102 protein-coding genes and 1 pseudogene (2 of these 103 only partly in view) are annotated in these 111,579 nt (G+C 64.5%); 47 read left to right on the top strand and 56 right to left on the bottom strand.

Going from position 1 to position 111,579, the window contains the following annotated elements:
- Together ACUXVH_RS01075 and ACUXVH_RS01080 are read right to left on the bottom strand one after the other, a co-directional pair.
- A protein-coding gene (locus tag ACUXVH_RS01075) for an ankyrin repeat domain-containing protein (protein ID WP_445493652.1) crosses the window boundary here: on the bottom strand, positions 1-187 show its 5' end (the start). It extends 1,727 nt beyond the left edge of the window; 187 of the gene's 1,914 nt are visible here — the first part of the coding sequence; the start codon lies at positions 185-187; its stop codon lies off the left edge, out of view.
- Between the two features lie 70 nt (positions 188-257).
- Positions 258-1,250: an AraC family transcriptional regulator gene (locus ACUXVH_RS01080; protein ID WP_445493654.1), complete on the bottom strand. Its 993-nt coding sequence runs from the start codon at positions 1,248-1,250 to the stop codon at positions 258-260.
- A gap of 198 nt (positions 1,251-1,448) precedes the next feature.
- Between ACUXVH_RS01080 and ACUXVH_RS01085 the strand changes: the two genes are divergently transcribed.
- The gene (locus tag ACUXVH_RS01085; RefSeq protein ID WP_026020147.1) at positions 1,449-1,994 is read left to right on the top strand and encodes a hypothetical protein; all 546 of its coding nucleotides are present in this window, start codon (positions 1,449-1,451) and stop codon (positions 1,992-1,994) included.
- Between the two features lie 65 nt (positions 1,995-2,059).
- Here ACUXVH_RS01085 and ACUXVH_RS01090 read toward each other — a convergent pair whose 3' ends face one another.
- From ACUXVH_RS01090 to aspA, 13 genes are all read right to left on the bottom strand, one after another.
- Entirely contained in the window at positions 2,060-3,061 is a 1,002-nt protein-coding gene (locus ACUXVH_RS01090) for an asparaginase (RefSeq protein WP_019094626.1), read from the bottom strand.
- 104 nt (positions 3,062-3,165) lie between these two features.
- Positions 3,166-4,605 (bottom strand): alanine/glycine:cation symporter family protein, encoded by a 1,440-nt coding sequence (locus tag ACUXVH_RS01095; RefSeq protein WP_011064304.1) that lies wholly within the window; start codon positions 4,603-4,605, stop codon positions 3,166-3,168.
- 463 nt (positions 4,606-5,068) lie between these two features.
- The gene (locus ACUXVH_RS01100; RefSeq protein ID WP_445493657.1) at positions 5,069-6,085 is read right to left on the bottom strand and encodes a Rieske 2Fe-2S domain-containing protein; all 1,017 of its coding nucleotides are present in this window, start codon (positions 6,083-6,085) and stop codon (positions 5,069-5,071) included.
- On the bottom strand, positions 6,082-7,221 hold the full coding sequence (locus ACUXVH_RS01105; RefSeq protein WP_445493659.1) for a hypothetical protein: 1,140 nt from the start codon (positions 7,219-7,221) through the stop codon (positions 6,082-6,084). Before ACUXVH_RS01105 ends, ACUXVH_RS01100 begins: the two co-directional genes overlap by 4 nt.
- The gene (locus ACUXVH_RS01110; protein ID WP_072443418.1) at positions 7,218-8,372 is read right to left on the bottom strand and encodes an ATP-grasp domain-containing protein; all 1,155 of its coding nucleotides are present in this window, start codon (positions 8,370-8,372) and stop codon (positions 7,218-7,220) included. Before ACUXVH_RS01110 ends, ACUXVH_RS01105 begins: the two co-directional genes overlap by 4 nt.
- A complete protein-coding gene (locus ACUXVH_RS01115; protein WP_445493662.1) occupies positions 8,360-9,718 on the bottom strand; it encodes a F390 synthetase-related protein in 1,359 nt (452 codons plus the stop codon). The genes ACUXVH_RS01110 and ACUXVH_RS01115 overlap by 13 nt, the downstream gene beginning before the upstream one ends.
- Complete coding sequence (locus ACUXVH_RS01120; protein WP_065365012.1) at positions 9,708-10,562, bottom strand: MBL fold metallo-hydrolase; 855 nt, start codon at positions 10,560-10,562, stop codon at positions 9,708-9,710. The genes ACUXVH_RS01115 and ACUXVH_RS01120 overlap by 11 nt, the downstream gene beginning before the upstream one ends.
- Positions 10,559-11,566: an NAD-dependent epimerase/dehydratase family protein gene (locus ACUXVH_RS01125; protein WP_065365013.1), complete on the bottom strand. Its 1,008-nt coding sequence runs from the start codon at positions 11,564-11,566 to the stop codon at positions 10,559-10,561. The genes ACUXVH_RS01120 and ACUXVH_RS01125 overlap by 4 nt, the downstream gene beginning before the upstream one ends.
- On the bottom strand, positions 11,566-12,585 hold the full coding sequence (locus ACUXVH_RS01130) for a beta-ketoacyl-ACP synthase 3 (RefSeq protein WP_445493664.1): 1,020 nt from the start codon (positions 12,583-12,585) through the stop codon (positions 11,566-11,568). Before ACUXVH_RS01130 ends, ACUXVH_RS01125 begins: the two co-directional genes overlap by 1 nt.
- A gap of 47 nt (positions 12,586-12,632) precedes the next feature.
- Positions 12,633-13,280, bottom strand: coding sequence for a YcxB family protein (locus ACUXVH_RS01135; RefSeq protein ID WP_065365015.1), 648 nt, complete (start codon positions 13,278-13,280; stop codon positions 12,633-12,635).
- A gap of 98 nt (positions 13,281-13,378) precedes the next feature.
- The gene (locus ACUXVH_RS01140) at positions 13,379-14,104 is read right to left on the bottom strand and encodes a hypothetical protein (protein WP_445493666.1); all 726 of its coding nucleotides are present in this window, start codon (positions 14,102-14,104) and stop codon (positions 13,379-13,381) included.
- Positions 14,105-14,307: 203 nt separating this feature from the next.
- The gene (locus ACUXVH_RS01145; protein WP_346625174.1) at positions 14,308-14,664 is read right to left on the bottom strand and encodes a DUF6124 family protein; all 357 of its coding nucleotides are present in this window, start codon (positions 14,662-14,664) and stop codon (positions 14,308-14,310) included.
- A 704-nt stretch (positions 14,665-15,368) separates the two neighbouring features.
- A complete protein-coding gene (aspA, locus tag ACUXVH_RS01150) occupies positions 15,369-16,793 on the bottom strand; it encodes an aspartate ammonia-lyase (RefSeq protein ID WP_041120431.1) in 1,425 nt (474 codons plus the stop codon).
- A gap of 181 nt (positions 16,794-16,974) precedes the next feature.
- Between aspA and ACUXVH_RS01155 the strand changes: the two genes are divergently transcribed.
- From ACUXVH_RS01155 to ACUXVH_RS01175, 5 genes are all read left to right on the top strand, one after another.
- A complete protein-coding gene (locus ACUXVH_RS01155) occupies positions 16,975-17,889 on the top strand; it encodes a LysR substrate-binding domain-containing protein (RefSeq protein WP_011064292.1) in 915 nt (304 codons plus the stop codon).
- A 308-nt stretch (positions 17,890-18,197) separates the two neighbouring features.
- On the top strand, positions 18,198-18,689 hold the full coding sequence (gene purE, locus ACUXVH_RS01160; RefSeq protein ID WP_011064291.1) for a 5-(carboxyamino)imidazole ribonucleotide mutase: 492 nt from the start codon (positions 18,198-18,200) through the stop codon (positions 18,687-18,689).
- Positions 18,690-18,700: 11 nt separating this feature from the next.
- Positions 18,701-19,783: a 5-(carboxyamino)imidazole ribonucleotide synthase gene (locus ACUXVH_RS01165; RefSeq protein ID WP_077934962.1), complete on the top strand. Its 1,083-nt coding sequence runs from the start codon at positions 18,701-18,703 to the stop codon at positions 19,781-19,783.
- Between the two features lie 107 nt (positions 19,784-19,890).
- Positions 19,891-20,136: a GlsB/YeaQ/YmgE family stress response membrane protein gene (locus ACUXVH_RS01170; protein ID WP_011064289.1), complete on the top strand. Its 246-nt coding sequence runs from the start codon at positions 19,891-19,893 to the stop codon at positions 20,134-20,136.
- 137 nt (positions 20,137-20,273) lie between these two features.
- Positions 20,274-20,810, top strand: coding sequence for a DUF3299 domain-containing protein (locus tag ACUXVH_RS01175; RefSeq protein ID WP_011064288.1), 537 nt, complete (start codon positions 20,274-20,276; stop codon positions 20,808-20,810).
- 104 nt (positions 20,811-20,914) lie between these two features.
- Here ACUXVH_RS01175 and ACUXVH_RS01180 read toward each other — a convergent pair whose 3' ends face one another.
- The gene (locus ACUXVH_RS01180; protein ID WP_220223447.1) at positions 20,915-21,814 is read right to left on the bottom strand and encodes a D-hexose-6-phosphate mutarotase; all 900 of its coding nucleotides are present in this window, start codon (positions 21,812-21,814) and stop codon (positions 20,915-20,917) included.
- Positions 21,815-21,872: 58 nt separating this feature from the next.
- Positions 21,873-22,277: an acyl-CoA thioesterase gene (locus tag ACUXVH_RS01185; RefSeq protein WP_003229628.1), complete on the bottom strand. Its 405-nt coding sequence runs from the start codon at positions 22,275-22,277 to the stop codon at positions 21,873-21,875.
- A gap of 394 nt (positions 22,278-22,671) precedes the next feature.
- Here ACUXVH_RS01185 and ACUXVH_RS01190 point away from each other — a divergent pair, with 394 nt between their 5' ends.
- From ACUXVH_RS01190 to ACUXVH_RS01235, 10 genes are all read left to right on the top strand, one after another.
- Positions 22,672-23,970: an MFS transporter gene (locus ACUXVH_RS01190; RefSeq protein WP_019094638.1), complete on the top strand. Its 1,299-nt coding sequence runs from the start codon at positions 22,672-22,674 to the stop codon at positions 23,968-23,970.
- A gap of 240 nt (positions 23,971-24,210) precedes the next feature.
- Positions 24,211-25,194 carry a phosphate ABC transporter substrate-binding protein PstS gene (locus tag ACUXVH_RS01195; protein WP_011064285.1) on the top strand — a complete coding sequence of 328 codons (984 nt, stop codon included), beginning with the start codon at positions 24,211-24,213 and terminating at the stop codon, positions 25,192-25,194.
- 488 nt (positions 25,195-25,682) lie between these two features.
- On the top strand, positions 25,683-27,716 hold the full coding sequence (locus ACUXVH_RS01200; protein ID WP_169892551.1) for an ABC transporter permease subunit: 2,034 nt from the start codon (positions 25,683-25,685) through the stop codon (positions 27,714-27,716).
- Between the two features lie 15 nt (positions 27,717-27,731).
- Positions 27,732-29,402 (top strand): phosphate ABC transporter permease PstA, encoded by a 1,671-nt coding sequence (pstA, locus tag ACUXVH_RS01205; RefSeq protein WP_011064283.1) that lies wholly within the window; start codon positions 27,732-27,734, stop codon positions 29,400-29,402.
- 185 nt (positions 29,403-29,587) lie between these two features.
- Complete coding sequence (gene pstB, locus ACUXVH_RS01210; protein ID WP_011064282.1) at positions 29,588-30,421, top strand: phosphate ABC transporter ATP-binding protein PstB; 834 nt, start codon at positions 29,588-29,590, stop codon at positions 30,419-30,421.
- A gap of 121 nt (positions 30,422-30,542) precedes the next feature.
- Positions 30,543-31,304, top strand: a complete 762-nt coding sequence (phoU, locus tag ACUXVH_RS01215) for a phosphate signaling complex protein PhoU (RefSeq protein ID WP_011064281.1) — start codon at positions 30,543-30,545, stop codon at positions 31,302-31,304.
- Between the two features lie 166 nt (positions 31,305-31,470).
- Complete coding sequence (locus ACUXVH_RS01220; protein ID WP_019093932.1) at positions 31,471-32,430, top strand: response regulator; 960 nt, start codon at positions 31,471-31,473, stop codon at positions 32,428-32,430.
- Positions 32,431-32,990: 560 nt separating this feature from the next.
- The gene (locus ACUXVH_RS01225) at positions 32,991-33,326 is read left to right on the top strand and encodes a type II toxin-antitoxin system RelE/ParE family toxin (protein WP_019093931.1); all 336 of its coding nucleotides are present in this window, start codon (positions 32,991-32,993) and stop codon (positions 33,324-33,326) included.
- Positions 33,319-33,633: a helix-turn-helix domain-containing protein gene (locus ACUXVH_RS01230; RefSeq protein WP_011064278.1), complete on the top strand. Its 315-nt coding sequence runs from the start codon at positions 33,319-33,321 to the stop codon at positions 33,631-33,633. Before ACUXVH_RS01225 ends, ACUXVH_RS01230 begins: the two co-directional genes overlap by 8 nt.
- Positions 33,634-33,694: 61 nt before the next feature.
- A complete protein-coding gene (locus ACUXVH_RS01235; RefSeq protein WP_065365020.1) occupies positions 33,695-34,591 on the top strand; it encodes a peptidoglycan DD-metalloendopeptidase family protein in 897 nt (298 codons plus the stop codon).
- 37 nt (positions 34,592-34,628) lie between these two features.
- On the opposite strand, the gene ACUXVH_RS01240 is transcribed toward ACUXVH_RS01235, so the two are convergent.
- The 3 genes from ACUXVH_RS01240 to phoB form a co-directional block, all read right to left on the bottom strand.
- Complete coding sequence (locus ACUXVH_RS01240) at positions 34,629-35,969, bottom strand: hemolysin family protein (protein ID WP_011064276.1); 1,341 nt, start codon at positions 35,967-35,969, stop codon at positions 34,629-34,631.
- 117 nt (positions 35,970-36,086) lie between these two features.
- Positions 36,087-37,379 carry a phosphate regulon sensor histidine kinase PhoR gene (gene phoR / locus ACUXVH_RS01245; protein ID WP_186355251.1) on the bottom strand — a complete coding sequence of 431 codons (1,293 nt, stop codon included), beginning with the start codon at positions 37,377-37,379 and terminating at the stop codon, positions 36,087-36,089.
- A gap of 128 nt (positions 37,380-37,507) precedes the next feature.
- Positions 37,508-38,197, bottom strand: a complete 690-nt coding sequence (phoB, locus tag ACUXVH_RS01250; RefSeq protein ID WP_003177195.1) for a phosphate regulon transcriptional regulator PhoB — start codon at positions 38,195-38,197, stop codon at positions 37,508-37,510.
- A 151-nt stretch (positions 38,198-38,348) separates the two neighbouring features.
- Here phoB and ACUXVH_RS01255 point away from each other — a divergent pair, with 151 nt between their 5' ends.
- Entirely contained in the window at positions 38,349-38,732 is a 384-nt protein-coding gene (locus ACUXVH_RS01255) for a COG4315 family predicted lipoprotein (RefSeq protein ID WP_011064274.1), read from the top strand.
- Between the two features lie 116 nt (positions 38,733-38,848).
- On the opposite strand, the gene ubiA is transcribed toward ACUXVH_RS01255, so the two are convergent.
- Together ubiA and ACUXVH_RS01265 are read right to left on the bottom strand one after the other, a co-directional pair.
- A complete protein-coding gene (gene ubiA / locus ACUXVH_RS01260) occupies positions 38,849-39,739 on the bottom strand; it encodes a 4-hydroxybenzoate octaprenyltransferase (protein ID WP_065365021.1) in 891 nt (296 codons plus the stop codon).
- Complete coding sequence (locus ACUXVH_RS01265) at positions 39,739-40,290, bottom strand: chorismate--pyruvate lyase family protein (RefSeq protein ID WP_370505705.1); 552 nt, start codon at positions 40,288-40,290, stop codon at positions 39,739-39,741. Before ACUXVH_RS01265 ends, ubiA begins: the two co-directional genes overlap by 1 nt.
- Positions 40,291-40,517: 227 nt before the next feature.
- Between ACUXVH_RS01265 and ACUXVH_RS01270 the strand changes: the two genes are divergently transcribed.
- The 7 genes from ACUXVH_RS01270 to ACUXVH_RS01300 all read left to right on the top strand — a co-directional run bounded on the left by ACUXVH_RS01270 (position 40,518) and on the right by ACUXVH_RS01300 (position 44,252).
- Complete coding sequence (locus ACUXVH_RS01270; RefSeq protein ID WP_011064271.1) at positions 40,518-40,685, top strand: rubredoxin; 168 nt, start codon at positions 40,518-40,520, stop codon at positions 40,683-40,685.
- Positions 40,686-40,727: 42 nt separating this feature from the next.
- Entirely contained in the window at positions 40,728-41,876 is a 1,149-nt protein-coding gene (locus ACUXVH_RS01275) for an NAD(P)/FAD-dependent oxidoreductase (RefSeq protein ID WP_053154601.1), read from the top strand.
- A gap of 189 nt (positions 41,877-42,065) precedes the next feature.
- The gene (locus ACUXVH_RS01280; RefSeq protein ID WP_011064269.1) at positions 42,066-42,341 is read left to right on the top strand and encodes an HU family DNA-binding protein; all 276 of its coding nucleotides are present in this window, start codon (positions 42,066-42,068) and stop codon (positions 42,339-42,341) included.
- Between the two features lie 164 nt (positions 42,342-42,505).
- Positions 42,506-43,030: a hypothetical protein gene (locus ACUXVH_RS01285; RefSeq protein ID WP_019093146.1), complete on the top strand. Its 525-nt coding sequence runs from the start codon at positions 42,506-42,508 to the stop codon at positions 43,028-43,030.
- A complete protein-coding gene (locus ACUXVH_RS01290; protein WP_015637490.1) occupies positions 43,018-43,389 on the top strand; it encodes a hypothetical protein in 372 nt (123 codons plus the stop codon). Before ACUXVH_RS01285 ends, ACUXVH_RS01290 begins: the two co-directional genes overlap by 13 nt.
- A gap of 111 nt (positions 43,390-43,500) precedes the next feature.
- Entirely contained in the window at positions 43,501-43,935 is a 435-nt protein-coding gene (locus ACUXVH_RS01295; RefSeq protein ID WP_011064267.1) for a DcrB-related protein, read from the top strand.
- Between the two features lie 53 nt (positions 43,936-43,988).
- Positions 43,989-44,252 (top strand): hypothetical protein, encoded by a 264-nt coding sequence (locus ACUXVH_RS01300; protein WP_041120412.1) that lies wholly within the window; start codon positions 43,989-43,991, stop codon positions 44,250-44,252.
- Between the two features lie 19 nt (positions 44,253-44,271).
- Here the strand turns inward: ACUXVH_RS01300 and ACUXVH_RS01305 are convergent, their stop codons facing one another.
- The 12 genes from ACUXVH_RS01305 to tssA all read right to left on the bottom strand — a co-directional run bounded on the left by ACUXVH_RS01305 (position 44,272) and on the right by tssA (position 61,845).
- Positions 44,272-44,898: a hypothetical protein gene (locus tag ACUXVH_RS01305; protein WP_019093145.1), complete on the bottom strand. Its 627-nt coding sequence runs from the start codon at positions 44,896-44,898 to the stop codon at positions 44,272-44,274.
- A gap of 15 nt (positions 44,899-44,913) precedes the next feature.
- A complete protein-coding gene (locus ACUXVH_RS01310) occupies positions 44,914-49,374 on the bottom strand; it encodes an RHS repeat-associated core domain-containing protein (RefSeq protein WP_065365023.1) in 4,461 nt (1,486 codons plus the stop codon).
- 9 nt (positions 49,375-49,383) lie between these two features.
- Positions 49,384-49,809 carry a DcrB-related protein gene (locus ACUXVH_RS01315; RefSeq protein ID WP_011064263.1) on the bottom strand — a complete coding sequence of 142 codons (426 nt, stop codon included), beginning with the start codon at positions 49,807-49,809 and terminating at the stop codon, positions 49,384-49,386.
- Between the two features lie 18 nt (positions 49,810-49,827).
- The gene (locus ACUXVH_RS01320; RefSeq protein WP_065365024.1) at positions 49,828-51,765 is read right to left on the bottom strand and encodes a type VI secretion system Vgr family protein; all 1,938 of its coding nucleotides are present in this window, start codon (positions 51,763-51,765) and stop codon (positions 49,828-49,830) included.
- Between the two features lie 130 nt (positions 51,766-51,895).
- On the bottom strand, positions 51,896-54,571 hold the full coding sequence (gene tssH / locus ACUXVH_RS01325; RefSeq protein ID WP_011064261.1) for a type VI secretion system ATPase TssH: 2,676 nt from the start codon (positions 54,569-54,571) through the stop codon (positions 51,896-51,898).
- Entirely contained in the window at positions 54,564-55,616 is a 1,053-nt protein-coding gene (gene tssG, locus ACUXVH_RS01330) for a type VI secretion system baseplate subunit TssG (protein WP_011064260.1), read from the bottom strand. Before tssG ends, tssH begins: the two co-directional genes overlap by 8 nt.
- A complete protein-coding gene (tssF, locus tag ACUXVH_RS01335; RefSeq protein ID WP_011064259.1) occupies positions 55,580-57,439 on the bottom strand; it encodes a type VI secretion system baseplate subunit TssF in 1,860 nt (619 codons plus the stop codon). Before tssF ends, tssG begins: the two co-directional genes overlap by 37 nt.
- Positions 57,436-57,951 carry a type VI secretion system baseplate subunit TssE gene (gene tssE / locus ACUXVH_RS01340; protein ID WP_011064258.1) on the bottom strand — a complete coding sequence of 172 codons (516 nt, stop codon included), beginning with the start codon at positions 57,949-57,951 and terminating at the stop codon, positions 57,436-57,438. Before tssE ends, tssF begins: the two co-directional genes overlap by 4 nt.
- Positions 57,952-58,111: 160 nt before the next feature.
- Positions 58,112-58,600 (bottom strand): Hcp family type VI secretion system effector, encoded by a 489-nt coding sequence (locus tag ACUXVH_RS01345; protein WP_011064257.1) that lies wholly within the window; start codon positions 58,598-58,600, stop codon positions 58,112-58,114.
- Between the two features lie 118 nt (positions 58,601-58,718).
- The gene (gene tssC, locus ACUXVH_RS01350; protein WP_011064256.1) at positions 58,719-60,212 is read right to left on the bottom strand and encodes a type VI secretion system contractile sheath large subunit; all 1,494 of its coding nucleotides are present in this window, start codon (positions 60,210-60,212) and stop codon (positions 58,719-58,721) included.
- A gap of 16 nt (positions 60,213-60,228) precedes the next feature.
- Positions 60,229-60,744 carry a type VI secretion system contractile sheath small subunit gene (tssB, locus tag ACUXVH_RS01355; RefSeq protein ID WP_011064255.1) on the bottom strand — a complete coding sequence of 172 codons (516 nt, stop codon included), beginning with the start codon at positions 60,742-60,744 and terminating at the stop codon, positions 60,229-60,231.
- 81 nt (positions 60,745-60,825) lie between these two features.
- The gene (gene tssA / locus ACUXVH_RS01360) at positions 60,826-61,845 is read right to left on the bottom strand and encodes a type VI secretion system protein TssA (protein ID WP_065365026.1); all 1,020 of its coding nucleotides are present in this window, start codon (positions 61,843-61,845) and stop codon (positions 60,826-60,828) included.
- Between the two features lie 393 nt (positions 61,846-62,238).
- Between tssA and tagH the strand changes: the two genes are divergently transcribed.
- The 13 genes from tagH (at position 62,239) to ACUXVH_RS01425 (ending at position 80,092) form a co-directional block, all read left to right on the top strand.
- Positions 62,239-63,705 (top strand): type VI secretion system-associated FHA domain protein TagH, encoded by a 1,467-nt coding sequence (gene tagH, locus ACUXVH_RS01365; RefSeq protein WP_123397704.1) that lies wholly within the window; start codon positions 62,239-62,241, stop codon positions 63,703-63,705.
- 64 nt (positions 63,706-63,769) lie between these two features.
- The gene (tssJ, locus tag ACUXVH_RS01370; protein ID WP_011064252.1) at positions 63,770-64,276 is read left to right on the top strand and encodes a type VI secretion system lipoprotein TssJ; all 507 of its coding nucleotides are present in this window, start codon (positions 63,770-63,772) and stop codon (positions 64,274-64,276) included.
- A gap of 15 nt (positions 64,277-64,291) precedes the next feature.
- Entirely contained in the window at positions 64,292-65,626 is a 1,335-nt protein-coding gene (gene tssK, locus ACUXVH_RS01375) for a type VI secretion system baseplate subunit TssK (RefSeq protein WP_011064251.1), read from the top strand.
- 6 nt (positions 65,627-65,632) lie between these two features.
- Entirely contained in the window at positions 65,633-66,958 is a 1,326-nt protein-coding gene (locus ACUXVH_RS01380) for a DotU family type VI secretion system protein (protein WP_011064250.1), read from the top strand.
- The gene (tssM, locus tag ACUXVH_RS01385) at positions 66,955-70,461 is read left to right on the top strand and encodes a type VI secretion system membrane subunit TssM (RefSeq protein ID WP_011064249.1); all 3,507 of its coding nucleotides are present in this window, start codon (positions 66,955-66,957) and stop codon (positions 70,459-70,461) included. Before ACUXVH_RS01380 ends, tssM begins: the two co-directional genes overlap by 4 nt.
- A complete protein-coding gene (gene tagF / locus ACUXVH_RS01390) occupies positions 70,458-71,111 on the top strand; it encodes a type VI secretion system-associated protein TagF (RefSeq protein ID WP_011064248.1) in 654 nt (217 codons plus the stop codon). Before tssM ends, tagF begins: the two co-directional genes overlap by 4 nt.
- Complete coding sequence (locus ACUXVH_RS01395; RefSeq protein WP_053160444.1) at positions 71,112-71,846, top strand: PP2C family protein-serine/threonine phosphatase; 735 nt, start codon at positions 71,112-71,114, stop codon at positions 71,844-71,846.
- Between the two features lie 2 nt (positions 71,847-71,848).
- On the top strand, positions 71,849-74,932 hold the full coding sequence (locus ACUXVH_RS01400) for a serine/threonine-protein kinase (RefSeq protein ID WP_123397705.1): 3,084 nt from the start codon (positions 71,849-71,851) through the stop codon (positions 74,930-74,932).
- Positions 74,932-75,648 carry an ABC transporter ATP-binding protein gene (locus tag ACUXVH_RS01405; protein ID WP_011064245.1) on the top strand — a complete coding sequence of 239 codons (717 nt, stop codon included), beginning with the start codon at positions 74,932-74,934 and terminating at the stop codon, positions 75,646-75,648. The genes ACUXVH_RS01400 and ACUXVH_RS01405 overlap by 1 nt, the downstream gene beginning before the upstream one ends.
- Positions 75,648-76,850: an ABC transporter permease gene (locus tag ACUXVH_RS01410; protein ID WP_011064244.1), complete on the top strand. Its 1,203-nt coding sequence runs from the start codon at positions 75,648-75,650 to the stop codon at positions 76,848-76,850. Before ACUXVH_RS01405 ends, ACUXVH_RS01410 begins: the two co-directional genes overlap by 1 nt.
- Positions 76,851-76,872: 22 nt before the next feature.
- Positions 76,873-78,555 (top strand): formylglycine-generating enzyme family protein, encoded by a 1,683-nt coding sequence (locus tag ACUXVH_RS01415; RefSeq protein ID WP_230493612.1) that lies wholly within the window; start codon positions 76,873-76,875, stop codon positions 78,553-78,555.
- An 83-nt stretch (positions 78,556-78,638) separates the two neighbouring features.
- Complete coding sequence (tagQ, locus tag ACUXVH_RS01420) at positions 78,639-79,568, top strand: type VI secretion system-associated lipoprotein TagQ (RefSeq protein WP_011064242.1); 930 nt, start codon at positions 78,639-78,641, stop codon at positions 79,566-79,568.
- Positions 79,569-79,708: 140 nt separating this feature from the next.
- Complete coding sequence (locus tag ACUXVH_RS01425; RefSeq protein ID WP_015637475.1) at positions 79,709-80,092, top strand: hypothetical protein; 384 nt, start codon at positions 79,709-79,711, stop codon at positions 80,090-80,092.
- 58 nt (positions 80,093-80,150) lie between these two features.
- On the opposite strand, the gene ACUXVH_RS01430 is transcribed toward ACUXVH_RS01425, so the two are convergent.
- From ACUXVH_RS01430 to exbB, 6 genes are all read right to left on the bottom strand, one after another.
- A complete protein-coding gene (locus ACUXVH_RS01430) occupies positions 80,151-81,551 on the bottom strand; it encodes an aminoacyl-tRNA deacylase and HDOD domain-containing protein (RefSeq protein WP_011064240.1) in 1,401 nt (466 codons plus the stop codon).
- 79 nt (positions 81,552-81,630) lie between these two features.
- Positions 81,631-83,706 carry an ATP-dependent DNA helicase RecG gene (gene recG, locus ACUXVH_RS01435; protein WP_015637474.1) on the bottom strand — a complete coding sequence of 692 codons (2,076 nt, stop codon included), beginning with the start codon at positions 83,704-83,706 and terminating at the stop codon, positions 81,631-81,633.
- Between the two features lie 9 nt (positions 83,707-83,715).
- Positions 83,716-84,636, bottom strand: a complete 921-nt coding sequence (locus ACUXVH_RS01440) for a hydrogen peroxide-inducible genes activator (RefSeq protein WP_011064238.1) — start codon at positions 84,634-84,636, stop codon at positions 83,716-83,718.
- 148 nt (positions 84,637-84,784) lie between these two features.
- Positions 84,785-85,537: an energy transducer TonB family protein gene (locus ACUXVH_RS01445; RefSeq protein WP_011064237.1), complete on the bottom strand. Its 753-nt coding sequence runs from the start codon at positions 85,535-85,537 to the stop codon at positions 84,785-84,787.
- Positions 85,534-85,962 (bottom strand): TonB system transport protein ExbD, encoded by a 429-nt coding sequence (gene exbD / locus ACUXVH_RS01450; RefSeq protein WP_011064236.1) that lies wholly within the window; start codon positions 85,960-85,962, stop codon positions 85,534-85,536. The genes ACUXVH_RS01445 and exbD overlap by 4 nt, the downstream gene beginning before the upstream one ends.
- A 6-nt stretch (positions 85,963-85,968) precedes the next feature.
- Positions 85,969-86,973, bottom strand: a complete 1,005-nt coding sequence (gene exbB / locus ACUXVH_RS01455) for a tonB-system energizer ExbB (RefSeq protein WP_065365029.1) — start codon at positions 86,971-86,973, stop codon at positions 85,969-85,971.
- Between the two features lie 190 nt (positions 86,974-87,163).
- Here exbB and ACUXVH_RS01460 point away from each other — a divergent pair, with 190 nt between their 5' ends.
- Positions 87,164-88,021: an SDR family oxidoreductase gene (locus ACUXVH_RS01460; RefSeq protein WP_065365030.1), complete on the top strand. Its 858-nt coding sequence runs from the start codon at positions 87,164-87,166 to the stop codon at positions 88,019-88,021.
- 121 nt (positions 88,022-88,142) lie between these two features.
- Here ACUXVH_RS01460 and ACUXVH_RS01465 read toward each other — a convergent pair whose 3' ends face one another.
- The 6 genes from ACUXVH_RS01465 to ACUXVH_RS01490 form a co-directional block, all read right to left on the bottom strand.
- On the bottom strand, positions 88,143-88,883 hold the full coding sequence (locus ACUXVH_RS01465) for a hypothetical protein (protein WP_011064233.1): 741 nt from the start codon (positions 88,881-88,883) through the stop codon (positions 88,143-88,145).
- Positions 88,884-88,938: 55 nt separating this feature from the next.
- Positions 88,939-89,319, bottom strand: a complete 381-nt coding sequence (locus ACUXVH_RS01470) for a RidA family protein (RefSeq protein ID WP_007921133.1) — start codon at positions 89,317-89,319, stop codon at positions 88,939-88,941.
- Between the two features lie 24 nt (positions 89,320-89,343).
- Positions 89,344-91,449, bottom strand: a complete 2,106-nt coding sequence (gene spoT, locus ACUXVH_RS01475) for a bifunctional GTP diphosphokinase/guanosine-3',5'-bis pyrophosphate 3'-pyrophosphohydrolase (RefSeq protein ID WP_011064232.1) — start codon at positions 91,447-91,449, stop codon at positions 89,344-89,346.
- Positions 91,450-91,506: 57 nt separating this feature from the next.
- Positions 91,507-91,770: a DNA-directed RNA polymerase subunit omega gene (rpoZ, locus tag ACUXVH_RS01480; RefSeq protein ID WP_007921129.1), complete on the bottom strand. Its 264-nt coding sequence runs from the start codon at positions 91,768-91,770 to the stop codon at positions 91,507-91,509.
- A gap of 168 nt (positions 91,771-91,938) precedes the next feature.
- Positions 91,939-92,559, bottom strand: a complete 621-nt coding sequence (gene gmk, locus ACUXVH_RS01485; RefSeq protein WP_011064231.1) for a guanylate kinase — start codon at positions 92,557-92,559, stop codon at positions 91,939-91,941.
- Positions 92,560-92,569: 10 nt separating this feature from the next.
- On the bottom strand, positions 92,570-93,433 hold the full coding sequence (locus ACUXVH_RS01490; protein WP_015637471.1) for a YicC/YloC family endoribonuclease: 864 nt from the start codon (positions 93,431-93,433) through the stop codon (positions 92,570-92,572).
- A 272-nt stretch (positions 93,434-93,705) separates the two neighbouring features.
- Between ACUXVH_RS01490 and rph the strand changes: the two genes are divergently transcribed.
- Both rph and ACUXVH_RS01500 read left to right on the top strand, forming a co-directional pair.
- Positions 93,706-94,428 (top strand): ribonuclease PH, encoded by a 723-nt coding sequence (rph, locus tag ACUXVH_RS01495; RefSeq protein WP_011064229.1) that lies wholly within the window; start codon positions 93,706-93,708, stop codon positions 94,426-94,428.
- A 30-nt stretch (positions 94,429-94,458) separates the two neighbouring features.
- A complete protein-coding gene (locus tag ACUXVH_RS01500) occupies positions 94,459-94,827 on the top strand; it encodes a DUF4870 domain-containing protein (RefSeq protein ID WP_011064228.1) in 369 nt (122 codons plus the stop codon).
- A gap of 61 nt (positions 94,828-94,888) precedes the next feature.
- Here the strand turns inward: ACUXVH_RS01500 and ACUXVH_RS01505 are convergent, their stop codons facing one another.
- Positions 94,889-95,668 (bottom strand): exodeoxyribonuclease III, encoded by a 780-nt coding sequence (locus tag ACUXVH_RS01505; RefSeq protein ID WP_011064227.1) that lies wholly within the window; start codon positions 95,666-95,668, stop codon positions 94,889-94,891.
- A gap of 81 nt (positions 95,669-95,749) precedes the next feature.
- Here ACUXVH_RS01505 and pyrE point away from each other — a divergent pair, with 81 nt between their 5' ends.
- Entirely contained in the window at positions 95,750-96,394 is a 645-nt protein-coding gene (pyrE, locus tag ACUXVH_RS01510) for an orotate phosphoribosyltransferase (protein WP_011064226.1), read from the top strand.
- 151 nt (positions 96,395-96,545) lie between these two features.
- Here the strand turns inward: pyrE and argB are convergent, their stop codons facing one another.
- From argB to coaBC, 4 genes and pseudogenes are all read right to left on the bottom strand, one after another.
- A complete protein-coding gene (argB, locus tag ACUXVH_RS01515; RefSeq protein WP_011064225.1) occupies positions 96,546-97,451 on the bottom strand; it encodes an acetylglutamate kinase in 906 nt (301 codons plus the stop codon).
- A 24-nt stretch (positions 97,452-97,475) separates the two neighbouring features.
- Positions 97,476-98,876: pseudogene (locus ACUXVH_RS01520) on the bottom strand (phosphomannomutase/phosphoglucomutase); the annotation flags it as partial.
- Positions 98,877-99,134: 258 nt separating this feature from the next.
- Complete coding sequence (gene dut / locus ACUXVH_RS01525) at positions 99,135-99,590, bottom strand: dUTP diphosphatase (RefSeq protein WP_011064223.1); 456 nt, start codon at positions 99,588-99,590, stop codon at positions 99,135-99,137.
- Between the two features lie 5 nt (positions 99,591-99,595).
- The gene (gene coaBC / locus ACUXVH_RS01530) at positions 99,596-100,804 is read right to left on the bottom strand and encodes a bifunctional phosphopantothenoylcysteine decarboxylase/phosphopantothenate--cysteine ligase CoaBC (RefSeq protein WP_065365031.1); all 1,209 of its coding nucleotides are present in this window, start codon (positions 100,802-100,804) and stop codon (positions 99,596-99,598) included.
- A gap of 132 nt (positions 100,805-100,936) precedes the next feature.
- Here coaBC and radC point away from each other — a divergent pair, with 132 nt between their 5' ends.
- Positions 100,937-101,611 carry a RadC family protein gene (gene radC / locus ACUXVH_RS01535; RefSeq protein WP_011064221.1) on the top strand — a complete coding sequence of 225 codons (675 nt, stop codon included), beginning with the start codon at positions 100,937-100,939 and terminating at the stop codon, positions 101,609-101,611.
- 48 nt (positions 101,612-101,659) lie between these two features.
- On the opposite strand, the gene ACUXVH_RS01540 is transcribed toward radC, so the two are convergent.
- Positions 101,660-103,243, bottom strand: coding sequence for an ABC transporter substrate-binding protein (locus ACUXVH_RS01540; RefSeq protein ID WP_011064220.1), 1,584 nt, complete (start codon positions 103,241-103,243; stop codon positions 101,660-101,662).
- 475 nt (positions 103,244-103,718) lie between these two features.
- Between ACUXVH_RS01540 and rpmB the strand changes: the two genes are divergently transcribed.
- Together rpmB and rpmG are read left to right on the top strand one after the other, a co-directional pair.
- Entirely contained in the window at positions 103,719-103,955 is a 237-nt protein-coding gene (gene rpmB / locus ACUXVH_RS01545; protein ID WP_011064219.1) for a 50S ribosomal protein L28, read from the top strand.
- 11 nt (positions 103,956-103,966) lie between these two features.
- A complete protein-coding gene (rpmG, locus tag ACUXVH_RS01550; protein WP_003177274.1) occupies positions 103,967-104,122 on the top strand; it encodes a 50S ribosomal protein L33 in 156 nt (51 codons plus the stop codon).
- 58 nt (positions 104,123-104,180) lie between these two features.
- Here the strand turns inward: rpmG and ACUXVH_RS01555 are convergent, their stop codons facing one another.
- On the bottom strand, positions 104,181-104,543 hold the full coding sequence (locus ACUXVH_RS01555; protein WP_065365032.1) for a cupin domain-containing protein: 363 nt from the start codon (positions 104,541-104,543) through the stop codon (positions 104,181-104,183).
- Positions 104,544-104,781: 238 nt separating this feature from the next.
- Between ACUXVH_RS01555 and ACUXVH_RS01560 the strand changes: the two genes are divergently transcribed.
- Both ACUXVH_RS01560 and ACUXVH_RS01565 read left to right on the top strand, forming a co-directional pair.
- Positions 104,782-106,275 carry an aldehyde dehydrogenase gene (locus tag ACUXVH_RS01560; RefSeq protein ID WP_011064217.1) on the top strand — a complete coding sequence of 498 codons (1,494 nt, stop codon included), beginning with the start codon at positions 104,782-104,784 and terminating at the stop codon, positions 106,273-106,275.
- A 127-nt stretch (positions 106,276-106,402) separates the two neighbouring features.
- On the top strand, positions 106,403-107,548 hold the full coding sequence (locus ACUXVH_RS01565) for an MFS transporter (RefSeq protein WP_011064216.1): 1,146 nt from the start codon (positions 106,403-106,405) through the stop codon (positions 107,546-107,548).
- A 4-nt stretch (positions 107,549-107,552) separates the two neighbouring features.
- Here the strand turns inward: ACUXVH_RS01565 and ACUXVH_RS01570 are convergent, their stop codons facing one another.
- Positions 107,553-109,121: a phospholipase D family protein gene (locus ACUXVH_RS01570; RefSeq protein WP_015637466.1), complete on the bottom strand. Its 1,569-nt coding sequence runs from the start codon at positions 109,119-109,121 to the stop codon at positions 107,553-107,555.
- Between the two features lie 66 nt (positions 109,122-109,187).
- Complete coding sequence (locus ACUXVH_RS01575) at positions 109,188-110,612, bottom strand: aminotransferase-like domain-containing protein (protein ID WP_065365033.1); 1,425 nt, start codon at positions 110,610-110,612, stop codon at positions 109,188-109,190.
- 180 nt (positions 110,613-110,792) lie between these two features.
- Between ACUXVH_RS01575 and ACUXVH_RS01580 the strand changes: the two genes are divergently transcribed.
- Positions 110,793-111,038 carry a DUF1127 domain-containing protein gene (locus ACUXVH_RS01580; RefSeq protein ID WP_065365034.1) on the top strand — a complete coding sequence of 82 codons (246 nt, stop codon included), beginning with the start codon at positions 110,793-110,795 and terminating at the stop codon, positions 111,036-111,038.
- A gap of 27 nt (positions 111,039-111,065) precedes the next feature.
- Here ACUXVH_RS01580 and ACUXVH_RS01585 read toward each other — a convergent pair whose 3' ends face one another.
- Positions 111,066-111,579, bottom strand: partial view of an NAD(P)/FAD-dependent oxidoreductase gene (locus ACUXVH_RS01585; RefSeq protein ID WP_065365035.1) — the 3' end only. Its footprint extends 779 nt past the window's final position; only the last 514 of its 1,293 coding nucleotides appear in the window; its start codon lies off the right edge, out of view — the gene reads right to left on this strand; its stop codon occupies positions 111,066-111,068.

The raw sequence follows: 111,579 nt of genomic DNA on the forward strand, positions 1-111,579 counted from the left end.
GGCCGGGCAGGGGGAACGGCTTGATCTGCAGGATGGCGGTTTCCGGCTCATCCAGGACAAAGCTGCGGGACATCTCCCACCATTTGATCTTGGACAGGTCGAACGCCTGGGCGACAGGGACGCCAGCCAGCAGCACCAGTGCCAGGCAAAGCCTGCGAATGCCGATGGCGTCTGTGAATAGGTTCAAGCGTGCAGTCCCTTGCCGGTAGAAAGGTCGGCAATGTAATGCAATCGCCAGCGTTGTGCCGGGGTTTTTGTCAGGGCCGGAACTGGCTCGGCGCCACGCCGCTCCAGCGGATGAAAGCATGGCGAAAGCTCGCGGTTTCGCTGAAGCCCAGGGCCTCGGCGATGCGGTAGATGGGCATCTGGTCTTCGCAGAGCATCTGCTTGGCGCGCTCGAAGCGCAGCTCGTCCAGCAGTTCCTGATAGCTGCACCCCAGGTCCCGCAGGTGGCGGCGCAGGGTCCGGGCCGAGCAGTTCATCTGTTCCGCCAGCCCTTCCAGGCCCGGTGCGGCGTCCAGCTGCGCCGCCAGCAATTGGCGGATGCGCCCCAGCCAGGCCTGGCGCCCGGTGAACTCGGTGTTCTGCTTGCGGCAGCGTTCGGCCATGGCCTGGTGGGTGATCACGTCCGCCAGGGGCAGGGGCTGGTCCAGCCAGAGCTGGTCGAAGGCGAAGGCGTTGCTGCTGGCGTTGAATTGCAGCGGGCAGTCGAAAGGCTCGCGGTAGCGTTGCTGATAGTCCGGGGCCGGGTAGTCGAAGCGCGCGCCCAGTAGCGGCAGGGCGTGGCCCAGCAGGTCGTCGCAGATGACCTTCAGCGACACCAGGCAGAACTCGGTATTGAACGCGGCCAGGGCCGGGCTTTCGCGGTAGTCGGCGGCGGTCAGCCAGATGCGCGAACCGTCGGTTTCCAGGCTCAGTTCGAAAAGTGTTCCCATCAGCGCCGGATAGCGCAGCGCCAGGCGCAAAGCGTCACCTAAGGTGGCACTGGTGAGCAGGGCATAGCCGAGCATGCCGTAGGAGGAAACGTGCATGCGCCGGCCCAGTTCCAGGCCGATGTCCCGTTGCAGGGCCACGGCGTTGGCGCACACCAGCATTTCCTGGTTGGTGGTGATGCGAGTGTCGGCGCGGCTCAGGTCGGCGGGGTTTATACCGCTGCCGGCCAACAGCGCGCCGCCGGCCTGGCCCTGGTCCTTGAAGGTGTTGAGGATCAGGGAAACCGCATTGAGGGTGGTGAGGTGCGAGTGCAGCATGCGCAGATTCCAGCCTGGGAAAGACCCTTAACCGGAGCAAGTTGCATGCCGCCCGCGATCAGGCCTGCGGTTTGCCGGCCAGCGACATGCGGCATTCCCGGCGTTGTGTGGCTAGTGACTTGGCGTATTGATTGGTGCAACCTGCCTGCCATTCACCGCCTGAGGTGGCGGTGCAGCAACCCCGATAAAGGACTATGTATGACCCTCATTCCTGCGCGTTCCCTGCTTCTGGTGTCCGGCTTGCTCCTGAGTTCGCTGTGCCTGGCCGAGGCTGAGCCAGGCAGCGAAAGCACCATCAAGGACTCTGCCAAGTCAGCTGTCTCGTCAGCCATCTCGGCAGGCAAGAACCTCTTGGGCGGCGTCAGCGAAGGTGTGCTCGATGGTCGCCAATCGGCGCAAGGCGTCGACGGTGCATCGATCATTTCCTCCCGTGAGCAAATGAAAGGCCGCGTCGAGGTCCAGGTATTGAAGACCGAAGCCGTCGGCGACAGCTTCAACGTCACCCTGGGTTTCAAGAACAGCAGCGACAGCCAGTTGCGGCTGATCAACCTCAAGCAGACCGGCGCCCTGCTGGCGATCGACCAGGACGGTTACGCCAACAACCTGACTGTCAGCCTCGACAACCCGGACGAAGTCACCATCCCGGCCAAGGCGGCAGTGCGGCAGAAGTTCGTGTTTGAAGGGCCGATCGAGAGTTCGAGTTCGGTGCGGGTCTGGGGCCAGGATTATTCGGTCAAGAAGTAACCTGGCCGCCCCCGCTGTTCGTCGTCGAGCCGGCGGCTACTGCAGTAGCTACCGGCTCCCCAGCTTCAGCTCAACTCGCCACACAGGTCCAGTTCCACCAGCCGCCGCACTTCGGCGGTTTCCAGCCCGGCGCCGAGCAGCGCATTGAGCTTGCCGAACGCCGCTTCGCGGGTCATGCCGCCGCCGGACAGCACGCCCACGCCGCGCAGGCGGCTGCCGGCTTCGTAGATGTCCAGCTCGACACCGCCTTCATGGCACTGGGTCACGGCCAGCACCACGATGCCTTGCTGCTGTGCGCGCTTGAGGCTGGCGAGGAACGCCGGGTTGTCGCTGGGCCCGGTGCCACTACCGAAGCATTCCAGCACCAGGGCCTGGATGCCGCTGTCGAGCACGCCGTCCAGCAGCTCGGCGCCGATGCCGGGGAACAGCGGCAACACGCCGACCTTGGCCAGTTGCCTGGCTTGGCGGTAATCCAGCGCAGCAGGAAGCGCTTCGGCTTTGGCGCCGCCGCCATTGCGTTGCAGGGCGGCGAACGGGTGACGGCCGAAGCTGCGGATTTTCGCGCAGCGGGTCGGTGCCAGCAGCTCGCCGTGGAAGTACAGGTGCACCCCCTGGGCCAGGCCCTGGCCCAGGGCCGACAGGGCGCCGCTGAGGTTTTCCCAGGCATCGCTGTCGGGCACACCCGCTGGCAGCATCGAGCCGGTGAACACCACGGGCGCCGGCAGGCCCAGCAACTGGAAGCTCATGGCGGCGGCGCTGTAGGCCAGGGTATCGGTGCCATGGAGGATCAGCACGCTGTCGCAGCCCTGGTCCACGGCTTCGACCACCGCTTCACGCAGGCGCTGCCAGTAGTCGGGGGTCATGTTGGCGCTGTCGATCAGCGGCGCCATCTCGCGAAAGCGCCAGGCCGGCAGCACCAGCCCGGGCTGGCTGTCGAGGTAGGCGCGCATGCGCACGTCGAAACCCGAGGCCGGGGCCAGGCCGTCGGCGCTGGCCTGCATGCCGATGGTGCCGCCGGTGTAGAGCACCATGACGTGCTGGGCGCCAGGGTAGGTCGAAGGGGTCATGGGATTCTCCGAAACGGTGAGTACCTGTGGGAGCGGGCAAGCCCGCTCGCACATTTATCGCACTGTAACCGACGGGTGCAGAGGATGCGCCCGTCGTTCACCCGTCAGCGTTGCGCTGCGGGCACGCCTTGCGGCTCGGCCTCGGCGGTGGCCGAAGGTTCGGCGGGCCAGGCCTTCAGGTCCAGGTCCAGATCGGCGAACTTGCGCGAGTCGAACACCGGCTGGGCGACGCCGGCGCGGCGCTGCTCGTCGTAGTCGCGCATCACGCGCAGGCCGACCTTGAACAGCATGGCCAGGGCCACCAGGTTGACGAAGGCCAGGCAGGTCATGGTGATGTCGGCGAAGGCGAACACGGTCGAAAGGTCCTGCATCGAACCCCATACCACCAACGCCAGCACCAGGCCGCGGAACAGCATCAGCACGGTGCGGTTGCGGGTGAGGAACTGCAGGCTGTTCTCGCCCAGGTAGTAGTTGTAGAGGATGCAGGTGAAGACGAACAGCGACAGCGCGACGCTGACGAACAGGCGACCCCAGTCACCGACCACGGCGGCCAGCGAGTTCTGGGTCAGGACAATGCCGTCGCCTTCGAAGCCCGGGGTGTAGAAGCCCGACAGCAGGATCAGCAGCGCGGTGCAGGTGCAGATCACGAAGGTGTCGAGGAACACGCTGAAGGCCTGGACCACGCCCTGGGCGCCCGGGTGCTTCACGGCGGCCACGGCGGCGACGTTGGGCGCACTGCCCAGGCCTGCTTCGTTGGCGAACACGCCACGCTTCACGCCCATGACGATGGCGCTGCCGAGCAGGCCGCCGAAGGCCGGGTCGAGGCCGAAGGCGCTCTTGATGATGGTCTCCAGCATGGCCGGCACTTGTTCGATCTGGGTGCCGATCACGTACAGGGTCACGGCGATGTAGGCCAGGGTCTTGATCGGGACCAGCAGGTCGGACACCGCGGCGATGCGCTTGATGCCGCCGATGAAGGTAATGGCCAGCAGTACCGCCAGGACGATGCCGGTGTGGCTTGGGTCGAAGGCAAAGGCATCCTGCAGCGAGTGCGTCACGGTGTAGGACTGCAGGCCGATGAAGGCGAAGCCGTAGGTGACCAGCAGCAGGATGGAGAACACCACCGCCATGCCTTTGCGCTTCAGGCCGTGCTCGATGTAGTAGGCCGGGCCGCCGCGGTACAGGCCGTCGCCGTCGGCGCGTTTGTAGACCTGGGCCAGGGTGCATTCGAAGAAGCTGCTGGACATGCCGACCAGTGCGGTCACCCACATCCAGAACACCGCGCCCGGGCCACCCAGGGTCACGGCGATGCCGACGCCTGCAATATTGCCCGCGCCGACCCGGCCGGCGAGGCTGAGCATCAGCGCCTGGAACGAGCTGAGCTGGCCGCCGCTGCTTTTCAGGCTGTCGCGGAACACCGCGAACATGTGGAGGAAGTGGCGCAATTGAACGAAACGCGAGCGGATCGTGAAGTAGCTGCCGAGCCCGACAATGAGCACGATCAGCACTTTCCCTGAGAGGAAGTCGTTGATGACTTCGAGCATGGATTATTCCTCGCTGTTTTTTGTGTAGGCAAAAGCAGAGCAGACGGAAACATTCTGTTACACCGCTGATTGCACGCACGGCAAAGCGGTGGGGCGATTGTTCGTCCCGGTTCTCTATTCGCGGGTTGTTATTAGTTCGGGTTTCCCGTGGGTTTGAGCCTCGTTACCGACGGCTGTCCACGTGAAGAGGGGGCGCACTATACCGGTGCGCGGGCTCGCCGTCTGCATGTAGCGCGTCGAGCCGAGGAACGGCAGGCTGTACGGGGGGCTGAATCGGTTCTTGCGATGCCCCGCAAAACCCCGCGAACAGAGGCCCGTAGCATCCCTTTGATATCGCTGCCAAGCCGTAGGAGCTGGCTTGCCAGCGAAGGGGCCCGTTTGAGCGGCGCCCGTCTTGAGGGCCTGTTCGCCGGCAAGCCGGCTCCTACGGACTCCTCGTAATATTCCTGCCGGCTCCTGCGATTCAGAGCAGGAACTCTTCATGCCGCTCCTGGAAATCCTTCAGCTCCCCGTGCTCCAGCAACTGTCGGATCCACGGCCCGAGCAGGTCCTGGGCGCCGTCCAGGGGTATCTGCCGGTGCCAGCGCAGCGGCACCCGGGCAAAGCGCTGCTGGTTGGCGCTGACCTGTTCGAGGATCTGCCGGTCCTGTTTGAGGATCACCTTGAACAAGGGTTGCAGCACAGCGCGCTTGAGCCAGCCCGGCAAGCGCCCGCGGGCCGTGGCGATGCGCGCGAACAGGCGCAGTTCGCCCTCGGCAGTCGGGCTGAGCCAGGCGCTGACCAGCAGGTTGAGCCGGCCCTGGCGGTCGCGGTATTCGATTTCCGCCAGCCCCGGCAGGCGAAAGCGCCCCATGCTGAGGCCGCGTTCGCCTTCGAACAGCCGGGATATCAGCCCGGATTGGGTGCCTTCTTCGCTGTACTGCGCCTCAACCCCGTCTTCGAGCTGATGCACCCAGGCACGAATCCGCTGGCGCTGGCGGTCGTGGCGGATCCAGCCGGCGTGCACGAAATGGGTGTGGAAGCCGTCGAGGAAGTTCTCCGCAGCGTCCTGCAAGCTGCACTGCACCCGGTCGCTGATCCAGAACACATCCAGGGCCTGGGCCTGCTCGGCGGCGGCCACCGGCGGGGCATTCGGCCGCTCGCTGGCGAGGCTGGCCCACACCAGCCCCTGGGCTTCGCAGCTGTGCAGCGGCTGCAACAAGGGCTGGCTGCACCGCTGCTGCTCCTGGCCGGGCAACTGAGTGCAGCGGCCCTGGGGGTCGAAGCGCCAGCCGTGGTAGGGGCACTGGAGCTGCCCGTCGCGCACCCGCCCGGCGCTCAGGGGCGCAAAGCGGTGGGGGCAGCGGTCCGGCAGCACGGCGGCGGCGCCGTCGGCATCGCGAAACAGCACCAGCGGTACGCCGTGCAGGGTGCAGGCCAGGGGCTGCTTGTGCAGCTGCCGGCTCAGGGCGACGGGCCACCAGCCCGCGTGACTGTTCACAGTTTGAGCTTCCTCATCAGCGGTACGCCGATCCGTTGCAGCAGCAGGCCCAACAGTTGCCACACCAGGCGCCGCGACCAGGGCAGGTGGGCGACGTGGATCAGGCTGTATTCGATTTCGGGCTGGCCGCCGCGCAGGCGCTTGAAGGCGGCGGCGCCGGAGCTGAAGTTGAGCACCTGACGGCGGTTCACCGCCTCTTGCAGGCACAGCCTGGTCAGTTGTCGGTACAGGCCGGCGCGCTGGGGCAGGGCGGTGTCGTAGCCGACGATGGGGGTGCTGATCAGCGCGCTGTTGGCGAACCAGCCCAGGGCGCCGTCAATGCGCCCTTCGGCGTTGCGCAGGGCGCGCACTTGCAGCCAGCCTTCGGCCTGCCCGCGTTGCAGCCACTGGGCGCTGTAGTGGGGGTTCAGGCGGCTGTATTTGTCCAGGTACAGCAGTTTGTACAGCTGTTCGATGCGCTGGAAGTCGGCCTCGTTCAGCTCGCTGCCGGGCACCACCATATACGGGCTGCGGCGCAGCAGGGTGGCATCCAGGCGAGTGTTGTGGTGGCGCAGGAAGGCTGAATTTTCGCCCTCGCGGCCGTCGAACAGGTACACCTGACGGCTGGGGATCGCCAGGTAGCCCAGGGCTTGCAGGCGCTTGCGCAGTTCGAGGTTGCTGAAGTCGTTGAGCGAGCGAAAGCCAAAGCCGTGGTCTGGAAACTGCCGGCGCAGCAGTTCGGTGATCGCCGACAAATCCGAACCATCCCAATCGGCGGGGTAGAGGTTGGTCGACAGCAGCCAGTTGTTGACCTGCACCAGGCGGTCGACCTTGGCCGCGCTCAGCAACCGGTCCACGCCCTGGGTCAGCAGCTTCAAGGGCCAGGCCAGCCAGGGCCGTCTCAGGCGTTGGAGTTCTTCCCGGGCGTAGCCGCTGTAGGCGGTTTGCGGCGAGACCACGTAACAGTTATCCACAGGGTCGTGGCCGTGGTTGATGCTCACCGGGAACTGCTGGCGGCCGGTGTCCAGCAGGGCCAGGGCGGTGCTGACGTTGCCGATCAGCGCGCCGCCGGCGCAGGTGCGCACGTACTGCCGGGCGTGGCTGTCGCCAATGCTCGGGGGCTCAAGGGCCAGTTGCTCGGGCAGCAACAGTTTCATCGGCGCGGCGCTCCCAGGGGCTGGCCGTTCCACTCGATATCGGCGGTGGAGGCGGCCAGCAGCCCGCAACGGCGGGTCAGGGCGCGGCCGATGATCTCGCTCAGGCTCAGCAGCTGGGCGGTCAGCGGGCCGCGATCGCCGTCCTGGACGATCACGTCCCGGGCTTGTTGGTAGTCGTGCCAGAACGTGCGGCTCAAGGCCCGTTGCGGCGCCGCCAGAAGCAGCATGGCCAGGGCGATCATCCGGGGTTCCAGGGTCGCCTCCAGCGCTGCGTCGGCTTCGCTGCCCAGCGCCGCTACCAACTGCACGCGCTGGTCGTCGAACAGGTGCACGCCGCTGGTGGCCCTGGGGTTGCACTCCAGGACATGGAAGCGGCCCTGCTGGTCTTCGATAAAGTCGAAACCCACCTGCCCGGTGTAGCCGGTGGCCTGGCCGAACTGTTCCAGAAACGCACGGATCGGCGCTGGGGCACAGCTGTGGAAGTAGATCCCCGAGCCGCGCCCGACCCGGTAGCGCGGCTGATAGCTGCTGTGGGCGCGCAACTGGCCGTCCACCAGCACGCTGAAGCTGCAGTACTCCTGGCCGGGGACAAAACGCTGGGCCACCCAGGGCGCATCGCTACTGGGCCGGACTTTTGCCAGTTGCGCCGGGCTCGGGCGGATCAGGGTCTGGGAGGCGAAGCGCGAATAGGCCGGCTTGAATACCAGGGCGTCGTGCTCCGCCGCCAGCGCTTGCAGCGCGGCCGGGTCATGCAGCACCTGAGTCGGCGGCGCGGCCACGTCCCAGCCCTGGGTCATGGCAGCGAAATCGCCCTTGTGATGCAGGCGGTGCAGCAGCTCGAAGTCGCTGGTGAACACCCGGCACAGCGGGCGCAGGCGCTCCAGGCCGTGGGCCAGGTAGAACACCTCTTCACAGGTCGGCAGCAGCAGGTCGATGGCCTGTTGGCGGATGACCCCGGCCAGGGCTTCGATCCAGGCATCCGGGTCGTGGCGGGGTTCCGGCAGGCGCACGAAGTGCTCGGCGGCGCGGCTGAAGCGGCTCAGGGGCTGGGCCAGGGAATCGGCCACGGTCACCGTCCAGCCGGCTTGGCTAAAGGCCCGGGCCCACTCCAGGCAGGCCGGGGCCCGGGCGCCGAGAATCAGTACACGCATTTCAGTCCCTCGGGAAGTTGCAGCATCAGCAGACGGCGTCTTTTCGCGTGTGGCGGCGGTGCCTGCCAGTGGCCGAAGCTCAGCTGCGGCGCTTGCAGCCCTTGTTGCGCGCAGAGTTCGGCCAGGGCCTCGCGCAAGCGCTGGCACAGCCCGTGATAGTCGCCCGAAGTGTGCAGATTGATTTGCCAGAGCAGCCCGCGCTGGTGGATTTCGTATTCCTCCAGCTCCGCCCCCAGCATCAGCAGCGCCCGGCGCAATACGTCGGGGTAGAGCGGCGCCAGCTGCTGGCCGTCGAGCCGGGGCAGCCAGAGGATCTCGTCGGCGCGGCCTTCCACGGCGGCGATGGCCCGCTCCGCACGGCCACAGGGGCAGGGCGCGCTGGCCACCCGCAGAATGTCGTTGAGGCGATAACGCACGATCAGCTGCGTACGCCGGGAAAAGTCGGTGATGATCGGCTGAAAACGCGTGCGCTCAGGGTCCAGCCATTGCGGTTCGATATGCAGGTGGCTTTCATTCAGGTGCAGGGTGCCGGCCTCGCAGGTGTAGCCGAGGAAGCCTTCGCTGGCCTGATAGATCTGCTGCGGCTTGCGCCCGAAAGCTTGCTGCACCAGCTCGGCGTCGGTGCTTTCCAGCACTTCGGCCACCGAAAGGATGTGTTGCGGGCGGATCGTCAGCTGCCCGGCCAGAGCCGCCTGGGCCAGCCCCCGCAGCACTGTGGCCGGGGCCACCAGCACGTCCGGATACTGCTGGTTGAGGCGTTGCAGGGAGGCGGTCAGGCCTAGAGTCAGGTCATGAAAGGCGAAGTCGATGCGGCGGCTGGCCAGGGTGGTGTACAGGCGGCTATTGGCCCGCAGGAAGAAGGCGATCCGCAGCGGCGCCAGCCAGGGGCACAGCAGCCGCGGCAGCAGCGCCCGGGGCAGGGTGCGCGCCAGCAGGATGCCGGCCCAGCGCTGGCGTTCCACGCTGCTGACCAGGAACACCCCCTGGGCCCCCGAGGTGCCGCTGGACAGGCCCACGGTGATGTCCCCCAGGGTCGGGTTGAAGTCCCGGGAACGCTCGGCTTGCAGGGCCACCGGCAACACCTGTTCCAGGCTCAGGGCGCGGGTGTTGAAGGCGGCGAAGTCGCTCATCAGGGCGGCTTTGTCCATGAGCGGCAAGTTGTGCAGGCCGTCTTGGGTCAGCCCGTTGAAGCGCTGGCCACGGGGCAGGACTTTGGCCATGAAGTGCCGCAGGCGCCGGGCCTGCCAGGCTTCCAGCCGCTCGCGGCGGCGAAAGCGCAGGGCGTAGCGGCTGAACACGAATGAACCGATGCTGCGCAGAGTGCCCAGCAGGCGCTCACTGTTCATTGGCGAACGCCTCCCAGGCCTGGGTGCAATGGGACGGCAGCACCGCCACCGCCGGTTCGCGGCGAATCAGCTGGCCCAGGCCGCTGTAGGTGCGCACGTATTGCTGACGGTCGGCGCTGGCAAACCACAGTGCCGGTGCAGCGGGCAGGCGCTCGGCGCGGCAGGCCGGCACCGACCAGCAGGCATCGGCCACCAGGAACACTGGCCGGCCCTGGGCGTCGGGGATGAACAGGCCCAGCTGGCCGGCGCTGTGCCCCGGCAGCGGCACGCCGATCAGGCTGCCATCGCCGAACAGGTCCAGGCCCTGCTCGAAGGGCGCCATCCAGCTTGGCAGCGCACAGCTGGGACTGGCTTCGGCCAGGCGCAGGCGGGCGCTGAAGTCGTCCGGCAGCAAGCCCGGCAGATGGCCGCCAAGGGTGGCGCGCCAACGCTGGCCGCGCAGGCTGTCGATATGCCGGTAATCGGCTTCCAGGGCGATAAAGCGCGCATTGGCAAAATCCCGCAGCCCGGCGATATGGTCGGCGTGGAAGTGGGAAATGATCACATGGCGGATATCCCCCGGGCCGATGCCCAGCTCATGCAGCTGCGCCCCCAGTTGCTCGACCACCGGCAACTGCACCGGCACTGCGCTGCGGTACAGGCGCTCGGGCAGGGCGCGGGTGGCCTGGAAGAAGTGCTCGGCGTAGCCGGTGTCGTACAAAATCCAGCCGTGCTCCGGGTGCTGGATCAGCCCGCACAGTGCCGGAAATTGCACCGGCGCCAGGCGCCCGCCACGGTCGGCCATGCATTCCAGGTGCTGGCACCAGCCGGCCCGGAGGATCTTCAAGCTCACGCTGCGGCTCATGCTCGTTGCCTCTGTTGGGCCAACCACCATTGGGCGTGCTGGGCAATGCCCTGTTCCTGGGTGATCACCGGGTGGTAGCCCAGCTCGCGCTGGATGGCGCTGATGTCCAGGGTCTGGCTGAAGGCCAGGACGCCTGCGCCGTAGCGGGTGATCAAGGGTTCGGCGCCGTTGCCCAGCCGTGCCTTGAGCTCCAGCAGGCGCGCCACGCCATGCACCAGGGGCCAGGGCAGGCGACGGGTGCGCAGCGGCAGGCGGAAGTGCTCGGCCATCTGTTGCAGCAGGTCCTTGAAGGCCAGGGGTGTGCCGTTGCTCAGGTTGTAGACGCACAGCGGGCGCGGCAGGGGCCGGGTCAGGGCCAGCCACACCGCGTGCACCAGATTGTCGACGCAGGTCAGGTCCAGCTGTGCCTGGCCGCCGCGCATCAGCGGAATCGCCCCCCGTTGCATCACCCGCAGCAGGCGCGGCATCAGGGTTGCGTCCCAGGGGCCGAACACCGCCCGGGGGCGCAGGATCACGCATTCGGGCAGCTTGGCGTCTGCCAGCAGGGTTTCGGCCTGGGCCTTGCTGCGGGCGTAGTCATTCACCGGTGGTGGCAGCGGCTGGTCTTCGCGGATGCCCAGGCGATCACTGAAGTTGAAATACAGGCTGGGGGTGGAGATATGCACCAGCCGCGGGATGCGGTTCTTGCCGCAGGCGTGGATCACCTCGGCGGTGGAGTCGAGGTTGGCCCGGGCAAACGCTTGGGGCGAACCCCAGGGTGAAGACAAGGCGGCGCAATGCACGATGGCGTCATGCTCGCGGCTGGCATCGGCCAGCAGGCGTTTGGCCAGCGGGCTGCCGTGCTCCAGGGGCAGCCAGCGCACGGGCGCCGGGCTGTGGGCAATGACTTGCGCCGCCGCCTCGGGGTTGCGCCCGCTGAACTGCACCTCGCAGCCTTCGGCGGCCAGCTTCCAGACCAGATGCCGTCCGATAAAACCGGTGCCGCCGGTGACTAGGATCTTCATCAGTACTCCAGGATCATGCCGCCGAGGGACAGGCCCGCGCCGGTGCCGATCAGCATCAGGGTTTGTCCGCGTTGAATGCGCCCGTCGCGCACCGCGATATCCAGAGCGGTGGGCAGTGACGCCGCCACCTGATTGCCATGCTGGGCAAAGATATCGATGACTTTCTCCGGCCCCAGGCTCAGGCGTTTGGCCGCGTGCTGCATTGCCTGTTGGCTGGCTTGATGGGGGATGATCCAGTCGATCTGCGCAAGAGACAGTGCGGCTTGCTGCAGCAAATCGTCCATCAGTTCGGGCAGGTGCTTGGCCGCGAGGCGGAACACGCCTTTGCCCTGCATGGCGAAGCTGGTCAGGGGCTCGAACGGCACGTCGATGCGTCGCGGATGAAAGCGCGAACCGCCGGCGGGGATCTGGCACAGCGCGGCGCCTTCGGCGTAGGTCTTGAGGCGCGAGGCGAGGATCTTCGGGCCGCCGTCGCCTGCCTCCAGCACCACCGCCGCCGCACCGTCGCCGAAGATGCCGCAGACTTCCACCTGCTGCCAGTCCAGGCCGCAGGAGGCGATGTCGGCGCACACCAGCAGCACGCGCCGGTAATGCCCGGCCTGGATCGGCCAGGACAGGGTGTCCAGGGCGGCAATAAAGCCCAGGCAGCTGGCGTTGATGTCCATGGCCGGAATACCCGACTGGCCCAGGCCCAGCTCCCGTTGCAGCAACGCGGCGTTGCAGGGCATGCCTTGGTCCATGGTGCCGCTGGCGCAGACGATCAGGTCCAGCTGATCCAGCGCCAGGCCCGCCGCGTCCAGGGCCTGGCGCGCGGCGCTGGCGCCGAGGCTGGCGGCGGTGTCCGCAGGATCGGCGACGTGGCGCTGCTGCACTCCGCTGATGCGCGCCACGCTGCCGGTTTCCAGGCCGAGCTGGCGGTCCAGCTCGGCACTGGTGACCACCCGCTGCGGCAGGGCGTGGCCGGTGCCGAGGATGGCCAGGGCGCGGGCCGGGCGAGGGGAGGACGCTGATGTGTGCATGCAAATTCCGTGTGTGTGGGCGTCGGGGCTGGCGTTGAGAGAGGCGGTTAGTGCGCTGGCAGTGCCGCCGGGCATTGGCTCAGGAAGGCTTGCAGCCCCTGCTGGTAGGCCTCGGTGGGCATCAGGTCAGTGTGTTTGGCGATGAAGCAGGCCACGCCTTGACGCTCCATATCGGCGTCCGCCACGAGGTAGAAGTCGGGAATTTCCTGCACGCTTGCGATCTGCTTCCAGGCCAGGCTGCTCTGACCTCCGCGGGTGTTGAGCAGGGTGAAGCCCTGGTCGTCGAAGTTCAGGCAATAGGTGCCTTCGACGGCCCGCAAGCGGGTTTCGATCAGGCGCTGACTCAACCCGCGCAACGGCGCTTGGGGCTTGATCGGGGTGGCGGCAATCCGGGCTTGCAGGTGCTTGATCCAGCGCCCGGAAAAGCGCCACCACAGGGGGATGAAGATCAGGGCGAACGCCACCATGGCGATGACCTTCTCCGGGGTGAAGTTGCGCTCGGGGAAATAGATCGACAGGCAGCCGCCGATCAGGCACAGGGTGAACATCACGGGACCGATAAAGCGGCTTTGCCACCGGGCAAATGTGCTCATGGCCCGGACATGCTGCTGATCATCCTTGAGCAATTCCTGCTTCAGCGGTTCGGCAATCCAGGCTTCGGTGTGGGCGGGGGTGATGCGGTAGTGCAATTCCATGGGGGCTGAATCCGAGGTCCGTGTTCGGTGAGGGCGGCAGTCTACCGGCTTCTGGGGTGTGTTGAGCAGCGGCGTGTGCGCCAACGCCAAGCGGCTGTTCAGGCTGGAAACTGCTCCAGATGTTGCTCCACCCACTGGTACAGGCGCTCGTCCAGCTGCGGCCGCTGCTGGTTGAAGTGGTCCTGGCAGCGGTTGAAGAACGGGTCCTGGTTGATGCGCATGGCCAGATCGATGGAGTTTTCGCTCTCGGCTAGGGCGTCCCGCAGTTGCTGTTGGCGCTGATCGGCCTGTTCCAGAGTGTCCGCCAGGGTGTCGAGTTGCAGGTGGCGCAATTGGGCAATGGCCTGGGGCAGGTGAAAGTGCAGGGCGCTGTCGAAACCTTCCCAGCCCTCATAGGCCAGCCATTCGTGCAGGATCATGAAGCTGCGTGGGGCCGGGGCCAGTTGCTCCAGTCGCTGGAAATTCAGCCAGTACTGGCGCGGCACCTGCTCGGCGGTTTCGATGGCCTGGGCAATCAGGTCCAGGGCCTGGCCCTTGTCCCGGTGATGCTTGCGCAGGATGCGCTGGGTCAGGGTGAAGCGCGCTTCTTCTATAGCGTGCAGGGCGCGGTTCAGGTCGTAACCGGCGTTGAGCAAGTGTTCTCGTGCTTGCTCGGGTGGCAGGCCGGATTTGTCTACCAGCACCTGCAACAGCTCGGCTTTGTAGAGCTCGGCGGCTTGCTGCGGATTATTGGCGCAGCGGGCGAGCAGGGCCTGGGCATGGCGCAGGCCGATGGGGATCAGTTTGCGTAGCTGTTGCAGGGCTTGGGTGTGCGTCGGGTCCATCGACTGCGGTGCCTCGGGGATGGCGGATGTTTGGGAGGAGCGATTATCCACCTTGGGCGATGGATTGTGCTGGTTTAAAACAAGGGACCCATGACGTTCGCAAGACCTGTAGGAGCCGGCTTGCCGGCGAAGGCGTCGGCCGGGATGCCGGTGAAGGCAGGGCAGGCCTCTTCGCTGGCAAGCCAGCTCCTACGGGGCGGTGTTTAGGCGGGGCCGGGGCGGGCGCCGTCGAGCAGGGCGTCCACCACGGCGCGGGCCATTTCCACGGAATGCACCATGGACCAGATCAGCCCACGCTCGATGCCGCTGGCCCGTTCGGTGATTTCATCGGACACCTCTTCGGCGCACTTGAGCAGCAAGGAAACGTGCATCAGCGCGTCTTCGGCATTCACCTGGGGCTGTACGGCGAACAGCGGGTGGCCCTGGGCGTCGCGCAGGCCGAAGGGGCGATGGCGGGTGCCGTGCAAGGCGGCCAGCAGGTTGGCGTTGGCGCGGTCCAGCTCCGGGTCGCGGCGCGGATGAGCGGTGGGCAAGGGTGGATCGGGGACGAGCTTTTTCATGAGACTGGTTCCTTTAGCAATTTAAGAAACCGCCGGATCTCACTTCCACATGAGAGGGTGGCAGCCGTGCGCAGGTGTGGAAGACCGGGCTAAAGGAACCGGCGCACCCGAGGGTGCCCTACGCACAGCCGCCATAAATCGAGTTCACCCTAGCCGCATCGGCAAGGGTGTTCGAATGAGACGACTGCACGTCCTTTATCCCAGACTTCCACATCCGGGCCGCTGATTTGGCAGCGGCACCGGGAGACTGCCTGATCGTTCGAAGGGGTACAAGGCGCTCAAAGGCGTGGGGGATTCTCTCGGATTTGCCCTACAAAACAAAGCGAAACGGCTCCAGCGCTGGGCGGCATTCCCTGATCAATCGGCTAATGGGCAGGGGGTGATAGGGGCTTTGTTGAGTGTACGAGTGGGGTAGGCCAGCCAGAGTGTGCTGGCAGGTTTTGCGGCCCCTGCGGTGCCGTTCGCAGCCTCGCGGGCTCGGCAGCGGCTACAAATGAGGTCGCGGGCGCAGTTCAGGTGGGGTGGTGTAGCCGCTGCCGCAGGCTGCGATCGGCCGCGAAGCGGGCGCGGCGATTTCAAAGGCAGGAGAAAAAACCGCAGGCAAAAAAAAGGGCCTGGAGACGAAGCTCCAAGCCCTCAAAAGGTGAGAGGTGTCTAGTCCCTCAACCTGGTGAGCGGTGTTGCGTGTTTCGGTGTTGCGCCGGTTACGCCTTCAGCGGAACCAGACGCGGGGCAATCATGTTTTCCGGACGCAGGATGTCGTCGAGCATGGCGTCGTCCAGCAGGCCTTCTTCGCGCACCAGTTCCAGTACGCCACGGCCACTTTCCAGGGCGATGCGGGCGATACGGGTGGCGTTTTCATAGCCGATGTACGGGTTCAGCGCGGTGACCAGGCCGATGGAGTGCTCCACCAGTTCGCGGCAACGGGTTTCGTTGGCGGTGATGCCGGTGATGCAGTGCTCGCGCAGCATGTCCATGGCGCGTTGCAGCAGGCGGATCGAGTCGAAGATCTTGAAGGCGATCAGCGGCTCCATCACGTTCAGTTGCAGCTGGCCGCCTTCGGCCGCGATGGTCAGGGCCAGGTCGTTGCCGATGATCTGGAACGCCACTTGGTTGACCGCTTCCGGGATGACCGGGTTGACCTTGCCGGGCATGATCGAGCTGCCGGGCTGACGCGCTGGCAGGTTGATTTCGTTGATGCCGGTGCGTGGGCCGCTGGACAGCAGGCGCAGGTCGTTGCAGATCTTCGACAGCTTGACCGCGGTGCGCTTGAGCATGCCGGAGAACAGCACGAAGGCGCCCATGTCGGAGGTGGCTTCGATCAGGTCGGCCGCCGGTACCAGCGGCTGGCCGCTGATGGTGGCCAGGCGTTGTACGGCCAGGTGCTGGTAGCGCGGGTCGGCGTTGATGCCGGTACCGATGGCGGTGCCGCCCAGGTTGACTTCGGTCAGCACTTCCGGCGCCAGGGTCTTCAGGCGAGCCAGGTCTTCACCCAGGGTGGTGGCGAAGGCGTGGAATTCCTGGCCGAGGGTCATCGGCACGGCGTCTTGCAGCTGGGTACGGCCCATCTTCAGGACGTGGCTGAATTCCTGGCCCTTGGCGGCGAACGCCTGGATCAGGCTGTCGAGGCTGGCCAGCAGCGCGTCGTGACCCAGCAGCAGACCCAGGCGGATCGCGGTCGGGTAGGCGTCGTTGGTGGACTGCGCCATGTTCACGTCGTTATTCGGGTGCAGGTACTGGTATTCGCCCTTGCTGTGGCCCATGGCCTCCAGCGCGATGTTGGCGATGACTTCGTTGGCATTCATGTTGGTCGAAGTGCCAGCGCCGCCTTGAATCATGTCCACCACGAACTCTTCGTGGAAGTCGCCGCGGATCAGGCGGGCACAGGCCTCGCTGATGGCTGCATGCTTGGCTTCGCTCAGATGACCCAGTTCGCGGTTGGCGTCAGCAGCTGCCTGCTTGACCATTGCCAGGGCCACGACCAGTTTTGGGTAGTGCGAAATCGGAACGCCGGAGAGGCGGAAGTTGTTCACCGCTCGCAGGGTCTGGATGCCGTAATACGCTTGAGCCGGTACTTCGAGTACGCCAAGCAGGTCTTTTTCTGTGCGGAAAGATGCAGCGGAGGACATGACGGAGATCATCTCGGTAGGGACCCGGTCTGTGCCGGGAACGCTGCGAATCCTAGGCCGAAGGGATTTTTTGGGCCAATGCTGTTAAACACTGGGCTATGCATATTCGGCATAATGCCGGTGTGACGCCGGGTTGCCGGCGAGCGTGTGACCTAAAATGGTGCGTGTCCGGGAGGACGTGATGAATCTGGAAAGCAAATGGCTCGAGGACTTCAGTGCCCTGGCCGCCACCCGCAGCTTTTCCCAGGCTGCCGAGCGACGTTTCGTGACCCAGCCGGCCTTCAGCCGGCGGATCCGCAGCCTGGAAGCGGCCCTGGGCCTGACCCTGGTCAACCGCTCGCGCACGCCGGTGGAGCTGACGGCAGCGGGGCAGTTGTTCCTGGTGACCGCGCGCACCGTGGTCGAACAGCTCGGCGAGGTGGTGCGTCACCTGCACCACCTGGAAGGCGGGCAGGGCGAGGTGATGCAGGTGGCGGCTGCCCACTCCCTGGCGCTGGGCTTCTTCCCGCGCTGGATCGCCCAACTGCGCAACGAAGGGCTGAACATCGCCACGCGGCTGGTGGCCACCAACGTCGGTGATGCGGTGCACGCCCTGCGCGAAGGCGGTTGCGACCTGATGCTGGCCTTCTATGACCCGGACGCGGCCTTGCAGATGGACTCGGAAATCTTCCCCTCGCTGCACCTGGGGCACACCGAGATGCTCCCGGTGTGTGCCGCCGATGCCCAGGGCAAGCCGCTGTTCGACCTGGAAGGCGAGGCCAGCGTGCCGTTGCTGGCGTACAGCGCCGGGGCTTTCCTCGGGCGTTCGGTGAACCTGCTGCTGCGCCAGCGCAACCTGCGTTTCACCACCGTCTATGAAACCGCCATGGCCGACAGCCTCAAGAGCATGGCCCTGGAAGGCCTGGGCATTGCCTGGGTGCCGCAACTGAGCGTGCGCGCCGAGCTGGCCCGGGGCGAGCTGGTGGTCTGCGGCGGGGCGCAATGGCATGTGCCGCTGGAGATTCGCCTGTACCGCTGCGCCCTGGTGCGCAAGGCCAACGTACGCTTGCTCTGGCGCAAGCTGGAAGGCGCTGCCGCACAAGCCGCGGCCACGTAGGAGCCGGCTTGCCGGCGAAAGCGTCGGCCGGGAGGGTGGTGATTGCAGGGCTGGCCTCTTCGCTGGCAAGCCAGCGCCTGCGAGGGGGGGCGGGATTGACCTTGGAGTCAATAAAACCGGGGTTTTGCGCCGGAAATACTTTGTTTTGCAGATGGTCGGCGAAAGTGCGTTTAACGCGCCTTTTTCGGTATACTGCGCGGCCTTCGGCCGGTTCGCCTGGCCATAATTCGTACAATTTAAGCCACGCATTTCGCGTGGCTTGTTGTTTTTGACGCGCCTGCGGGCGCCCAGAGAGAAGAGGCACGACGATGAGTGCACTGGTTGGCGTGATCATGGGCTCCAAGTCCGATTGGTCCACCCTTAGCCACACCGCCGATATGCTGGAAAAGCTCGGCATCCCTTACGAGGTGAAGGTGGTTTCCGCACACCGCACCCCGGACCTGCTGTTCCAGTACGCCGATGAGGCTGAGGCGCGAGGCATCGAGGTGATCATCGCCGGTGCCGGCGGCGCGGCGCACCTGCCGGGCATGTGCGCGGCCAAGACCCACCTGCCGGTGCTGGGCGTGCCGGTGCAGTCGTCGATGCTCTCGGGTGTGGATTCGCTGCTGTCCATCGTGCAGATGCCGGCCGGCATCCCCGTGGCCACCCTGGCCATCGGCAAGGCGGGCGCGATCAACGCGGCCCTGCTCTCGGCGAGCATCCTGGGCGCCAAGCACCCGCAGTTCCATGCGGTGCTGAAAAAATTCCGTGCTGAACAGACAGACAGCGTCCTGGACAATCCAGACCCGCGCGTCGCCTGAGGTTGTTGACGATGAAGATCGGTGTAATCGGTGGCGGCCAGTTGGGCCGCATGTTGGCCCTGGCGGGGACTCCGCTGGGAATGAACTTCGCTTTCCTCGACCCGGCGCCGGATGCCTGTGCCGCCCCTCTGGGCGAACACCTGCGGGCCGACTACGGCGACCAGGACCACCTGCGCCAGCTGGCCGATGAAGTGGACCTGGTGACCTTCGAATTCGAGAGCGTGCCGGCGGAAACCGTGGCCTTCCTCTCGCAGTTCGTGCCGGTCTACCCGAGCGCCGAAGCCCTGCGCATCGCCCGCGATCGCTGGTTCGAGAAGAGCATGTTCAAGGACCTGGGGATTCCTACTCCGGAGTTCGCCGACATCCAGTCCCAGGCGGATCTCGACGCCGCCGTGGCGCGCATCGGCCTGCCGGCCGTGCTCAAGACCCGCACCCTGGGTTACGACGGCAAGGGCCAGAAGGTCCTGCGCAGCGCCGCCGACGTCGAAGGCACCTTCGCCGAACTGGGCAGCGTGCCTTGCCTGCTGGAAGGCTTCGTGCCCTTCACCGGTGAAGTCTCGCTGATCGCCGTGCGCGCCCGTGACGGTGAAACCCGTTTCTACCCGCTGGTGCACAACACTCACGACAGCGGCATCCTGCGCCTGTCGGTGGCCAGTAGCGACCACCCGTTGCAGGCCCTGGCCGAGGACTACTCCAGCCGCGTGCTCAAGCAGTTGGATTACGTGGGCGTAATGGCTTTCGAGTTCTTCGAAGTGGACGGCGGCCTCAAGGCCAACGAGATCGCTCCGCGGGTGCACAACTCCGGGCACTGGACCACCGAAGGCGCCGAGTGCAGCCAGTTCGAAAACCACCTGCGGGCGGTGGCCGGCCTGCCCCTGGGCTCCACGGCCAAGGTCGGTGAGAGCGCCATGATCAACTTCATCGGCGAAGTGCCGCCGGTGGACAAGGTCATCGCCATCGACGACTGCCACCTGCATCACTACGGCAAGGCCTTCAAGGTCGGGCGCAAGGTCGGCCACGCCAACCTGCGCTGCGCCGATCAGGCGACCCTGCAAGCGCAAATCCTCAAGGTGCAAGCGCTGATCGCCGAGTAACAAATCCTCCGGCTGGCGGGAACCTTCGTTTCCCGCCGTTCTCTGATAGCAGGATGCCAAAGTGCTGGCTAGGCTTTGGCTTGATCCCCCCTTACAGAGGAACAGCCATGGGCATTATTGGAACCATTTTCATCGGCTTGATCGTTGGTCTGCTGGCGCGCTTCCTCAAACCGGGAGACGACAGCATGGGCTGGATCATGACCATCCTGCTGGGTATCGGCGGTTCGCTGGCGGCCACTTATGGCGGCCAGGCGCTGGGTATCTACCAGGCTGGCCAGGGCGCCGGTTTCATCGGTGCACTGGTGGGCGCGATCGTCCTGCTGGTGATCTACGGCTTCGTCAAGAAGAGCTGAACCACGCTACAAGCCCCCTCTGCCGTCCGCGCGGAGGGGAGCCTTTTTCTTCATCGGAAACTTCAACGCATCTGACGGTCTGGGTACTAGAATGCCCGGGTTTTCCCGTCCTTCCCTTTTGACCGAGCCACCCTCACATGCGCCGTCTTCTATTGACCTTTGTTCTGCTGGGCTGCGGCCTGGCCCAGGCTGGCGAATTGCCGGAAACCGATTGGCTGGAGCTGATGCCCAAGTCGGACCAGAAGGCCCTGGAGCAGATGCCGGAAATCGACCACAACTCCCCGGAAGCCAATGGCACCTTCACCGAAAAGGGCGGCCTGAAGCAGAGCAAGGGGTTGCCGGCGGTGATGTATTCCACCAAGACCGTGCCGGCCATGAATGACAAGCAGATCCGCATCGGCGGTTATCCGGTGCCGCTGGAAGCCGATGCCAAGGGGCGCAGCACGTTGTTCTTCCTGGTGCCGTACCCGGGCGCCTGCATCCACGTGCCGCCACCGCCACCCAACCAGCTGGTGCTGGTGCGCTTTCCCAAGGGCTTGAAGCTGGACGACATCTACACGCCGCTGTGGGTGACCGGCACCCTGAAGATCGAAAAGGTCAGCAACGACCTGGCCGATGCCGCCTATGCCCTGGATGCGGCGAAGGTGCGGGTGGTCAAGGAATCGGATCTCTGAAGCGGCGCATTTGAACGCCGCTGAACGGTAGGAGCCGGCTTGCCGGCGAACGCGGTCTTGAGGGCCTCTCCGCTGGCAAGCCAGCTCCTACGGGGCAGGTGGAGTCAGAGCGGGGCGGCGCTGATGCTGACGCTCAGGGTGTGGCTGGCGCCCGGGGCCAGGGTGACGATGTCGTCCATCACGTTGGCGGTCTCGATGCACAGCATGCGCTGCCAGCCGTCGTCGGCCATGTCGCTGAATTGGGCGGCGCGGTCGATCCAGGGGTTCCAGATCACCGCGGTGCGCGAGCCTTCGCTGCTCAGGCGGATCCGCCGTTGCCAGTCCGGGTCGACGATCTCCAGCTGCGGCGGGGCGTTCAGGTAGATGCGGTCGGTCTCGCCGGTAAAGTGCAGGCTGCCGCTCTGGACCTTGGTCTTCCAGTCTTCCAGGGTCTCGATGTAGCTCAGCCCGTCCACGCCTTCGACCTGCACCTGGCGCACATCGCTGACCGCGAAGTAGCTGTGCAGCGCCTGGCTGATGCTCACGCTTTCAGTGCCCAGGTTGTGGCTGCTGAGGCTGATGTGCAGTTGCTGGTCGAGGCGGATGCTCAGGCGCGGTTCCACTTGATGGGGCCAGCCGGGAAAACCACCCGCGGGGCAGGGCAGGCGCAGCTCCACCAGCAGGCTGTCGCCCTGGCTTTCGATGCCCAGCAGTTCCCAGTCGGTGGCCCGCACCAGGCCGTGGGCCGGCGCCGGGTCAGTGCCTTGGCGCATGGCCTGCACCGCCTGCGGGTTGCGGGCAAAGTTGCCGAACCAGGGCCAGCACACCGGCACCCCGGCGCGGATGCTCTTGCCGCGCTTGAACACGGCCTCGTCGTTGAGCCAGATCAGCGGCTGTTGCCCGGCCACTTGATAACTGAGGATGTGCGCGCCCTGCTGGGCCACCAGCAGTTCGGCGTCACCGTGGCGGATGCGCCAGCAGTTCAGTTCATCCAGTTTTACCGTTTCGACCTGGGGCGTAGGCATGCTGCTGTTCTCGTTCGCAAGGTGTGGGCTGCTATGGACCGCAGAACGGTCATCAGGTTTAGCGCGCGCGCGGCGGAACCGAGCGGGTGCGGCCACTGCCATCGATGGCGACGAATACGAACACCGCCTCGGTGACCTTGCGCCATTCGCTGGACAGCGGGTCGTCGCTCCACACTTCCACCATCATCTGGATCGAGCTGCGGCCGATCTCCAGGGTCTGGGTGTAGAAGGACAGCTGCGCGCCCACCGCCACCGGCACCAGGAACGCCATGCGGTCGATGGCCACCGTGGCCACCCGGCCGCCGGCCACGCGGCTGGCCATGGCGGTGCCCGCCAGGTCCATCTGCGCGACCAGCCAGCCGCCGAAAATATCGCCAAAGCCGTTGGTTTCACGGGGCAGTGCGGTGATTTGCAAGGCCAGGTCGCCTTGCGGGATTGGATCTTCTTGTTCGAGTTCTATCATGCCGGGGGGCCTCTGACCCGTGACGCTTCATGGGTACTTCAGGTGAATAGCCGTCTTCAGGAAAAACGATTCAGCCCGAACATACTACGTTCGTCACGTTCTTTCTAAGGCGTGCTAAAGGGAAACTCTGCGAAATCGACTGGCGCTGGCCAGGGCCAGGGGCGCGCAGCAGCGTTTTCGCACAGCAACCCTTGCCAGAAGCGGCTTTGCGCTTCGAGGTCTGCGAGTATATCGGTCGATAGACTCCGCGACGACCCGTCCAGTTCGCAAATTTGTGAGTCATTTGTGCGCCGCTGTGTACGCATTCGAACAATTTGCTATCGTGCCGAACCTGCCAGGCCCCAACCAGCGCTGTTGCGGCTTCCAGAACCGACTAATAAGAGAAGCCCTTGCCATGACCACTGTGCCCTCGAGCGCCGCGCAGCCTGCGCAACCCGCCCGTCCGCTGACCCGTAGTGACTACAAGACATTGTCCCTGTCTGCCCTGGGCGGGGCGCTGGAGTTCTACGACTTCATCATCTTCGTGTTCTTTGCCACCGTGGTCGGCAAGCTGTTCTTCCCGGCGGACATGCCCGAGTGGCTGCGCCTGATGCAGACCTTCGGGATCTTCGCGGCCGGTTACCTGGCGCGGCCCCTGGGCGGGATCGTCATGGCCCACTTTGGCGACCTGCTGGGGCGCAAGAAGATGTTCACCCTGAGCATCTTCATGATGGCGGTGCCGACCCTGATCATGGGCCTGTTGCCGACCTACGCGCAGATCGGCATGTGGGCGCCGATCCTGCTGTTGCTGATGCGGGTGATCCAGGGGGCGGCCATCGGTGGTGAAGTGCCCGGGGCCTGGGTGTTCGTTTCCGAACACGTGCCCCAGCGGCATATCGGCTATGCCTGCGGCACCCTGACCTCGGGCCTGACTGCCGGGATTCTCCTGGGGTCGCTGGTGGCCACTGCGATCAACAGCATCTATACCCCGGTGGAAGTGGCGGATTACGCCTGGCGGATCCCGTTCCTGCTGGGTGGGGTGTTCGGCCTGTTCTCGGTGTACCTGCGCCGCCTGCTCCACGAAACCCCGGTGTTCGCCGAACTGCAACTGCGCAAGGCTCTGGCCGAAGAACTGCCGCTGCGCACGGTGCTGCGCGATCACCGCGGGGCGATCGTGATTTCCATGCTGCTGACCTGGCTGCTGTCCGCCGGGATCATCGTGGTGATCCTGATGACCCCCACCGTGCTGCAGACCGTCTATAAATTCCCGGCCATCACCGCCCTGGAGGCCAACAGCCTGGCCATTATCTTCCTGAGCCTGGGCTGCGTGGCCTCGGGTGCCCTGGCGGACCGATTCGGTGCGGGCAAGGTATTCGTGTTCGGCAGCGCCTTGTTGCTGGTCACTTCCTGGACCTTCTATCACGGCCTGCTGGACAACCCGCAGTGGCTGTTCCCGCTGTATGCCCTGACCGGCCTGTTCGTCGGCACCATCGGTGCGGTGCCTTATGTGATGGTCAAGGCGTTCCCGGCGGTGGTGCGCTTCAGCGGCCTGTCGTTTTCCTACAACCTGGCGTACGCGATCTTCGGTGGCCTGACGCCGATGGTGGTGACCTGGCTGCTCAAGGAAAGCCCCATGGGCCCGGCCTATTATGTTGCAATTATTTGCGGCATCGGCCTGCTGGTGGGGTTGTACCTGTGGGCCAAGGGCCGCTGACCACCACCCTGTAGCCGCTGCGCAGGCCCTGCTGTGCGCTGAAGGGCGCCGCGACCCTGCGGGTCGATCGCAGCCTGCGGCAGCGGCTACAGAGGTTTTTATCGCCGAACAAAGAAAGGCCAGCTTCCGTTCAGGAATGCTGGCCTTTCATCTAATTGTCATATTCCGGACATAGAGTGTTCACACGGCCTACAGATACTTGGCCCCGACTTAACACACCCTATCTGCTAGGAGTAAGGCATGAAACTGAAGCGTTTGATGGCGGCAATGACCTTTGTCGCCGCTGGCGTTGCGACTGCCCACGCGGTTGCCGCTGTTGACCCTGCTATCCCGAGCTACACCAAGACCACTGGTGTGTCGGGCAACCTGTCCAGCGTCGGTTCCGATACCTTGGCGAACCTGATGACCCTGTGGGCCGAGAACTACAAAAAGGAATACCCGAACGTCAACATTCAGATTCAGGCCGCCGGCTCCGCCACCGCGCCACCCGCGCTGACCGAAGGCACCTCCAACCTGGGCCCTATGAGCCGCAAGATGAAGGACACGGAACTGGCGGCCTTCGAGCAGAAGTACGGCTACAAGCCAACCGCTATCCCGGTGGCCGTGGACGCCCTGGCCGTGTTCGTGCACAAGGACAACCCGATCCAGCACCTGACCATGGAACAGGTCGACGCGATCTTCTCCTCGACTCGTCTGTGCGGCGCCAAGGAAGAAGTGAAGACCTGGGGCGACCTGGGCGTGAAAGGCGACCTGGCCAACAAGCCGGTTCAGCTGTTCGGTCGCAACTCGGTATCCGGCACCTACGGCTACTTCAAGGAAGAAGCCCTGTGCAAAGGCGACTACAAGCCTAACGTCAACGAACAGCCTGGTTCGGCGTCGGTGGTGCAATCCATCAGCTCCTCGCTGAACGGCATCGGCTACTCGGGCATCGGCTACAAGACCGCCAGCGTGAAGACCGTGGCCCTGGCCAAGAAAGGCAGCACCGACTTCATCGAAGACACCGAAGAAAACGCCCTGAACGGCAAGTACCCGCTGTCGCGCTTCCTCTACGTCTACGTCAACAAGGCCCCGAACAAGCCTCTGGCCCCGCTGGAAGCCGAGTTCGTGAAACTGGTCCTGTCCAAACAAGGCCAGGAAGTGGTCGTCAAAGACGGCTACATCCCACTGCCAGCCAAGGTGGCCGCCAAGGCACTGGCTGACCTGGGCCTGAAAGAAGGCGCATAAGCCGCCTCCGAAGGTCCGGGCTCCCCGGACCTTCTCGTTTTCGTAGGAGCTGGCCGGGCGGCGTTCCGCTTGCCAGGCAAAGCGCCCGAAATGGCGACCCAGGCTCAAGGCCGGTTCGTCGGCCTGCCGGCTCCTGCAACCTCATTTTCTGTCCGCTGCCGGCCCTGCCATGCGGCGGATTTGTTGCGTCACTGCATTGTCATCTTTCTGTCATACAGGATCGCTAGGGTGTGCGCATGAATGATCTGGCCAACTCCACCATGACTACGACTTCTCCCCCCAAGCGCATTGACTTCAATACGCCTGAACTGCAACGCAAGCGTCGCATCCGCGCGCTCAAAGACCGCCTGACCCGTTGGTACGTCCTTGTCGGCGGCCTCGCGGTACTGGGTGCTATCACCCTGATCTTCTTCTTCCTCGCCTATGTCGTCGCACCGCTGTTCCAGGGCGCCGAGCTGACCGCCAAGGACCCTCTGACTCCCGCCTGGATGCAGGACGCCGGCAAGCCGCTGATGTTCTCCCTGGAAGAGCAGAACCAGGTTGGCATGCGTGTCTCCGACAAGGGCCAGGCGCTGTTCTTCGACATCGACAGTGGCGCCGAGCTGCGCAAGGTCGACCTGCCGATCCCGGCGGGCGCCAGCGTCACCTCCATCGGCAAGGACCAGCCCGGCAACCCGCTGGTGGTGGTCGGCCTGTCCAACGGCCAGGCCCTGGTGTTCCGTCATACCTACAAGGTCAGCTACCCGGACGGCAAGAAGACCATCTCGCCGGCCATCGAGTACCCCTACGGCGAAACCCCCATCACCCTGAACGAGCAGGGCGGTGCGCTGGAGCACGTCAACCTCAATGCCACCGATTCGTCGCTGATCGTTGCCGGTTCTACCGCTTCGCAGTTGCAAGTGCTGAAGCTGACCCGCGAAGAAAACATGATGACCGGCGAGGTCACCAGCGAGCAGAGCCGCATCGAGCTGCCGCAGATGACCGAGCCGGTCAAGGCCATGTACATCGACCCGCGCCAGCAGTGGCTGTACGTGATCAACGGGCGCGCCCAGGCCGACGTCTTCAGCCTGCGGGACAAGAGCCTCAACGGTCGCTACAAACTGCTGGAAGACGCCGATACCGAAGTCACCGCCAGCACCCAGCTGGTGGGCGGCATCTCGCTGATCATCGGGACCTCCAAGGGCGGCCTGGCCCAGTGGTTCATGGCCCGCGACCCGGACGGCGAGCTGCGCCTGAAGCAGATCCGCACCTTCCAGATGGGCACTGCGCCCATTGTTGAAATCACCGCCGAAGAGCGTCGCAAGGGCTTCGTTGCCCTGGACGCCGCCGGCAAGCTCGGGGTGTTCCACAGCACCGCCCACCGCACCCTGCTGGTGGACCAGGTGGTAGACGGCCAGGGCCTGTTCGGCCTGTCGCCACGGGCCAACCGGGTGATCGTCGAGGCTGGCGGCAAGCTGCAGCCCCTGGTGCTCGACAACCCGCACCCGGAAGTGTCCTGGAGTGCGCTGTGGAGCAAGGTCTGGTACGAGAACTACGACGAGCCTAAATACGTCTGGCAATCCACCGCGGCCAACACCGATTTCGAACCCAAGCTGAGCCTCTCGCCCCTGACCTTCGGTACCCTGAAGGCGGCGTTCTACGCCATGCTGCTGGCGGCGCCATTGGCGGTGGCGGCGGCGATCTACACCGCCTACTTCATGGCCCCGGGCATGCGCCGCAAGGTCAAGCCGGTGATCGAGCTGATGGAAGCGATGCCGACGGTGATCCTCGGTTTCTTCGCCGGCCTGTTCCTCGCGCCCTATGTCGAAGGCCACTTGCCGGGCATCTTCAGCCTGCTGCTCCTGCTGCCGATCGGCATCCTGGTGGCCGGTTTCGCCTGGAGCCGCCTGCCCGAGTCGCTGCGCCTGAAAGTGCCGGACGGCTGGGAAAGCGCGATCCTGATCCCGGTGATCATTTTCGTCGGCTTCCTCTCGCTGTACATGAGCCCGTTCATGGAGAACTGGTTCTTCGGGGGCGACATGCGCATGTGGATCTCCCACGACCTGGGGATCACCTACGACCAGCGCAACGCCCTGGTAGTGGGCCTGGCCATGGGCTTTGCGGTGATCCCGAACATCTACTCGATCGCCGAAGACGCCGTGTTCAGCGTGCCGCGGGGCCTGACCCTGGGCTCCCTGGCCCTGGGCGCCACGCCGTGGCAGACCATGACGCGGGTGGTGATCCTCACCGCCAGCCCGGGGATCTTCTCGGCGCTGATGATCGGCATGGGCCGCGCCGTGGGCGAGACCATGATCGTGCTGATGGCCACCGGCAACACCCCGGTCATGGAAATGAACCTGTTCGAAGGCCTGCGCACCCTGGCCGCCAACGTCGCGGTGGAAATGCCCGAATCGGAAGTCGGCGGCAGCCACTACCGCGTGCTGTTCCTCTCGGCGCTGGTGCTGCTGCTGTTCACCTTCGTCATGAACACCCTCGCCGAGCTGATCCGTCAGCGTCTGCGCAAGAAATACTCGTCGCTTTAAGAAAGGTAGAAGTCTGTGAAACAGAACTCCCTAAAAGACTGGTTCAAGAGCGGCGCCCCCGGCGTCTGGATCAGCGGTGGCGCGGTGTCCATCGCGGTCATCATGACCATCGGCCTGCTGGCGGTGATCGCCGTGCGTGGCCTCGGCCACTTCTGGCCAGCCGACCTGGTGCACGCCAACTACGACGTTCCGGGCCAGGCCAACCACCTGGTCATCGGTGAAGTGGTGCAGAAGGAAGAAGTGCCCCGGGCGCGCCTGAAGAGTGCCGGCCTGCCGGTGCCCGACCAGGGCCCGGAGTTCATGACCCGCGAGCTGATCAAGGTCGGCAACCGTGACCTGAACGGCAACGACTTCACCTGGATCGTCGGCGAGTGGCTGACCAACCAGAGCTACCCCAAAGAGCTGATGGCCATCGAGCGCCGTGAGTGGGGCAACTTCTACGGCTACCTGGTCAACGTCAAGGAAAGCGGCAAGGTGATCGCCGAAGGCGAAGCCGCCTGGCCCGAGCTGCAAGCGCGGATCGACCGGGTGAACAAGCTGGCCGCCCAGCTCAAGACCCTGGAGAAATCCGACATCGGCGCCATCAACGCCGGCCTGGAACGCATCCGCCTGCACGGCCGCAAGCTGGAGCTGGACGGCAAGCTGGATGCCGCGGCCCAGGCCGACATGGATGCCGAGCGCGCCGAACTCAATGCCCGCTACCAGGACATCGAGGCGCGCCTGAGCGACCTGCACGCCCAGTTCAACCGCGACAGCCTGACCGCCCGTGATGCCAACGGCAAGGAAGTGGAGATCGGCCTGGGCAAGGTGGTACACGCCTACCAGCCGAACGCCATGGGCACTTTTACCAAGATCGGTTTCTACTTCAGCAAGGTCTGGGAGTTCCTCAGCGATGACCCGCGCGAAGCCAACACCGAGGGCGGTATTTTCCCGGCCATTTTCGGCACCGTGATGATGACCCTGATCATGGCCATGATCGTCACCCCGTTCGGCGTGCTGGCAGCGGTCTACCTGCGTGAATATGCCAAGCAGAACACCTTGACCCGGGTGATCCGCATTGCGGTGAACAACCTGGCGGGGGTTCCGGCCATCGTCTACGGTGTGTTCGGCCTGGGCTTCTTCGTCTACGTGCTGGGTGGTTCCGTGGACCGTCTGTTCTTCCCTGAAGCCCTGCCGGCGCCGACCTTCGGCACCCCGGGCCTGCTCTGGGCATCCCTGACCCTGGCGCTGCTGGCGGTGCCAGTGGTGATCGTGGCCACCGAAGAAGGCCTGGCGCGGATTCCCCGCACCGTGCGCGAAGGTTCCCTGGCCCTGGGTGCGACCAAGGCCGAGACCCTGTGGAAGATCGTTCTGCCCATGGCCAGCCCGGCGATGATGACCGGGATGATCCTCGCGGTCGCCCGCGCTGCCGGTGAAGTGGCGCCGCTGATGCTGGTGGGTGTGGTGAAGCTGGCGCCGTCGCTGCCGCTGGACGGCAACTACCCGTACCTGCACCTGGACCAGAAGATCATGCACCTGGGCTTCCACATCTACGACGTCGGCTTCCAGAGCCCCAACGTCGAGGCGGCGCGGCCGCTGGTGTACGCCACCGCGCTGCTGCTGGTGCTGGTGATCGCCACCCTGAACCTGTCGGCGGTGTGGATCCGTAACCACCTGCGTGAAAAATACAAGGCACTGGACAGCTGATCGGCTGGCTTGTGTGGACGCTGGCTTGCGTAGGAGCTGGCTTGCCAGCGAAGGCGTCCGCAAGGGCGACACAAGGCCTGCAGGCCTCTTCGCCGGCAAGCCGGCTCCTACAAACAGAATGATGTCGCCGCTGGCCTGATGCCTGCGGTTCACGACAAACGAATTGGTAGCACAGGGAGCATCCCATGCAACACGAAGCACACACTCATGGCATCAACATGTCCGCCCTGGGCCGCGACAAGCAGAGCCTGAGCCTGGAACAGGAAACCGTGGCCATCGAAGTGCCCGGCCTGAGCCTGTACTACGGCGAGAAACAGGCGCTGTTCGACGTCAGCATGAACATCCCCAAGCAGCGCGTGACCGCCTTCATCGGCCCGTCCGGTTGCGGCAAGTCGACCCTGCTGCGGACCTTCAACCGCATGAACGACCTGGTGGACGGCTGCCGCGTAGAGGGTGCGATCAACCTCTACGGCAACAACATCTATCGCAAGGGCGAAGACGTGGCCGAGCTGCGTCGCCGGGTCGGCATGGTGTTCCAGAAGCCCAACCCGTTCCCCAAGACCATCTATGAAAACGTGGTCTACGGCCTGCGCATCCAGGGCATCAACAAGAAGCGCGTGCTCGACGAAGCTGTGGAATGGGCCCTCAAGGGCGCGGCGCTGTGGGACGAGGTCAAGGACCGCCTGCATGATTCGGCCCTGGGCCTGTCCGGCGGCCAGCAGCAGCGTCTGGTGATCGCCCGGACCATCGCCGTGGAGCCGGAAGTGCTGCTGCTGGACGAACCCTGCTCGGCCCTGGACCCGATCTCGACCCTGAAGGTCGAGGAGCTGATCTATGAGCTCAAGTCCAAGTTCACCATCGTCATCGTGACCCACAACATGCAGCAGGCTGCGCGGGTTTCCGACTACACCGCCTTCATGTACATGGGCAAACTGGTGGAGTTCGGCGATACCGACACGCTGTTCACCAACCCGGCGAAGAAGCAGACCGAAGACTACATTACCGGGCGCTATGGCTAGAAAGCAGCTGCCAGCCGCAGGTTTCACGCGGCGCAACAGAGGCGGTGCGCGACATCCGGATCACTATTTAACTGCTTGAAGCTTGCGGCTTGAAGCTTGCAACTTTCGCGGAGCGAACACGATGATTTCGAAGGAAGGCTTAACCCATCACATCTCCCAGCAGTTCAATGCCGAGCTGGAAGAAGTACGCAGCCACCTCCTGGCCATGGGCGGGCTGGTGGAGAAGCAAGTCAATGACGCGGTCACAGCGCTGATCGAGGCCGACTCCGGCCTGGCCCAGCAGGTGCGCGAGATCGACGACCAGATCAACCAGATGGAACGCAATATCGACGAGGAATGCCTGCGCATTCTCGCCCGTCGCCAGCCGGCGGCCTCGGACCTGCGTTTGATCATCAGCATCTCCAAGTCGGTGATCGACCTGGAGCGCATCGGCGACGAAGCCACCAAGATCGCCCGCCGGGCCATCCAGCTCTGCGAAGAGGGCGAGGCCCCGCGTGGCTACGTGGAAGTGCGGCATATCGGCGACCAGGTGCGCAACATGGTGCGCGATGCCCTGGACGCCTTTGCCCGCTTCGATGCCGACCTGGCACTTTCGGTGGCCCAGTACGACAAGATCATCGACCGCGAATACAAGACCGCGCTGCGTGAGCTGGCCACCTACATGATGGAAGACCCACGCTCTATCTCGCGGGTTCTGAGCATTATCTGGGTGCTGCGCTCGCTGGAGCGGATCGGCGACCACGCGCGCAACATTTCCGAGCTGGTGATTTATCTGGTGCGCGGCACCGATGTTCGTCACCTTGGGCTCAAGCGCATGAAGCAGGAAGTTGAAGGTACCAGTGGCGAATCCGCTAATGTTCCGGATGAAACTGACGATAAGTAAGAGTGCCCGAGAAGAGCGCCCGGCCTTTTGGCCGGGCGTTTTTGTTTGTGCTCCTGGAAATTGAAAAGCAGCACCCGCGAACGAAAAGTCCCGGCGTGACTGAAGAGTTTTGGCAAAGTGCCATCAGCCAGCGTTATGCTTGCCGGGATTTTTAAAGGGGTGGTCGATGAGTAAGGTAAGTGTGTTGGTGGTGGATGACGCTTCGTTCATTCGTGACCTGGTGAAGAAGTGCCTGCGCAACTACTTCCCTGGCATCAAGATCGAAGACGCGATCAATGGCAAGAAGGCCCAGGCGATGCTCGCCCGTGAAGCCTTCGACCTGGTCCTTTGCGACTGGGAAATGCCGGAAATGTCCGGCCTTGAGCTGCTGACCTGGTGCCGCGAGCAAGATGCGCTGAAGGCCATGCCGTTCATCATGGTCACCAGCCGGGGCGACAAGGAAAACGTGGTGCAGGCGATCCAGGCCGGGGTTTCCGGTTATGTGAGCAAGCCTTTTACCAACGAACAGCTGCTGACCAAGGTCAAGCAGGCGCTGAACAAGGTCGGCAAGCTCGACACCTTGATGAACAGCGCGCCGACCAAGATGAACTCGGCCTTTGGCAACGACTCCCTGAGCGCCCTGACTGGCGGCAAGCCGGCGGTGGTGGGGGCGGCTTCCGCTCCGGTCAATCCGTTCGCCAAACCGGCGGCTGCCGCCCCGGCTCCAGCTCCAGCGGCAGCAGCGCCGGCCCGCGGTTTGCTCAACAGCCCTCCGGTCAAGGCCCCGGCGCCTGCGGCAGCGGCCGGTGGTGGTCGTGGCCAGGGCCAGCTGCGGCTGTCCAGCGGCAACCAACAGTGTGTGATCAAGGCCCTGAGCATCAAGGAAGCCTTGCTGGTAGTGAAGCGCACCGACAGCCTGCCCCAGGTGCTGGAGAGCGCGGTGCTGGACCTGGAGCAGGGCGACAACGCCGAAGTGGCGCGGCTCAATGGCTACCTGCATGCGGTGGTGGCCTTTGAACCCAAGCCGGACAGCGAGTGGCTGCAGTTGACTTTCCGCTTCGTGGACCAGGATGCCCAGAAGCTCGACTACATCTCCCGCCTGATCGCCCGCGGCACCGCCCAGAAGCACTTCGTTCCAGGCGCCTGATCCTTGCCGGCCGCCTCGCTGTAGGAGCTGGCTTGCCAGCGATTGTGCCCGCAAGGGCAGCACAAGGCTTGATGGCCTCTTCGCCGGCAAGCCGGCTCCTACGGTGGCAGGTGCGTAAGCCGCGAGAACACCCTCTTGCTGTGTAGGAGCTGGCTTGCCAGCGAAGGCGCCCGCAAGGGCAGCACAAGGCTTGAAGGCCTCTTTGCCGGCAAGCCGGTTCCTGCGGTGATGGGAGGCAGCGGAAATCTGCTGAAAACACTTTCCCACTGCGGGCTTTTGCCGGCCGCCGAGGTGGGCTGCTGCGTCATCCCGCTATCGAGCGAGCAACTCGCAACATAGGCCGTAACCCTCAAGCCACAAGGCGTGCTCCGCCCCCCTCGGTACTTTCCGCCGTACGTCAGATTAATTTTTTTGCGCTTGATTTATATCTGTTTGGATATAGATTTCAGGTGGCGCTCTTTATTGCTCACCCCTTGCGGCCATGCCTTGAAACAACCCGGCGCGACCGGTCCTGGCCGTGTTGATTAGCCTTGTTCCTGGTCATTAACAGGAGAGGTTCGATGCCCAGGCACAAGGATGTGGTGTTTGTCGGGAGCGCGCTGCGGGATCTCAGGGCGTTCCCTGAAGATGCCCGTCGGGCCGCCGGTTTCCAGCTGGATCTGCTGCAGCAGGGTGAACAGCCCTACGATTGCAGGTCGGTGAAAACCATTGGCCCGGGCGTTTTCGAGATCAGGATCCATGAGGATTCAGGGGCGTTTCGGTTGTTCCATGTGGTCCGGCGGGCCGCGGCCATTTATGTGTTGCACGCGGTGCGCAAGACCACCCGCAAGACCGAGGCGCGGGATATAGAGCTGGCTCGTGCCAGATATCAGGAAACAGGTTCACGCCATGACTGACCAACCGATCAACCAGCGCTTTGCCAGTGTCTGGGATGCCCTTGAAGCCACTCCCCAGGAGGCCGCCAACATGCGCCTGCGGGCCAAGCTGATGCTGGAACTGGGCAAGACCGTGCAGGCCTGGGGGGTGTCGCAGAAGGAGGCGGCCAGGCGCCTCAATATCACCCAGCCCCGGCTCAACGATGTGCTCAGCGGCAAGATCAACAAGTTCTCCCTCGATGCGCTGGTCAACCTCTGCGAGGCGGCGCAACTGGGGGTGGACATCCACTTCGACGCTGGCGGCATTGAACCCCTGGCGCCCGCCTGATTCATACAAGCTCCATATCAGGCTGCTAGCGTGATTCCACCCTCTGCCAAGAAGCTGCCGAATGTTTGTGCGCCTGCTGTTTTTCTGTGGATTGTCTTTAGCCGCCACGTCGCTGGCGGCGATGACTGTGTACAAGTCCATCGACGCCAATGGCGTGGTCTCCTACAGCGACCGGCCTTCGCCGGGGGCCCAGGAGTTCGTGTTCCGCGACCGCATGGTGGAGCACCTTGAGCGCCAGGTGCGCCTGGATATCCAGAAGCACAGGGGGGTGGATGCGGTGTATGTGCGCAATGACCTGTATGCCCCGGTGGAAGTGGAGTTGAGCTTTGCCGGGTTGAACAATGTCAGCGGCGCTCCGGGGCAGCCGATCCGCCAGGTGCTGCCGGCCCGCAGCAGGCAGCGCCTGGCGCTGCTCACGGCGATTCGCGCCGACCAGCCTCTGAGCTATGCCCCCAGGTTCCGTTATTCCCTGGGGGATCCGGCAGGCGCCACCCAGGCCTATCGCTACCCGCTGCCCTGGCGTGGCGGGCCGTTTCGCCTGACCCAGGGCGCCAATGGCCAATACAGCCATTTCAGCCCCAAGAGCCGCTATGCGATGGATATCGCCATGCCGGTGGGGACGCCGATCATTGCCGCCCGGGGCGGGGTGGTGGTGAAGACCGAAAACGCCCAGAACGGGCGGGGCAATAACCCGGCGGGCAATTTCGTCCGGGTGCTGCACGACGACGGCACCATGGGCGTGTACCTGCACCTCAAGCAGGGTTCGGTCAGCGTGCGGGAGGGCCAGCGAGTGGCGGTGGGCAGCGCCCTGGGACTGTCGGGCAACACCGGCAACAGCAGTGGGCCGCACCTGCATTTCGTGGTGCAGCGCAATACCGGGTTGGGGCTGGTGTCGATTCCCTATCAGTTCAACCAGCCCCTGGGGGAGCTGCCGAATTTTGCCCTGGGCAACCAATAACCTGCCCGTAGGAGCCGGCTTGGCGGCGACAGGGCCGTCAATCCAGCATCAGCACCTTGGCCAGGATGATCTTCGGTCCCTTCATCTTCTTGATGATGATGCGCAGGCCTTCGACCTCCAGTACTTCTTCCTCTTCCGGCACCCGTTTCAGGGTTTCGTACACCAGGCCGGCGAGGGTTTCGGCCTCGATATGGTCCAGGTCGATGCCCAGCAGGCGTTCCACCTTGAACAGCGGGGTGTCACCGCGCACCAGCAGCTTGCCCGGCTGGTAGGCCAGGATGCCGCGCTCGGTCTTGCGGTGTTCGTCCTGGATATCGCCCACCAGCACTTCAAGCACGTCTTCCATGGTCAGGTAGCCAATGACCTTGCCGTCGGCTTCTTCCACCAGAGCGAAGTGCGAGCCGCCCTTGCGGAACTGCTCCAGCAACTGCGACAGCGGCATATGCCGGGATACGCGCTCCAGCGGGCGGGTCAGCTCGGCCAGGTTGAACGACTCGGGAATGTGGTCCAGGGCCGCCAGTTCCAGCAGCAGGTCCTTGATGTGCAGCAGGCCGACGAATTCGTTGCGCTCGCTGTCGTAGACCGGGTAGCGGCTGAACTTGTGGCGGCGGAACAGGGCGAGGATTTCCTTGAGCGGCGCGTTGAACTCGACGCTGATCAGGTCTTCCCGGGAATTGGCCCAGTCCACCACTTCCAGTTCGCCCATTTCCACCGCCGAGGCCAGTACGCGCATGCCCTGGTCGCTGGGGTCCTGGCCGCGGCTGGAGTGCAGGATCAGCTTGAGTTCTTCTCGGCTGTAGTGGTGTTCATGGTGCGGGCCGGGCTCGCCCTGCCCGGCGATGCGCAAGATGGTGTTGGCGCTGGCGTTGAGCAGGTAGATGGCCGGGTACATCAGCCAGTAGAACAGGTACAGCGGCACCGCCGTCCACAGCGACAGCAGCTCCGGCTTGCGGATCGCCCAGGATTTGGGCGCCAGCTCGCCGACCACGATGTGCAGGTAGGAAATGATGAAGAACGCGGTGAAGAACGACACGCCGCGGATCACTTCCGGAGAGCTCACGCCCAGGGCGCCCAGCAGCGGCTCCAGCAGATGGGCGAAGGCCGGCTCACCGACCCAGCCCAGGCCCAGGGAGGCCAGGGTGATGCCCAGTTGGCAGGCCGAGAGGTAGGCGTCGAGCTGGCTGTGCACGGTGCGCAGGATCTGCCCGCGCCAGCCGTTCTTGTGGGCAATGGCCTCGACCCGGGTCGAGCGCAGCTTGACCATGGCGAACTCCGCCGCAACGAAAAAGCCGTTGAGCAGGACCAGGATCAGAGCAAAAAGAATCATGCCGAAGTCGGCGAAAAGAGACGCGAGGGTAAAACCAGGGGAAGGGTCCATGATGGAGTTTTGCGGGTTCCGTGTATTCGAAAAGGAAGGAAATGCGGTGCCTGAAAGGCAGGCACAAGTTACGCAATGTAGCGGCTGACAGGGCAATTGCCTAGGGGCGAGTGGCTGTCAGCGCTGGTCGGTCAGGCTCTGGGTGCGGTTTTTCTTCACTTGGGCCGGAACGAAATGGCAGGTGAAGGTGCTGCCGTGGCCCAGCACGCTGCTGATCTCCAGGCGCGCACGGTGGCGCAGCAGCACATGCTTGACGATGGCCAGGCCCAGGCCGGTGCCGCCGGTGTTGGAGTTGCGGCTCGAATCCACCCGGTAGAAGCGCTCGGTGAGGCGCGGCAGGTGCTTGTTGTCGATGCCGATCCCCGAGTCCTGCACGCTCAGGTGCGCGCCCTGTTCGTCGCCCCACCAGCGAATGCGAATATTGCCTTCGGCCGGGGTGTATTTCACCGCGTTGAACACCAGGTTGGAGAAGGCGCTGCGCAGCTCGGCTTCGCTGCCCTTGAGTTGCACCGACGCGTCGGCTTCCAGGGTGATGCGCTGGTTGCGCTCCCCGGACAGCGCCTGGGCGTCGCTCTTGATCGATTGCAGCAGCACGTCGATGGGCACCGGCTGGTTGTCCGACGGGTAGTCCGTGGCCTCCAGCTTGGCCAGCAACAGCAGGTCGTTGAGCAGGGTCTGCATGCGCCCGCCTTGCTGCTGCATCTGCTGCAGGGCGCGGCTCCAGCGCGGGTTCACTTCCTCGACGTTGTCCAGCAGGGTCTCCAGGTAGCCGCAGATCACCGTCAGCGGCGTGCGCAGCTCGTGGGAGACGTTGGCGATGAAGTCCTTGCGCATCTGTTCCAGCTGGTGGATGCGGGTCACGTCGCGCACCAGCATCAGGTGCTCGTTGTTGCCGTAGCGGGTGATGTAGAGCTGGATGCGTACCCGGTCGTTGGCCGGGGAGGGGATTTCCAGCGGCTCGGCGTAGCTGTCCTGCTCGAAGTATTCCTTGAAGCGCGGATGGCGCACCAGGTTGGTCACCGGTTGGCCGCTGTCCTGGGGCGTCTTGAGCCCCAGCAGGGTCTCGGCGGCGCGGTTCCACCATTCCAGGTTGCCGTCGCTGTCGAGCATGATCACCGCGTCCTTAAGGGCCGCGGTGGACTCCTGGACCCGGTCGATCACCGCCTGCAGGCGCCCGCGTACCCGCTGATCGCGGCGTTGCAGGTGGTAGATGCTGTCGAACACCTCGCCCCACAGGCCATAACCGTCGGGGGGCGCTTCGTCGGGTTGATGCAGGCGCAGCCATTCGTGCAGGCGCAGCAACTGCTTGAGGGTCCAGGCCAGGTAGATGCCCAGGCCGGCGGCCAGGCTCCAGCCGTAGTAGCCGCTGATCAGGCCCACCAGCAGGCAGCCGGTGATCAACAGCAACATGTGGCGAATCAGGGTGCCATGCCAGTTTTGATTCACTTGAAACACGTCCGTGGAGGGTGGCGCAGCTCCAAGCTGCAAGTGTTGAAGCGGTCACTCATCGGCGTGCCGCTTGTCGCTTGCCGCTGCCGTCAGGCCTTGGTGGAAAAACGATAGCCGGTGCCGCGCACGGTTTGTACCAGATTCTCGTAGGCATCGCCCAGGGCCTTGCGCAGCCGGCGGATATGCACATCCACGGTGCGTTCCTCGACGTACACATTGCCACCCCAGACCTGGTCCAGCAGTTGGCCACGGGTGTAGGCACGCTCCTGGTGGGTCATGAAGAACTGCAGCAGGCGATATTCGGTAGGGCCCATTTCCGCGGGCTTGCCGTCGATGGTCACCCGGTGGCTGATGGGGTCCAGCAGCAGGCCGCCGACTTCGATTGGCGCCTCGCCATCGGTAGGGCCGGCACGGCGCAGCACGGCCTTGAGGCGGGCCACCAGTTCGCGGGGGGAGAACGGCTTGGTGATGTAGTCGTCGGCGCCGACTTCCAGGCCCTGGATCTTGTTGTCCTCTTCACCCTTGGCGGTGAGCATGATGATCGGGATGTCCCCGGTCAGCTCATCGCGCTTGAGGCGCCGCGCCAGCTCGATGCCGGAAGTGCCGGGCAGCATCCAGTCCAGCAGGATCAGGTCCGGCTTGCGGTCGACGATGATGGCATGGGCCTGCTGAGAGTTCTCTGCCTCCATGCAGTCATAGCCGGCCATTTCCAACGCAACGGCGATCATTTCGCGAATAGGCGCTTCGTCGTCAACGATCAGAATGCTTCTGCCAACCATGCTTGAACCTCTTGTCATTTAACTGTCTTGCGCCGCATTAGATAACGGAATTATTGCAGTCGTGTGACAGTATTTCAGGTCGCGGGGCGGGGTGCTGCTTCGTGGACTAAGCTTTGAGTCCGATTCCTGACAACCACAAAAGAAGGTTTCCATGACTCTGTTCAAGCAATCGTTGAAAGTCCTGCTGGTAGGCGCTGTCCTGGCCCTGCCGACATTCGCCATGGCCGCCGACCCGGCAATGAGCAAGGACGGCGTGCTGGTGGACCACAAGGGCATGACCCTCTACACCTTTGCCAAGGATGCCGACGGCAAGTCCATGTGCAATGACAAATGCGCTGCCAACTGGCCGCCGCTGATGGCCGAGGGCAGTGACAAGGCCATGGGCAAGTGGACGGTGATCAAGCGTGACGACGGCAAGATGCAGTGGGCCTACGACGGCAAGCCGCTGTACGGCTTCGTGATGGACAAGAAGGCCGGTGACATGACCGGCGAAGGCAAGATGGACGGCGCCTGGAAGGTCGCGAAATCCGACTGACCTCCCGCCGCCCTCCGGGCCATTGGCAGCTTGCGGCAGCGGCTACACCGATCTCTGTAGCCGCTGCCGAGCCCTGGCAACGCTGCGAAAAGGCCCATAGGGCCTTGCTTGACGGTCTAGCGCAACGCGTAATCCAGCACCACCCCGACAAAGATCGCCAGGCCCGCCCAGTGGTTATGCAGGAAGGCCTTGAAGCACTTCATCCGGTCGCGATCGCGGGTGTACCAGAACTCCCAGGCGAAACACGCCGCCGCCACCGCCAGCCCCAGGTGGAACCAGCCCCCCAGATTGAACCGTGCCCCGGCCAGCAGCAGGCAGCCCAGGGACAAGCCCTGCAGGGTGAGAATGATCACCCGGTCGGCATCGCCGAACAGGATTGCCGTGGACTTGACCCCGATTTTCAAGTCATCGTCACGATCGGTCATGGCGTAGTAAGTGTCGTAGCCCACGGTCCACAGCAGGTTGGCGATGTACAGCAGCCACGCGGTGGCCGGCAGTTCGCCGTTCTGCGCGGTGAAGGTCATCAGGATGCCCCAGGAATACGCCGCTCCCAGTACCACCTGCGGGTAATAGGTGTAGCGCTTCATGAAGGGGTAGCAGGCGGCCAGGGCCAGGGCGCCGAACGACAGCCAGACCGTGGTGGCGTTGGTGCACAGCACCAGCAGGAAGGCGGCGCCCATCAGCACCGCGAACAGTATCAGGGCCTCCTTGGCGCTGACTTTGCCGGTGGCCAGGGGCCGCTGGTCGGTGCGCTTGACCTGGCCGTCCACCTTGCGGTCGGCGAAGTCGTTGATGGCGCAGCCGCCGGCGCGGGTCAGCACCACCCCGAAGGTGAAGATCAGCACATGGCTCAGGGACGGCTGGCCCTCGGCGGCGATCCACAGCGCCACCAGGGTTGGCCATAGCAGCAGATAGATGCCGATGGGCTTGTCCATGCGCGTCAGTTGCAGGAAGTCCCAGGCCCGCGGGTGCAGGCGATTGAGGGATTTGAGCAGGCTCAGGTACATCAGCAGGCCTCCGGTCGGGCGTCTATGGCGGTCCACAGGCTGGGCAGGAAGATTTCCGCCACCAGCAGGCTCAGGGCCCCGCGGTCAAAGCGTGAGCGACGGCCCCACAGGCCGTTGTCGGCAACGGCAGCGGGCAGCCAGTGCCGGGGGTAGCGGCAGACTTCGATGGGCTGGCGGGTAAAGGCCTGGTCGCAGAACAGCAACTCGCCCAGGGAGCGGCTGCCCAGTTCGTCGATATTCAGGCCGCCTTCGAGCAGGGCGCTGCGGGCGGCGACGCTACGGGCGAACACCCAGGCCTGGCCGTGCCCGCGCAAGTACACCTCGCGCACCCAGCCTTCGCTCTGTTCGGGCAGGCCCAGGGCGGCGCATTCGTCGTTGCGCAGGGTTTGCCACTCTTGCACCAGCGGGGTGACGCTGAAGGCGTTGTGGGACAGCCGGGTCAGGCGCCGGGTCAGCGACCCTTCATCGAACAGCCAGTTGGCAACGGCTGCGCCGGGGAAGGGGGACAAACGGCTTTGCACCAGCCAGGTGGGGGCCGGGGCGGGGGGCATTGAGTGCGGCACAGTGGGTCAGTATTGGCAGCAAATGAGGCGGCGAGCTTAGCATGGCGATCGCCGGTTTTGATTGATCCAGGACGCCCGGCGGCACGAACGTGCTTGCATCTGCCGGTAGTGATCAGTAAAAAACCCCAGTGCCGGACGCTGATCAGCGTGGCCTTCTAGAGTCGATCCATCGACCGACCCACCGGCGAAGCCTGAACCCTTGAGGAAATGCATCAATGAAAAAGTGGCAATGTGTGGTCTGCGGCCTGATTTACAACGAAGCGGAAGGCTGGCCGGACGACGGTATTTTGCCGGGTACCCGTTGGGAAGATGTGCCCGCGGACTGGCTCTGCCCGGACTGCGGCGTGGGCAAGATGGATTTCGAAATGATCGAGATCGCTTGATCGACTTTTGTGGCTTGAACAACCAATAACAAGGAGCAGGGAATGAGCGCACCGGTAGTGATCGTGGGGACGGGCCTGGCGGGTTACAACCTGGCCCGGGAGTTTCGCAAGCTCGACAGCGAGACGCCGCTGCTGTTGATCACTGCCGACGATGGCCGTTCCTACTCCAAGCCGATGCTGTCCACCGGCTTCGGCAAGAACAAGGACGCCGACGGCCTGAGCATGGCCGAGCCTGGCGCCATGGCCGAGCAGCTCAAGGCCGAGGTCCGCACCCACACCCGCATCAGCGGCATCGACCCGGGCCACAAGCGCCTGTGGATCGGCGAGGAAGCGGTGGCCTATCGCGACCTGATCCTGGCCTGGGGCGCGGAAACCGTGCGGGTGCCGGTGCAGGGCGACGCATCCGAACTGATTTTCCCCATCAATGACCTGGAAGACTACGCGCGCTTTCGCAGCGCCGCGGCCGGCAAGCGTCGGGTGCTGCTGCTGGGCGCCGGGCTGATCGGCTGCGAGTTCGCCAATGACCTGATCCTCGGCGGCTACAGCGTGGACCTGGTGGCACCTTGCGAGCAGGTGATGCCGACCCTGCTGCACCCGGCCGCAGCGGCGGCGGTCCAGGCCGGGCTGGAGAGCCTGGGCGCGCGCTTCCACCTGGGCCCGGTGCTCAACCGCCTGCAGCGCAGCGCCGACGGTCTGGAAGCCCACCTGTCCGATGGCCAGGTGATCGCCTGCGACCTGGTGGTCTCGGCCATCGGCCTGCGCCCGCGCATCGACCTGGCGGCTGCCGCCGGGCTGGTGGTCAATCGCGGAGTGGTGGTGGACCGCGAGCTGAAAACCTCCCACGCCAATATCTATGCCCTGGGCGATTGCGCCGAGGTCGACGGTCTCAACCTGCTGTACGTGATGCCGCTGATGAGCTGCGCCCGGGCGCTGGCGCAGACCCTGGCGGGCAAGCCGACGGCGGTCAGCTACGGGCCGATGCCGATCACCGTCAAGACTCCGGTCTGCCCCCTGGTGGTGTCGCCGCCGCCCCGTGGCGCCGAAGGCGTATGGACGGCAGAAGGGCAGGGGGCCGACATCAAGGTCCTGTGCCGCAACGCCGAAGGCCAGTTGCTGGGCTACGCCCTGACCGGGGCCGCGGTGATGGAAAAACTGGCCCTGAACAAGGAACTTCCTGCGTTGCTGGCTTAAATACCGGTCGTTCTGTCGGAATAACCCGGTTCTTGCCCTCACAAAGGTCGCGGGGAGACTGGCGCCACTCTCAAGCGCGTGCCATCCTCACACCCGTCTGCCGCAGCGTAGAGCCTGCGGCGCCTTGGGCGCTGTTCCCGTGAACAGCACGGACATAACAACAAAAAACCGTCAAAGAGGCTTCACACTATGCGTAAACCAGAACTCGCCGCAGCCATTGCTGAAAAAGCGGACCTGACCAAAGAGCAGGCCAATCGCGTGCTCAACGCCATTCTTGAAGAGATCACCGGGGCTCTGCACCGCAAAGACAGCGTCACCCTGGTTGGTTTTGGCACCTTCCTGCAACGCCACCGTGGCGCCCGCACCGGCAAGAACCCGCAGACCGGCGAGCCGGTAAAGATCAAGGCCAGCAACACCGTGGCATTCAAACCGGGCAAGTCGCTGAAAGACAGCGTCAACCCATAAGCATTGAGCGGGCTCCCGGCAGCGGGAGCACGCAGGGGAAATAGGCACGCCGAGCGCATCGGGTGCCTATTTTTTTGCCTGCCGTTTGCCCGCAGATGTTCTTGCGAAGCCGCTTTGGCGTGGCTAGGATGCGCGATCGTTCGATTTTTGATCTAAGGCCAAGGATGACCCGCCCCACTGACAGCCCCCTTTCATGGGCCGCCCTGCTGCACGGCCTGGCAAGCCCCGGTTTAGTTGCCCTGGTCGTGGGCTGCCTGTTCAGCCTTGGCCTGTCATCGGCCGCTGCCGGCAACGACTCGCGACTGGAGCAGATCGGCTATCGCGAGGCCCTCAGCTGGTTCCACAGCCAGAAATACGACAGTTCCGGCGCCTGGCTCTGCGGCTATTCCCTGGCCCGCGAGGACTACAGCGTAGCGCCCAAGGCTCCGCGCCTGCTGGTGGAAGTGGACCAGCGCTTTCTTTACCTCAAAACCGCCGGCCAGCTGGTGGAACTCACCGGCGCCGCCCAGGGCCCGGAACGCAGCGAGTACCAGAACACCGGCGCTCATATCCGGGTCACCCTGAACATCCTCAAACGCAACAATTTCAGCGAGTACCAGGAGTCTCACGACCGCCAGGTGCTGGCGCGCATCGAGATGAACGACCAGGTCGAAACCCTCACCCTCAAGGGGCAATCATGCGGTACCTGAACCTGGCAGGCCTGGGCCTGCTGATCGCCTGTGCGGCCACGCCCGCCCTGGCGGATGAATCGAACCCGGGCAAGGGTTGCTACGGCTACCTCACCGAACTGGTGCGCAGCAGCGATTTTCCCTACCGCGACTTCACCACCCCGGAGCACCTCAAGCTGCTGATCGACCGCGACGATGGCGACCAGCTGAGCCTGCAGCTGTTCTACGAAACCTCCGGCAGCGGGACCATCGGCTGGGTCCGCTACGACGTGCCGCAGCAGGCCCTGTGGAACGTCAGCATCGATCCCGAAGAGCCCCAGGCCCTCAAGTTCGATCAAGGCTTCGCCCGTGCCTACGCGTCCTGCCTGGAAGCGCGTTGAGGGGCCACGGCCGCTGCGCAGAGTTGCCGAGTGGTTCCTTGATTGTTGCCGGCCGTTGCCTGAATATTTGCCACTCTCCGAATCACCCTTTCAGCATGGAACGCCAAACTCTTGTCCACCTACCGCATTCAAGAAGCCGATCTCGATATTCCTGACGCCTGGCAGGACCAGAGCATCAATATCTTCAAGCTGCCAGCCGTTGGCGGTGCCCAGGAAGCCAGCTTCGTCATCAGCCGCGACCCGAGCCAGGGCGACGCCGCCTTTGCCGATTATGTCGCCGCGCAGCTGAATGCTGCGGAGCAGCAACTGCCAGGTTTCAACCTGATCAAGCGCTGGGACTTCGACATGCAAGGCCATGCCGCCGTGCTGCTGGACTACAGCTGGAAACGCGAAGGGCGCGAGCTGATGCTGCGCCAGGTCTTCATCGAGCGTAAGCCGGCCGTGCTGATCACCACCCTGACCACCACGGTCAACGACCTGGTGCATCATGAGCCGGCCTGGAAACAGGCCATGCAGAGCCTCAAGCCGCAGCCTTCGAAAGCCTGATCGGTCAACCTGCCCTGAGGCGCATTCCCCGGTAGCCGAACTCTAGGAACCGCATGAAGTTCAACGATCTGTTCGTCAGTCGCGAGGAGATGTTCTCGATGGGCATCGAGGAATCCACCGGCCAGTACTACCTGACCTTTCCGGTGAGCCTTGGGGTGGTCGACTACGAGGAGTACTACGCCATCGAGCGCGCGACCTTCGAACTGTTCGAACAGGATCTGCAGGCCGCGCTGGCGTTCGTCAGCCGCGCCAGAAAGCGCGAGCTGGACGCGTTGCTGATCATCAAGCCGGGCAAGAATCGCGGCTCGGCGATTTGACCCGGCCTCCAGCAGGCGCTCAGTTCAGTGCTGCCAGTAGTTGCTTGTTGAACGACTCTTTCAGGTCCTGATGACCGGTGTAGCCCAGGGTCTGCTCGCTCATGATCTTCGCTAGCGTTTCGTCGTCCGGTTTGATTTTGTTGGTTTTCAAGGCGATGAAAATCAGTGGGACCGGATAGGAGTAATACTTTGGCCTGTCTATGACATCGCTCACCAGCGCGGGGCTGACGTTGAAGAGGTTGAACAGAATTGGCAGGTGAACATCCTGGAGCTGGCGCAGAATCACCTGGCAGGTATTTTCAATACCTTGCTCTGTCACGGGCAGTAGCGGGCAGGCAGCTTTTTCACTGACCGTCGACAAGCTGTAGATAAATTTCGGATTGGCCAGGTTGGACGGGTAGGGCGGGTTTATCTGGTCGATCTCGGCCTGCAGGGCCGGGTGTTCGACGAAGATGAGGATTTCGTAGGCGCGGGTGTTGGCCAGGTATTCGAAATGCAGGGTCGCCACGGCGCCCGATTCTTTCTGTGCAACCACCACTTTGTTCTTGGTGACTTTTACTCCGGGGTAACCCGAGAGCTCGCTCTTCAAAAAAAGCTGGAGCGCCTTTTCAAAGTTGCTGCGCAATTCCTTGGTGTCTGCTTTCATTTCTCGATTACTCGTTCAATAGCGAAGAAGCCAGAAGGTGGCCGAATGCTGTGCGCCATTGCCACCGAACTGGGTACCTCTGGCGGTTTTGGTCGCAACTTCGAACTGGCCCTGGGTAGCGCCCGACGGTTTGATCAGGCCACCGCCCAGGCCACCGTTCGTATTGGCCGGATTGCTCATGTCGAACATTCCCGATCCCTGTTGGTTCTTGGTCAGTTTGCCGCTGCCATTTTTGACTTCGAACACGTGGTAGTTGCCGGCTTTGTCCTTGGCGATGATATCTGCCCTGATGCGATAGGACTTCTGGGTGACAGGGTGTTTGACCTTCATGGTCAATTCTTCACCTACCACAGTGAAACCGTTCCTCTCGAGGTCAGCTTTGGCTTTTGTAGTGCCCCTTCTGCCGCTGTAGGCCGATTTGCAGATCCAGCCCAGCGGATCGATCCAACCGATTGGGTTGGGAGCGTACTGATAAAGGTTCAAGCCTCCGGCCAGGCCGATGGGGTCCGGCGTGGTGAAGCGCCCGATATCCGGGTCGTAGAAACGGAACGTGTTGAAGTGCAATCCAGTCTCGCGGTCCAGGTACTGGCCCTGGAACCTGAGATTCTGTTCCTCGATGTAGTAGGGCTCGCGTATTTCTTCGACAGTATTGCCCCAGACCTGATAGCGGGCCTGCCAGACGCTATGGCCGTCAGGCTCGCAAAGCTGTTGAGGCAGGCCATTCAGGTCGTTGTGGTAGTAGCGGATCTTCTGCTGCGCGCCGAGGCCGTCGACCCGCGCCAGGGGCGCATGTCCCAGGTCTTCATAGACATAGAGGCTGGTCTGTTGATTACGCTGTTCCTGCAGCAGCCGCAGGCCATCCCAGACGAATCGCGTTTCACCCAGAAGGTTGCCCTGGCTGTCGTACTCGCTCTTGCTGATGCGGCGACCCAAGACGTCGTAGCGCATCCTGACCAGGGTTTCGCCGCTGGAGGTCTGATTGCGCACTTCGATCAACCGGTGTTCGGCGTCGTAGGCAAAACGTTGCACGCCTCGCCGACCACTGCGTTTTTCAATCATTCGCCCGAAGGCATCGTAGCGGTAGCGCTTGTCCTGGTAGGTCAGCAATTTGTTGTGCACCACCAGCCCGGCGCCCGCCTTCGGGCCATCAAGCAAATTGGCGGCGGCGTCATAGGCGAAGGTTTCTTTCTGGCCCTGCAGGCCGTCCTGGCTGGCAATGATTCGCCCGGTCGCGTCGTAATGGAACAGTTGCCGATGTTGCCCGGTGGCATGTCGCTCGGCCAGGCCCACCAGATTATCGCTATCGTCGTACTCCAGGTGTCGCTCCGGGGCTGTTGGCAAGGTGTTTGCCAGCAGGCTGGAGTGCTGCAGGCGTGCGCGCAGGCGGCCACAACGGTCGTATTCGCTGCGAGTGCTGATCTGACCCTGGGTACGCAGCACCTCACGGTGCAGGCGGTCACGTTGAAAGTCGCTGACTACCTGGCCATCGAGATTGATCTGGTGCAGATGGCCGCTGCCGTAATAGAGCCGGTTGAGCCAACGCTTGTCCGGTAGCTGGGTCTGAGTCAAATTGCCCAGTTCGTCGTATCGATGGATCAGGCTGCCGGCCACGGTGTGTTCTTCGAGTAATTGGCCCAGGGCGTCGTAGCTGAAACTCAGTGCCTGCTGGTTGCCGAGGTTGTCGGTAAAGCTGGCGGCGGTCAGTTGGTTCAAGGGGTCGTAGGTGTATTGGCTGCGGCCATCGTCTGTGATTTTGGCCAGCAGCCGCCCCACGGCATCGCGCTCGAACCGGTGGATGATCGGCGCGATAGGTTGCGCGGGCACGGCGCTCAGCCCGGTGCCATAAGGGGCGGGGTGGGACTGGAGTTCGACGACGTTGTTCAGCAGGTCATAGCCATAGCGTTTGGCACTGCCGTCGAGGTCCTGCTGTTCGCTCAGGCGGTTGCCGGCGTCCCAGGCAAAGCGATAGCTTTCGCCGTTCTCGTTGGTGAGCGCCAGCAGCCGTCCGTACGCGTCATAGTCGAACCGGACCTGTCGGCCGTGAGCGTCGATGCGCTGGCGTATCTGCCCGCGCCGGTTGTACTGGTAGAGCGTGGTGTAGCCGGAAGGGTCGGTGTAGCCCTGTAGCTGGCCGTTGCTGCTGCGTTGAAAATGCTCGGCGCGCCCATCGGCCAGTTGGCTGCTCAGCAACCGTCCCTGGCAGTCGTAATGGAACCGGGTGTGCTCGCCAAGGGCATCGATGATGGCTTTCACGTTGCCGCGTCGATCGTATTCGAAGCGGGTTGGATAGCCCGAGCAGTCCAGGTGTTCAAGCAGTTGCCCGGACGAGTTCCAGCGCATCTTCCGGCTTCTTCCCGCGGCATCGATGATCTCCACCACCTGGCCGTGCGCGTCATGGCGGTACTGGGTCACCTGGCCCAGCGGGTCTACTTCGGCGATACAGTTGCCCCGGGGATCGTAGCGCAGGTGCCAGCTTTCTCCGGCGGGATCGGTCAGGGTCTGTGGCAGCGACCAGTGCTCCAGCCACAAGGTCGAATGGCTGTGCCCCAGAGGATCGGTCTCGGCTATCAGGTTGCCGGTTTCGTCGTAGCTATAGGCATAGCGCCCTCCCAAGGGGTCGGTGGCGCTGAGCAGTTGGCGCTCATCGTTCCACTCGAAGGCCCATGTCTGGTTGAGGTTGTCGGTGTACTCGACGATCTGCAACTGGCTGTTCCAGCGGCGGCGGCTGAGGCGTTGCAGGCTGTCGGTGACCTGGGTGATTCCCGCCTCCAGATCATAGTCGTACTGATAGCTATCGCCTTCGTCGGTCCAGTGACGGGTCACTCGCCACTGCTGGTCGGCAAATTGTGTCCATTGATAGAAGCAGCGCAGCCCGGTGGCCAATTGATGTTCGGTCATCCGGTGGCCGGCGTCATAAGCGAAGCGACGCTGTACCTGGCCTTCGCTATCGCGCACCTGTGCCAGGTCTCCTGCCGCACCGTAGTCGTAGCTGACCAGCACTTCCCGTTGCTGGTCGGGGTACAGCCGTTCGACCTGGGCAATCCGACCGGGCCAGAGCGTGCTGTAGCTCAGTTCGAGCTGCGCCTGTTCAAAGGTGTCACGCAGCAGCCAGAGGCGTCCGGACGAGTCGTACTCCAGGTGCAGACGGTTGTCGTTGCGGTCCCCCAGCTGGCTCAGGCGCAGCCGCGAGGAGTCGCCCGGCAGCGGCTCGAACAGACGGTAGATACCGTCGCTGCTTTCGATCAGCAACTGTCCGTTCTCGTTGCGTCGTACGCTCAAGCCTTCACCGGGGCTGAAGGCTCCTGCACCCAGGGCAATGGAGCCCATGTCGATGCGGCGTCCTTGCTCATCAATGTAGAGCAGGCGCTCGCCACCTTCGGGGTGGGGCTCGATCTGGACGCTGATCTCGTAAGGCAAGCTCCAGCCGGCTCCGAGCAGGCCGTCACGACGTTCGTCGCGGCTGTTGTAGAAGCGTTGCCATTCGATGGGCATCAGCCCGGGCAGGGTGAAATCCAGATCGTCGTCGGCTCCGAGCACCTTGGCCCCGGTGGCTGCATGCACCGGGTGGGTCGAGGCGACGACGGCCTGGGTCAAAGCATTGGTGGCCTGGCTGACGACAAAGGAATTGACCCCCGCCATCAGCATGCACGGCAGGTTGCTGAGGAACTTGCCCTTGCCGCCCTTGAGCATCATCAGCACGGTCACCGCCAGGCCCACCCCCGGGGTCTTGCCGCTACGGATCTCGCGCACCACCACCGAGCCACCGCCGATGGTCACGTTCGGTGAGATAGGCCCGGCCGACACTACCTTGGCATCGCAGGTGCTGCGGTCGCCGCTGCGTACTGCCGGCTGGCCGTCGATGCTGACCTTTTCCGAGCCTTCAGCCAGATACTGCACCGGCATCGGCGGGTGCTTGGTGCAGGTCACCAGGTCCAGTTCCTTGGTCTGGGAGCCTGGCGCCGGGGAGGCCACGGTGGGCCGCCACATCTGCGAGAAAAACTCCTTGGCCATGTCGAGGAAACCGGGCCCTTCCTCGGGCGTTGCCGACGGGGTGTCGGTGGCTTCGCCTTCTTCGGCGCCGTCGCCGCTGATCTGTGTCGGCGGTGCGATGCCGGCCGCGCGGGCCGCCGGCTTGTTGTTGGTCAGGACCTTTTTCGAGCCGCTGGCGATGGTGGCCTGGATCGAGGGCGGGAACAGGGCGTTGGCGATGCCCTCGCATAAATTGCTCAGGCCTTTGTCGGCTCCGGTCTTGCTCATGACCACGCCGACGACGACGCCCACCACCAGCCCCAGCACACAGGCGCCGAGGCCGCCGGTGGCCACGGTGATGCCTGCCGCCGCGGCTACTGCCATGGTCGCCAGGGCGCCGATGGCAACGTTGGCCGCCACCTCCAGCACGCCGCCGAGAATGTCGGCCATCATCGAGGTGTGTTCCAGCCCGTCACCCAGGCGGGCGGCCCACAGTGCGTCAGACATGGCCCTGCCTCAGCCCAGCACCAGGGTGTTCTTGATCTGCGCCCAATGGGCGGCTTCCGCGTCGCCGAGCTTCTGTGCCTTGACGTAGCTCATGGCGAGCATCTGTCGGGTACCGGGCAGCACCAGGGCCAGCTGGAACTGGAACACCTGTTCTTTGCCCTTGTTGAACTGGCTGCGCAGCTCCAGGCCCTGGATGTCCTGGGCCGGGCCCAGCTGCACCGGTTGCGGAGCCTGGCAGCGCAGGTCCTGGACTTGCTGCTCCAGCCGCTGCAGCTGGCTGGCCAGGTTGCTCTCCAGGGTTTCGCCGTCCCCCAGCAGGCTGCGGCTGACGATCAGCGAAGTGCCCAGGGCCGGGAACTTGAGGATGTTGATCGAGGCGTCCTGCAGTTCGCCGGCAGGCAGCTGGAACTGCAATTCATTGAGGCGATAGGTCATGGCATGGGCATCCGTTCATTAGCCTTTGGGGGCGGAAAAGGGGGCTTTGGCCTTGGCGCTGATGGCGCCCTGCACACCCTGGCCCTCGGTGGTGGTGCCCGGGCCGCCGCCGTTGTTCAGGTGCAGCACGCCACCGGTATTGATCTCGGCATCGGCCGAGGCATGCACGCTGATGTTGACCCCGCACAGGTTGATCTGGCCGCTGGCGTTGAGCTCCAGGATGCTGGCCCCGCATACCAGGCGCAGGCGCTCGCCGACCTCGATCACATAGCTCTGGCCGACGCTGTCGAGCTTCTTCTCGCCGACCGTCAGCTCATCCACGTGCTGGACGATGCGCGTGCGCTTGTTGCCGATGGTCACGTACTCGTCGTGGCCGATGCTCTTGTTGCGGTTGTTGCCCACCGAATGGCTTTCGTTGACCTCGACCACGATGTCCTGGTTGCGCTCGGCGTGGATGTACAGCTGCTCCGCGCCCTTTTTGTCTTCCATGCGGATTTCATTGAAGTTGGCCGGGCTGCCGCCCTTGCTCGAACGGCTCTTCATGCCGCTCTGGGTGGCGTTGGCGGGCAGGTCGTAGGGCACGGTCTGTTCGGCGTTGTAGACCCGGCCGGTGATGATCGGGCGATCGGGATCGCCTTCCAGGAAGCTGACGATGACTTCCTGGCCGATGCGCGGGATCTGCATCGAGCCCCAGTTCTTCCCGGCCCAGGCCTGGGACACGCGAATCCAGCATGAGCTGTTTTCGTTGGACTGGTCGTGGCGGTCCCAGTGGAAGTGCACCTTGACCCGGCCGTACTGGTCGGTCCAGATCTCTTCCCCGGCCGGGCCCACCACTCGCGCGGTCTGCGGGCCCTGGACCATGGGCTTGTGGGTGGTGGCCAGGGGGCGGAAGCTCTGCTGGGCGTCGATGCAGGTCAGGTGGCTCTCGAACTGCGCCGAGCCGCCGCCAGCGCCGCTCTCCAGGCTTTCCTGGACCAGGTAGTAGCGGATGCTGACGATCAGGTATTCGCGGTTCTGGTCCTGGCGGCTGAAGCCGGTGAGGCTGAACAGGTTGCCCACCCCCAACCCCCGGGCGTTGCCGCTGAGCTCGATGCGCTCATGCAGGCTTTGCAGGGCCTCGATACGGGTCTGGGCATAGTGCTCGCCGTCGCTGCTCTGCACGTAGGTGCCGGGGTAGTCGTAGAGCGGGTAGTCGCCGGCGCTGTGGGGCCGCGGCATGGCCGAGCGCACGTCGATCCGGGCGCTGGGGCGCTGGAAATCATAGTCGTTGAGCTCCAGCGAGCCGGGCTGCACCTCCTGGGCCAGGTGCCAGTCGAACATGTGGTCGCGCTCGCGCTGCTGCTCGTCTCGCGGGTAGTAGGGCACCGAGGCGTAGCCGGGCACGCTGCTGTGAGCGCCATAGGCGTCGGCCAGCACCACCACGTGGCGGTCCTTCTCGTGGCGGAAGAAGTAGTAGATACCTTCCTGTTCCATCAGCCGGCTGACGAAATCGAAGCTGGTCTCGCGGTACTGCACGCAGTACTCCCACTCCCGGTAGGGGCGGCTCAGGGCGTCTTCGAAATCGGAAAAGCCCAGGTCGCGGAACACCTGCTTGATGATCTGCGGGATGCTCAGGTTCTGGAAAATCCGGCAGTCGGAGGTGCGGCTCAGCAGCCACAGCCAGGGGCGCAGCGTCACCTCGTAGCTGGCGAACTGGCCGGTGTCGATGTTCTGGCTGCAGCGCGCGACGATGCCGTGGAAGTACCGCTGGCCGCCGCCGTCCAGCTGTACGCTGAGGCCCATGGGCTTGCCCAGCAACTGGTTGAGGTCGATGTTGGCGTCACTGGAGGCCAGTTGCAGCTGGTAGTCGAACAGCCGCCCCAGCTCCTCGCCGCCGCCCAGGCTCTTGAGCAGCAGGACGTCCGGGCCCAGGGGGCAGTTGACCTGTGCCAGTCGTGTGGATTGCTGAAATAACATCGTCAGTCTCGTTGAATGCGTGGTGTGCCAGGTCAGCCCCCTGCAGGAGCGAGCGTGCTCGCGAAGGCGCCAGGTCCATCACCGTGGCGGTCGCTTCGCTGGCAAGCCGGCTCCTGCGCAGGGCGTGGGGTCAGGCCGGCTCGCTGAAGTCGTAGTGCAGTTCGTTGTCGCGCTGGCTGATGCGCACCCCGGCCAGGGCGCGGCCTTCGAGCATGCGGTTGAGGAACTCGCGGCTCATGTCCGGCAGCAGGCTGTTGGTCAGGATGGCGTCGATCATCCGCCCGCCGCTTTCGGTCTCGGTGCAGCGCGAGACGATCAGGTCGATGACCTCGTCGTCGAAATCGAAATCCACCTTGTGGGTGCTTTCCACGCGCTTCTTGATCCGCCCCAGTTGCAGGCGGGTGATGGCCTTGAGCATCTCGTCGCTCAGCGGGTAGTAGGGAATGGTCACCAGGCGCCCCAGCAGTGCCGGCGGGAAGATCTCCAGCAGTGGCTGGCGCAGGGCCTTGGCGATTTCCTCCGGCTCGGGCACCGCCTGCGGGTTCTTGCAGACGTTGGCGATCAGCTCGGTGCCGGCGTTGGTGGTGAGCAGGATCAGGGTGTTCTTGAAGTCGATCATGCGGCCTTCGCCGTCTTCCATGACGCCCTTGTCGAATACCTGGAAGAAGATCTCGTGCACGTCCGGGTGGGCCTTTTCCACTTCGTCCAGCAGCACCACGCTGTAGGGCTTGCGCCGTACCGCTTCGGTGAGCACGCCACCTTCGCCGTAGCCGACATAGCCCGGCGGGGCGCCCTTGAGGGTGGACACGGTGTGGGCTTCCTGGAACTCGCTCATGTTGATGGTGATGACGTTCTGCTCTCCGCCATACATGGCTTCGGCCAGGGCCAGGGCGGTTTCGGTCTTGCCCACCCCGGAAGTGCCGGCCAGCATGAACACGCCGATCGGCTTGTTGGGGTTGTCGAGGCCGGCGCGGGAGGTCTGGATGCGCTTGGCGATCATCTGCAGGGCGTGGTCCTGGCCGATGATGCGTTTCTTCAGGTGCTGGTCCAGGTTGAGCACGGTTTCCAGCTCGTTGCGGGCCATGCGCCCCACTGGAATGCCGGTCCAGTCGGCGACCACCGAGGCCACGGCCTGGTAGTCCACGGTCGGCAGGATCAGCGGGGTCTCGCCTTGCAGGGTGCTGAGGCGCTGTTGCAGGTCCACCAGTTTTTCCCGCAGGCCGTGGCTGTCGTCGCCGACGTCGCTGTCCACCAGGCCGACGTTTTCCCGCAATTGGGCGCGGGTTGCCAGCAGTTCGTCCACCAGGGTCTTCTCTTGTGCCCAGCGGCTTTCCAGCTCGGCCAGGCGCTCGCGCTCGGCAGTCAGGAGGTTCTCGCTGTTGACCTGGCGGTTGCCAATGGCAACGCCGATCGCCTGTTCCCGGGCGATGATCTGCAGCTCGGTTTCCAGGGCCTCGATGCGCCGGCGGCTATCGTCCACCTCGGCCGGCACGGCGTGCAGGCTGATGGCGACGCGGGCGCAAGCGGTATCCAGCAGGCTGACGGATTTGTCCGGCAACTGGCGCGCGGGAATGTAGCGATGGGACAGTTTGACCGAGGCCTCCAGGGCTTCGTCGAGGATCTGCACCTGATGGTGCTGTTCCATGGTCGAGGCCACGCCGCGCATCATCAGCAGCGCCTTGTCTTCCGAAGGTTCGGCCACTTGCACCACCTGGAAGCGCCGGGTCAGGGCCGGGTCTTTCTCGATGTGCTTCTTGTACTCGGCCCAGGTGGTGGCGGCCACGGTGCGCAGGGTGCCACGGGCCAGGGCCGGCTTGAGCAGGTTGGCCGCGTCGCCGGTGCCGGCGGCGCCACCGGCGCCCACCAGGGTGTGGGCTTCGTCGATGAACAGGATGATCGGCTTGGGCGAGGCCTGGACGTCCTCGATGACCTGGCGCAAGCGCTGTTCGAACTCGCCCTTCATGCTGGCGCCGGCCTGCAGCAGGCCGACGTCGAGGCTGCGCAGTTCAACGTCCTTGAGCGCCGGCGGCACGTCGCCGGCGACGATGCGCAGGGCGAAACCTTCCACCACCGCGGTCTTGCCCACCCCGGCTTCACCGGTGAGGATCGGGTTGTTCTGCCGGCGGCGCATGAGGATGTCCACCAGTTGGCGGATCTCTTCGTCGCGGCCGACGATGGGGTCGAGCTTGCCGCTGCGGGCCTGTTCGGTGAGGTCGACGGTGAAGCGCTTGAGGGCTTCCTGCTTGCCCAGGGCGCTGGGGGCCATGGCGCCGCTGGCTTCGCCGGGCACCGCACCGGCACTGAAGCCGTCGCTGGCGCTCAGGGCGTTTTCCGGCGAGTCGCCGATGTATTCGTCAAAGCGCTCGCACAGGGTCTCGACCTTGATCTTGTCGAACTCGCGGGACAGCCCCAGCAACGCATGGCGCAGGCTCGGGGTCTTGAGGATGCCGATCACCAGGTAGCCGGTGCGCACCTGGCTTTCGCCGAACATCAGGCTGCCGTAGACCCAACCGCGCTCCACCGCCTCCTCGACGTGGGACGACAGGTCGGTGATCGAGGTCGAGCCCCGGGGCAGGCGGTCCAGGGCCTCGGTCAGGTCCTTGGCCAGGCGCGCCGGCTCCAGGTTGAACTGGCGGATGATGCGGTGCAGGTCCGAGTCCGTAAGTTGCAGCAACTGGTGAAACCAGTGGGCCAGCTCCACATAGGGGTTGCCCCGCAATTTGCAGAAGACCGTGGCGGCTTCGATGGCTTTGTAGGCAACGCTGTTGAGTTTGCCGAACAGCGCCGCGCGACTGATTTCACCCATGCTCTGTGCTCCTTGGTGTACGTGAGGTAGTGGCCAGGTCGGCGTAGTGCCGGGCCAGTATTAGATCCTTGGCATCGCTGCCGGGTTGGCCGAGCCAGGTGTTGAAACCCAGGCGCTGGCGGCCGTTGAGTTGCAGCTTGGGTACTTCGTCCTTGAGCAGGACCAGGTTCAGGTCCCAGTCCAGCTCGAAGCCCAGGTATTCGGCGGCCCAGGCCACCAGTTCCTGGAATTGCTGGCCGTCGGGCAGCATCCCCAGGTAGTCGTCCAGTTTCATCGGGCCGAGGCGGATGCGGAACTTGTGCTGGCGGTCCCAGACGTGGCTGCCCAGGCAGAAATCCACCCCCAGCTGATGGGATTGCACCCCGACCCGGCTGCGTTCGGGCAACTCCAGCCACTGGCCGACATATTCCTCGATCTGCACCGGCAGGCCGAAATACTCGCTGATGATCGCCCGCAAGCCGTCCGGGTAGCGGGTCTGGGCCGCCAGGTGGCCGCTGTAATGCAGCTTGGCGGTGTCGGCTATCAGACCCTGCTTGAGCAGGCTGGGCATGCCCCGGCCCGACAGCGCCGCCAGCCGCGCCGACCAGTAGTCGTCGTCCGGGCGATCGTGGCTCACCGTCGGTCGGGCTTCGGCCCAGGCCCGATAGAACAGGCTCAGCAGGCGGTGGTGGAACACATCGAGAAAGCGCTTGCTGGTGCTGTCGGCGTTGTTGCGCTGGCGCTCGCGCACGTATTCGGTGATGTGCAGCGGCAGCGGCCCGTTGGGCCCGCCGAGGCCGAAGAAGAACTGCTCCAGGCGGGTCGCGGCGCCGTCGCTGCCGGGGGTGACCGAGGCCAGGGTGGCCGGGGCGAAGCTGCAGTCGGCCTGCTGTCCCAGGCGCAGCGGATCGTCCGCCAGGCGCACGGAGTGACCGAAGCGCGGCAGTTGCGGCGACAGGCATTCGATACGCCGCAGGGCCTGGAAGAAGTCGTACTCCCAGGGCTCGGCGTGCATCGCCGTCAGCGTATTCAAAGAGTCGGACGACGTCCGGGCTTGGCTTTCCATCGCATGATCTCGCCGCGTTCGGTGGTACGGATCACCGTCTCGGTAAAACTGTTGATCGACACATAACGTGCCAGGAAGCGCTCGAATACCGCGCCGAGCAGAAACACCCCGGTGCCGCGGAACGCGTTTTCATCGAACTCCAGGGTGATCTCCAGGCCCCGGCCGAAGACGATCGGCCCGGGCATCGGCAGGCGCCGGGTCACCGCCTTGCTGCTGACTTCCCGCAGGCCCTCGATCTGCAACTGCAGGGCCGCGTCGTTGCTGTCGCCGTACAACCGCAGCAGTTCGCGCAGGGCCGCCGCGCCCTGGCCCTGTTCGCTCAGGGACAGGTAGTTCAGCGACAGCTGGCTGATCAGGCGCCAGGCCTTGCCGTCGTGGGCATGGCTGGGGCGCGGCCGGCTCGGGCCCGCCAGGCAGCGGATGGCCTGTACCGGGGCGCTGTCGGCCAGGGTGAAGTCGGTCTTGCCGTTGCCGGTGTTCATGAACAGTGGCAGGTCGCGGTTGGTGCACAGCGCGCTGACCCCGAGCTGGCGCAGGTCGTGGCGATAGGGCGCCTGCTGGCTGTCCACCAGGCTGACGAAGGATTCGCTGCCGATGTAGGTGGAGCGCGGGCCGTTGCGACGCTGGTCGCTGGACAGCACCCGCGGCTCGCGCCGGACGATGTAGTAGGACTGGTCGCGGCCGTAGCGGGATGGATCGCGCACGGCGTAGAACGGCAGGAACGGCTGTTCCGGGCCGGTGCCGTGGCCGCTGATGGCGGTCAGCGAGTGGACCTCGAAATCCATCGGTCGGGTGCGGTCGGCGATCACATGGTGCTCGTTAACCCGGTCGGACAGGTGGATACGGTCCAGGCGCTTGGGAAACAGGTTGATCGCCGGGGTGCAGAAGGGCACGAACTGAGCGGTGCCGACGCTGCCTTCCAGGCTCTGGTCGAAGCGCTCGAAGAGCACGATCAGCTCCAGCTCCTGGCCGGCGCAGCGCTGGACCGCGCGCCCCAGCTGGGCGAATTCGACGAACAGGAAGCGGTTGGGCAGGGCGAAGTATTCCTGCAGCAGGCGGTAGCCCTGGAAGGCCTGGGGCACCACCGGCAGCGCCGCGTCGCGGTCGTCGAAACCGCGCGAGCGCAGGGCGTCCGGGGGCAGGCGCTCGACCCAGTCGCCGCCCGGGGCCCGGGCGAACACCGCGCAGACGTTGCCCAGCAGTTGTTCGTAGAGGCGGAACGGCTGTTCGTCATTGCCGTTCAGGTACAGCGGCAACTCGTCCAGGGCCAGGCTGTTGAACGGCAGTTCGGCGCCGGTGCGCAGGGTCAGGCGCAGCCCGGCCTTGGCCCTGGGCTCGCTGGCGGCCAGGCGCCCGAGCACTGCCGACGGGTTGCCGAAGTATTCGGCCTGGGCCACTTGCAGTGGCCACAGGGTCACCGAGTGCGCGGTGCGGTATTCGCAGCAGGTCTGGGTATCGCGGCCCAGGGCGGCGCGCAGGCTGGTGTCGCGCTCCAGGGTGAAGCCGCTGCTCAGGGAACCTTCGTCGGGATCGGCCTGCAACTGCACCACCGTCATCGACGGGGTCGGTGCCAGGTAGTGCGGGTAGGCGATCTCCAGCAGGTTGTGGGTGAAGGTCGGGTACTCGGCGTCGAGCTTGAGCTGCACGCGGGCAGTCAGGTAGGCGAAGCCCTCCAGCAGGCGCTCGACATAGGGGTCGGCGCAGTCCATGCCCGACAGGGTCAGGCGGCTGGCGATCTTCGGGAATTCCTTGGCGAACTCCGCGGCGCTTTCGCGCACGTGGTGCAGTTCCTGGTTGTACAGCTCCAGCAGGCGCGGGTTCATGAGCGCCTCCGGGAGTCGGCGTGCACCACTCGTACGTGGCCCGATTCCAGGTCCATGTCGGTTTGCAGCAGCAGGCGCAGGGGCATCGGCTGGGCCCACAGGTCGCCTTCGATCTCGAAGCTCAGGGCGTTGTGGTTCATTTCCCCGGGCGCGGTGCGTGCGCGTACCCGCAGGGTGCTGCGCAGGATGCGCGGCTCAAAGGTGGCGATGGCCTGGTGGATCAGTGCCTCCAGGGCCGGGATATCGATGCTCGAAGCGCTGTACCCGGCCAGGGCCGGCAGGCCGTAGTTGACCACCGAAGTACCGGCGGGGGTGTGCAGGGTGGCGTCGGCTTCCAGCAGGGAAGTGGTGTTGAGCAGCCATGCCAGGTCGCGCAGTACCGAGGCCTTGAGCTGGCTCAGGGACAGCACGCGTTTGTCCGGGCTTTCTTTCAGGTTGCCGGGTTCATCGTCGGTCAGACGATCCAGCAGGGAGGGTTGCAAGCGATCGCGGGCGGCGATGTCGGTTACCAAGGGGTTCGCTCCAGGATCGGATTGCGCAGGCATGACGTCACGAAAAGGGGCATAACCAAAGACTCACGAGGACGCGGTCCTGGCCAACCGTCCCCGCGTTGCGCCAGGCGCAACGCGAGGGCCGGGCCGGTCGCCGCCACGGGGCGGCGACCGAAGCGGATCAGCGCTTGGTGTTGGAGCGGATGTTCCAGCCGTACTTGATCGGGCCGCCGTCCTTGGTGCCGTCGGCTTTCTGCGGCTGGTACTCGACCATCACCTGAGCGAAGTTCAGGGTGATGTTTTCGGTCAGGCGGTCATCGCTGCCCGAACCGCCGGTGCTCAGCGAAGTGATCAGCACTTCTTCCAGGTCGATGATCATGTACTCGACCTGGCTTTCGCCGCCGGCCTTGCGCACGGTCAGGCGCACCTTGTCGATGTGCTTGCCGCTGGAGCAATGCATCATCAGGTTCGGCGATGCCTTGTCCACGTACTTGGTCAGCGACAGGTCCTGGATGTTCACCTTGCCCGCGCCGCCGCCACCGCCAACGTGCATGTTGCCGGACTGGGACATGCCCCAGCTCCAGTTCAACACGTCGATTTCGTCCTTGTGGGCTTTGTCCATGGACTCGCCCTTGATGTCACCGATCTTGATGAAAATATCAACAGCCATGTTTTCTCCCTGTGTGGCACTTGCCACGATGTTGATTCAGCTTCTGTCGCCGCTGCGCGAGGCCCTGTGGACCTCGCGCGGCCTGTGGCTGCGGCCGCAGGTTTGAGTCGGTTATGGGTTAGGCGCCCTTGGCGGACGGCAGTTTGGATACCAGGCGCAACGACACGGTCAGCCCTTCGAGCTGGTAGTGCGGGCGCAGGAAGAACTTCGAGTTGTAGTAGCCGGGGTTGCCTTCGACTTCCTCGACCACCACCTCTGCCGCGGCCAGTGGGTGCTGGGCCTTGGTGGTTTCGGTGGAGTGCGCCGGGTCACCGTCGACGTAGTTGAGGATCCAGTCCTGCAGCCAGCGCTGCATCTCGTCCTTCTCTTTGAAGGAGCCGATCTTGTCGCGCACGATGCACTTCAAGTAGTGAGCGAAGCGGCAAGTGGCGAACAGGTACGGCAGGCGCGCGGCCAGGTTGGCGTTGGCGGTGGCGTCCGGGTCGTCGTATTCGGCCGGCTTCTGCAGCGACTGGGCGCCGATGAAGGCGGCGAAGTCGGTGTTCTTCTTGTGCAGCAGTGGCATGAAGCCGTTCTTCGCCAGTTCCGCTTCACGACGGTCGGAGATGGCGATCTCGGTCGGGCACTTCATGTCCACGCCACCATCGTCGGTGGGGAAGGTGTGGGCCGGGAGGTTTTCCACCTCGCCACCGGACTCCACGCCGCGGATCCGCGAGCACCAGCCGAAATGCTTGAACGAACGGTTGATGTTCACGGCCATGGCGTAGGCGGCGTTGGCCCAGGTGTACTTGGAGCTGTCGGCGCCGTCGGTGTTTTCCTCGAAGGCGAAGGCTTCCACCGGGTCGGTCTTGGCGCCGTATGGCAGGCGCGCCAGGAAGCGCGGCATGGTCAGGCCGATGTAGCGCGAGTCTTCCGATTCACGCAGCGAGCGCCAGCCGGCGTATTCCGGGGTGGTGAAGATCTTGGTCAGGTCGCGCGGGTTCGACAGTTCCTGCCACGAGCCCATGCCCATCACGGTCGGCGAAGCCGCGGCGATGAACGGCGAGTGCATGGCGGCGCAAACCTTGGACAGCTCGCCCAGCAGCTCGACATCCGGTGGCGACTGGTCGAAGTAGTAGTCGCCCACCAGGCAGCCGTAAGGCTCGCCGCCGAACTGGCCGTATTCCTCTTCGTACATCTTCTTGAAGAGCGGGCTCTGGTCCCAGGCCGTGCCCTTGAATTTCTTCAGGGTCTTGTGCAGCTCCGGCTTGGAGATGTTGAGCACGCGGATCTTGAGCTGCTCGTCGGTCTCGGTGTTGTTCACTAGGTAGTGCAGGCCGCGCCAGGCGCTTTCCAGCTTCTGGAATTCCGGGTGATGGATCACCTGGTTGACCTGGGCGGTGAGCTTGGCGTCGATGGCGGCGATGATCGACTCGATCGACTTGATGGCGTCGTTGGACACCAGGTCGGTCTGCGCCAGGGCCTGTTCGGCCAGGGTCCGCACCGCGGTTTCCACGGCTTCGCGAGCACGTTCGGTCTTGGGCTTGAATTCCTGCAGCAGCAGCGATGCGAATTCGCTGGCCTGCTCGGTGGCGCCGGGTTGCGCCTGATTGTCACGCATCAATTCGGTCATGATCGTTGGTCCTGATTTACGCGTTCGGCTCGGAGTCAGCAGGCTTTGGCGCACTGGCCAGGGCCTGGAGCAACGCCGGATCCTTGATGGCTTTCATGATGATTTCTTCGGCGCCGGTCTTGCCGTCCATGTAGGTCAGCAGGTTGGCCAGCTGGGTGCGGGCTTCCAGCAACTGGTTCAACGAATCGACCTTGCGCGCCACGGCCGCCGGGCTGAAGTCGTCCATGCTCTCGAAGGTGATGTCCAGGCTCAGGTTGCCTTCGCCGGTCAGTTCGTTGGGCACGTGGAAGGCCACCCGAGGCTGCATGGCCTTGAGGCGCGAGTCGAAGTTATCGACGTCGATTTCCAGGAACTTGCGATCGGCCACGGCCGCCAGGGGCTCCACGGGCTTGCCGGCGAGGTCGGCCATCACGCCCATGACGAAGGGCAGCTGGACCTTTTTCTCGGCGCCGTAGAGTTCGACGTCGTACTCGATCTGCACCCGGGGCGCGCGGTTGCGCGCGATGAACTTTTGAGAACTTTGCTTCGCCACGTTGTGCTCCTGGTCGCTGCTGCGACGGTGTTGGCGTCGGTCGGTGGTTGCCGCTGACGATACTGCTCGGCTGTTCCGGGGTTAGTCGGATTCAGGGCCGCGCAGGTTTTCAAATTGGGACATGCCGTCGGGAATCAGATTGCGCACGATGGCCGCGAAGTCGGCGTTGACCAGGTTCTTGGCCCGGTTGAGCAGCACCGGCAACGGGCTCGAAGGCTCGTGGCGGCTGTAGTAGGCCAGCAGCCGGTCAAGGCTGCGCAGCACGTCTTCGCGGCTGCTGATCTCGCCGGAAATCCGTACCGGGGCTGGCGCTGCGGGCGCACCTGGCTCTTCGGTGGACGGCCCATCGGCGTGTTCCTCGACCGCGTTCTGCGCGCCTTGCGGGGCGTGCTGGCCCAGCACCTGCAGCGCCAGGCGCAGGGGTTGCTTGATGGCCGTGAGGTCTACACCGCTGGCCGAGCCTACTTGTTCGCTGACCTGTTTCTCGATGCTTTCGGCCGCCGAGCGGGCTGCGCTCAAGGCGCTGCGAATGGCATCCAGGTGCTCGGGGTCGCTGTCTTGCAGGGCGCCGGCCAGGTGGTCGGAGCCCAGGCTCTCGCCGGAAAAGTGCTGCAGGCCGGCGGCGTTCAGCGCGGCTCGCAGGCTCACCGGGCCGAAGGTCCGGGAACGGGTCAGGATGGCTTCGCGGAGCAGGCCGATGGTGGTGTCGGACGCCAGGCCGGCCAGGGCGTTGATACGCACCGTGGGGTCGTTGTCGTCGTCGGCGTCCAGGCGCGGATGCAGGTCCGCCCAGTAATCGCGGAGCAGGCCGTCGATCAGTTCGAGGCTGGTGGCCAGGCCCGGCAGGCCTTCGAGGGCCAGGGTGCTCTGCAGGAGGAAGTGGGTGATGCGCAGGTCTTTGCTGCGCGCCAGCAGGTCCAGGCTCTGTTGCTGGATGCTGCGCCAGTCCGGCGGCTCGGCCGGCAGGATCGAGTCGCCCATGCTGCGCTCGGGCTGGCCCTGTGCGGCCCGCTCCAAGTGCAAGAAATCCGCGTCATATTCCAGGTCTTCGCCACAAGGCGAAGTTGCTGAAACCGCGGCGAGCAACATCGGTACATCCACCTGGTTTGATCTCCCTATCAGCCTGCAGGACAGTCAGGCAATTAATGCACTAGTTTGTTTGTGAACTCGCGCACATTTCTTGGTTTATATGGACTCGTTGATACTAGTGAGCCATCATCCGTGTTCAAGAAGTTGTGCATTTTTGGTGTAGTAGTTGTGCCTTGTCAAGGTAAGCTATTCGCCCCGCATGACAGTGTTATGTCGCCTTATTAGTTCCTTGACCGGCGAGTCAGATCGGGGCGGTACGAAAGGCTTTTGTCATGCGTGTAGTTTAAGTTGAGCGATCATGCTGTGAACGGCGCTGTTTAAAGGATTTTTTGCGGACTTTTCATTTTTTCACGGAACTTTTTTCCCTTCGCCGGTTCGCACGCGGAAGTACAGCAAGGAGGCGCGATGTCGCTGTGTTTGACTATCACTAGTTATCACAAGATTACCCCTGGTCAATGCCCTGAAAAACTAATGGACCAGGGAATGATGGCAATTGGCCGCAGTTCCGATAATGACTGGGTACTTCCTGATCCCGAACGCTTAGTTTCCGCGCGGCACTGTGTCATCCAATACAAGGATGGCCGTTATTATTTGACCGATAACAGTACTAATGGTGTGGAGTTAGTCCGTGCCGGTATTCGTATGCGCCGGGGTAGCAGCGAGCCACTGGAAGATGGCGAGGTTATTCGCATTGGCGATTATGAAATCAGTGCGCGCATCGATTTCAGTCTGAACCGCCCGGGGGCTGAACCCTTTTCCGGGGACAGCTCCAATAGTTTCGAGGCGCTGATGGGGCGTCAGGCGGCGTCGCCGACCCCTATCGAACCGATTTCCATGGCCCCGGTGGCGCACTTCCAGGGTGCCTCGGCCCAGGACACCTTTCCCGATCTGTTCGACTTTCTCGCCCCCAGCGCGACCCCGCCGGCCACCCAGCCGGACCACGTGCCGGCCGAGCAGCACGATTTTCGCCCGCCGACCCCCACCGCGGTGCCCCAGCCCGTGGCACCACCAGAGCCATCGGCGCCCCAGGGCGGGGCGATGATTCCGGAGGACTGGGACCTGTTCGGCTCGACGCCCGCAAGCCCTGCGCCAGTGCCCAGTGCGCCGCCCGTGGTTGCCCCGCCGGTGGTTGCCGCCGCGCCGATTGCCCACCAGGCCTCGTTCGCGCCAGAACCCGCGCAGCCGCAGCCGCAGCCGATCGCCCAGGCGCCCGTGGCACCGGTGGTTTCCGAAGTGGAGCTGGCTCCTGTTGTCACGCCCGCGCCGGCCCCGGTCGCCCCCCAGGGGGATCTGCTCCAGGCCTTCCTGCGCGGGGCCGGGCTCGATCAACTGCGTATCGAGCCGCAGCAGGCCCAGGCCCAGATGGAAAGCCTGGGTCGCAGCTACCGGTTGATGGTCGAGGGCCTGATCGATGTGTTGCGTGCCCGCAGCAGCCTCAAGGGCGAGTTCCGCATGCAGCAGACGATGATCCGCCCGGTGGAAAACAACCCGCTGAAGTTCGCCCCCAATGTGGACGAGGCCATGCTCCTGCTGCTGCGCCACAGCAACCAGGCATTCATGGCTCCGGATCAGGCCGTGCAGGACAGTTTCGATGACCTGCGGGCGCACCAGCTGGCGGTCATGGCCGGTGTGGAAGCGGCCATCAAGCACCTGCTGGGGCGCTTCGAGCCCACTGAACTGGAAGCCCGCATGGCTCGCCCCGGCGGCCTGGGCAACCTGTTCAGCGGCTCGCGCCAGGCGCAGAACTGGCAGCAGTTCACTGCACTCTACAAACAGATTTCCCAAGAGGCCCAGGACGATTTCCAGGACCTCTTCGGTCGTGAGTTCAGCCGCGCCTATGAAGAACACACCCACCGGCTGCGCCGTTCCTGAGCGCGCCTGGAACACCCGAAAAACACGGATACACGGACAGCTGATACGTCATTGAGGACGCAGGATGATTCAACGATTGCTGACATTGGTTGCCATGCTGGTACTGGCGGCCTGTGCCAAGGACACACCACCTCCCGGCGAACCGGCCAAGGAAGCGCCCGGCGCCACGACTGTGGAGCTGCATTTCCAGGCGGTCAGCGGGCTCAACCCCGGGCCTGATGGCCAGAGCACGCCGGTGCGGGTACGGATCTTCGAGCTGAAGAATCCGGCCACCTTCATGCGCGCCGACTACTTCGCCCTGGCGGAGCGGGCGCCGGCTACCCTCGGCCCGGACCTGATCGACCAGGATGAAGTGCTGGTCAAGCCCGGCGACCAGTTCACCCTCAAGCGCACCCTGGACCCGGCCACCCGTCAGGTCGGCCTGCTGGTGGGCTATCGCGAAGTGGACCAGGCCCTGTGGCGGGTCGGGGTCAACACCGCGCAGCGCCTGAGCAACCAATATCAGATCGTCCTCGACGTCCGCGCGGTCAGCGCCGAGCTCGTGGCATCCCCATCCAGCCCTGCCCAATAGGCAATCGGAGCAACCATGTCCTGGAACAATCGCGTGGTCTGGTCGGAAGGCATGTTCATTGGAACCCAGCACTTCCAGCAGCATGACCGTTACCTGGAAAACCTCATCGACGCCCGCAGCCGCCCGCTGTCGACGGGAGCCTGGGGGTTCTCCGAGCTGCGTATCGATCAGGGCCTGCTGGCCCAGGGCAAGCTGGCCATCGTCAGCGCCCGTGGCCTGCTGCCCGACGGCACGCCGTTCAACATTCCCCATGACGACCTGGCGCCCAGCCCGCTGTGCATCGACGACAACCTGCGTGACGGCCTGGTGTACCTGGCGCTGCCCCTCAAGCGCGCCGGCGCCCGGGACACCGTGGACGAGGGCGAAGAGCTGGGCGGTGCCCGCTACCTGAGCCAGGTGCGCGAGGTGCGTGACGACAACGCACCGTTCGAGAACCGCGCGCCGGTGGCCGTGGGCTCTCGGGCCCTGCGCCTGCTCACCGCCCAGGACGGCCTCAGCGACTACGCCGCCATTGGCGTGGTGCGGGTCAAGGAGAAGCGCGCCGACCGTGCTCTGGTGCTGGACGACAGCTACATTCCGCCGGTGCTGGACGTGGCCGCGTCCAAGCCGTTGAGCGCCTTTCGCAGCGAGCTGCTGGGCCTGCTGCACCAGCGCGGCGAAGCCCTGGCCGGGCGCGTGGTGGCATCGGGCGCGGGGGGCGCTTCGGAAATCGCCGACTTCATGCTCCTGCAACTGGTGAACCGCGCCCAGCCCCTGGTCAACCACCTGAGCCAGATCAGCCCGCTGCACCCCGAGCGCCTGTTCAGCGAGCTGGTGAGCCTGGCCGGCGAGTTCTCGACCTTCACCCACAGCGCCCGGCGCCCTGAGCAATACCCGCAGTACCAGCACGATGAGCTGGCCATGAGTTTCGCCCCGGTGATGCAGGCCCTGCGTGAAGCGCTGTCGATGCTGATCGACAGCAAGGCAACGCCGATCCCCATCGTCGAGAAAGCCTACGGCGTACACGTGGCGATGCTGGCCGACCGCACCCTGCTGGAGAACGCCAGCTTCATCCTGGTGGTGCGTGCCGACGTGCCGGGCGAAACCCTGCGCGGGCGCTTCGCCCAGCAGAGCAAGGTGGGTTCGGTGGAGCACATCCGCGACCTGGTCAACCTGCAGCTGCCGGGTATCGGCCTGCTGCCGCTGCCGGTGGCGCCGCGGCAACTGCCGTACCACGCAGGCTCGACCTACTACGAGCTGGACCGTGGCAGCGAGCACTGGAAACAACTGGTTCACTCCGGCGGCTTCGCGTTCCACGTCGCGGGAGAATTCCCGGGCTTGAACCTGGCCTTCTGGGCCATTCGAGGATAAGTCGCGATGCATCCTTTCGATGATTCGCCAGGGCAGCCGTCCCCGCCCAACGACCGTACCCAATTCATGCCGCGCCCCGGTGGCCGTGCTCCCGAGCCCGGGCGCCCGGCTGCTGCGCCCGCGCCGTCGCTGGCCATGCCGGCGGCGCCGCTGCCGGCCGGCCAGGCCCGTGGCCTGAACCCCCTGGAAAGCGCCGCGGGCCCACTGCTGGCCTTGCTCACAAGGCTGCGCAGCACCCTGGCGCACCCGGCGCCGGCCAGCCTGCGGGCGCAACTGCTGGCCTACCTGCGCCAGTTCGAGGAGCGCGCGGAAGCGGCCGGCGTGCCGCGCAACGACGTGCTGCTGGCGCGCTATGCGCTCTGTACTGCCCTGGATGAAGCCGTGCTGAGCACGCCCTGGGGCAGCACCAGCGACTGGGGCAAGCAGAGCCTGCTGATCACCGTGCACAACGAGGCCTGGGGCGGCGAGAAGGTCTTCCAGCTGCTGGAGCACTGCCTGCAAAGCCCGCGCGAGCGCCTGTACCTGCTGGAGCTGTTGTACCTGTGCATGTGCCTGGGTTTCGAAGGCCGCTACCGGGTGATGATCGATGGTCGCAGCCAGCTCGAGGCCCTGCGCGAGCGCACCGCGGCCACCATCCGCAGCGCCCGTGGCGAGCACGAGCGCGAGCTGTCGCCACACTGGCGCGGGGTCACCGTGGCCCGTGACCGGCTGGCCCAGTTCATGCCGCCCTGGGTCGGCATCGCCATCGGCGTGGCCCTGCTCCTGGCGCTGCTGTTCGGCCTGCGCCTGAAACTGGCGGCGGACGCCGAGCCGGTGTTCAAGAACATCCATGCCCTGGGCGAGATCCCGGTGCAGACCCTGGACCGCCCGGTGATCCAGCCGAAGATTGTCGAGCGTCCGCGCCTGGCGGGCTTCCTCGCCGAGGACATCAAGGCCGGGCGGGTGGCGGTGGAAGATGCCGTCGACCGTTCGGTGGTGACCATCCGTGGCGACGAGCTGTTCGCCTCGGCCAGCGCCAGCATCCTCGACGACTACCAGCCGCTGATGCTGCGCATCGCCGACGCCGTGCGCAAGGTCAAGGGCCAGGTACGGATCACCGGCCACAGCGACAACCGACCGATCGCCACCTTGCGCTTCCCGTCCAACTGGAAGCTGTCCCAGGCGCGCGCCGAATCGGTGTTGCAGATCCTCGCGGCGAAGACCGGGCAGCCGGAGCGCTTCAGCGCCGAAGGCCGCAGCGACACCGAGCCACTGGCAACCAATGCCACCGCCGAAGGGCGGGCACGTAATCGTCGGGTAGAAATCAGCGTATTGGCGGAGGGGGTCGAGTGAAGGCGTTTTTCAGTTTTGTGATTCGCTGGGTGATCCCGCTGCTGGGGCTGATCGCCCTGAGCCTGATCATCTGGTTCATTGGCCCGTTGCTGGAGTTCCTGGTACCGGAAGGCCGGCGTTGGGCGCTGATCATTTTCATCTTCGCGCTATGGATCGGCTACCGGGTGTTTTGCATCATCCAGGCCCGTCGGAATGCGGCCAAGGTCTTGCAGAGCCTGGCCGCCGACACCCCGCCGGACCCGGACAGCGTGGCCACTGCCGAGGAACTGGCCGCCCTGCGCCAGCGCATGGACGAAGCCCTGGCGCTGCTGAAGAAGGCCAAGCTCGGCGGTGACGAGCGACGCAATCTCTACGAGCTGCCGTGGTACGTGATCATCGGTCCGCCGGGTTCCGGCAAGACCACCGCACTGGTCAATTCCGGCCTGCATTTCCCCCTGGCCGCCCAGTTGGGCGCCGGTGCCGTACGCGGCGTGGGCGGCACCCGCAACTGCGACTGGTGGTTCACCGACCAGGCCGTGCTGCTCGATACCGCCGGCCGCTACACCACTCAGGACAGCCATGCCACGGTGGACAAGGCAGCCTGGCTGGGCTTTCTCGACCTGCTGAAAACCCAGCGCTCGCGGCGGCCGATCGATGGCGCCTTCGTTGCCATCAGCCTCTCCGACCTGCTGCTCGGCAGCGAAGCGGAGCGCGCTGCCCACGCCGCAGCGATCCGCCTGCGGATTCAAGAGCTGTACACCCAGTTGGGAGTGCGCTTCCCGATCTACCTGATGCTCACCAAGCTCGATCTGGTGCCGGGTTTCATGGAGTTCTTCGACTCCCTGAGCAAGGAAGAGCGAGCCCAGGTCTGGGGCATGACCTTCGCCCTGGACGACGGCAAGAGCGGTGACAGCCCCCTGGCCCACCTGCCGGCGGAACTGGCGGCCCTGGAGCAGCGGCTCAACGAGCGCCTGGTGGAACGCCTGCAGCAGGAACGCGACCCGGCGCGGCGCGACCTGATCTACGGCTTTCCGCAGCAGTTCGCAGCGCTCAAGGAATCCTTGCAGAGCTTCCTGGAAGGGGTGTTCAAGCCCAATGCCTTCGAAGAGCGGGTACTGCTGCGCGGGGTGTACTTCACCAGCGGCACCCAGGAAGGCAGCCCGATCGACCGCCTGATCGGCGCCATGGCCCAGAGCATGAACCTGGACCGCCAGCACCTGGCGCGGCAGACCGGCACCGGGCGCAGCTACTTCATCGAGAAGCTGTTCAGTGCCGTGGCCTTTGCCGAGCGCGGGCTGGTGGGGGTCAACCCCAAGGTCGAGCGCCGGCGCAAATGGATCGCCCGTGGCGCCCTGGCTGGCACCGTAGCCCTGGTGCTGGTGGTCAGCACCTTGTGGATCATCAGCTACAGGGCCAACCAGGCCTACATTGCCCAGGTCGACCAGCGCGTCGGCCCGGTGCGCCAGGACGTGCAGAACCTCAGCCCGGCCCAGCGCGATGTGCTGGCGGTGCTGCCGCTGCTCAACGCCACCCGCCACCTGGCCGGCGACGCCCCGGGCTGGGCCGAAGGCCTGGGCCTGTACCAGGGCGACATGCTCGAAGCCGAGTCCGCCAGCGTCTATCGCAAGCTGCTGGTGGCGGTGTTCGCCCCACGGTTGATGACCCGCATCGAAGAGCAACTGCACAGCGGCGGCAACTCGGACTTCCTCTACGAGGGGCTCAAGGCCTACCTGATGCTGGCGGACAGCGAGCACTACGACCCGGACTTCATCAAGGCCTGGATCACCCTGGACTGGGATCACACCCTGGCCCGCGACCTGCCGCCCGAGCAACGCCAGGCCCTGACCGGCCACCTGCAGGCGCTGTTCGAGAAGCATCCGCCCAATGCGCGCCTGGACCAGCGCCTGATCGACGACCTGCGCCGCCAGCTGCAACAGCTGCCGGTGGCCCAGCGGGTGTATGACCGGGTCAAGCGCGCCAAGCTGCCGGACGGCGTGCCGGACTTTCGCCTCAGCGAGGCCGGTGGCCGTGACGCCGCGCTGGTGTTCACCCGCAAGAGCGGCAAGCCGTTGAGCGAGCCCCTGAGCGGGCTGTTTACCGCCAAGGGCTACCGCCAGGGCTTCCTCCTGGCCAGCCTCAACCAGGCAGGCACCCTGGCGGAAGAACAGTGGGTGCTGGGTCGCGATCAGGCCGACCAGCAGAACGTCGCCAGCCTTGCCGCCGACGTGCGCCGCCTGTACTTCCAGGATTACCTGCGCCAGTGGGACGCCCTGCTGGCGGACATCGACTTCGTGCCGATCACCAGCGTGGCCCAGGCCGCCGACGTGCTGCGGATTCTTTCCGGGCCCACTTCGCCGCTGAAGAAGCTGCTGGTGGCCGTGGCCAAGGAAACCGACCTGCAACAGGAAGAACGCCTGCTGGCGGCCCAGGGCCAGAAGGTCGAGGGCGGTGTGGACCAGCTCAAGCAACGCCTGGGTAACCTGCTGGGCCAGGAACAGTCGGCCAACCCGGCTGCCGTGGCCAGCAGCGAAGACCCGGTGAGCGCGCACTTCGCCGAACTCAACAGCCTGGTGAGCAAGGGCGAGGGCGAGCCGGCGGCCATCGACGGCCTGCTGGCGGACATGAACGCCCTGTACGTGCAGGTCAGCGCCATGGTCGGAGCCAGCGGCGACGCGCTGCTGGGCGAGGCCAAGAACCAGGCCAGCGCCGCTGCGGCGCGGGTCAGCCTGACCGCCGAGCGTCAGCCTCCGGTGGTCCAGGGGCTGGTCAAGTCGGTGGTGGGCTCCACCACCAACACCATGATGGGCGGGGTGCGCAACCAGCTGAACGCGGCCTGGGTCAGCGAAGTGGTGAACGTCTATCGCCAGTCCCTGAGCGGCCGTTACCCGATGTCGCCGGGCAGCTCCCGGGACGCGACCCTGGAAGATTTCGGCCAGTTCTTCGGCACCGGCGGGGTGATGGACAACTACTTCCGCAAGTACCTGCAGCCCTACGTCAACACCTCGACCACCACCTGGAGCTGGCAGCCAGGCGCGGCGCAGAAGCTGGGGATTTCCCCTGGCGTGCTGCAGACCTTCCAGCGCGCTTCGAACATTCGCGACGCCTTCTTCCGCTCCAGTGGCGGTACCCAGCCGGCCGTGCGTTTCGAACTCAAGCCGGTGGCGATGGACGCCAATATCAGCCAGTTCCTCCTCGACCTGGACGGCCAGCAACTGAGCTACGACCACGGCCCGAGCCGGCCGGTGGCCATGCAATGGCCCAACCCGGGGAGCATCGGCGTGGTGCGCCTGTCGATCATGCCGCCTTCGGCCACCGGGCGTTCCGGGATCACCCTGGATGGCCCCTGGGCCTGGTTCCGCCTGCTGGAGCAGTCGGACCTGACCGCCACCAATTCGCCGGACCGCTTCAACCTGCGGCTACGGGTGGACGGTGCGAGCATTTCCTACGAGCTGCGGGCCAGCAGCGCCTTCAACCCGTTCAAGAGCCGGGTGCTCAGTGGCTTCAGCCTGCCGGAGCGGCTATGACGGCGCCGGGCCTGTACGGCAAGTTGGCCAGCCGTGGCGATTTTGTCAGCCGTGGCCTGCCGCAGAGTTTCATCGGCCCCTGGGACAGTTGGCTGGCGGCGGGGCTGCTGGCCAGCCAGAACGCCCTGGGCGAGCAGTGGCTGAACGCCTACCTGATCAGCCCGTTGTGGCGCTTCGCCCTGGCCCCCGGGGTCTGCGGGCCCCAGGCGGCGGTCGGGGTGGTGATGCCGAGCATCGACCGCGTGGGGCGCTATTTCCCCCTGACCGTGGCTGCGCTGCTGGAGCCCGAGGCCGACCTGGCTTCGTTGGTCGGCGGCCCGGAGCAGTGGTTCGAACAGGTGGAAGAGCTGTTGCTGGCGACCCTGGAAGAGGGCGCCAGTTTCGAAGCCCTGGAAGAGGGCTTGCAGGCCCTGGGCGCGCCAAGCCCGGCCAGCCGGATCGAAGGCAGCCACTACGCCGGCCTGCAGCGGTTTTACGTCAGCGATCCACAGGCCCGGGGCGCGGTACTCGCGGCCCAGGCCTGCGCGGGATCGAGTGCCTGGTGGGGGCGCGGTTCGCAGTACATCAGCCCAATGCTGTTGCGCTGCCAGGGCTTGCCGCCGGCCAGTGAATTTGCGCAATTTTTGCTCGGACAAGAGGGTGCCGTCTAAATGCGTTCAGCGCCGCAACTGTCCTACCAGTCCGCCAGCTACAGCCATGTCGGCATGGTGCGGAAAATCAATGAAGACGCCTGGCTCGAAGCCCCGGAGACCGGCCTGTGGCTGGTGGCCGACGGTATGGGCGGGCACGCCGCCGGGGACTATGTCAGCAGCCTGATCGTCGACAGCCTGCGGGCGGTTCCGGCCGCCGACAGCCTGGACGACTATGTCGCCGCGCTGCGCAACGGCCTGGCCGCGGTCAACGCCGCGGTGCGCGAGGAAACCGCCAACCGTGGGGTGACCATGATGGGCAGCACCGTGGTGTTGCTGGCGGTACGCGGGGCCCGGGCCGTGTGCCTGTGGGCCGGCGACAGCCGCCTGTACCGGTTGCGGGACGAACAGCTGGAAGGCATTTCCCGGGACCACAGCTACGTCCAGGACCTGCAGGACAGCGGCCTGCTCAGCGAGGCCGAGGCGCGGGTGCACCCGCGGGCCAACATCGTGACCCGGGCGATTGGCGTCGAGGCCCAGCTGGAGCTGTCCCAGGTCGACCTGCAGGTGCAGGACGGCGACACCTTCCTGCTGTGCAGCGACGGCCTGAACAAGACCGCCGAGGACTTTGAGCTGCGTGACGTGCTCAGCCACAGCGAGCCCAATGACGTGGTGCGCAGCCTGATCCACCTGGGCCTGACCCGGGGCGCTCCGGACAACATCACCGCCATCGTGATCAAGGCCGCAGGACACTGACCATGGACATTCTGATTCCCGGCTTTGACATCCAGGGCGAAATTGGCGAAGGCGCCATGGCCAGCGTGTACCTGGCGACCCAGCGTTCCCTGGAACGCAAGGTGGCACTCAAGGTGATGGCCGCGGCGCTGGCCGCCGACCCGAGCTTCTGCGAGCGCTTCCTGCGCGAGGGCAAGACCCTGGCGCGGCTGTCGCACCCGCACACCGTGACCATCCACGACATCGGCAATGTCGGCGAGCTGTACTACATGGCCATGGAGTACCTGCCCAACGGCACGCTGAAAGAGCGCATCGCCGCCGGGCTGACCCCGGAGCAGGGCCTGACCTATATCCGCCAGATCGCCTCGGCCCTGGGCTATGCCCATGCCCAGGGGCTGGTACACCGCGATGTGAAGCCGGCCAACATCCTGTTCCGCGCCGACGGCACCGCGGTGCTCTCGGACTTCGGCATCGCCAAGTCCCTGGACGACCGCACCCAGTTCACCCAGGCCGGTTTTGCCGTGGGCACCCCGAGCTACATGAGCCCCGAACAGGCTCGTGGCCAGGACATCGACGGCCGCGCCGACCTCTATGCCCTGGGGGTGGTGCTGTATGAAATCCTGGTGGGCGAGCTGCCTTATAACGGCACCGACGCGCTGTCCACGGCCCTGGCCCACCTGACCGAGCCGCTGCCGGAGCTGCCGCTGCACCACGGTCGCTACCAGCACATCCTGCGCAAGCTGCTGGCCAAGGACCCGGCCGAGCGCTACCCGGATGCCGCCGCTTTGCTGGCGGCCCTGGACAACCTGCCGGCCGCCACCGCCGAGGTGGAAGCGACGCTGATCCAGCCCTTGCCGCTGCCACCCCAGGCTGCGTCGCAGCCTGTACCTCAGGGCAACGACCTGGCCGGGCTGACCCCGGTGTCCATCGAGATCCCGCAGCAGGCACCCCGACCGGCGCCGCGCCGCGAGCCGCCCGAGGAGCCGCCCGCGCCGCCGCGCACGGCCAATCTGCCTCCAGCCGGCAGCGGGCCTTCCGAACAGCGGCGCGGCCCGGTGCTGGCCCTGGCCGGGGTCGCCGTGGCGGTGGCCCTGGCAGTGGCGGGCGCCGGTTACTGGTGGCTGTCGGGCGACAGCCCGGCGCCAGAACCCAAGACCGCCTCGACAGCCGGCACCACGCCTGCGGTGGTGGCGCCCCCGGCCAGTCAGCCGGTGGCCGCGGATGTCGACGGCGGCCAGCGACCGCTGCTGATGCCGGGCAAGAAAACCCTGTTCCAGCGGGTGCTGAGCAAGCCAGGGGCGAGTTTCTCCAGCGAGCCTGGGGCTGCGCCGGGCCAGGCGGTGCCGGCGTTCTCGGTGCTCTACGTGTATCAGCGCAAGAACCTCGACGGCCGCTCCTGGCTGCGCCTGGGGGCCGCCAGTGATGGTCGCAGCGCCGGCTGGTTGCCGGCCGAACAGGTCAGCGACTGGAAGCAGAGTCTGGTGCTGAAATTCACCGAGCGTTCCGGTCGTGCACCGGTGATGTTCGTGCGTCAGGCCAGCGAGCTGGAGCGTTTGTTGGCGGACCCTGCGGCGGCCAAGAACCTGCTGCTCAAGGCACAGAAGAACCCCCAGGACGAACAGCAGGTGCTGGCCCTGGAACCCAACGCCAGCGCGGTGCCACAGGACCAGTTCTACCTGCTGCCGATCTTCGATTCCAAGGAGAGTTTCGACGAGAACGGCCAGCCGGTGCAGTTGCTCAATGTGGCTTCCATCGACCCGGGCAACAGCCCGCAGAGCATCAGCGACAGTAGCGGCAAGCGCCTGCCGGCCAATGCTCCGCCGGCGGCCGGCGATGCCTTCCGCACTGCGGTGGTGCTGGTGGTGGACACCTCGGTGTCGATGCAGCCCTACATCGACCAGGTGCGCGATGTGGTGCACGAGCTGCAAAGCAAGATCGCCCAGCGCGGCGAGCTGGACAGCGTCAGCTTCGGCCTGGTGGGCTTTCGCAACAACACCAGCAAGACCCCGGGCCTGGAGTACGTGACCAAGACCCTGGTGACCCTGGACCAAGGTCGCGATCCCCAGCGCTTCCAGGAGCTGGTGAGCCAGGTCAAGGCCACCAGTGTCTCCAGCCATTCGTTCAACGAAGACGCCTTTGCCGGCGTGATGCAGGCCGTGGAGGGCATGGACTGGAAAGACTATGGCGGCCGCCTGATCCTGCTGGTCAGCGATGCCGGGGCGCTGCGCAAGAACGACCCTTACAGCCGCACCCAGATGAACGAGGCGGAAGTGCGCCAGGCAGCCCTGGGCAAGCAGATCAAGATCTACGCCCTGCACCTGCGCACCGATGCCGGCAAGAAGAACCACGCCCAGGCGGAAACCCAGTACCGGGTGCTGACCGCCGACGCCAACCCGAAGATCGGCGACCTGTACATTCCGGTGCCCGGTGGCGATGTGGGCAAGTTTGGCGAGCGGGTCGACGAGATCGGCACGGTGTTCGCCGACCTGGTGCATCAGGTGCGCAGCAACCAGAGCCAGGAAGTCCCGGTGCTGGCGGCGGCGCCGAGCATCGCGCAGAAGTCGGCGGCCATCGGCTACGCCATGCACATGGATTTCCTCGGCCGCAAGTCCGCCAGCCAGGCGCCCCAGCTGGTCAGCGCCTGGACCGCCGACCGCGACCTGACCAACCCGGCGCTGCCGGCGTTCCAGGTCTGTGTGATGCTCACCAAGCTGCAACTCAACGACTTGCAGCAGTCGCTGAAACTGATCGTCGACGCGGCGCGCAAGACCCAGACCTCGCCCAAGGATTTCTTCCAGGAAATCGCCAGCGCCAGTGCCTACATGAGCCGCGACCCGTCGGCCCTGCGCAAGGGCGGCAACCTGGCCGACGGCGGCGTGCTGGGGGAATACCTGGAAGGCCTGCCGTACCGCAGCAAGTCGCTGAACATGACCCAGGACCTGTGGCTGTCCCTGAGCGTGGCCGAGCAGGAAGACTTCATCGACGAGCTGGATTCGAAGATCCGCCTCTACGAAACCTTCCATAACGATCTGGCCAACTGGGTGCGCTTCGGTGATGCCGAGCCGGGTGATGCCCTGTACCGCGTTCCGTTGTCGACCCTGCCGTGATGCTCAATCTGGCGCAGGTGCACAAGAGCCGCGGCGAGGGTCGCCAACGCTACAGCCTGGTGATCCCCAGGCTGCAACTGCGTGCCGGTGATCAACTGGCGGTGGTCGGCCCCAGCGGTTGCGGCAAGAGCACGCTGCTGGACCTGCTGGCGCTGGTGCTGGCCCCGGATTCGGCGGCGCGCTTCGAGTTCTCCCCGGCCAGGGATGCCATCGACATTGCCGGGATCTGGCGCGGCGACGGCCACAGCGCGCTGGCACAGTTGCGCAGCCGGCACCTGGGTTATGTACTGCAGACCGGCGGTCTGCTGGGCTTTCTCGACGTGCGCGCGAATATCAGCCTGCCCCGGCAGTTGCTGGGGCTGGCGGACGAGGGCATTCCCCGGCGCCTGGCCGAGCGCCTGGAGATCGCCGATCAGTTGCACAAGAAACCCGCCGCGCTGTCGGTGGGCCAGCGCCAGCGGGTCAGCTGCGCCCGGGCCCTGGCCCACAACCCTCAGGTATTGCTGGCGGACGAGCCGACAGCGGCCCTGGACCCCTTGAACGCTCAGCGGGTGATGCAACTGCTGGTGCAGCAGTCGCGGGACCAGGGGGTGTGCTGTGTGATCGCCACCCACGACGAACCCCTGGCCCGGGCCAACGGCTTGCAGGTACGACGCATCGCTTGCCAGCGCGACGCCGATGGCGGAGTCACTGCCACGCTTGGGGAGGCCTGCTGATGCGCGCCTCCCTGACCGCGGCACTGGCCTGGCAGGACTACCGGGCCGACAGCTGGCTGTCGGCCTGTTCGGTGCTGGCCCTGGTGGCGGTGATCGCCCCCTTGCTGGTGCTGTTCGGGCTCAAGTTCGGGCTGGTGAGCAGCCTCACCGAGCGCCTGGAAAAGGACCCGGCGGTGCGCGAGATCATTCCCCTGGGCGGCGGGCGCTTCAGCGCCGACTTCATCGCCCAGTTGGGGCAGCGTCCGGACGTGGCCTTTGCCTTACCGCGTACCCGGCAGATCGCCGCCACCGCGGACCTGTCCCGGGGCACGGGGGATATCGGCCTGACCGTGGAAATGCTCCCCACCGCGGCCGGCGACCCCTTGCTCGGGCGCTTGCCGGCGCCCCGGGGCATGAGTGGCGTGCTGCTCAGCCGCACCACCGCCGAGAAGCTTGGGGTGCAGCCGGGGGACTGGTTGCAGGCGACCTTTGGCCGGCAGGTGGCGGGGCGCAGCGAGGTACAGCGGACCCGGGTCCAGGTGGAGGGCGTTCTACCGCTGGAGGCCTTTGCCCGGGACGCGCTGTTCGCCCCGCTGGCGCTGCTGGAGGCCGCCGAGGATTACCGCGACGGACGCGCTGTGGCGGCCCTGGGCTGGCTCGGCGATGCCCAGGCAACTGCCGGGCAGCGGGTTTACCCGGCGTTTCGCCTGTATGCCCGCGACCTGGGGGATGTCGAGCCATTGCGTCTGTATTTCGCCGAGCGCGGCCTGCTGGTGTCGACCCAGGCCCAGACCATAGCCCAGGTGCAGTCCTTGAGCCGCAACCTGGCCATCGTCTTCTGGGTGATCGCCGGGCTGGCCCTGGCGGGTGCCTTCGCGGCGATCTTCGCCGGGGCCCTGGCGGCGGTGGAGCGCAAGCGCCGGGAGCTGTCGGTGTTGCGCCTGCTGGGGTTTTCCACCGGTGCGCTGCTGCTGTTCGTGGTGGCCCAGGCGCTGTACAGCGCCGGTTTTGCCGCGCTGTTGAGCGGCGCCCTGTATGGCCTGGCCCAGGCCGGGCTGAATCATTTGTTCATGCAGGCGCCCGGCGAATACGCCAGCCACCTGCTGCCGGCCCATTACGGGCTGGCCCTGTTGGCGACGCTGGGCGTCAGTACCCTGGCCGCCGCGCTGGGCGGCTGGCGGGTGTCGCGCATAGAAGCCTGTGAAGGAATTCGCGATGTATAAGTTGATCAGCACCGTGCTGGCCATGACCCTGGCCGGGGCCGTGTGGGCCGAAGAACCGGCGAACAAGATGGACAACCCCAAGCCGTTGCCGGACGACGTCAGTCTGCCGCTGCCCTGCGACGGCGAGATGGTGTTCCGCTACGTCTACGTGCTGGCCCAGGGCACCCTGGACGACCGTGAGGTGAACCTCGGCTACCCCTTCAGCGAGGGCGAGAGCGGTTACCAGCAGTCGTTCATTTCCGGCTATCGCCGGGACTACATCAACGGCCAGTTCACCCTCAAGGACCTGCCTGGCGCCTGGGGCAAGACCATTGGCCCGGCGCTGCCGAAAAGTGGCGCCGGGGTGCCCCTCAAGCCAATGCTGTATTTCATCGGCAAGTACGAGGTCACTGCCCGCCAGTACGCTCAGGTCATGGCCCAGGCCCAGTCCCTGGCCAGCGGTGATCCGGCCCCGGCCTGTGAGGCGCCGGAGGGCCTGCAGGGGCGCCTGCCCAAGGTCAAGCTGTCGCGCTTCGAGGCCGAGCGCTTTGCCGCGGTGTACAGCGCCTGGCTGATGAAGAACCACCGCGACCTGCTGCCGGTCAGCGGCCGTGGCAGTTCCTCGGAAGACGGTGGCCTGGGCTTTGTGCGCCTGCCCACCGAGGTGGAGTGGGAATACGCCGCCCGCGGTGGCCAGGCGGTCAGCCGCCAGGAGCTGGAAGGCCGCCTGTTCCCGCGGCGCGTGGAGGGCAGCGAAGACGACGGCCCGCTGGCGGACTGGGCGGTGTTCAACCAGGTGGCCGGCGGCACCGGCCAGGCCGCGCGCCTGATGCCCATCGGCACCAAGCTGCCCAACCCCATCGGCATGTTCGACGTGATCGGCAACGCCGCCGAGATGGTCCAGGAGTCCTTCCAGCTGGTGCGCGCCGGGCGCCGCCAGGGCACCTACGGCGGTTTCGTGGTCAAGGGCGGCAACTACCTGGAAGGCGAAGGCACGCTGTTCACCGGGATGCGCCGCGAGTACCCGCTGTTTGGCGCCGACGGCACTGAGCAGAGCAACGAAACCACCGGTTTCCGGGTGGCCATCGGCGCGCTGTCGGCGCCCCGTTCGCGCTACAAGGAGCTGTTCGCCCAGTGGCAGAAGGAAGGCCGCCTGGCGTCCCTGACCGATGCCATCGACGACGCCCAGGACCCCACCAAGCGCCTGGACGCCATCATCGCCGCCAGCGTCGACCCGCGCCTGCAGGCGGAGCTGGGGCTGGTCAACGAAGAGCTCAAGCGCAACGTCTCGCTGATCGCCCAGCAGCGCGAGGAGGCGGCCGGCAACCTGATCCAGTCGTCGGCCCTGGTGGCCGAGACCATCAACAACTACAACATCCGCCTGACCAACCTGAAGAAGAGCCAGCAGCAGGCCATCGATGCCAAGGACGAGCCCAGCGCCAAGCTGTTCGCCGAAGCCATCGACAACGGCCGCAGCGCGCTGGACGGGGCGGTGGCGATCTACATCGACAACCTGGCCACGGGCACCCGTTACACCGACGCGGTGATCCAGGCGCAATTTCAACGAATCAAGGAAGAGCTCAATCGCAAGCCGGTGCTCGGCAAGAGCCTGGTGACGCGCGCTACGTTATTCGTTCGCCATGTCGGGAATTATCGCCAGCAACGGCGAGCCGACCCGGCGACGATTTTGAAGGAACTGCTCGCATCGACCGGTCAGAAGTCATGACCGGCCGCTGTCTGTCGAGCCTGGAGGATCTCGGACGACATTGCGTCGCGCCGAGTTGGTCAAACTTAATCGAGATCACGAACATGCTTTTTTCCCGCAACCCATTTGCTTCAACGTCCAAGCGTCACCTGCTGTTGGTTGCCGCCGGGTTCAGCACCGTATTGACCGGTTGCGCGACCTCTCCGGTGTCCAAGGTCGCCTCGACCACCAAGGTCGAGTACTACCCGAGCTGCTACGAGCCGGTGCAGCACCTGCGCGCCACGGATTCGGACATGACCAAGTCGGTGGTCACCGGTGCTGCCCTGGGCGCTGCCGGCGGCGCTTTGCTCGGTGCCCTGACCGGTGACGGCGACCACCGTGGCCGCAACGCCGCCATCGGTGCCGCAGGCGGTGCCCTGGCCGGTGGCGCAGCCGGTTACTACACCGAGCGCCAGAAGCAGATCGCCGACGACAACCAGCGCATCGCTTCCTACGCTGCCGACGTCAACAAGAGCGCGGCCGACATCGACCGCAGCACGGCCTATGCCCGCGCTTCCCAGACCTGCTACCAGCGCGCCTTCGACAGCCTGATCAGCTCCCGCAAGGCCAACACCATCAATGACGTGGAAGGGCGCAAGCGCCTGGCGGAAATCGTCAGCGGCCTGAAGGAGTCCAACGACCTGATCACCGCGGTGAACGGCCGTGCCAGCGAAGACCTGAGCAAGTACAACCAGGCCTACGAGCAGGATCTGCAGCAAGTGGGCGTGCAGCGTACCGACGTGGTGAAAGTCGCCACCGCCGATACCACCACGGTGACCACCGGTGGCAAGAGAAAACAGCCACAGAAGGTCAAGCAGCCCAAGCTGCCGACCGTGCCTCAGGAAGCGGTGAGCACCGAGAGGTCGATCCAGGATGCCAAGATCAAGCAGGCCGAGAGCAACAAGGTCGCGACCACCGGCCAGACCCAGGTCAACAGCATGTGCAAGAACCCGGACCTGGGTGACTGGGCACCGGTGCCTTGCCCTAACGTCTGAGTTGGCGATTGTCTGACAAGATGTCGCGATAAGCGTTGAACGCCAGCCGATCTCCGAGCAATCGAACAGATCGGCTGGCGCTCTTCGAGTTACAGGTTAAACTGCGCCGGCCATCCAATAATTCCACTGAGGCGCCGTGCATGAAATTCCGTTTTCTTCTCTGGGTGCTTGGCCTGTTGATGGGCAAAGCCAGCCGCAACAATCCTGCTTTCCAGCAACAGTTGGGTGACAAGGAGCTGGTGTTCCAGCTGCAGACGCTCGACGGCAAGGTTGCTCGGCATTTTTTCGTCAAGGACCAGCGCGTCACCAGCCGTTCGGGGTTCTATCCCGAGCCGGCATTCGCCATCGCCTTCAAGGATGCCGCCTACGGCTTCGCCACCCTGCAGGCGAAGAACAAGCAGTTGGCATTCATGACCGGTATTCAGGACAAGTCGATCCAGATCAAGGGCAACCCGGCCCTGGTGATCTGGTTCCAGGGGCTGACCAAGTACCTGAAACCGAAAAAGGCCAAGCCCAAGGCTTGACCGGGAAACTTCGCCGGCAAGCCGCCTCCTGCAGGAGCGGGCGGGCCGGCGAATGGGCTCAGGCCTGGCTGAACTGCGAAGCCAGTTCCCGCAGCAGTACTTCGGCTTCCAGCACCTTGCTCACCACGTCGTCCGCCTTGTCCCGGGTCAGGCCCAGGCGTTCCAGCAGGGCGTCGGGGATATCCTCGTGGGGCCCGGAGCCGATGCCCCGGCTGCGCAGCAGGCGCACGGCCAGGCACACCAGGTTCGGGTACTCGGCATAGGCGCCGTCGTAGCTCGGGTCGTGCTGGAAGCGCAGGGCGGTGCACAGCTCTTCCGGCATGTCCCAGTAGCGCATCAGCCAGGCGCCGATCTGTTCGCGGCTGATACCCAGCAGGTGCTGTTCGACATAGCTGTGGCACAGGTGCGGGTTGACCTCCAAATGCCGGCAGATCAGCGAGAAGTGCGGCGGGAACACGTGGGCCAGCAGCAGGTAGCCGAAGTTGTGCAGCAGGCCGGCCAGGTAGGTCAGGCCGGCTTCCGGGCGCTGGGCACGGGGCATGGCGCGGGTCAGGCCCTCGATCACCGCGGCGGTGTAGATCGACTGCTGCCAGTAAGGCGTGGCGTGCTGCGGCTGGTCCTTGGGCAGGCTCAGGGTCTTGCCCAGGGCCAGGCCCAGCGCCAGGTTGATCACCAGGTCGAAGCCCAGCACGCGGACGATGGCGTCTTCCACCGAGCGGATCTTGCCGGGCGAGGCGTAGTAGGGCGAGGCGGCCCAGCTGACCACCTGGGCGGCCAGGGCCGGGTCGGTTTCCACCACACCGGTGATGTCGTCGATGGTGGCGTTGGGGTCGACCCGCAGCTTGATGATCTTCTGCGCGGTTTCCGCCAGGGGCGGGATCTCGATGGTGGCTTCCAGGCGCTGCTGGATGCGCCGCGCGGTGAAGGCCTGCATCGCCTGGGAGATCTCCTCGCGGTCATCGTCCGGGCGGTCGAGGTTGGGGCGAATGCTGCTCAGGGGCTCGCCGAAGTTGCCGGCGCTGGCTTTGCTGAGCATGCTCTTGAAGGCTTCGCTGGTGATCTCCAGCAGTACCCCGGGCTCGCCGGAGTTGATCAGCAGGCAGGGCTCGCGCAGCAGGCTTTCTTCGTACAGGCACGGTGAACTGGTGAGCGCCGGCAGGCCGGGCAGCAGGCTCAGGCTGTGCTTGCCGAGCATGCGCTCCAGGCGTTCGGTGGAAACGGCGGTCAGGCGGCGGCCGGTGAGTTCGGCCAGGCGGTTGAGGTCCAGTAACTGGCTCTGCGGGAACAGCACCATCAGCGCGCCGACGGCGTCGTCCAGCAGTACCGCCTGGACCTTGCGCGCAGCCGGCAGGCCCGGCTGGTCGATCACTTCGTTGTAGCTGATGGCCAGCTTGCCGAGCAGCAACCGGATAACAGACGGAGCGTGTGGGGTTGCAATGTCGAGGGCAACTTCTGTCATGGTCTGGTATCCGTTTTTCTACAATTTGACGAGTATAACCAGCTTGGTTATGGCGAGGGTTCACTAACTGAGTGTTGGTTCACACTTGGCCGTATTGCTGTCCGTGGCGCAGCCAGCGCTCCAGCAACGGGCTGACATGGTCCGGCCAGCGCTCCAGCAGGGCCTGGGCGGCATCGCGTACCGCCGGCAGCAGGTCGGCGTCGCGCATCAGGTCGGCGACCTTGAATTGCAGGAGGCCGGTCTGCCGGGTGCCGAGCATTTCCCCGGGGCCGCGCAGCTCCAGGTCCTTTTCGGCGATGACGAAACCGTCGTTGGTTTCACGCATGATGCCCAGGCGCTGGCGACCGATCTGTGAAAGCGGTGGGTGGTAGAGCAGCACGCAGTGGCTGGCGGCGCTGCCGCGCCCGACCCGGCCGCGCAGCTGGTGCAACTGGGCCAGGCCCAGGCGTTCGGGGTTTTCGATGATCATCAGGCTGGCATTGGGTACGTCGACCCCGACCTCGATCACCGTGGTGGCCACCAGCAGTTGCAGGTTGCCGGCCTTGAACTCGGCCATCACCGCGGCTTTCTCGGGGGCCTTCATGCGGCCGTGGATCAGCCCTACGCGCAATTCGCCGAGGGCGCTGGAAAGGTCTTCGAAGGTGGTTTCCGCGGCCTGGCAGGTCAGTTCCTCGGACTCTTCGATCAGGGTGCAGACCCAGTAGGCCTGGCGCCCTTCCGCGCAGGCGGCGCGTACCCGCTCGATGACTTCGATGCGCCGGCTGTCGGTCACCAGCACGGTGTTCACCGGGGTGCGACCGGGAGGCAGTTCGTCGAGGATCGAGGTGTCCAGGTCGGCGTAGGCGCTCATGGCCAGCGTTCGCGGGATCGGCGTGGCGGTCATGATCAACTGGTGCGGGCACAGGCGGCCGCCCACGCCTTTCTGGCGCAGGGCCAGGCGCTGCTGCACGCCGAAGCGGTGCTGTTCGTCGATGATCACCAGGGCCAGGTTCTTGAACTGCACTTCGTCCTGGAACAGCGCGTGGGTGCCCACCACCATCGGTGCGCCACCGGCAATCTGTTCCAGGGCTGCGCTGCGGGCCTTGCCCTTGAGCTTGCCTGCCAGCCAGGCGACTTCCAGGCCCAGGGGCTCGAGCCAGCGCTTGAAGGTGATGAAGTGCTGCTCGGCGAGGATTTCCGTCGGCGCCATCAGTGCCACCTGGTAGCCGGCCTCCAGCGCCTGCAGGGCGGCCAGGGCGGCGACCACGGTCTTGCCGGCGCCCACGTCGCCCTGGATCAGTCGCAGCATGGGCTCGGGCTGGCTCAGGTCGTAGGCGATCTCGTTGCCCACGCGCTGTTGCGCGCCGGTGGGAGCGAAGCCCAGGTTCTTCAGGTACTTGACCGGCAGTTTCCTGGCCAATGGCAGCACCGGGGCGCGCTGTGAGCGCAGGCTGTCGCGCAGACGCTGCTGGGACAGCTGGTGGGTCAGCAATTCCTCGAACGCCAGGCGGTGCTGGGCCCAGTGGTGCCCCAGGGCCAGTTCGTCGACATCGGCGTCCGCCGGCGGGTGATGCAGGTAGCGGATCGCATCGTCCAGGGGCGCCAGCTGATAGTCCCGGGCCAGCTCTTCCGGCAGCCAGTCAGGCAGGCTGCGCGGGCCCAGCAGGGCCAGGCTCTGTTGGCACAGCAGGCGCAGGCGCTGCTGGGTCAGGCCTTCGGTCAGGGGGTAGATCGGTGTCAGGGTCTGGTCCACCGGCGGCGGCTCGTCGCCGCTGATGGCACGGTATTCCGGGTGGTAGATCTCCAGGCCCGAGGCGCCGGGCCGGGCTTCGCCATAGCAGCGCACACGGGTGCCGCGCTTCAGGCCGTCCTTCTGCGCATTGCTGAAATGGTAGAAGCGCAGGCTCAGGCCGCCGGTACCGTCCTGCAAGCGCACCAGCAGGCTGCGGCGCTTGCCCATGACCACATCGGCGCCACTGACGGTGCCTTCGATCACAGCATCCTGGCCGGGGCGCAGGGCGCCGATCGGCACCACGCGGGTGCGGTCCTGGTAGCGCAGGGGCAGGTGGAACAGCACGTCCTGAAGGTTTTCCAGGCCGACCTTGGCCAGCTTCTCGGCCATGGCTTCGCCGACGCCCTTGAGTGCCGTGACCGGCACTTTCGACAGCTCAGTCATTGCGAGCGCTTAACTCGCGGCGGGCGGCTTGGCCACCGAGCACAGGCGGATCGAGTCGGCGAGGATCTCGATGGCCTTGGGCCGCGGGAAGCTGGCGCGCCAGGCGATGGCCACGGTGCGGAACGGCACGGGCGGGGTCAGGGGGCGGACTTCGATCACCCCGGGGGCGTAGTGATGGCTGTCCACGGCCGACAGCGGCAGGATCGAGATGCCCAGGCCGGAGGCGACCATGTGGCGGATGGTTTCCAGGGAACTGGATTCCACGGTGGTGTGCTTGGCGCCGTCGTTGCCCTTGGTCAGGGTTGGGCAGGCCTCCAGGACCTGGTCGCGGAAGCAGTGGCCTTCGCCCAGCAGCAACAGGCTCTTGTCGTTGAGCAGGTTGGCGTCGATGGTTTCCTTCTTGGTCCAGGGGTGGCCGCTGGGCATCAGCACATAGAAGGGTTCGTCGTACAGCGGCAGGGTCAGGACATCGGCCTCGTTGAACGGCAGGGCGATGATGATCGCGTCCAGCTCGCCGTTGCGCAGTTTGTCGCGCAGTACGTGGGTGAAGTTCTCTTCTATATACAGCGGCATCTGCGGGGCGACCCGGTGCAGCTGGGGAATCAGGTGCGGGAACAGGTAGGGGCCGACGGTGTAGATCGCCCCGACCTTGAGCGGTGCGGTCAGCTGGTTCTTGCCGGCCTGGGCCAGCTCACGGATACCCTGGGCCTGCTCCAGGACCTTTTGCGCCTGGGCGACGATGGTCTCGCCCACCGGGGTCAGGCGCACGGCGCTCTTGCTGCGCTCGAAAATCAGCACGCCGAGTTCGTCTTCAAGCTTTTTCACGCCGACCGACAGGGTGGGCTGGCTGACATGGCAGCGCTCGGCGGCATGGCCGAAGTGCTGCTCTTGGGCGAGGGTAACGATGTAGCGCAATTCTGTAAGAGTCATAGCGGGCGTCCGTGAGGTTGCGGCCAAGCATAACGGCTGCAATCGATAGACGCACGTTATCAGACCGAGGGTGGAATGCGACACCCGCCAATGCCTGCTCCAGGCGACACAAACGCGAAGGGCACCTTGAAGGTGCCCTTGCGGTGGATCAGCGGCGGCCGCGGCTGCGGTCGATCTCGTAGTTGTACGAGGCGGTGATTTCCACGCTGCCGTTGTTGAGCATGTCTGCCGGTGGCTTGGGCAACGGCTGGGCACGACGGATCATGTCCAGGGTGGCCCGGTCCAGATCGGCGTTGCCCGATCTGCCTACCAGCTCATAGGACAGCACCTTGCCTTCGGCATCGACGACGAAGCGCAGGGAGTTGGTGCCTTCCTTGCCTCGACGCTGAGCCTCGCTCGGATAGCGCTTGTACTTGGCCAGGTGCGCCTGCAATTCCCCCTGCCAGTTAGCCTTGGCGGCGGCCTGGGCCGGTGACGGGCCAGGGGTCGCAGGAGCGGGCTGCTTGGACGGAGCCGGTGTGACCGGGGCGTCGCTGGGCTTTTCCTCGGAAGGCTTTTCCTTGGGCGGCTCAGGCTTGACCACCGGCTTTGGCGGTTGCGGCTTGGGCTTCTGCTTCACCGGCTTGGGTACCGAGATGGTCGGCTTCGGCGCTTCGGCCAGTTTCGGCAACGGCAGTTCTTCCACGGGGGCCGGCGGTTGTGGTGGGGTCACCACTTTCGGCGGCGCCGGTGGAGGCGGCACAGGGGCAGGTGCCAATTCCACCACCATGGCTTGGGGGGGGATGGGCATGGGCTGTGGCTTGGACCAGTTGAGGGCGAGCAGGATCGCCAACCCATGGACGCCCAACACCACCGCCAGGCTACCGCTGTAACGCGTCAGTCTTTGGCGCGTCGTGATCATTTCTTGGCTGCCGTCTCAAGTCCGACCAGGCCGACTTTCAGGTAGCCGGCCGCGCGCAGGGTGTCCATCACACTCATCAGGTCGCCGTAATCCACACCTTTGTCGGCCTGGAAGAAGATGGTCGTGTCTTTCTTGCCCTGGGTCCGGGCGTCGAGGATGGCGCCAAGGGTTTCAGCCTTGACTTCGTCTTCGCCGAGGAACAGGCGCTTGTCGGCCTTGACGCTGAGGAACACCGGTTTTTCCGGCCGCGGCGCCGGTTTGGCGCTGGAGGCGGGCAGGTCGACCTTGATGTCCACGGTGGCCAGCGGTGCGGCCACCATGAAGATGATCAGCAGCACCAGCATCACGTCGATGAACGGCGTGACGTTGATCTCGTGGTTTTCGGCCAGGTCGTCGCCTGCGCCTTCTTTCAAATGCAAGCCCATGGCTGATTACCCCACTTTCACCATGTGCGGTTGTGCGGAGCGCTCGTTCGGCTGGTGATCCAGGTCGCGGCTGACCAGCAGCAGGACCTCGGCCGAGGCGTCGGTGACCTGGGCCTTGTAACCGGTGATGGAGCGAGCGAAGACGTTGTAGATCACCACCGCGGGAATCGCGGCAACCAGGCCCAGGGCGGTGGCCAGCAGGGCTTCGGCGATACCCGGGGCAACCACGGCAAGGTTGGTGGTCTGGGTTTTGGCGATGCCGATGAAGCTGTTCATGATGCCCCACACGGTGCCGAACAGGCCGACGAACGGCGCGGTGGAACCGATGGTAGCCAGCATGCCGGTGCCGCTGCTCATGTTGCGGCCGCAGGCAGCCACCAGGCGCTCCAGGCGGAAGCTGACGCGCTCCTTGATGCCTTCCTTCTCGCGGCTGTTGGCCGAGAGGCGCATCTCTTCCAGGGCATCGTGCACCAGCAGGTTGGCCAGGGTGCCCTCCTTGGTGGCGGTGGCGCTGGCTTCCTTGAGGGTGGTGGCCTTTTTCAGTGCGGCGATTTCACTGCGCAGGCGGCGCTTGGCACCCATCAGCTCGAAGCCTTTGGCGATCCAGATGGTCCAGGTGATGATCGAGGCGATGGCCAGGCCGATCATCACCAGTTTCACGATGATGTCGGCGTTCTGGTACATGCCCCACGGCGACAGGTCATGGGCCATGCCCAGGGTGTTGTCGGCCTCCAGGACTTCAGGAGCGTCTTCGCCGATAGCGGGCTGGCCTTCGGCCTGGACTGGCTCGCCGGCCACTGGGGCTGCGGCTGGAGCGGTCGGGTCGGTGGCCGTATGTTCAGCGGCTGGAGCGGTCGCGGCAGAGGCTGCGGCGGTGGCTGGGGCGTGCTGGTCGGCAAAGGCTGCGGTCGGTGCCAGCAGCAGGCTGCACAACAGCGCTGCAACCGCGCTCATGGCGCGCAGCGGGCTTGGGCGTTTGGTTGGCGAGACGGAGAGTTGGTTGCTTGTCATGCTGGCCGGACCTGAGAGGAGAAAAGGGTGAAATGTCCTTCTAGGCCTCGCAGGGCCGAGAACAAAATGGGCGGTTATTATTGCAAGTAATTCTTGTTAACAGAAGTAATAGAGTATCTTTTTTTCCTTGATTGCTAGCCGTTCGTCCAGTGCGAGGGCTAGTCTTGACCTTTCCCAAAGGAGTTTTCTGATGTCCTCCCCCTCTGTATTGATCGCCGGTTGCGGTGATGTCGGGAGTCGCCTGGCGACTCAACTGCTGGCCGAGCAATGGCAGGTTTACGGCCTGCGTCGCAACGTATCGCGCTTGCCACAGGGGGTGGTGGGCATTGCAGGTGACCTGTTCAGCGAGCAATGCCCCGGGCAATGGCCGCAGAAGGCGCCGGAGTATCTGGTGTATTGCGCGGCGGCCACCGAGCATGACGAAGCCGGATATCGCGCAGCTTATGTCGATGGTCTGCAGCATGTACTGGGCTGGCTCAAGCAGCGCGGCCAGGCGCCCAAGCGTTTGCTGTTTGTCTCCAGCAGCAGCGTTTATGAGCAGAAGGACGGTGAGTGGGTCGACGAGACTTCCGTGGCCGAGGCCCAGGCCTACTCCGGACGCATGATGCTGGAAGCCGAGCAGGTGGCTCTGGGCAGCGGTATTCCCGCCACTGTGGTGCGCTTGACCGGCATCTATGGCCCGGGTCGCGAGTGGCTGCTGACCCAGGTGCGCCGGGGTTATCGCGTGGCGATCGAGCCGCCGTTGTACGGCAACCGTATTCACGCGGACGATGCCGCGGGCCTGCTGGCGTTCCTGATCAAGGCGGACCGCAGTGGCACGGCGCTGGATGATTGCTATATCGGCGTGGACGATGCGCCCGCGCCTCTGGCGGAGGTCGTCGACTGGCTGCGCGATTACCTGGGCGTCACCGAATGGGCGGACGATGCCAGCGTGCGTCGTACCGGCAGCAAGCGTTGCAGCAATGCCCGGGCCAGGGCGCTGGGCTGGGTGCCGCGCTATCCGAGTTATCGCGAAGGTTATGCTGCGATTCTGACGACGCAGGGCTAAGTTGCCCGAGCAGCTTGGGGTCGCGGTCGAAGGCTGCGACCGGCTTCCCGAGGGCGTCGCTGCCGACAGGCCGAAGGTCCGGTGGACCTTGTCGCAGCCTGCGGCAGCGGCTACAGGGTAGTTACTGCTTTTCCAGCAACCACTGCTGGCTGCCCGGCGTCAGCGAGGGCACTTCATCCGCCAGGGCGGTATTCACCGCCTGGAAGATCTCCAGCTGTTGATCCTTGCGCACGAAGATCCAGGAGTTGCCCTGGCCGTTGAGCTGCAGCCAGATGCTATCGTTGCCGCCGCTCATCGAGGCGCAGTCGCCAGCCAGGCACAAGGCGTAGCGATCGGCGCCCGGCAGGCCCTGGACGGCGCCGTTTGCCTGGAACTGCACCTCGTTGCCCAGGCCCGGTCCGTTGACGATCTTCCACTTGCCACCCAGATACGCCGAGTACAAGGCGCGCTCGAAGTTGGCGCCTAGCGGCGCGCCTTCGGGGGCGGGGTCTTTGGGGCGGTCGAAGACCTGCTCGGGCTCATTGTCGTTGGCCACTTGCAGCAGTTGCTTGCCGTTGCGCTTCAAGTCGGTGGCGGCGCTGCCATAGAACTCGACTTTTGCAGTGCTGGAACCGTCGCCGATGATCTTGCCTTCGACGGTTTCGAAACCGTTGGTGTAGCGGGCCTGGCCAGCCTTGGTATTGAGCTCCCATTCCAGGTTCGGGCCGTAGGCCTGGAGGGCTTCACGCAAAGGGCCGCCCTTGGAGGCTGCGTCGATCGCTACCTGATTGATCCAGATGCCGCCCACATCGTTTTTGGCGGGGTCGCTGGCACAACCGCCGAGCAGTACGGCGAGCAGCGAAACAGCTAGCGCTTGGCGCATGATGAAATCCTTTCAGAACGAAAACGGCGCAGCCTTGAGGGCTGCGCCGCGGGTGTTACTCGATGACCAGAATGGCATCCATTTCAACCTGTGCACCCTTTGGCAGGGCGGCCACGCCAATGGCGGCGCGGGCTGGGTAAGGCTGTTGGAAATACTTGCCCATGATCTCGTTGACCTTGGCGAAGTGGCTCAGGTCGGTGAGGAAGATGTTCAGCTTGACGATGTCCTTGAACGAACCGCCAGCGGCCTCGGCTACCGACTTGAGGTTTTCGAACACCTGGACGGTCTGGGCTTCGAAGCCTTCCACCAGCTCCATGGTCTTGGGGTCCAGAGGGATCTGGCCGGACATGTAGACGGTGTTGCCAGCCTTGATCGCCTGGGAGTAGGTGCCGATGGCAGCAGGTGCCTTGTCGCTGGTGATAACAGTCTTGGTCATGAATGACTCCTTGTAATGGACGGGCTACGCACGCATGCGGGTGATGCGGATGACCCCGGTCAGGGCGCGCAGTTTCTTGATCACGCGGGCCAGGTGTACGCGGTCGTGCACGCTGACCACCAGTTGGACCACGCTGATGCGACCATCGCGTTCGTCCATGCTGATTTTCTCGATGTTGCCGTCGGCGGCGTTGACGCTGCTGGCCAGCAGCGCGATCAGGCCGCGTTGGTGTTCCAGTTCTACGCGCAGTTCGACGTTGAATTCGCCGGTGACATCCTTGGCCCAGGAGAGCTGGATGCACTTTTCCGGGTTATGGCGGATTTCGCTGATATTGCGGCAGTTGTCCAGGTGCACCACCATCCCCTTGCCGGCGGACAGGTGGCCGACGATCGGATCGCCCGGGATCGGCGTACAGCACTTGGCGTAGCTCAGCACCAGGCCTTCGGTGCCGCGGATTGCCAGCGGGCCTTCCGGGCTTGGCAGCTGTTCGCCTTCGCCCAGCAGGCGGCGCGCCACAACGTAGGCCATGCGGTTGCCCAGGCCGATGTCTTCCAGCAGGTCTTCGATCAGTTCCAGGCGGTATTCCTGGAGAATCGCCTGGATGCGTTCGGCCGGGACCTTTTCCAGGGAGCTGTCGAAGCCGTTGAGCACCTTGTTCAGCAAGCGTTCGCCGAGGCTGATGGACTCGGAGCGGCGCTGCAGCTTGAGAGCATGGCGGATATGGGTGCGGGCCTTGCCGGTGACCACGAAATTCAGCCAGGCCGGGTTCGGGCGCGCGCCCGGGGCGCTGACGATTTCCACTGTGGAACCGCTTTGCAGGGGTTCGGACAGCGGCGCCAGGCGACGATTGATCCGGCAGGCGATGCAGCTGTTGCCGACGTCGGTGTGTACCGCGTAGGCGAAGTCCACCGCGGTGGAGCCTTTGGGCAGCTCCATGATCCGGCCTTTGGGCGTGAACACGTAGACCTCGTCCGGGAACAGGTCGATCTTCACGCTCTCGATGAATTCCAGGGAGTTGCCGGCGCGTTGCTGCATTTCCAGCACGCCCTTGACCCATTGGCGGGCGCGGGCGTGAGTGCCTTTGGGCTGTTCGTCGCCACTGGATTTGTACAGCCAGTGGGCGGCGATGCCGTTATTGGCCATTTCTTCCATTTCCCGGGTACGAATCTGGATCTCGATCGGTACTCCGTGCATGCCGAACAGCGTGGTATGCAGCGACTGATAGCCGTTGGCCTTGGGAATGGCGATGTAGTCCTTGAAGCGTCCCGGCAGCGGCTTGTACAAATTATGTACAGCGCCGAGTACGCGATAGCAGGTGTCTACCTTGTCGACGATGATGCGGAATGCATAGACGTCCATGATCTCGTTGAAGGCCCGACGCTTGCCGCGCATCTTCTTGTAGATGCCGTACAGGTGCTTCTGGCGACCGCTGACCTCGCCCTGGATGCCGTCGATGGCCAGGCAGTGGCTGAGGGATTCCTCGATCTTGTTGACGATTTCCTTGCGGTTGCCCCGGGCGCGCTTGACCGCCTGGTAGATCCGCGCGGAACGCATCGGGTGCATCGCCTTGAAGCCCAGGTCTTCGAATTCGATGCGGATGGCGTGCATGCCCAGGCGGTTGGCGATGGGGGCGTAGATCTCCAGGGTTTCCTTGGCGATCCGCCGACGCTTCTCGCCGGAAAGTACTTCCAGGGTGCGCATGTTGTGCAGGCGGTCGGCCAGCTTGACCAGGATCACGCGAATGTCGCGGGCCATGGCCATGGCCATCTTCTGGAAGTTTTCCGCTTGGGCTTCGGCCTTGGTTTCGAAGTTCATCTGGGTCAGTTTGCTGACCCCATCCACCAATTCGGCCACGGTTTCGCCGAACTGCGCGCTGAGCGCTTCCTTGGCGATGCCGGTGTCTTCGATGACGTCATGCAGCATCGCGGCCATCAGGCTCTGATGGTCCATGTGCATGTCGGCAAGAATGTTCGCTACCGCGAGTGGGTGCGTGACGTACGCCTCGCCGCTGCGACGGCGTTGACCGTCATGGGCTTGTTCGGCGTAGAAATACGCTCGGCGGACCAGATTGACCTGGTCCGTGCCGAGATAGGTCGATAAGCGATCGGCGAGGGCGTCTATGCTCGGCATGATGTCTCCTGCCGTAAGCTGTGATCCCGCGCCGTGCTACGTCGACCAGGCATAGGCTCAGACGGCCTCGTTGGACTCGTCCTCGAAAGCAGCGAAAAGCGGCTCATCTTCAACGATTTCGGCTTCGGCGATGGCTGCGTAGTCGATCAGGCCTTCAGCGATTTCGCGCAGGGCGACAACGGTAGGCTTGTCGTTTTCCCATGCTACTTTCGGCTCTTTGCCGCCGGTGGCCAGTTGACGGGCACGCTTGGTAGAGAGCATGACCAGCTCAAAGCGGTTATCCACGTGTTCTAGGCAGTCTTCAACGGTTACGCGGGCCATGGTCTTCCTCGTAGCAAATGCAATATGCGCGCTGCCCGGATGGGCGAGCGGACTCAACAGTTTAAAAAATCACCAGCGTTAAGGGAAGCGCTGATTTTTTAACCAAGCCCTTCAACGCGCTGCAAGTGCCAATGTAAAGCGCTTGCAGCGGTTTTGGGAAGTGCTGTTTTAACCCAGGAGTTCAGCCAGCAATTTGCCGAAACGCTGCTGCTGGCGTTTCTGTTGCAGCTGATTGGCGCGGAAAATCGCCTTCAGGTCGCCCAGCGCGTGGGCGAAATCGTCGTTGATGATCAGATAGTCGTAGTCGACGTAGTGGCTCATTTCGCTGACGGCCTCGCGCATCCGCCCGTCGATGACCTCGTCACTGTCCTGCCCACGGTTGGTCAGGCGCTGGTGCAGGGCTTGCAAGGACGGTGGCAGGATGAAGATCGAACGGGCCTGGGGCATCAGCTTGCGTACTTGTTCCGCGCCTTGCCAGTCGATTTCCAGAATCAGGTCGTGGCCTGCGTCCAGGGTTTGCTGCAGGTGGCTTTGCGAGGTTCCGTAGAGGTTGCCGAACACTTCGGCGCGCTCCAGGAAGTCCCCGTGCTCACCCATCTTCACGAACGTCTCGCGGGAGACGAAGTGATAGTTCACGCCGTCCACCTCACCGGGGCGCATGGCACGGGTGGTGTGGGAGACCGAGACGCGAATCTCCGGTTTGGCGTCGGTCAGGGCCTTGACCAGGCTGCTCTTGCCCGCGCCCGACGGCGCGGAAATGATGTACAGGGTGCCGGTGCTGTGGGTCATGTCAGTTGCCTTACTCAATATTCTGCACTTGTTCGCGCATCTGCTCGATCAACACCTTGAGGTTGACCGCAGCTTGGGTGCTGCGCGGGTCGAAGGCCTTGGAGCCCAGTGTGTTGGCTTCGCGGTTGAGTTCCTGCATCAGGAAGTCCAGGCGCCGCCCGGCCGCGCCGCCGGACTTGAGCACGCGACGTACTTCAATGATGTGGGTGCTCAGGCGGTCCAGTTCTTCGGCGACGTCGCTTTTCTGTGCCAGCAGCACCATCTCCTGTTCGAGACGGGTCGGATCCAGCTCAGCCTGCATGTCGGCGAAGCGGTCGAGGATCTTCTGGCGCTGGGTCGCGAGCATCTGCGGGACCAGTTCACGCAGGGTCGCCACGTCTTCCTCGATGGAGGACAGGCGTTCGTCGATCAGCCTGGCCAGTTCGGCGCCTTCCCGTTCGCGGCCATTCTTCAGTTCCTTCAAGCCCTGGTTGAACAGGGCCAGGGCGTCACTGTTCAAGGCTTGCGGGTCAGTGGCGTCGGCCACCAGTACACCCGGCCAGGCCAGGACTTCCAGCGGGTTGAGCGCGGCCGGCTGCTTGATCAGGCTGGCGACGGATTCGGCGGCGGCGACCAGTTGCGCGGCGCGCTCGCGATCGACCTGCAGCGGTTTGCCGGCGGTTTCCTCGATGAAGCGCAAGGTGCACTCGACCTTGCCACGGGACAGGCCCTGGCGCAGGGCTTCGCGGACCGCGCCTTCAAGGTCGCGAAAGGCTTCCGGCAAACGCAGGTGCGGCTCCAGGTAGCGGCTGTTGACCGAGCGCAGTTCCCAGCTCAGGGTGCCCTGAGTGCCTGCCCGTTCTACCCGGGCGAAGGCGGTCATGCTGTGCACCATGGAGGTACCTCCGATTCAGCGCCGGCGCCAACCGTGAGGGGGTTGGGCGGGCCTGATAAAGATGAATTGAAGCCGACAGGCTGCGAAGGCGCAGGATTGTAGCGCAGTGCGGTCGGAGCCCCCAAACCCTGGTGCTGCCAATGCATTGCAGCTCGTCGCAACAGGACTCATCCGCGGTGTAAATGCGCCTTTGACCTTTTTAGGCGTGCCCTGGCGCGGTTGCGGGCTTTATAATGCTCGGCAGTTTTCCGTCCCCGTACAGGTGTTCCCCTATGAAACGTCCAAGTGGTCGCGCCGCCGATCAGCTCCGCTCGATCCGCATCACCCGCAACTACACCAAACACGCCGAGGGATCTGTACTGGTCGAGTTCGGTGATACCAAAGTGATCTGCACGGTCAGCGTCGAGAACGGTGTGCCGCGCTTCCTCAAGGGCCAGGGCCAGGGTTGGCTGACTGCCGAGTACGGCATGCTGCCGCGGGCTACCGGCGAGCGTAACCAGCGCGAAGCCAGCCGTGGCAAGCAGGGCGGTCGGACCCTGGAGATCCAGCGTCTGATCGGCCGTTCGCTGCGCGCCGCGCTGGACATGTCCAAGCTGGGCGACGTTACCCTGTATGTCGATTGCGATGTGATCCAGGCCGACGGCGGTACTCGTACCGCATCGATCACCGGCGCCATGGTGGCCCTGGTCGACGCCTTGAAAGTGATCAAGAAGCGCGGTGGCCTGAAAGGCGGCGATCCGCTGAAGCAGATGATCGCCGCGGTATCCGTCGGCATGTACCAGGGCGAACCGGTCCTGGACCTGGATTATCTGGAAGACTCGGCTGCCGAAACCGACCTCAACGTTGTGATGACCAGCACCGGTGGTTTCATCGAAGTGCAGGGCACTGCCGAAGGTGCGCCGTTCCAGCCGGCTGAACTGAATGCGATGCTGGCCCTGGCCCAGCAAGGCATGAACGAGATTTTCCAACTGCAGCAAGCCGCGCTCGCCGATTGATGGGCGCAGGTCTTCAGCAAGGAGAGCACCATGAGTGATGAACAACTGCCGCTGCCTACGCCGAGCCACGAAGTCCGGCAATGGGCGATGTTTTGTCACCTGTCCGCCTTGCTGGGGATCTGGGTTCCTTTCGGCACACTGATCGGACCGCTGATTCTCTGGCAGATGAAGCGCGAAACCGATCCCTTTATCGATGCCCAGGGCAAGGAAGCACTGAACTTCCAGCTGACCGTCGCCATTGCGTCGGCGGTGTGCTTCCTGTTGATGATCGTGGTGATCGGGTTCTTCATGTTCGGCCTGCTGGCGATCGGAGCCCTGGTGCTGACCATCATCGGCGGAGTCAAGGCTGGCGAAGGGGTGCCTTATCGCTACCCCTTCACCTGGCGCCTGATCAAGTAGCTCGAGCAAGCACAAAAAAGCCGACAGCGATGTCGGCTTTTTTGTGGCGGTGAAAGGACGCTTAGATGGTCAGCGTCCAGTCATAGTCCACGATCAGCGGTGCGTGCTGCGAGAAGCGTGGCTGGCGCGGCAGGCGAGCGCTGCGGACAAAGCGACGCAGGCCGGGAGTCAGTAACTGGTAGTCGAAACGCCAGCCCAGGTTCAGCATCTCGGCCTGTTCGTTGTCCGGCCACCAGCTGTACTGGTCGCCTTCACGGCTGACTTCACGCAATGCGTCGACATAACCCATGTTGCCAATGATCTCGTCCATCCAGGCACGCTCAGGTGCCAGGAAGCCCGGAGATTGCTGGCTGTCGCGCCAGTTCTTGATATCCAGCTTCTGTTGCGCCACGTACAGCGAGCCACAATAAATGTACTCGCGACGTTTGCGCCGCTGTTTATCCAGATAACGGGCGAAATCGTCCATTAGCTTGAACTTCTGGTTCAAGTCTTCATCGCCGTTCTGCCCTGATGGAAGCAGCAAGGTCGCGATGCTGACCTTGTCGAAATCGGCTTGCAGGTAGCGCCCGTAACGATCGGCTGTCTCGAAGCCGAGGCCGCTGATGACCGCCTTCGGCTGCAACCGCGAATACAAAGCCACACCGCCTTGGGCAGGGACTTCGGCATCGCAGGCATAAAGGAAGTAGCCATCCAGTTGGAAGGCTGGGTCGTCCAGTTCAAAGGCAGAGGCGCGGGTGTCCTGCAGGCAGATGACGTCGGCATTCTGTGCCTGCAGCCAACTGAGCAAACCACGCTCCACTGCAGCCTGAATACCATTGACGTTCACACTGATGATCCGCATAAATGGCCCCAAAAATCACGTGCGTGTATGATACCCGAGCTCTACCTAATTAGCTAAATCCGTGGTATCTGGGGTTTTTTCATGCAGGCGTATCAGCGCGATTTCATTCGTTTTGCCATCGATCGCGGGGTTTTGCGCTTCGGTGAGTTCACCCTGAAGTCCGGGCGCACCAGCCCTTACTTCTTCAATGCCGGCCTGTTCAACAGCGGTTCGGCGCTGGCCCAGCTGGGGCGTTTCTACGCCGCGGCGATCGTCGAAAGCGGCATTCCCTTCGATGTGCTGTTTGGCCCGGCCTATAAAGGCATTCCTCTGGCGGCGGCCACTGCGGTGGCGCTTGCCGAGCATCACCAGCGCGATCTGCCCTGGTGCTTCAACCGCAAGGAAGCCAAGGCTCACGGCGAAGGCGGCAGCCTGGTGGGGGCTCCCTTGACCGGCGATGTGCTGATCATCGACGACGTGATCACCGCCGGCACGGCGATCCGCGAAGTGATGCAGATCATCGAGTCCCAGGACGGCGCCAAGGCGGCCGGGGTGCTGATCGCCTTGAACCGTCAGGAACGCGGCAACGGCGAGTTGTCGGCGATCCAGGAGGTCGAGCGTGACTTCGGCATTCCGGTGGTGAGCATTGTCTCCCTGACCCAGGTCCTGCAGTTCCTGGCGGATGATCCGGCGCTCAAGCAGCATCTGCCGGCGGTGGAAGCCTACCGCGCGCAGTACGGAATCTGACCTGTAGGAGCCGGCTTGCCGGCGAAGAGGTCTTTGGGCCTTGAGTTGCCCGCGTGAGTGCCTTCGCCGGCAAGCCGGCTCCCACAAAGATTGCGTCGATAAAAAAGCCCCCGCCCGGGATCCCGTGCGGGGGCTTTTTTGTGCCTGGTGCTTAAGGACGCTTGCGGTTGCTGATCAGGGTGCCGACACCCGTATCGGTGAAGATCTCCAGCAGAATCGCGTTGGGCACGCGACCGTCGATGATCAGCGAACTGCCGACCCCGCCTTGCACGGCTTCCAGCGCGCAGCGGATTTTCGGCAGCATGCCGCCGTAGATGGTGCCGTCGGCGATCAGCTCGTCGACCTGCTGGGTGCTCAGGCCGGTGAGGACCTTGCCCGACTTGTCCATCAGGCCGGCGATGTTGGTCAGCAGCATCAGCTTTTCGGCTTTCAATGCTTCGGCCACCTTGCCAGCCACCAGATCGGCGTTGATGTTGTAGGACTCGCCGTTGGCGCCGACCCCGATCGGTGCAATCACCGGGATGAAATCACCCTTGACCAGCAGGTTCAGCAGGTCGGTGTTGATCCCGACCACTTCGCCCACATGGCCGATATCGATGATTTCCGGGGTGGTCATTTCCGGCGTCTGGCGGGTCACTGTAAGTTTTTTCGCCCGGATCAGCTCGGCATCCTTGCCGGTCAGGCCGATGGCGCTGCCGCCGTGACGGTTGATCAGGTTGACGATGTCCTTGTTGACCTGGCCACCGAGGACCATCTCCACCACGTCCATGGTTTGCGCATCGGTCACGCGCATGCCATCGACGAAGTGGCTTTCAATGGAAAGGCGCTTGAGCAGGTCACCGATCTGCGGGCCGCCACCGTGCACCACCACCGGGTTGATCCCGACAGCCTTCATCAGCACGATGTCGCGGGCGAAGCCGGTTTTCAGCTCCTCGCTTTCCATAGCGTTGCCGCCGTACTTGATCACCAGGGTCTTGCCGACATAGCGGCGAATATAAGGCAGCGCTTCGGATAGGACCTTGGCGGTATTGGCGGCGGCATCGCGTTCGATGGTCATTCAGGGCTCCGGTGCTTCAAACAATCAAAACGGTAGTTGGAGATCAGGTGCAACACGTTTCAGCTGGGTGTGGAACACATCCTTGATGCGCTGCAGTTCGGCTGCATCATCAGCCTCGAAGCGCAGCACCAGCACAGGGGTGGTGTTGGAGGCGCGAACCAGGCCCCAGCCCTTGGCATAGTCGACCCGCACCCCGTCAATGGTGGTCAGGTCGGCGCCTGCACCCCACTGCGCGTCGTGCAGGGCGTCAATGATGCTGAATTTGCTCTCTTCGGTCACATGGATATTGATTTCCGGCGTAGAAATATCGTTCGGGAAGGTGGCGAACAGCTCTTCCGCGGTGGATTTTTCCTTGCTGAGGATCTCCAGCAACCGTGCGGCGCTATAAATGCCGTCGTCGAAGCCGAACCAGCGTTCCTTGAAGAACACATGGCCGCTCATTTCGCCGGCCAGCAGAGCGCCGGTCTGCTTCATTTTCTTTTTGATCAACGAGTGACCGGTCTTCCACATTAGCGGGCGACCGCCATATTCCTTGATCAGCGGAATCAGGCGTCGGGTGCATTTGACGTCGAAGATGATCTCCGCATCCGGGTTGCGCGCCACCACGTCCTTGGCGAACAGCATCAGCAGGCGGTCGGGGAAGACGATGCTGCCGGTGTTGGTCACCACACCGACACGATCGCCGTCGCCGTCGAAGGCCAGGCCCAGGTCGGCGCCGGTTTCCTTGACCTTGGCAATCAGGTCCTCGAGGTTCTCGGGCTTGCCCGGATCCGGGTGGTGGTTGGGGAAGTTGCCGTCCACTTCGCAGAACAGCGGGATCACTTCGCAGTTCAGGGCTTCGATCAACTGTGGGGCAATCACCCCGGCGGCGCCGTTGCCGCAATCCACCACGACTTTCAGGCGGCGGGCCAGCTTGACGTCACGGATGATCTCCTCGGCGTAGCGCGGCAGGATGTCGACCTGGGTGACGCTGCCCTGGGCGCTGCTCAGGTTGTTGCTCTTGAGGCGCTCGTGCAGGGCCTGGATCTGTTCATTGGCCAGGGTGTCGCCGGCGATGACGATCTTGAAACCGTTGTAGTTCGAGGGGTTGTGGCTGCCGGTGAGCATTACGCCGGACTTGCCGGCCAGTACGTTGGCCGCGTAATACAGGGCCGGGGTCGGCACCAGGCCGACGTCGCTGACGTGGCAGCCGCTGTCGTGCAGGCCCTGGATCAGTTGCGCCACCAGTTCCGGCCCGGACAGGCGGCCATCGCGGCCCACGGAGACGTTCGGTTCACCCTGGGCCAGGCTCTGGGAGCCGATGGCGCGGCCGATCCAGTAGGCGGTTTCAGCGGTCAGGGTTTGCGGTACAACGCCGCGGATGTCGTAGGCGCGGAAGATGCTGTCGGGGAATTTCGGGGCGACTTTAGCTGCGTTGCTCATCACTGAGGGTGCTCCATCTGAAGGGGTGCAGTACGGCCGTGGGAGGACAGGCCGGCAGGCTCAAACTGAAGGGTATGACGGCGTTTTCAGCATAGAGTTCGTACTGCGAAAGTGCCATCTGACGGGCTCCGTCCCCTCCGGAACCGGTCAGCAGCCCGGCCTGGCGGGGGCCAGGCGCCCTGCAAAAAAGTGCTGGTCCTCGGTCCTTGATTGCTCTCGCAAGGGAGCGGAGCAGGCAGGCTGCCCACTCCGAGAGGCAGATCAGTGGCTGCCGGAGTGGCCGAAGCCACCTGCGCCACGCTGGCTTTCATCAAAGGCTTCGACCACTTCGAAATGCGCCTGGACCACAGGCACCAGCACCAGTTGGGCGATGCGCTCGCCGACGGCGATGTTGAAGGCGGTCTGGCCACGGTTCCAGCAGGACACCATCAGTTCGCCCTGGTAGTCCGAGTCGATCAGGCCCACCAGGTTGCCCAGCACGATGCCGTGCTTATGGCCCAGGCCGGAGCGCGGCAGGATCAGCGCCGCCAGGCCCGGGTCGCCAATGTAGACCGACAGCCCGGTAGGGATCAGCAGCGTCTGGCCTGGCTCCAGAAGGGTGTCTTCCTTGAGCATGGCTCGCAGGTCGAGGCCGGCGGAGCCCGGCGTGGCGTACTGCGGCAGAGGGAATTCGTTGCCGATGCGTGGGTCGAGGATCTTGGCTTGTAAAGCGTGCATGCGAGTTAAACCTGGTTCAGCCGTTCGGCGATAAAAGAGATCAGCTGGCGGGCAATCTTGCCCTTGCTGGTCTGGGCGAAGAGAGTTGCGTGCAACTCCCGGTCAATCACGCTGCAGGCGTTTTCCTCGCTGTTGAAGCCAATGCTCGGGTTGGCAACGTCGTTGGCGACGATCAGGTCGAGGTTCTTGTCCTTCAATTTGCGTGCAGCGTAGTCGAGCAAGTTTTCGGTTTCTGCGGCGAAACCGACACTGAAAGGCCGATCCGGACGGCTGGCAATGGTGGCCAGGATGTCCGGGTTGCGCACCATCTGCAGCAACAGGCCGTCACCTTTCGTAGGGTCTTTCTTTAATTTCTGTGGGGCGACGACTTCCGGTCGGTAGTCCGCGACCGCCGCAGAGGCGATGAAAATGTCGCATGGGATCGCCGACTCACAGGCCGCGAGCATGTCCCGGGCGCTGACAACGTCGATCCGCGTGACTCTATCGGGGGTTGGCAGGTGTACCGGCCCAGTGATCAGGGTCACCCGGGCACCGGCTTCAACCGCAGCCTCGGCCAGGGCGAAGCCCATTTTTCCTGAGCTATGGTTGGTGATGTAGCGCACCGGATCGATGTTTTCCTGGGTCGGCCCGGCGGTAATCAGCAGGTGCTTGCCGGTCAGCGCCAGATGCTGGAAGCAATCGGCGGCGCACTGGGCCAGGTCGTTGGCCTCCAGCATGCGGCCCAGGCCGACATCGCCACAGGCCTGGCTGCCGGAAGCCGGGCCGAAGACCTTCAGGCCACGGCTTTGCAGCAGTTGGGTATTGGCTTGGGTGGCAGGGTCGCGCCACATGGCCTGATTCATCGCCGGGGCGATGGCGACGATGGCATCGGTGGCCAGCACCAGGGTGGTCAGCAGATCGTCGGCAATGCCCTGGGCCAGGCGGGCAATCAGGTCCGCGGTGGCCGGCGCGATCAGCACCAGGTCGGCCCACTTGGCCAGCTCGATATGGCCCATGGCGGCTTCGGCAGCCGGGTCCAGCAGGTCGAGGTGGACCGGGTGCCCGGAGAGCGCTTGCATGGTCAGCGGGGTAATGAATTCACTGCCGCCCCGGGTCATGACCACGCGCACTTCGGCGCCCTGGTCGAGGAGTCGGCGAACCAGCTCCGCGCTCTTGTAGGCGGCAATGCCGCCGCCGACGCCGAGCACGATGCGTTTCCGATACAGCCGCTGCATAGGCCTGTCTTTCCGTTCAGTGATTGCTGCGTGGCATGCCCCCTCCCCAGGTGAAATACCACGCAAAAAAGAGGGGGCTAAGATAGCACAGCGCCCGCTGTCGAACAGCGGCGCCATGCACAGGGAGGTGTGATGAGTATTCGTGACTGGCCCGCGGCGGAGCGTCCGCGGGAACGGCTTCTGGAGCAGGGCGCCATCAGCCTTTCCGACGCCGAGCTACTAGCTATTTTCCTGCGCACCGGGGTGGCCGGTAAAAGCGCGGTGGACCTGGCGCGGCATCTGTTGCGGCGCTTTGGCAGCCTGCGCAGGCTGCTGGAGGCCGATCAACTGACCTTCACCCGCCAACTGGGGCTGGGCCCGGCCAAGTACGCCTTGTTGCAGGCGGTGCTGGAAATGGCCCGCCGGCATCTGGCGGAGAAACTGCATCGCCAGTCCGCGTTGGAGAACCCGCTGGTGGTGCGCGATTACCTGAAGTCGATGCTGCGCCACGAGCCCCATGAAGTGTTCGGTTGCCTGTTTCTCGACACGCGGCATCGTGTACTGACCTTCGAAGTGCTGTTTCAGGGCTCCATCGACAGCACCACGGTGTACCCGCGGCAGGTGATCAAGCGCGCCTTGGCGCACAATGCAGCGGCGGTGATCCTCTGCCACAACCACCCGTCAGGCATTTGCGAGCCCAGCCCGGCCGACCGGGTAGTGACCCGACGTTTGCAGGAGGCACTGGAGTTGATCGATGTGCGGGTGCTGGACCACTTCATCGTGGGGGAGGGCGACCCGCTGTCGATGGCCGAGTACGGCTGGATCTGAATGCGGTCGGCTTCAAGGCCTGGGTGGGCCTTGAAGCCGACCGGCAGTTCACTTGATGCTGACTTTCGAATAGTCCTGGCGCCCGAAGGGGCTCACCTGGTAGCCCTCGACCTGCTTGCGAGTCAGGGCGAAAGCGGTCGGGTGTGCCAGGGGCAGCCACAGCGCCTGCTGCTGGATCTGGGTCTGGGCCTGTTGGTACAGCTTGCTGCGCACACCCTGTTCGCTGGTGGTCTTGCCGGCCGTGATCAGCTTGTCCAGGTTCTGGTCGCAGTAGCGGGCGAAGTTGGTGCCGGACTTGACGGCGGCGCAGGTGAACTGTGGCGAGAGGAAGTTATCCGGGTCGCCGTTGTCGCCAGCCCAGCCCATGAACAGCAGGTCGTGCTCGCCGGCCTTGGCGCGGCGGATCAGTTCACCCCATTCGATCACGCGGATTTCCGCCTGGATCCCTACTTGGGCCAGGTCCGATTGCAGCAACTGCGCGCCCAGGCTGGGGTTGGGGTTGAGCAGGCTGCCAGAGGGGCGGGTCCAGATGGTGGTCTGGAAGCCGTTCTTCAGGCCAGCCTTGGCCAGCAGTTGGCGAGCCTTTTCCGGGTCGTGGGCGTACCCGGGCAGGTCCTTGGCGTAGCTCCAGGTATTGGGCGGGTAAGGGCCGTTGGCGGCTTCGGCGGTGCCTTCAAAGACCGCCTTGAGGTAGCTGCCCTTGTCGAAGGCCAGGTTGATTGCCTGGCGTACCTCGGGTTTGTCCAGGGGTGGGTGCTGGCTGTTGATGGCGACGAAGGCGGTCATGAAGGCTGCGGTGTGCTCGACCTTCAGTGCCGGATCCTCGCTGGCGGCCTGGACATCCAGGGGCTTGGGCGACAGCGCGATCTGGCACTCGTTGCGGCGCAGCTTCTGCAGGCGCACGTTGGCGTCCGGGGTGATGGCAAAGATCAGCGAATCGACCGCAGGCTTGCCGGCAAAGTAGTCGCGGTTGGCCTTGTAGCGGATCGAGGCGTCTTTCTGGAAGCGCCCGAAGATGAACGGGCCGCTGCCGATCGGCTGGCTGTTGAGCTTCTCCGGGGTGCCGGCCTTGAGCAGTTGCTCGGCGTACTCCGCCGAGTAGATCGAGGCGAAGCCCATGCTCAAGGTGGCGAGGAAGGTCGAATCGGCGTGGTCCAGGGTAAAGCGTACGGTCAACGGGTCCAGGGCATCGATCTTCTTGATCAGGCTGGGCAACTGCAGGGATTGGGCGTGGGGAAAGCCGCTCTGGGCGATCTTGTGCCACGGATGGGCCGGATCGAGCATGCGCTCGAAGCTGAACTTGACGTCTTCGGCGGTCAGCTCGCGGCTGGGGTTGAAATACTCGGTGCGGTGGAACTTGACCTTGGGGTGCAGCTTGAACACGTAGGTCAGGCCGTCGGCAGAGACCTCCCAGCTGTCGGCAAGGCTGGGGACTACCTTGCCGCTATCAGCGTCGAACTCCACCAGGCGATTCATCAGCACGTCGGCGGATGCGTTGGTGGTGGTCAGTGAGTTGTACTGCACCACGTCGAAGCCCTCCGGGCTGGCTTCGGTGCAGACGCTCAGCGCGGCAGCCTGGGCCAGGGGGCTCAGGAGAGGGGCGAGCAGGAGCGGGAGGGCGGCAAGACGCATGGTCGGGTTCCTTGTGCAGATCGAAAGCCCATCTGCGAGTGCAGTCTGGAAATGCCTTACCCTAGTGGGCTCTTTGTAAAATGACTATCCCTTTTGTATCGAGTGACGAAACCTCGAGCTCGGCCGGGGTTCCAAGCGTGATTCTCCGCAGGCATGACCGCGTTCTATGGCGGTTTTGTGCCTGGGGTTTCGGGAGAAATATATTCTGCGACGAGCGGTAGATTTCTGCGGTAGCCTTTGCCGCAGGCGTCCGGCGCAAGAAAATCAGGACTTTTCGTCATCCTGGGCACAGCGGTTGTTGTTGCTCTGGGGTCTTTCTGGTATAAAGCAGCGCTCTTTTCTAGGGGCCCGGTTCCTTCGCTTGTAGGTGTAGCCGGTAAGACCCTAAAGAAACGCGGCGCCTGGCGCCAAATGACTGAGAGATTAAGCGGCCAACCCATGCCGGGTTGGGCATGTGGTTTTAGAGGGCTGAGGCATGTCTAGAGTCTGTCAAGTTACCGGTAAGGGTCCGGTGACTGGGAATAACATTTCCCACGCAAACAACAAAACCCGTCGTCGTTTCCTGCCGAACCTGCAGCATCACCGCTTCTGGGTTGAGTCCGAGAAACGTTTTGTGCGTCTGCGCGTATCTGCCAAAGGCATGCGTATCATCGACAAGCGCGGCATTGATGTCGTGCTGGCCGAAATCCGTCGCGATGGCGGCAAGGTTTAAGGGAGCTAATCATGCGTGAATTGATTCGTTTGATCTCGAGCGCCGGTACTGGTCACTTCTACACTACCGACAAGAACAAGCGTACTACTCCGGACAAAATCGAGATCAAGAAATATGATCCGGTTGTTCGCAAGCACGTGATCTACAAGGAAGGCAAAATCAAGTAATTGATTTTTCTTCTGACAAAAAAACCCGCCTTCAAGCGGGTTTTTTTGTGCCCGGGATTCAGGCTTTCTGTTCGAAGGCCACATAGACCTTGCGGCAGGGCTCCAGCACTTCCCAGGTGCCCTTGAAGCCGGCCGGGATCACGAAGCGGTCGCCGACCCGCAGAGTCTTGGCATTGCCGTCGTGATCACGCAGTACCGATACGCCCTGGAGGATCTCGCAGTATTCGTGTTCGGTGAAGTTCACCGTCCACTGGCCCACGGCGCCTTCCCAGATCCCGGAATTGAGCTGGCCGCACGGGCTGGCGTAATGGTTGAACACCGCCTGCTCGGGGTCGCCCTTGAGGATTTTTTCCGCAGCGGGGCGGTAGCGTTCGCCCTCGGTGGTGGCCTGGCTGAAGTCGACGACGTTGTGGATGCTCATTGTTGTATTCCCCCGTGATTGCGGCGCGAGTGGCTATGAAGGCCAAAGTCTATGTTTATTAAAATGCACATAGCAATGGCGTTTGCCCGGGCTTTGTCAAATATATTGAAAGTACAGGTGTCGCTGGTTTAGGGTGGCGGGTGCCTTTGGCCGAAAACAGGCTGGCCGGGCAGAATTCTTCAGCAGTGCCGGCGTAGTTCGCATGGCGCTTGTATACAAATAAGAGGAGGACACTCGTATGACCACCCTGACTCGTGCCGACTGGGAACAACGTGCCCGCGACCTGAAAATCGAAGGTCGTGCCTACATCAACGGCGAATACACCGCATCGGCTTCCAGCGACACCTTCGAATGCATCAGCCCGGTAGACGGTCGCGTACTGGCGACCATCGCCAGCTGTGATGCCGCCGATGCCCAGCGCGCCGTGGAAAACGCCCGCGCCACCTTCAACTCCGGCGCCTGGTCGCGCCTGGCGCCGGCCAAGCGCAAGTCGGTGATGATCCGCTTTGCCGGCCTGTTGAAGCAGCACGCTGAAGAACTCGCGCTCCTGGAAACCCTGGACATGGGCAAGCCCATCAGCGACTCCCTGGATATCGACGTTCCCGGCGCCGCCCAGGCCCTGAGCTGGAGCGGCGAGGCCATCGACAAGATCTACGATGAAGTCGCTGCCACCCCTCACGACCAGTTGGGCCTGGTCACCCGTGAGCCGGTAGGCGTGGTCGCGGCCATCGTGCCGTGGAACTTCCCCCTGATGATGGCTTGCTGGAAACTGGGCCCGGCGCTGTCCACCGGTAACTCGGTGATCCTCAAGCCTTCGGAAAAATCCCCGCTGACCGCCATCCGCATCGCTGCTCTGGCAGTGGAAGCCGGGATTCCGGCGGGCGTGTTCAACGTACTGCCAGGCTACGGCCACACCGTCGGCAAGGCCCTGGCCCTGCACATGGACGTGGACACCCTGGTGTTCACCGGCTCCACCAAGATCGCCAAGCAGCTGCTGGTCTACTCCGGCGAATCCAACATGAAGCGCGTGTGGCTGGAAGCCGGCGGCAAGAGCCCGAACATCGTGTTCGCCGATGCTCCGGACCTGCAGGCCGCCGCCGAATCCGCCGCCAGCGCCATTGCCTTCAACCAGGGCGAAGTCTGTACCGCCGGCTCGCGCCTGCTGGTGGAGCGCTCTATCAAGGACAAATTCCTGCCGCTGGTGATCGAGGCCCTCAAGGGCTGGAAGCCGGGCAACCCGCTGGACCCGGCCACCAATGTCGGTGCCCTGGTGGACACCCAGCAGATGAACACCGTGCTGTCCTACATCGAAGCCGGGCATGCCGATGGCGCCAAGCTGGTGGCCGGTGGCAAGCGCACCCTGGAAGAAACCGGTGGCACCTACGTCGAGCCGACCATTTTCGATGGTGTCAGCAACGCGATGAAAATCGCCCAGGAAGAGATCTTCGGCCCTGTACTGTCGGTGATCGCCTTCGACAGCGTGGAAGAGGCGATCCAGATTGCCAACGACACGCCTTACGGCCTGGCAGCTGCGGTGTGGACCGCCAACATCTCCAAGGCCCACCAGACCGCCAAGGCCCTGCGTGCCGGCAGCGTCTGGGTCAACCAATACGACGGCGGCGACATGACCGCGCCGTTCGGCGGCTTCAAGCAGTCGGGCAACGGTCGCGACAAGTCGCTGCATGCGTTCGACAAGTACACCGAGCTGAAAGCCACCTGGATCAAGCTCTGAGTCTTGTCGTTTGAGGCGGGGCAGTGCCCCGCCTGATGTCGATCCATAGCGCAGCCGGACTTTCCGCAAGGGGAGTCCGGCTGTGTTGTCTGTGCCTTGCGAAACAATGATCCACAGGAGCGTGGAAATGCGTTGGGCGACCTATTTCGCCGTTTTGGCCGCAGTCTTGAGTGTCGGCCTGGCCCTGGGCGTGACCATGCCCCTGGTGTCGTTTCGTCTCGAAAGCTGGGGCTACGGGCCTTTTGCAATTGGCGTGGTGGCGGCGATGCCGGCCATTGGCGTGTTGCTCGGGGCGAAGATCTCCAGCCGCCTGGCGGCGCGCTTCGGCACCGCCAGCCTGATGCGCCTGTGCCTGTGGGGTGGGGCGATCTCCATTGCCTTGCTGGCGCTGCTGCCCAGCTATCCGTTGTGGTTGGTACTGCGCCTGATACTGGGAGTGGTCCTGACCATCATCTTCATTCTGGGGGAAAGCTGGATCAATCAGCTGGTGGTGGAGCAGTGGCGTGGCCGGCTGGTGGCGCTGTATGGCGCAAGCTATGCCTTGAGCCAGCTGGCCGGGCCCCTGCTGTTGGGCGTGCTGGGTACTGAGCATGATTACGGCTTCTGGACCGCGGTGGGTTTGCTGGTGGTATCACCGCTCCTGCTGTTGGGGCGCAGCGGGGCGCCGAGCACCGAGTCGTGCAGCGTGACCCTGTTTGACCTGTGGCACTTCTGTCAGAAGTTGCCGGCGATTGCCTGGGCAGTTGCATTGTTCGCTACTTTCGAGGCCCTGATTCTGACCCTGCTGCCGGTGTATTGCCTGAGCCAGGGGTTCACTGAAGACATTGCCCTGGCCATGGTCAGCACCGTGGTGGTGGGGGATGCACTTTTGCAGCTGCCGATTGGCGCCCTGGCGGATCGGATTTCCCGGCGCGGCCTGTTCACCGGCTGCGCGGTGATCCTGCTGTGTTCCAGCCTGGCCATTCCGCTGTTGCTGGGCACCGTGCTGATCTGGCCGCTGTGGGTGTTGTTCGGAGCCAGCGCCGGGGGCTTGTTCACCTTGTCGCTGATCCTGATCGGCGAGCGTTACCGCGATGATGCACTGGTGCGGGCCAATGCCCATGTGGCGCAGCTCTGGGGCATTGGCTGCCTGATCGGGCCGCTGGTGGCAGGGGCCGGCAGCCAGTGGGTGAGCGGCCACGCCATGTTGCTGCTGGTGGCGGCCGGGGCTTTTGGCTTGCTTGTCCTGCTGCTGCGCCAGGGGGCCTTTGGCGAAGCCCAGGCTGCGTTGTAGCCGCTCAGAGCATGCGTTCCAGGCCGATGCGGGTGCTCAGCCAGGCATTGAAGCGGCGCCACCAGTTGCCGGGTTCATGGCCCAGGCTGTGCAACTGGCCCTGATCCTCGGTCACCCAGACCAGCTTGCCGTCCAGCAGCTTGACCTGGTAGCTCAGGGCCGGCGCCATCCCCTGCAGGGCCAGGGCGCGGACATGTTCAGCCAGCTCGGGGCTGTCCACCAGCACCCCGACCTCGGTGTTCCACAGCACCGAACGGGGGTCGAAGTTGAACGAGCCGATGAAGCTCTTTCGTCGGTCGAAGATCATCGCCTTGCTGTGCAGGCTGGAGTCGGAGCCCTTGTAGGAGCCGCTGTGGAACAGGTGCGGCCCGCTGCCACCGCGCTCGCCGGGTTGTCGGCGCAGTTCGTAGAGCTTCACTCCATGTTCCAGCAATGCCTTGCGATAGGGCGCATAGCCGCCATGCACCACTGGCACGTCGGTGGCTTCCAGGGAGTTGGTCAACAGGCTCACCGAGACCCCGGCGTCCGCGCGCCCGGTCAGGTACACCAGCCCGGGCTGCCCCGGAACGAAGTAGGCCGAGATCATGATCAGCTCCTTGCCGACCCCGCTCAGTTCCGGTGCCAGCTGGGTGGTGAGCAGCAGGTGCGGGTCGGGGTCACCCTTGGCCAGGACCTTGGCCGGAGCGTCCCACAGGGCCTGGTTCCAGGCCCAGATCAGTTCCTTGCGCCAGATGTCCATGCGCGGCTGGGTCTGGTAGGTCATCAGTTGCCGATACAGCGCCTGGTTCTGCCGGCGGCTGTCCTGCAAGGATTCCTCGAGGCGCAGCCGGGTGTTGTCCAGCGCCTTGGTGGAAGGTGTGCTGGACAGGAACTCGCCGATGGGGCGGCTCAGGGCGCTGTTCCAGTACTGGTCGAAGCTGTGGCCCAGTTGCTCGGCCACCGGACCCACGCTGAACATGTCGATGTCGGTGAAGTTCAGGTTGGGCTGGGCGTCGAAGTATTCATCCCCCAGGTTGCGCCCACCGACGATGGCCACGCTGTTGTCTGCCAGCCAGAGCTTGTTGTGCATCCGCCTATGCTGCTGCGACAGGTTGAACAGGCGGCCCATGGCCCGGGTCAGGCCGGTGCTGCGGCCCAGGTGCAGAGGGTTGAACAGGCGGATCTGGATCTGCGGATGGGCGGCCAGGGTGGCGATGATCTGGTCCAGGCCGTCGCTGGTGGTGTCGTCCAGCAGGATGCGTACCCGCACGCCACGATCGGCAGCCTTGAGCAGCTCGTCCACCAGCATGCGGGTGCTGATGCCGTCGTGGACGATGTAGTACTGCAGGTCGAGGCTGCTTTGCGCGTTGCGGATCAGCTCGGCGCGGGCCATGAACGCTTCGGTGCTGTTGGGTAGCAGGCGAAAGCCGGAACGCCCCTGGTAGGGCGCGGCCTGGGCCCGGATCGACTGGGCAAAGCCCGAATCACGGGCGGGCAGGGCCTGGCTGGGTTGGTACGGCACCTCGCGGGTAGCGCAGCCGCCCAGCCCGAGGCTCAGCAGCAGAAGCCAGGTGAAGGCCTGTATAGGGTTCAAGTCAGGTCATCTCGCATCACGGCACGGGTTGGCATGGGACGGCTGGCTTCCTGCTTCGGATCGGGGTCAGTCCGAGGTATCACTGAGCAGCTTGATGGCTGCAGCGCCGACCTTGCGTACCGCGTCTTCGATCTGCGCGGTTGGCTTGGCAGCGTAGTTCATCCGCAGGCAATTGCGGTACTTGCCCGAGGCGGAAAAGATGCTGCCCACGGCAATCTGCACCCCTTGCTCGAGCAGCACTCGGTTGAGCTTCAGAGCATCAAAGCCCTCGGGGAGTTCGATCCACAGCATGAAACTGCCCTGTGGCCGGCTGGCACGAGTGCCGGCGGGGAAGTAGCGGCTGACCCAATCGAGCATCAGGTTACGATTGCGCTGGTACTGGGTGCGCATCTTGCGCAGATGCGGCTCGAAGTGGCCGCTCTTGAGAAACTCGGCGATGGCTACCTGGGGCTGCGGGGCCGTGGAGCCGGTGCTGATGTATTTCATGTGCAGTACACGTTCCAGGTAGCGGCCGGGCGCCACCCAGCCGATGCGCAGGCCTGGGGCCAGGGTTTTCGAGAACGAGCTGCACAGCAGCACCCGGCCATCATCGTCGAAGGACTTGATGGTGCGCGGGCGCGGGTAGGTGTAGGCCAGTTCGCCATACACATCGTCCTCGATGATCGCCACGTCGAAGCGCTGGGCCAGGGTCAGCAGTGCCCGCTTGCGCGGCTCCGGCATGATGTAGCCCAGGGGGTTGTTGCAGTTGGGCGTCAACTGTATGGCCTTGATCGGCCACTGTTCCAAAGCCAGTTCCAGGGCTTCCAGGCTGATTCCGGTAATGGGGTCGGTGGGGATCTCCAGGGCCTTCATGCCCAGGCCCTTGAGGGTCTGCATGGCGCCGTGGAAGCTCGGCGAGTCCACGGCGACGATATCCCCCGGTTCGCAGATGGCGCGAATGCTGGTGGACAGCGCCTCGTGGCAGCCGGTGGTGATCACCAGGTCGCCGGCCCCCAGTTGGCAGCCGGAATCCAGCATCAGTCGTGCGACCTGCTCGCGCAGCTCCAGTACGCCGTAGATGTTGTCGTAGTGCAGGCCTGGCATGTCCTGGCGCCGGCTGAGGCGGGCCAGGGCCCGAAGCAGAGGCTTGAGGGTGGGTGTGGTGATGTCCGGCATGCCGCGGCCCAGTTGCACCACGTCCTTGCGCGGCACGGCGCGAATCAGTTCCAGCACCTGGTCCCACTGCGAGATCTCTACCGGTCGCTGGGCCGGGCGGCCAACGGCGGGCAGGGCGGGCAGTTCGCGGCTGGGCGGCACGAAGTAGCCGGACTTGGGCTTGGGCATCGCCAGGCCGTTGTCTTCCAGCAGGCGGTAGGCCTGCTGCACGGTGCTCAGGCTGACCCCGTGCTCGACGCTCAGGGCGCGCACTGAGGGCAGCCGATCGCCGGGGCGGTAGAAGCCCTGCTCAATGCGGGTGCCCAGGAGTTCGGCGAGGTTGACGTAGAGGGTCATGGCATTGGCTCGTAGTGGGGGGCGCGAGGACCGGTACAGATGGGGCAAAAATACAGGATTCAGCAGGATTTTTGGCAAAACTGTATGGAGTTAATACCGCTGTATTGAGTCTGTAATGGTTTTTGCGCACCAAGCATCCTATTGGCTCATGGCAACTTTGAGCAAACAGGAGCAATACAGATGAACGGCTTGAGCGATGTGCGTCTGTCGTTACGGAGTCAGGAGCTGCAGGCAGAGCAGGAGCAGGCACTGGCGGCACGCCTGCCACGCTCCGCACCGCCCGGGCTGAGCCCGCTGGGTCTGTACTGGCATCGGCTGCGCACGCGCAAGTCGTTGCTGGAGCTGACTGCCGAGCAGTTGCGCGATGTCGGCCTGAGCCGGGAAGAGGCGCGGGCCGAAGGTCTCAAGCCGTTCTGGCGGCTGTAGGCCGACGCCGCGCAGCCACGGGGAGGGTCAGAGCAGTTCCTTCAAGCGGTGCCAGAGCATGCCCAGGGCCAGCAGCGGCGAGCGCAGATGCTTGCCGCCCGGGAAGGTGATGTGCGGCACCTTGGCGAACAGGTCGAAACCGCCGCCGTGCTGGCCGCTGATGGCCTCGCCCAGCAGCTTGCCCGCCAGGTGCGTGGCATTCAGGCCGTGGCCCGAATAGGCCTGGGCGTAATACACATTGGGCTGGTCCTTGAGCCGGCCGATCTGCGGCAGGCGGTTGGCGCCGATGCCGATCATGCCGCCCCACTGGTAGTCGATCTTCACTGCGGCCAGTTGCGGGAACACTTCCAGCATCTTCGGCCGCATGTAGGCGGCGATGTCCTTGGGGTCACGCCCCGAATAATGACAGGCACCCCCGAACAGCAGGCGCCGGTCAGCCGAAAGACGGTAGTAGTCCAGGGCCACGCGCTGGTCGCAGACCGCCATGTTCTGCGGCAGCAGTTCCTGGGCCAGGGCCGGGCTCAAGGGTTCGGTGGCGATG

Source organism: Pseudomonas sp. 8(2025) (assembly GCF_052665325.1).

Coding starts and splice junctions, on each gene's coding strand:
- ACUXVH_RS01080 (WP_445493654.1), bottom strand. CDS start 1,250: ATGCTGCACTCGCACCTCACCACCCTCAATGCGGTTTCCCTGATCCTC.
- ACUXVH_RS01085 (WP_026020147.1), top strand. CDS start 1,449: ATGACCCTCATTCCTGCGCGTTCCCTGCTTCTGGTGTCCGGCTTGCTC.
- ACUXVH_RS01090 (WP_019094626.1), bottom strand. CDS start 3,061: ATGACCCCTTCGACCTACCCTGGCGCCCAGCACGTCATGGTGCTCTAC.
- ACUXVH_RS01095 (WP_011064304.1), bottom strand. CDS start 4,605: ATGCTCGAAGTCATCAACGACTTCCTCTCAGGGAAAGTGCTGATCGTG.
- ACUXVH_RS01105 (WP_445493659.1), bottom strand. CDS start 7,221: ATGAAACTGTTGCTGCCCGAGCAACTGGCCCTTGAGCCCCCGAGCATT.
- ACUXVH_RS01110 (WP_072443418.1), bottom strand. CDS start 8,372: ATGCGTGTACTGATTCTCGGCGCCCGGGCCCCGGCCTGCCTGGAGTGG.
- ACUXVH_RS01115 (WP_445493662.1), bottom strand. CDS start 9,718: ATGAACAGTGAGCGCCTGCTGGGCACTCTGCGCAGCATCGGTTCATTC.
- ACUXVH_RS01120 (WP_065365012.1), bottom strand. CDS start 10,562: ATGAGCCGCAGCGTGAGCTTGAAGATCCTCCGGGCCGGCTGGTGCCAG.
- ACUXVH_RS01125 (WP_065365013.1), bottom strand. CDS start 11,566: ATGAAGATCCTAGTCACCGGCGGCACCGGTTTTATCGGACGGCATCTG.
- ACUXVH_RS01130 (WP_445493664.1), bottom strand. CDS start 12,585: ATGCACACATCAGCGTCCTCCCCTCGCCCGGCCCGCGCCCTGGCCATC.
- ACUXVH_RS01135 (WP_065365015.1), bottom strand. CDS start 13,280: ATGGAATTGCACTACCGCATCACCCCCGCCCACACCGAAGCCTGGATT.
- ACUXVH_RS01140 (WP_445493666.1), bottom strand. CDS start 14,104: ATGGACCCGACGCACACCCAAGCCCTGCAACAGCTACGCAAACTGATC.
- ACUXVH_RS01145 (WP_346625174.1), bottom strand. CDS start 14,664: ATGAAAAAGCTCGTCCCCGATCCACCCTTGCCCACCGCTCATCCGCGC.
- aspA (WP_041120431.1), bottom strand. CDS start 16,793: ATGTCCTCCGCTGCATCTTTCCGCACAGAAAAAGACCTGCTTGGCGTA.
- ACUXVH_RS01155 (WP_011064292.1), top strand. CDS start 16,975: ATGAATCTGGAAAGCAAATGGCTCGAGGACTTCAGTGCCCTGGCCGCC.
- purE (WP_011064291.1), top strand. CDS start 18,198: ATGAGTGCACTGGTTGGCGTGATCATGGGCTCCAAGTCCGATTGGTCC.
- ACUXVH_RS01165 (WP_077934962.1), top strand. CDS start 18,701: ATGAAGATCGGTGTAATCGGTGGCGGCCAGTTGGGCCGCATGTTGGCC.
- ACUXVH_RS01170 (WP_011064289.1), top strand. CDS start 19,891: ATGGGCATTATTGGAACCATTTTCATCGGCTTGATCGTTGGTCTGCTG.
- ACUXVH_RS01175 (WP_011064288.1), top strand. CDS start 20,274: ATGCGCCGTCTTCTATTGACCTTTGTTCTGCTGGGCTGCGGCCTGGCC.
- ACUXVH_RS01180 (WP_220223447.1), bottom strand. CDS start 21,814: ATGCCTACGCCCCAGGTCGAAACGGTAAAACTGGATGAACTGAACTGC.
- ACUXVH_RS01185 (WP_003229628.1), bottom strand. CDS start 22,277: ATGATAGAACTCGAACAAGAAGATCCAATCCCGCAAGGCGACCTGGCC.
- ACUXVH_RS01190 (WP_019094638.1), top strand. CDS start 22,672: ATGACCACTGTGCCCTCGAGCGCCGCGCAGCCTGCGCAACCCGCCCGT.
- ACUXVH_RS01195 (WP_011064285.1), top strand. CDS start 24,211: ATGAAACTGAAGCGTTTGATGGCGGCAATGACCTTTGTCGCCGCTGGC.
- ACUXVH_RS01200 (WP_169892551.1), top strand. CDS start 25,683: ATGCAGGACGCCGGCAAGCCGCTGATGTTCTCCCTGGAAGAGCAGAAC.
- pstB (WP_011064282.1), top strand. CDS start 29,588: ATGCAACACGAAGCACACACTCATGGCATCAACATGTCCGCCCTGGGC.
- phoU (WP_011064281.1), top strand. CDS start 30,543: ATGATTTCGAAGGAAGGCTTAACCCATCACATCTCCCAGCAGTTCAAT.
- ACUXVH_RS01220 (WP_019093932.1), top strand. CDS start 31,471: ATGAGTAAGGTAAGTGTGTTGGTGGTGGATGACGCTTCGTTCATTCGT.
- ACUXVH_RS01225 (WP_019093931.1), top strand. CDS start 32,991: ATGCCCAGGCACAAGGATGTGGTGTTTGTCGGGAGCGCGCTGCGGGAT.
- ACUXVH_RS01230 (WP_011064278.1), top strand. CDS start 33,319: ATGACTGACCAACCGATCAACCAGCGCTTTGCCAGTGTCTGGGATGCC.
- ACUXVH_RS01235 (WP_065365020.1), top strand. CDS start 33,695: ATGTTTGTGCGCCTGCTGTTTTTCTGTGGATTGTCTTTAGCCGCCACG.
- ACUXVH_RS01240 (WP_011064276.1), bottom strand. CDS start 35,969: ATGGACCCTTCCCCTGGTTTTACCCTCGCGTCTCTTTTCGCCGACTTC.
- phoR (WP_186355251.1), bottom strand. CDS start 37,379: ATGTTGCTGTTGATCACCGGCTGCCTGCTGGTGGGCCTGATCAGCGGC.
- phoB (WP_003177195.1), bottom strand. CDS start 38,197: ATGGTTGGCAGAAGCATTCTGATCGTTGACGACGAAGCGCCTATTCGC.
- ACUXVH_RS01255 (WP_011064274.1), top strand. CDS start 38,349: ATGACTCTGTTCAAGCAATCGTTGAAAGTCCTGCTGGTAGGCGCTGTC.
- ubiA (WP_065365021.1), bottom strand. CDS start 39,739: ATGTACCTGAGCCTGCTCAAATCCCTCAATCGCCTGCACCCGCGGGCC.
- ACUXVH_RS01265 (WP_370505705.1), bottom strand. CDS start 40,290: ATGCCCCCCGCCCCGGCCCCCACCTGGCTGGTGCAAAGCCGTTTGTCC.
- ACUXVH_RS01270 (WP_011064271.1), top strand. CDS start 40,518: ATGAAAAAGTGGCAATGTGTGGTCTGCGGCCTGATTTACAACGAAGCG.
- ACUXVH_RS01275 (WP_053154601.1), top strand. CDS start 40,728: ATGAGCGCACCGGTAGTGATCGTGGGGACGGGCCTGGCGGGTTACAAC.
- ACUXVH_RS01280 (WP_011064269.1), top strand. CDS start 42,066: ATGCGTAAACCAGAACTCGCCGCAGCCATTGCTGAAAAAGCGGACCTG.
- ACUXVH_RS01285 (WP_019093146.1), top strand. CDS start 42,506: ATGACCCGCCCCACTGACAGCCCCCTTTCATGGGCCGCCCTGCTGCAC.
- ACUXVH_RS01290 (WP_015637490.1), top strand. CDS start 43,018: ATGCGGTACCTGAACCTGGCAGGCCTGGGCCTGCTGATCGCCTGTGCG.
- ACUXVH_RS01300 (WP_041120412.1), top strand. CDS start 43,989: ATGAAGTTCAACGATCTGTTCGTCAGTCGCGAGGAGATGTTCTCGATG.
- ACUXVH_RS01305 (WP_019093145.1), bottom strand. CDS start 44,898: ATGAAAGCAGACACCAAGGAATTGCGCAGCAACTTTGAAAAGGCGCTC.
- ACUXVH_RS01310 (WP_065365023.1), bottom strand. CDS start 49,374: ATGTCTGACGCACTGTGGGCCGCCCGCCTGGGTGACGGGCTGGAACAC.
- ACUXVH_RS01315 (WP_011064263.1), bottom strand. CDS start 49,809: ATGACCTATCGCCTCAATGAATTGCAGTTCCAGCTGCCTGCCGGCGAA.
- ACUXVH_RS01320 (WP_065365024.1), bottom strand. CDS start 51,765: ATGTTATTTCAGCAATCCACACGACTGGCACAGGTCAACTGCCCCCTG.
- tssH (WP_011064261.1), bottom strand. CDS start 54,571: ATGGGTGAAATCAGTCGCGCGGCGCTGTTCGGCAAACTCAACAGCGTT.
- tssG (WP_011064260.1), bottom strand. CDS start 55,616: ATGGAAAGCCAAGCCCGGACGTCGTCCGACTCTTTGAATACGCTGACG.
- tssF (WP_011064259.1), bottom strand. CDS start 57,439: ATGAACCCGCGCCTGCTGGAGCTGTACAACCAGGAACTGCACCACGTG.
- ACUXVH_RS01345 (WP_011064257.1), bottom strand. CDS start 58,600: ATGGCTGTTGATATTTTCATCAAGATCGGTGACATCAAGGGCGAGTCC.
- tssC (WP_011064256.1), bottom strand. CDS start 60,212: ATGACCGAATTGATGCGTGACAATCAGGCGCAACCCGGCGCCACCGAG.
- tagH (WP_123397704.1), top strand. CDS start 62,239: ATGTCGCTGTGTTTGACTATCACTAGTTATCACAAGATTACCCCTGGT.
- tssJ (WP_011064252.1), top strand. CDS start 63,770: ATGATTCAACGATTGCTGACATTGGTTGCCATGCTGGTACTGGCGGCC.
- tssK (WP_011064251.1), top strand. CDS start 64,292: ATGTCCTGGAACAATCGCGTGGTCTGGTCGGAAGGCATGTTCATTGGA.
- ACUXVH_RS01380 (WP_011064250.1), top strand. CDS start 65,633: ATGCATCCTTTCGATGATTCGCCAGGGCAGCCGTCCCCGCCCAACGAC.
- tagF (WP_011064248.1), top strand. CDS start 70,458: ATGACGGCGCCGGGCCTGTACGGCAAGTTGGCCAGCCGTGGCGATTTT.
- ACUXVH_RS01395 (WP_053160444.1), top strand. CDS start 71,112: ATGCGTTCAGCGCCGCAACTGTCCTACCAGTCCGCCAGCTACAGCCAT.
- ACUXVH_RS01400 (WP_123397705.1), top strand. CDS start 71,849: ATGGACATTCTGATTCCCGGCTTTGACATCCAGGGCGAAATTGGCGAA.
- ACUXVH_RS01405 (WP_011064245.1), top strand. CDS start 74,932: ATGCTCAATCTGGCGCAGGTGCACAAGAGCCGCGGCGAGGGTCGCCAA.
- ACUXVH_RS01410 (WP_011064244.1), top strand. CDS start 75,648: ATGCGCGCCTCCCTGACCGCGGCACTGGCCTGGCAGGACTACCGGGCC.
- ACUXVH_RS01415 (WP_230493612.1), top strand. CDS start 76,873: ATGACCCTGGCCGGGGCCGTGTGGGCCGAAGAACCGGCGAACAAGATG.
- tagQ (WP_011064242.1), top strand. CDS start 78,639: ATGCTTTTTTCCCGCAACCCATTTGCTTCAACGTCCAAGCGTCACCTG.
- ACUXVH_RS01425 (WP_015637475.1), top strand. CDS start 79,709: ATGAAATTCCGTTTTCTTCTCTGGGTGCTTGGCCTGTTGATGGGCAAA.
- ACUXVH_RS01430 (WP_011064240.1), bottom strand. CDS start 81,551: ATGACAGAAGTTGCCCTCGACATTGCAACCCCACACGCTCCGTCTGTT.
- recG (WP_015637474.1), bottom strand. CDS start 83,706: ATGACTGAGCTGTCGAAAGTGCCGGTCACGGCACTCAAGGGCGTCGGC.
- ACUXVH_RS01440 (WP_011064238.1), bottom strand. CDS start 84,636: ATGACTCTTACAGAATTGCGCTACATCGTTACCCTCGCCCAAGAGCAG.
- ACUXVH_RS01445 (WP_011064237.1), bottom strand. CDS start 85,537: ATGATCACGACGCGCCAAAGACTGACGCGTTACAGCGGTAGCCTGGCG.
- exbD (WP_011064236.1), bottom strand. CDS start 85,962: ATGGGCTTGCATTTGAAAGAAGGCGCAGGCGACGACCTGGCCGAAAAC.
- exbB (WP_065365029.1), bottom strand. CDS start 86,973: ATGACAAGCAACCAACTCTCCGTCTCGCCAACCAAACGCCCAAGCCCG.
- ACUXVH_RS01460 (WP_065365030.1), top strand. CDS start 87,164: ATGTCCTCCCCCTCTGTATTGATCGCCGGTTGCGGTGATGTCGGGAGT.
- ACUXVH_RS01465 (WP_011064233.1), bottom strand. CDS start 88,883: ATGCGCCAAGCGCTAGCTGTTTCGCTGCTCGCCGTACTGCTCGGCGGT.
- ACUXVH_RS01470 (WP_007921133.1), bottom strand. CDS start 89,319: ATGACCAAGACTGTTATCACCAGCGACAAGGCACCTGCTGCCATCGGC.
- spoT (WP_011064232.1), bottom strand. CDS start 91,449: ATGCCGAGCATAGACGCCCTCGCCGATCGCTTATCGACCTATCTCGGC.
- rpoZ (WP_007921129.1), bottom strand. CDS start 91,770: ATGGCCCGCGTAACCGTTGAAGACTGCCTAGAACACGTGGATAACCGC.
- gmk (WP_011064231.1), bottom strand. CDS start 92,559: ATGACCCACAGCACCGGCACCCTGTACATCATTTCCGCGCCGTCGGGC.
- ACUXVH_RS01490 (WP_015637471.1), bottom strand. CDS start 93,433: ATGGTGCACAGCATGACCGCCTTCGCCCGGGTAGAACGGGCAGGCACT.
- rph (WP_011064229.1), top strand. CDS start 93,706: ATGAAACGTCCAAGTGGTCGCGCCGCCGATCAGCTCCGCTCGATCCGC.
- ACUXVH_RS01500 (WP_011064228.1), top strand. CDS start 94,459: ATGAGTGATGAACAACTGCCGCTGCCTACGCCGAGCCACGAAGTCCGG.
- ACUXVH_RS01505 (WP_011064227.1), bottom strand. CDS start 95,668: ATGCGGATCATCAGTGTGAACGTCAATGGTATTCAGGCTGCAGTGGAG.
- pyrE (WP_011064226.1), top strand. CDS start 95,750: ATGCAGGCGTATCAGCGCGATTTCATTCGTTTTGCCATCGATCGCGGG.
- argB (WP_011064225.1), bottom strand. CDS start 97,451: ATGACCATCGAACGCGATGCCGCCGCCAATACCGCCAAGGTCCTATCC.
- dut (WP_011064223.1), bottom strand. CDS start 99,590: ATGCACGCTTTACAAGCCAAGATCCTCGACCCACGCATCGGCAACGAA.
- coaBC (WP_065365031.1), bottom strand. CDS start 100,804: ATGCAGCGGCTGTATCGGAAACGCATCGTGCTCGGCGTCGGCGGCGGC.
- radC (WP_011064221.1), top strand. CDS start 100,937: ATGAGTATTCGTGACTGGCCCGCGGCGGAGCGTCCGCGGGAACGGCTT.
- ACUXVH_RS01540 (WP_011064220.1), bottom strand. CDS start 103,243: ATGCGTCTTGCCGCCCTCCCGCTCCTGCTCGCCCCTCTCCTGAGCCCC.
- rpmB (WP_011064219.1), top strand. CDS start 103,719: ATGTCTAGAGTCTGTCAAGTTACCGGTAAGGGTCCGGTGACTGGGAAT.
- rpmG (WP_003177274.1), top strand. CDS start 103,967: ATGCGTGAATTGATTCGTTTGATCTCGAGCGCCGGTACTGGTCACTTC.
- ACUXVH_RS01555 (WP_065365032.1), bottom strand. CDS start 104,543: ATGAGCATCCACAACGTCGTCGACTTCAGCCAGGCCACCACCGAGGGC.
- ACUXVH_RS01560 (WP_011064217.1), top strand. CDS start 104,782: ATGACCACCCTGACTCGTGCCGACTGGGAACAACGTGCCCGCGACCTG.
- ACUXVH_RS01565 (WP_011064216.1), top strand. CDS start 106,403: ATGCGTTGGGCGACCTATTTCGCCGTTTTGGCCGCAGTCTTGAGTGTC.
- ACUXVH_RS01575 (WP_065365033.1), bottom strand. CDS start 110,612: ATGACCCTCTACGTCAACCTCGCCGAACTCCTGGGCACCCGCATTGAG.
- ACUXVH_RS01580 (WP_065365034.1), top strand. CDS start 110,793: ATGAACGGCTTGAGCGATGTGCGTCTGTCGTTACGGAGTCAGGAGCTG.